Genomic DNA, 110794 nt, shown 5'->3' with positions numbered 1-110794 from the left:
AGCATTGGGATCGTCGCCCACTTGTCGGGCGATTTCGCGGGCGCGTTGCTCTGCTGCTTCCCAAGCTGCCTCGTCGTCGGATTCGGGCTCGATAAGAATGTGCGCCGCCTCGAACAGGTCCGGCGTACGAAACCTCTCATGATAGGCCTCGTAGTAGCGCCGGCACTCTTCCTCACCCGCCTGCGCAGGCGTCACCGCTTTCTCGAGCAGCGACCGGACAAGTGCGTCGTCGTCCGCCTCGCATCGCCCAGCTTCGTCGCGCTCCGGCTCCGCATGGACGCCCAGCCTGCGCGCTTCCTGCAGCAGCAACTCGCGCACCGCGAGCGCCCTGGCGGCTTCGGTCCATGCCGTTTCGGCATCCGGGGCGGGGTGATGCTGGATTTCCTGAGCGATCGCCTCGGGTGCGATCTCGACGCCATTGACCCGCACTTCGCCAAAGGTAGGTGGCGGCGGGATCATCGGCTCTGGACCGCCTCCGCAGCCGCCAGTCTCACATGAGCTCATCATCCCTGGTGCGGGCCGCTGGGCCGGATCTTCGAGGTTGATGACGTCGAGGCGACGAGTCATGTGGCGCGGCCTTCGTCCAGCGCCGTTCGCATCACCGTATCGCCCCCATAGCTTGGGGCGATACCGGCTGGGCCATGGGTCGGCGAACGCTCCCTGCCTACCCGGCGAGACCGGACAATTTGGTATCCAGGCCTAATCAGGAAGCCGATCGGCGCGCTCCAGATGTGAACCAGTCGAGTGAAGGGCGTGATCAAAAACAAGGTCAGCCCAAGGATGATATGGAGCTTATAGACCAGGGCGACCTCGGAGAGCCGCTGAGGCGCCGCCGGGTCGAGGGTGAGGATGCCGTTGGCCCAGCTCATGAACTTGACCATTTCGCTGCCATCAAGGTGCTCGATCGTCCAGAAAGTGGTGAGGATGCCGAGCGTCAGCTGAGTCCAGAGCAGGACAAGAACCAGGATATCGCCCCAGGAGGAGCTCTTGCGGATTCGGGAGTCAAACAACCGGCGGTGAAGCAACAGCGTGCAGCCAATGTAAGCTACCACTCCTGCGATGCCGCCAACCACAAGGGCAGTCGTCTGCTTGAACGAATGACTGACTCCGAGTGCGTCAAACACGTTGATCGGAGTTAACAGGCCAACGAAGTGGCCCATCAGCAGCACCAATATGCCCATGTGAAACATGTTTGAGCCGATCACCATTTGGCGCTTGCGCAGGAACTGGCTCGACTGCGACCGCCAGCCAAATTGGTTTGCGTCGAACCGGAAGATGCTTCCGACGACCAATACGGTGACCGCAAGGTAGGGGTACCAGCCAAACGCAAGCTGGTTGATAAAGTCGTTCATGCCCCAACCTCCCTGCTGATGCTGCGGTTCGATGCCCTGATCTTGGCGACGACTCCGGTCGGACCGCCCATCTCGTGCGCCCCGCTATTGTTGAAGGAAACTGGCGCCTCCTCCCATTCCTCGTCGATCTCCTTTGGGTCCTCAGCCGGCGTGTTCTGGTCGATCTCCGCCAGCGCCTCGATGTCGGGCCGGACCCCGGTCAACGCCACCAGGCAATGGAAGATCGAGGCATATAGCGACTGCCTCTTGTCGAGCCGCTCCGCCAGTGCGGCGAACACATGAGCCGGCTGCCCCAGCGTCTCACGCGCCTCGGAGGGCGGCAGGCAGGACGCAAATTCAAGAAAGACGGGTACGAAGTCCGGCAGCTCATTGGCCTCCAAGAAGAAGCCGCTCGCCAGATATTGCTGGCCGAGGTCGATCATCGCCTGGCCGCGCTCGCGATTGTCGCCGTGGACATGCTCGAACAGGTGCAGCGACAGTGACCGCGAACGGTCGAACAGCTCGCTGTAGGCAGCCTGCAAGTCGAGCAGTTCGTCCGTCTCCAGCGCGCGAAGCAACGGCTCCAGCCGATCGCGCTCTGCGCTGGACAGCAGTCTTTCGTTCTCGATCGCCATCCGCAGCTCTCCGACATGCGCCTTGAGCTCTTCCGACGGATAGCCGAGCAAGGCAGCAAGCGTTCTCAGCGTCATCTTCATGTCGACACCTTCATGTTCGGCTTGTTGGGCGAGCGCTTGGCCCCGCCGAACAAATTGACCTTGTTCGCGCCCTGGGTCGGATCTCCGAAGCCGAAGCCCGACGAGCCGCGCAGGACGTAGGCGTCCTCGTCGAACTCGCGGCGGGCGGTGGGGATGACGTAGCGGTCCTCATAGGCCGCCAGCGCCATGACCTTGTACATCTCCTCGATCCGGGCGCGGGTAAGGCCGACACGTTCGGGGATACTTTCGTCAATACGCCCTTCGACGCTCTTGGCCCGCATGTAGGAACGCATTGCCAGCATGCGTTCTAGAGCTGCTGCGATCGGCTCCTCGTCACCGGCGGTCAGCAGGTTGGCGAGATATTTGAGCGGGATGCGCAAGCTGCGGACGTCGGGCATTCCGTCCTGGGCGGAAATCTTGCCGGCCTCCGCCGCCGACTGGATCGGCGATAGCGGTGGCACATACCAAACCATCGGCAGCGTGCGATATTCCGGGTGGAGCGGAAAGGCGATCTTCCACTCCACCGCCATCTTGTAGACCGGCGAGCGGGTCGCGGCCTCAAGCCACTGGTCGGTAATGCCCTCGGCGCGCGCCGCCTCCTGCACGGCGACATCATTGGGATCTAGGAACACCCCAAGCTGGGCCGGATAGAGGTCCTTCGGATCTTCGACCGACGCCGCCGCCTCTATCTTGTCCGCGTCATACAGCACGACACCCAGGTAGCGGATGCGGCCGACGCAAGTCTCCGAACAGACCGTCGGTTGGCCCACCTCGATACGCGGGTAGCAAAAAATGCACTTCTCCGATTTGCCGGTCGACCAGTTATAATAGATTTTCTTGTACGGGCATCCGGACACGCACATCCGCCAGCCGCGGCACTTCTCCTGGTCGATCAGGACGATTCCGTCCTCGGCCCGCTTATAGATTGCGCCAGAGGGGCAGGACGCGAGACAGGTCGGGTTGAGGCAGTGCTCGCACAGCCTCGGCAGGTACATCATGAACGTCTTTTCGAACTGCCCGTAAATTTCCTTCTCGACGCCGTTGAAGTTGCTGTCATGGCTGCGCTTCTCGAACTCGCCGCCGAGCATGTCCTCCCAGTTTCCGCTCCACTCGATCTTGTTCATCGTCTCGCCGGTGACGAGTGAGCGCGGCCTGGCCGTCGGCTGCGCTTGCAGTTCCGGAGCAGCCTGCAACCACTCGTAATCAAATGTGTAAGGCTCGTAGAAGTCGTCGATCTCGGGAAGGTGCGGGTTGGCGAATATCTTCGACAGGATGCGCCACTTGGCGCCTTGCCTCGGCTGGATTTTCCCGTTTTTCTTGCGGATCCAGCCGCCCTTCCACCGCTCCTGGTTCTCCCAGTCCTTCGGGTAGCCGATGCCAGGCTTCGTCTCGACATTGTTGAACCAGGCGTATTCGACGCCTTCGCGGTTGGTCCAGACGTTCTTGCAGGTGATCGAGCAGGTGTGACAACCGATGCACTTGTCGAGGTTCAGTACCATCGCGATCTGGGCACGGACCTTCATCACGCCACCTCCTTTCCGGTGGCCTGGGCGTCTTTGACGCCGGTCCCCCAGTCGGCCGTGCCGCCCTCGACATTGGCGGCATCATCGGCCGCCTTGTCGAACCAGTTCACCTCGCTCATTTTCCGAACGATTACGAACTCATCACGGTTGGCGCCGACCGTCCCGTAATAGTTGAAACCGTAGGCAAGCTGGACATAGCCGCCGATCATATGGGTCGGCTTCATGTTGATCCGAGTGACGCTGTTGTGGATGCCGCCGCGCTGGCCGGTGATTTCCGATCCGACCGTGTTCACCAGCTTTTCCTGCGCGTGATACATGATCGCCGAGCCGGGCATGATCCGCTGCGACACGATCGCCCGCGCGGTCAGCGCGCCGTTGATGTTGAACACCTCGATCCAGTCATTGTCGACGATGCCCGCGGCGCGCGCGTCATCCTCACTGATCCAAACCGTCGGCCCGCCCCGGTTGAGGCTGAGCATGATGAGGTTCTCGGTATAGGTCGAATGGATCCCCCATTTCTGGTGGGGAGTGAGGATGTTGAGCAATATCTCATTGTTGCCATTGGGCAGCTTGCCGAGCACCTGCCGCACCGTCTTGGTGTCGATGGGTGGTCGCCAGGTAACAAAGCCCTCGCCGAACGCCCGCATCCACTGATGGTCCTGGTAGAGTTGCTGACGCCCGGTCAGCGTGCGCCACGGGATCAGCTCATGGACGTTGGTGTAGCCGGCGTTGTAGCAGACATGCTCGCTTTCCAGCCCCGACCAGGTCGGCGAGGAGATGATCTTGCGCGGCTGGGCGGCGACATCGCGAAAGCGGATCTTCTCCTCTTCCTTGCCATGGGCAAGGTGGCCATGCTCGCGGCCGGTAATCTTGCTCAAGGCGCCCCACGCCTTGACCGCGACTTCGCCGTTGGTCTCCGGCGCGAGCATCAGGATCGTCTCGCAAGCGTCGATGTCGCTTTCGACCTTGGGACGTCCGGCGGTTGGTCCGTCGAGCACCCGGCCGTTGAGATCGCCGAGCAGTTCGACTTCGTGCTTGGTATCCCAGCCGATCCCCTTGCCGCCATTTCCAAGCTTCTCGAGCAAGGGACCCAATGAAGTGAAGCGGGCGTAGGTCTCGGGATAGTTGCGCTCGACCAGCGAGATGGTCGACATGGTCTTGCCGGGGACGGGATCGCATTCGCCCTTCGTCCAATCCTTCGGCTCATAGGGCTGGGCAAGCTCGGCCGGCGTATCGTGCTGGATCGGCGTCAGGACGACGTCATGTTCTATCCCCAGTACTTCCGGTGCGACGTCCGAGAATTTCTTGGCGATCGCGCGGAAGATAATCCAGTCGCTCTTGGTCTCCCATGCCGGGTCCACCGCCGCCGACAGTGGGTGGATGAAGGGATGCATGTCCGACGTGTTGAGGTCGTGCTTTTCGTACCAGGTCGCGGTTGGCAAGACGATGTCGGAATAGATGCTGGTGGTCGACATGCGAAAGTCGATGTTGACCATCAGATCCAACTTCCCGACCGGCGCTTCGTCATGCCATACCACGTCCTTGGGCCGGTCGTGCCCGGCAGCTTCCTCGTCGGTGCCGATCACGCCGTGCATGGAGCCCACCAGGTGCTTCAGGAAATATTCGTGGCCCTTGCCGCTCGCGCCGAGCACATTGGATCGCCAGAAGAACATGTTGCGCGGCCAGTTGATCGGGTTGTCGGGGTCATGGCACGCCGGCTTCAGTTCGCCCGATTTCAGCCCTTCGACCACCGTCGCAGTCGCATCGCCGCCGGCCGCATGAATTTTCCGGCCAAGCTCGATCGGATTGGTCTGCAACTGCGGGGCCGACGGCAGCCAGCCCATCCGCTCCGCCCGGACATTATAATCTATCATGCTGCCCGACCAGTCGCCGTCGGGGGCGAGCGGCGACAGGATTTCCGACATCCGCAGGGATTCGTAACGCCACTGATCGGTATGGGCGTAGAAGAAGCTGGTACCGTTCATCTGCCTTGGCGGCCGGTTCCAATCGAGTCCGAACGCCAGCGGTAGCCAGCCGGTCTGCGGACGCAGTTTTTCCTGGCCGACATAATGCGACCAACCACCACCCGATTGGCCGACACAGCCGCACATCACGAGCAGCGAGATGATCCCGCGGTAGCTCATGTCCATGTGGTACCAGTGGTTGAGGCCGGCCCCGAGGATGACCATCGAGCGTCCCTTGGTCATCTCCGCATTGGCGGCGAACTCTCGCGCAACCTGGATGATTGCCTGGCGTGGAACGCCCGTGACCTTCTCGGCCCAGGCTGGGGAGAAGGGAGTATCGTCGTCGTAGCTTTTGGCGACATTGCTTCCGCCAAACCCGCGGTCGACGCCGTAGTTGGCGCAGAACAGGTCGAACACCGTCGCCACCGCGCAACTGCTGCCATCGGCCAGTTTGATCTGCTTCACCGGAATGTTGCGAACCAGGACCTCGCTATGGTCGGTCGCAACGAAATCGTGGGGCGCTTCCGCACCGAAATAAGGGAATGCGACGGGCTCTATCGAGTCATGATTCTCGGCAAGCGTAGTGCGCAGCCGCACGTCCTTTCCGCGACCGTCCTTCTCCTCAAGGTTCCATTTCCCGCTCTCGTCCCAGCGGAAGCCAGCCGAGCCTGCTGGCGCGACCAGCTTGCCGCTCGACTCGTCAAAGGCGACGGCTTTCCAATCTGGGTTGGACTTTTCACCAAGCGCGCCCTTGATGTCCGCTGCACGGATCAGGCGGTCGGGAACGAGCGTTCCCGCACGGTCGACCAGCTTAACCAGCAACGGAAAGTCGGAATATTTGCGCGTGTAGTCCGCAAAATATTCCGCCTGCCTATCGACGTAAAATTCCCGCAGCACGACATGACCGAGCGCAAGCGCCAGCGCCGCATCCGTACCCTGCTTGGGATGCAGCCACATGTCGGAGAATTTGGCTGCCTCATTGTAGTCGGGCGCAATCACCACGCTCTTAGCGCCGCGGTAGCGCACTTCGGAATAGAAGTGCGCGTCGGGCGCGCGGGTCATCGGGATGTTCGATCCCCACACCAGCAGGAAACCGGCATTGTACCAGTCCGCGCTCTCAGGAACGTCAGTCTGTTCGCCCCAGGTTTGCGGTGAGGATGGCGGAAGGTCGCAATACCAGTCGTAGAAGCTGAGCAGGTTGCCGCCGATCAGCGACAGGTATCGGCTGCCGGCCGCGTAGGAGATCATCGACATCGCCGGGATCGGCGAGAAACCGGCGATACGGTCCGGTCCATATTCCTTGATCGTATAGGCATTGGCGGCAGCGATGATTTCGGTCACCTCGTCCCAGCCCACGCGGACAAAGCCGCCGCGGCCGCGCTTCGCCACCCAGTCACGCCGCTTATCCGTGTCCTGCACGATCGACTTCCAGGCCGCCACCGGGCTCATCGATTTGCGCGCCTCGCGCCAATGCTTGATCAGCCGCGAGCGAACCAACGGATATTTGATGCGCGTCCCCGAATATAGATACCAGCTGTAGCTGGCCCCACGCGGACAGCCGCGCGGCTCATGGTTGGGCAGGTCGGGTCGGGTGCGGGGGTAATCGGTTTGCTGGGTTTCCCAGGTGACTATCCCGCCCTTCACGTAAATTTTCCACGAACAGGAACCGGTGCAATTCACGCCGTGTGTTGAGCGAACGATCTTATCGGCGGCCCACCGCTTCCGATAGGCGTCCTCCCAGTCGCGCGCCTCGTCGGTAGTAATGCCGTGCCCGTCCGAAAACTTTTCCCGCGTCCTGCGAAAATAGTTCAGCCGATCGAGAAAATGACTCATCCGCTCGGTCCTTCTAGGCGGGCATTGCCGCCGTCTTGGCGGGCGCCAGGCGGCGCTCGACATCGTGCAAGATTCCGCGCGGCCCACTGTAGGCAATCCATGTCAGGACAGCGCAACTCACGTAGAAAATAAGGAAGCCCCACAGCGCCGCATTGGCTGTACCGGTCAGCTCGATCGACGAGCCGTAGGCCTTGGGAATGTAGAAGGCGCCATAGGCGGCGATGGCAGAGGTAAAGCCGATAACCGCGGCCGATTCACGCTCCGCCTGCAGCCTCCTCTCGACCTCCGGCAATCCGGGTTCGGTCCGGTCGACTTCCTGGCGCAAGATGCCGGGGATCATCTGGAAGGTCGACGCATTGCCGACGCCGCTGGCAAGGAACAGCAGCAGGACCATCGAGAAGAATCCCCAGAAGCTCTGGGCATCGAGGAAGAAGATCATCCCCAGGATTGCCGCGATCTGGACCAGGAAAACGAGCAAACTGACTCGCGCGCCGCCATAGCGATCTGAGACCCAGCCCGTCCCGGCACGGGAAATCGCGCCGAGCAGAGGACCGACAAATGCATATTTGAGCGCATTGACTTCGGGGAACACCAACTTGGCGAGCAGCGGGAAGCCCGCCGACATGCCGATGAAGGTTCCGAACGTACCGGTGTAGAGCCAGCACATCAGCCAGGTGTGAAGCCGGCCAAAAATCGCAGCCTGCTCCGCGAAGGAAGCCTTGGCCGAAAGGATGTCGTTCATCCCAAACCAGGCCGCGACGCTGCCGATCATGATCAGCGGCACCCAGACAAAGCCCGCATTCTGCATCCAATATTGAGTTCCGTCGGTTGCGACCTGTGCCTGGCCGCCAAGCGCTCCGAACAAGCTCATGGTCACCACCACCGGCACCAGGAACTGCATGACGCTGACGCCGAGGTTGCCGAGGCCGGCGTTGATGGCCAGGGCATTGCCCTTCTCAGCCTTGGGGAAGAAGTAGCTGATGTTGGCCATCGACGACGCAAAGTTGCCGCCGCCGAAGCCGCACAGCAGGGCCAGCACCAGGAAAATCAGATAGGGCGTTTCCGGATTCTGCACCGCATAGCCGATGCCGAAAGCCGGGATCAGCAGCGATGCGGTCGACAAGGTGGTCCACAGGCGCCCGCCGAAAATCGGAACAAGGAAGGCGTAGAAAATGCGCAAGGTTGCACCCGACAGGCCGGGTAGAGCGGCGAGCCAGAAGAGCTGGCCAGTCGTGAATTCGAAGCCGATCGCCGGAAGCCGCGCGACCACAACCGACCACACCATCCACACAGCGAACGACAGCAGCAGGCAATAGGTCGAAACCCACAGGTTCCGGCGTGCGACCGCTCGGCCTCCGCTGCGCCAGAATTCAGGGTCTTCCGGCCGCCAGTCGGCGATCGGACCGGCGCGCGGCGGAACAACGACGCCGGGCTCGCCAAAGCCCCGCATCTCTGGGAACTCGGGCATCTTTTCGCTGACGCCTTTGCGGGCTGCCGTCGCCTCCATATGGCGGATGGCAAAGTGCATCCAGGCCAGCGCAACGGACACCAGTGCGAACAGCAGCACAAAACAGCTGGTCCACACACCGGTCAGATCGTTGAGCGCGCCGAAAGCAAGCGGCAGGACGAACCCGCCAAGACCGCCGACCATGCCGACCAGCCCGCCGACGGCGCCGACATGGTTGGGGTAATAAACCGGGATGTGCTTGAACACCGCGGCTTTCCCAAGGCTCATGAAGAAGCCGAGGATGAAGATCACTACCAGGAAGGGGATCAGACCCATTTCGGTGCGGAAGGTGATGGGTCCCGTGACCCCCTCGATGATGTAGGTGGTCGGCGGATAGGACAGCATGAAGGTGCACAACACCGACACGGCAAAGGTGACATACATCACTGATCGGGCACCGTAGCGATCCGACAGGGTGCCGCCGTAGATTCGGAACAAGCTGGCCGGCACCGAATAGAAAGCGGCGAGCATGCCCGCGGACTTCACATCAAGGTGATAGACGCCGATCAGGTAGCGCGGCAGCCATAGCGCCAGCGCTACGAACGCGCCGAACACGAAGAAATAATAGAGCGCGAAGCGCCACACCTGGATATTCTTCAGTACCGACAGCTGGCTCGCCATGGGCGCAGCCTTGCGGTTTTCGCGGGCGCGGGCCTGCTGTTCGGGGTCCTCCTTGGTAAGCACCAGGAACAGGACCGCCATGACCACGAGCCCCGCGGCCCACGCGACAGCGACAGCCTGCCATCCGGAGGCGACCATGACGAAGGGGGCAAGGAATTTGGTGACCGCCGCGCCGACGTTGCCCGCCCCGAAGATTCCGAGCGCGGTGCCCTGTTTTGCGGGCGGGAAGAATTTCGAAACATAGGTAACGCCAACGGAAAAAGAACCGCCGGCAATGCCAACGCCCAGCGCGGCGACCAGCAGTTCGCCGTAAGTATCCGCATAGGATGTCAGGTAGGTGGCGATCGCGGCCAGTATCATGACGCCGGCGAACACCCGCCGCCCGCCGATCTGGTCCGCCCAGACACCGAGGACGACCCGGATCAGCGAGCCAGTGAGGATCGGCGTGCCGATGAGGAGGCCGAACTGGGTCTCGCTAAGGCCGAGCTGATCCTTCACCCCGATGCCGATGATCGAGAATATCGTCCACACGGCGAAGCAGGTCGTGAAAGCTACGGTGCTGGTCCACAGGGCGCGATTGGCGCCGGGTGCAGGGGCTTCAGCCACGGTCGCGGTCATCGGATGGATCCTTCGAAATGCATTTCGCTGGGTCTATCTGGCCGACCTGTTCGACCAGGGCTTTGATCAAGATCATTTCCGCCCTCCCCCCTAACCGCCGGTGACACTCATGTGACGTGCGACCGCCGGCCGTGGCGCCGCAATGTGGAAGTCATGCCCTTTCGGCTTGCCGGCCAGCAGCCGGTCGAGCATGGCGTCAACCTGCCCCGCCCCACCCGAGCGCAAGGCGTCGCGAAGCTCGACCTTCTGGTCATGGCCCAGGCACCCATAAACCGTACCGGTGGCGGCGACCCGGATCCGATTGCAGCCTGCGCAGAAATTGGCGCTCAACGGCGTGATCATGCCGAGCCGCACGGACAAGCCCGATACTTCATAATAGCGCGCCGGACCGCCGGTGCGGCTTAGCGACGGAACCAAGGTGAAGCGTTGCTCGAGCTCGTGCCTGACGGTGTCGAGCGCCAAGTAGTGGCAGGTTCGGTCTTCCTCGACCTCGCCCAGCGGCATGGTTTCGATCAGCGTGAGATCGAACCCCTCGCCATTGCACCATAGCAGCATGTCCTCGAACTCATCGTCGTTGAGCCCGGCCAGCGCGACCATGTTGATCTTGACCTTAAGGCCAGCTTCCCGCGCCGCGGCGACGCCCCTCAGCACGCTGCCCAACTCCCCGCCGCGGGTGATGTGGGCAAAGCGGTCGGGGCGGCGGCTGTCGAGGCTGACGTTGACCCGGCGCACGCCGGAATCAGCCAAAAGAGGGGCGAACTGAGATAGCAGCACGCCGTTGGTAGTCAGCGTCACTTCTTCCAGGCCATGGCCGATGCGACTGCCGAGCGCTCGGAACAGCTCGCCTACACCGCGCCGGACCAGCGGCTCGCCGCCGGTCAGCCGGATCCGCCTGACGCCGCGGGCGATGAAGATGTCGCCTAGCTCGACGATCTCCTCCAATGTGAGGATGTCGCGCTTGGGCAGGAACTGCATATGCTCCGCCATGCAGTAGCGGCAGCGCAGGTTGCACCGATCGGTCACCGAAATGCGGACATAGTCGATCCTGCGGCCGAAGCTGTCGACCATTGATCCAGGCACGGTGGCCGTCACTGCATCCATCCCGCTTCGACTCCGACGTCAAACGAGGATTCGGCTAGGCCACTCTTGAAGACCTGCGCGTGATCTGAATCAAGTCAGCCGCACTTCGAATGGCCGCATTCAAGGCATTTGTCGCACCCCTCGACCCGGATCAGGGCCGCCGCACCGCAACGGGGGCAGCAAGGTTTCGCGCCAACTGCGGCGACCGGCGCGTCCGCCCTGGGACCGGTTTCCACTGCCGCTTCGCCGATATGGCGCTCGATCACCTCGCCGATGGCCGCGAGCAGCGACGGGACATATCGACCCTTCATCCATGCGCCGCCCCTTGGGTCGAACACCGCCTTTAGCTCTTCAGGCACGAACGAGACATCGCCGCCCCGTCGGAAAACCGCCGAAATCATGCGAGTCAGGCCGAGCGTCCAGGCATAGTGCTCCATGTTCTTGGAGTTCACGAAAATCTCAAACGGCCGGCTATCACCCTCGAATTCGATGTCGTTGATCGTCACGTAAACAGCATGCGCGCTTTCAGGCCACTTTAGCTTGTAGGTCGTGCCGTGCAGCGCTTCGCTTCGAGGGGCCAATTCGACTTCGGCCATATCCTCCCTGGTCGACTCGTCGGTCGCCGACAGCTTGAGCACCGATCCGGTCACCGCGTTAGGGCGATAGGTCGTCAGCCCCTTGCAGCCCAGATGATATCCTTCGACGTAAATGTCGGCGAACTCGTCGAAGGCAATGTCTTCGGGGCAGTTGACGGTCTTCGAAATCGAACTGTCGACCAAGGCCTGAGCAGCGGCCTGCATCGCCAGGTGATCGGATGGTTTCAGGGTCTGAGCGCTAACGAACAGCTCCGCCGGTGGCGGCTCATCTCCCTTAACCTGCCGCCAGACATGCATCGCATAATCCTCGACCGGCTCGAACCGAGCGCTGCCGTCCGGCTGGAGGCGACGGCGCTCATAGGAGTAAGCAAACACCGGCTCGATTCCGGACGAGACGTTCCCCGCGAGCAGCGACGTCGTGCCGGTCGGCGCAATCGAGGTCAGGCAGCCGTTGCGGAGCCCGTGCTCAGCGATCAGCGCCCGCGTTTGGTCGTCAAGGCACTGTAGGTTTGGCGTCTCCATCATGATTTCATCGTATAGCGGGAATGGCCCCTTCTCGGCCGCCAACCGGGCCGACGTCCGGTAAGCTTCGCGCTTGATGACAGCCAACCACCGCCGGGTCTGCTCGACCGCCTCGCTGCTGCCATAGATCTTGCCGCAAAATAACAACGCATCGGCCAGGCCGGTCACGCCCAGGCCAATGCGACGCTTGGCTTTCGCTTCTGCCTCCTGCTGCGGCAGGGGGTAGCGTGAGATGTCGATGACATTGTCGAGCATCCTCACAGCGGTGGCAGTGAGCTCAGCCAGTTCCTCCTCGTTGATTTCGGCCCCTTCCTCGAACGGCCGATCAACCAGTCGGGCAAGATTGATCGAACCCAAGAGGCAGGCGCCATAGGGAGGAAGCATCTGCTCCCCGCAAGGATTGCTGGCACTGATCGTCTCGCAATGCCGAAGGTTGTTCGCGGCATTGACCCGATCGATGAAGATCACGCCGGGCTCTGCACAATCATAGGTTGAGCGCATGAGCCGTTCCCAAAGATCGCGTGCTCTTACAGTTCGATAAACTTTACCCTGGAATTGGAGCGGCCAATCAGCGTCCGTGCCCAAGGCGCCCATGAATGCATCGCTGACCAGGACAGACAGGTTGAAGTTCCTGAGACGCTGCGAATCCCGCTTGGCGTCGATGAACGCCTCGATATCGGGATGATCGATCGTCAGGCATCCCATCATGGCCCCGCGCCGTTGGCCGGCGGAATGGACAGTCCGGCACATCGAATCCCAGCAATCCATGAATGACAGCGGGCCGGAGGCGTCCGCGCCTACTCCTTCGACCGGTGCGCCATTCGGTCGGATCGTTGAAAAGTCGATCCCGACGCCACCACCTTGCTGCATGGTCAGGGCGGCTTCGCGAAGGTGATCGAAGATACCGCCGAGGCTATCGGGGACGGTGCCCATCACGAAGCAATTGAACAAAGTCACCGATCGAGCAGTGCCTGCCCCCGCTATCACTCTCCCTGCAGGCAGGAACCGGAAATCAAGCATCGATTCTCGGAAGCGTTCAAACCAAGTCGAGCGAGCTTCAAGCGCCTCGGCTTCGGCGATAGCGCCGGCAACGCGAGTAACCGTCGCGGGGAAGTCTTGGTCGACCACGCCATCGGTCGGAGCAAAGCGATATTTGGCGGTCCAGATTTCCTCGGCCAGCGCGACTTCAAAGCCCATCGATCCCTCCCCCGTGAAAACGAGAGGCAAATTAGCGAGTCGGCGCCACGACGAATTGATCTAGCGCATCGCGCTACCCGGTCGGCCTATGACCTTTCGCCAAGTCTAGGCGCGAACAGGATTGGCCCATAGGTGAAAATGAATAGCAGGAAGCTGCCGAGCCAGCACAGAGCGGCGATTTCCATACCCGTCCGATAATCAACTGCACTCAGCGGGGCCGCAACGCGCAGCACCGCGCCAACCGTAACGAGCAAGTAGATAACGGAGGTGGCTGGCCCGGCTCGCAGCTCGTGCCCCGTATGGCCTAGGCTGGCCCGGGTCATCACTGCCAGAATCATCGTGCCCATGGCACCGGCCGTCAGCGCATGTACCGCCGCGGATTGAGGCAAGTGCGCTCCAAGCTGGGCTGCGGCCAACAGGGCGAGTCCAATCGGCACCCATGCGTAGCCGATGTGCAAGATCAGGACGAGCGGATTTCGAACCGTCTTCCAACCCTTCCACCTAGCTAGCCTCGTCAACTGCGCGGCTGATGCGATGGTTAGGAGCGCAGCCGGAAGCCAGCCGGACGGAGCCGCAATCCACGCGAGAAGCGCAAGCGCGGTCAGACCGATTGCCGCGAGATCTAACTTGCTCGGCTGGCCCGGCAGCCCCTGCGTGTCACCGCGTTTGGCGAGCCAGTTCCTGGTGAAGGACGGAACGATCCTTCCGCCGATCAACGAGATCAGCAGCGTGACAAGCGCCACTGCCATCTGCCAGGGAAGCGCCGGGTCGATGAGAATGCCGGCCGCCGCGAAATGATCGAGCCCGTTGGCTATCCCAAACAGCAGGACCATCCCGACGATCGGCACATTGCGGTTGTTGGCCTCGATGACTTCGCGCGCCGCCACTCCTGCCAGCACCAGATAGAAGCCAACGTCAATCAGACCGGCCACTGCTGGCCCAAGCGCGGCAGAAAATAGAACGGCCTGGCGCCCGGCAAGCCACAGGCCGAACAGGCTTGCCAAAGGAGCGCCTGCAATCGGCAGCCGCCCCGTCCAGTTGGGAATGGCTGTCAAAAGGAACCCAGCAATCACCGCACCCACGAAGCCGAACAGCATTTCATGGCGGTGCCAGGCCAAGGCATCAAAAGCAGTAGGGATCGTGATTTGCCCAGCGAGGACGCACAACCAAAGCGCCAGTGCGACGACCGCCCACACCGCACCGCCGAGAAAGAATGGCCTGAAGCCTCCCCTGAGGATGGGTGGCGCGGCGGCCATACTAGCGCGTCGCAGGGCCGCCATTTGCTCACCGCGGGTCGGTATCATGTTCTCCATGGCTCGCACCCTCACACAGTCGCGCGGCGCTGATTTTGATTCATCTCAATTCGCTGGGATTCCGCACATCGATGGACAATGCGATGTAATCGGCCGTTAGGCTAACGGCAGCTTTGGGCGCAAACCCGACAATCATCTGAGCATTGCGCCCGAAATTTCCCAATGATCCAAGTGCCGATCAATCTGATGTTGGGTGCGGCATCTCCTCGACTCTTGTCGGAAATTGGCCAAGAAGCGGCTCCTCTTGGCGAAAGGAATCGACAATGGCGAAGATCCTTTGTGTCCTTTACGACGATCCGATCGACGGCATGCCGCGATCCTATCCCCGCGACGATCTGCCCAAACTGGACCGCTACCCGGATGGTACCACCCTGCCGACCCCGAGCGCGATCGACTTCCGTCCAGGCGACCTACTTGGCTGCGTATCGGGCGAACTTGGCCTGCGCAAATATTTGGAAAGCAATGGCCATACGTTGGTCGTGACGTCAGACAAGGATGGTCCGGATAGCCAGTTCGAACGCGAGCTGGTCGATGCGGACGTGGTCATCTCACAGCCCTTCTGGCCGGCCTACCTGACCGCCGAGCGCATCGCCAAGGCGAAGAATCTGAAGCTAGCACTCACGGCCGGCATCGGCTCTGATCACGTCGACCTTCAGGCGGCAATCGACCGCGGCATAACTGTCGCCGAAGTCACCTACTGCAATTCGATCAGCGTCTCCGAGCATGTGGTGATGATGATCCTCAGTTTGGTGCGCAATTATCTTCCATCCCACGACTGGGTTCGCAAAGGCGGTTGGAACATCGCCGACTGCGCCGCACGATCATACGATGTCGAGGGGATGCATGTTGGAACCGTTGCTGCGGGACGGATCGGTAGCGCCGTGCTTCGGCGCCTCAAGCCGTTCGACATGCACCTCCATTATTTCGACCGCTATCGCCTGCCCGAAGATGTCGAGCGGGAGCTGGGCGTGACCTGGCACGACAGCGTCGAGGACATGATCGGCATGTGCGACGTGGTCACCATCAATTGCCCGCTTCACCCCGAAACCGAGAATCTGTTCGACGCGTCAATGATCGCCAGGATGAAACGCGGCGCCTATCTGGTGAATACCGCGCGCGGAAAGATCGTCGACCGCGACGCAGTCGTCGCCGCGCTCGAAAGCGGGCAGCTGGCAGGTTATGCGGGGGACGTTTGGTTCCCCCAGCCCGCTTCGCGCGACCATCCATGGCGAACCATGCCGCATGAAGGCATGACTCCCCATATCTCGGGCACCAGCCTGTCGGCACAAGCGCGCTATGCGGCGGGCACGCGCGAAATCCTCGAATGTTTCTTCGAAGGTCGGCCGATCCGCGACGAGTATCTGATTGTCCAGGGAGGCCACCTCGCCGGCACCGGCGCGCATAGCTACAGTGCGGGCGATGCTACAGGCGGATCAGAGGAAGCCGCGCTCTTCAAGACGCACTGAACCTTGGAATTACGCAAAGCGTTCATAGTCGCATGACTGTCGGCCTCATCCCCTCGGACGACATTATGCTCGCGCCCGGTATCGTCCACCTGCAAACCGGCGGCGTCGGTGCCACACCTCGCCCGGTGTTCGATGCGACAGTTGCCGCCATGGTGCAGGTGGAAGCCAATCCGGTTCGAGAGACCTATGGCGCGGGCTTAGGCGAACTCGAAAAGGTACGCGCCAAGGCGTCCGGCCTGTTGGGCTGCATTACCGATGATATCATCCTCACGACCAGCACCACTCAGGGAATGTTCCTGATTGCCCAGGGGCTCAAGCTGTCACACGGCGACCGAATCCTGACAACCGACCATGAGCATCCCGGCGGCCGGCTCTGCTGGGACTGGGTAGCGCGGCGGTTTGGGGTGCAGGTAGATGTGGTGCCAATCGCACCGGATGAAAGCGATCCGGTCGCGGTCGTCGAGCGCTTCGCCGACGCGATAGGCCCCCGCACCCGCGTCGTGTCTTTCTCACACATATTGTTCACGACCGGAGTCAGGCTTCCAGCAGCGGAACTATGCCGCCGTGCCCGCGAGCATGGCTGCTGGACGATCGTCGACGGTGCCCAGGGGCCGGGCGCGATGCCAGTCGATGTCAAGGCGATCGGCTGTCACGCCTATGCCGCAAGTGGCCATAAATGGCTCCTCGGACCCAAAGGCACGGGCCTGCTTTATCTCAGCGAAGACTTGGCCGGCGCACTCGATGCATTGCCCCTATCCGCTGGCCGCCGCCCGAACTCCGATTCGACTGGCATCGCCAACATAGCCGGGATGATAGGGCTTGGGGCGGCAATCGATTATGTCCAGGCCGTCGGATTGGAATGCATTGAAGCGCACAACCGGAAACTGCGCGCCGAACTTTACGACGCATTGTCGGGGCTCAATCAGGTAAGCATTCCATCGCCGCGCGATGGCACATTCACTTCGGCCAATCTCGCCTTCTGCTTGCCGGACTCGGTCGACGTACATGCCCTGCGCCGCAACCTGCTGATGCGGCATAAGGTCTATATTCGCGTGGTCGAGCTGTCAGGATTTCTTGGGTTGCGTGCCTCGCTCCACCTCTACAACAGCTCGAACGATGTAGAGGCACTGATGAGAGCGCTCAGCGCCGAACTGGCTGCCTGATCAAGCGGAAGGCCAGCTTTCGAGCGCTTCGACGAAGCGGGTCAGCCAGGCGTTGGTTTGATGCCCGTCGACCACGCGATGGTCGATGGTCAGCGTGACGTAGGCCATTGGTCGGATGAGGATCGCGTCCTGACCGTTCACTTCCCGCACCACGACCCGCTTCTCCAGCTTGCCGACACCGAGGATGGCTGCCTGGCCGGCGTGGAGGATAATCGGCGCGGCGAGCAAGCTGCCCGACACGCCGTGATTGGAGATTGTGAAGCTTCCGCCCGACACGTCGGCAGCAGAAAGATTTCCCGAGCGGGCGCGGCTGGTCAGGTCATCAAGTTTGCGGCCGACTTCCTCCAGGCTAAGCGACCCGGCGTCCTTGACCACCGGCACGACCAGGCCCTTTTCGCCCAACGCGGTCCCGATGCCGACGTTGATCGTCGACGAAACCGCGATCCGATCCTTTTCCCAGCGCCCGTTTATCGCTGGAGCGATAGCCATCGCCTCGGCGGCGGCCTTGACCAAGTAAGCAGTGTAGCTGAGCTTGACGCCCTTGGCCGCCATGGCCGCTTTGTGCGCCGTGATCGCCAAGAAATCGGCCTCGAACAACGCAGTGACATGTGGTGCTTCGGCGACCGCCCGAACCATATTCTCTGCGATCTTGAGCCGCATCCGGTCATGCGGGATATCGCCGCCCGCGAAGTGGCGCGGTTGCGCTGTTGTGGGCTCTCTAACGCTGATCGCGGACGATGTGGCTACCGCCCGGTCAACATCATCGCGAGTAATGCGGCCGGCGCGGCCGGTGCCCTGGATGCGCGAAGGATCGATGTTGTGCTGCGAGAGCGCGCGCTTCACCGACGGCGAAAGCCGTAATTCGCTAACCTCGTTCGTCCTGAGCGAAGTCGAAGCGCGCTCCTCTGAGGCCTGTGCCGCGCGCCCTTCGACTTCGGCCTCCGGCCTCCGCTCAGGACGAACGTGGCTGGCGTCTGACGAAATTCGCGCCAACAGCGCCCCGGGCTCGGCTTCATCGTCCGTGTCGAGCAAAATCTCCACCAACACCCCCGCCGCAGGCGAGGGCACCTCCTGCGTCACCTTGTCGGTCTCGAGCTCGACCAGCGGATCATTCTCCGCCACCGCGTCGCCGATCTGCTTGAGCCAGGCGCGGACGACCGCCTTGGTGCCCTCCTGCTCGTCGGGAACACGAACCTCGATCATCTAGAACCCCACCAGCCGGTCGATTTCAGCGCGGATCTTTTCCACGCTAGGCACCGCCCATTCGAGCAATTTCGGATGATGCGGGCTCGGCACGTCCGGCATGGTAACGCGAGCTACGGGCGCGTCGAGATCGAGGAAGGCCTCATCGGCAACCACAGCGGCGATCTCCGCGCCGAAGCCGCCAGTGCGAAGGTCCTCATGAACGATCAGGCAGCGACGAGTCCGGCGTACACTTTCGAGCACTGCTTCGCGATCCCACGGCATCAGCGTCCGCAGGTCGATGACATCGGCGCTGATGCCTTCCGCCGCCGCCTCGCAGCGCGGCACCATCGCGCCCCAGGTGACGATGGTGATCCTATCGCCTTCGCGGGTCTTCCTCGCCTCGCCGAATGGCAGCACAAACTTGTCGCCCGGCCAGGGCCGCCGCGCCCAGGCATCGTCGAGCATGGCGCGATGCTCGAAAAAGATCACCGGATCGCTGCCTCGCAAGCTGGCACGCAACAACCCAACCGCATCTTCGGCGTTTGAAGGCACTGCCACCTTCCAGCCCGGGTTGTGGACGAACTGCACCTCGTTCGTCTGGCTGTGCCAGGGATCGCCGCATTTGAAGAAGCCGCCAGGGATGCGAAGCACCATCGGTGCCGAGAAGCGATTGGCGGTGCGCCACCGCATGGTTCCGCAATCGTTGATCTGCTCAGTCGCAGGTTCGGCATATTTTCGGAACTGGATTTCCGGCACTGGCATCAGGCCCGCCAACGCCATGCCAACAGCGCGGCCGACAATGCCTTCCTCGTTGAGCGAAGTATCAAACACTCGCTCCACGCCGTATTTCTCCTGAAGGCCAAGAGTCACCGCATGGACGCCGCCCTTGGGGCCCACATCCTCGCCAAACACCAGCACCTTCGGATTAGCTTCCAACTCCTGGTCGAGCACACGGCGGATGGCAGTGACCATATTGATCCGCTGGCCCTCGGGCTGAGGCTGGTCGGTCGTGCCATCAAGACTGAGGCCGGCACCGCCACCGATCCTGCTCGCCTCACCTTCGAAGAAGATGTGCTCCGTCACTCGGTCGGGCGACGAAATGCCCCGCGCCTCGGCCTCGGCTCGCGCGGCCTCGACCTCCTGCTCAACTGAAGCTTCGATCAGCCCCCAGTCGAGCTCCGCCGCGAACGCCTTCAATTTGGGTAGGGGGTCGCGGGCCCATTCGGCCTTGACGGTCTCTTCAGACTTGTAGGTCTGGGTATCCTGGAAACTATGTCCCTCAAGCCTCGGCACGGTAAGGCGGATCAGCGCCGGACTCTTGCGTCCGCGGACATGGGCGACGGCTTCCCCGATCAGCCGCTCTGCCTCGGCCGGGTCGGTGCCATCGCCATTCCAGATGGTGAGGTTCTTGAAGCTGGCGAGGTTCGCGGCGATGTCACGGCCCGGTGTCTGGTAATCGGACGGGACCGAGATGCCGTAGCCATTGTCTTCGATGTAAAACAGCAATGGCAAAGATTGTGTAGTCGCAATTGTTAGCGCGGACCAAAATCCGCCGGTGGCGCAGCTTGCATCGCCTCCCAGCACCACAGCGAGGGCGCCATCATCCCGATCGCCCAGGACCTGCGCCTTGTAGGTGATGGCCTGAGCCCAGCCCGCAGCCGGGGCATATTGCGCACCCACGCCTCCGCACATGGGAAGCGCATGGGCGCCGCCCGGATTGGGGTAATTGAACACGACACCGATATCGCGTCCGTCCGAATAACCGCCCGCGCGACCCATTCCCGACCCCAGGGCGTCAGCCAACGGGACACCCAGTGCCAGGAGCATCGGCCGCGAACGATAATAGCCGCACGCCGCATCGCCGTCCCGCAAGTGCATGCCAAGTATGACCTGCGCCATATCGTGACCGCGCGCCGAAAACTGGTAGAGTACCTTTTTTTCGGGAACGAGCCGGGTTTCCTCCAGCTCGTCCATGGCCCGGCTGGTCGTCACCAGTCGCGCGACCTCCGCCCAATCAATTCCTGCCTTGGGCCTAAAGTCTACCTCTGCGGCAGCGTCAGCCATTCATCGCCTCGACAATGGCGGTAATGAACCGGTCGACCGCGGCATCGGCCATGCCGATTACGTTAAAACGGCCGCTGTCGGCCATGTAGATGGCGTGACGCTCGCGCAGTTCGCGTACCTGCTCGACGGTCACTGGAAGCATCGAAAACATTCCAAACTGCCCGCCGATATAGGCCAGTCGCGGGTCGGCTCCGGCGATCTGGCTGCGGATCCTGTTGATCCGGTCGCGCATCTCACCGACCTCCGCATTCCAATCAGCCCGAAGCGCCTCGTCCTCGAGAACAATTCGTACCGCTGCCGCTCCATGATCGGGCGGCATCGACCACATCTCGCGCGCGATTTGGACGACATGACCCATTGCCCGCTTGCTCTGGTCCGCGGCCGCCGTCTTGATGAACAGCGAGCCGACCCGGTCGCGATAGACGCCGAAATTCTTGTCGCAGCTTTGGGAGATGATCACTTCGTCGCACGCGTCGAGTAACAAGTGCAGCCCCGCAGCATCCTCGGCGAAACCGCGGCCCAATCCCTGATAGGCAATGTCGACGAATGGGATCAGACCGCGCCTCGAGACCGCTTCGACTACGTCGGACCAGTGGCTGTCGCTGAGGTCGGCGCCGGTTGGATTGTGGCAACATCCGTGGAGCAACACCACGTCGCCTTTGTTGGCACCATTCAACGCGGCCATCATCTCGTCGAAGCGGATTCGCCTCTCAAGCCGGTCGTAGTAGCCATATTCGGCGATATTCAGATCAGCGGCCTGAACGACCGGAATATGGTTGGGCCAGGTCGGGGTTCCGACCATGACCTTGGCGTTGGGATGCGCCGTAGCGATCAGTTTAAAGCCAAGGCTAAGTGCACCGCAGCCGCCCGGAGTATGAAGTCCGGCGATGCGGTCGTCATTCGCATGGCGGCCAAGAACGATCGGTCTCAGTAGCTCGGTGTAGCGCTTGTCGCCGAACCCGCCGATGTAGCTTTTGCTTTTCTGGGTCTCCCACAACCGTTTTTCGGCAGTTTTCACCGCTCGGAGGATCGGCGTATTGCCGACGCCATCACGATAAACACCGACACCGACGTCGATCTTGTCCGGCCGAGGATCGGCATTGGCCATGGCGATCAGCGCGAGCAGCGAGTCGCTCTGCACATCGCCAAGAGCATCGAAAAATTGGGCGCCCCCGTTTGGCCCGGTCATGGTCGGCTGGTCCAGCATGGTTTGGGAACTAGCGGATCGGGATGCGACAGTCACGCGTCATAGTCCACCGCCACCCCCTCTCCGACAGGCACCGACTGGCACGTCAGCACATATCCCGCCGCAATTTCCTCGTCGGTCAGTCCATAGCGCGCGGCCATCTCGACCTTTCCCTTGGTAACCTTGGCTCGGCAGGTCGCGCAAACTCCCGCTTTGCACGCGAACGGCGCGGGCATCCCGGCCTCTCGCGCACTATCGAGGATGTTGGCGGCTGAAAATTCGACCTTGCGCGTTCGTCCGTCGAGCGTGACGCTGAGCGTTAGCCCAGCCGCTTCCTCCTGCAACGCCGCCATTTGCGCTGCGAGCGCTGCAGAAGGCCGGCCAGCGGTGAAACGCTCGATGTGAATCCGCTCTTTCGCTACGCCCCGATCAAGCAACGCTGCCTCGGCGGCGTCCATCATCGGTCCGGGGCCGCAGATAAACCAGGCGTCCACCTCCTCGGGCTGGTCAATCAGATGCTCGATCGCCTCGTCACACGTCTCACGGTCGAGCATACCGTTGAACAGCTCGACATCACCCTCTTCATCGCTGAGGAAATGATAGAGCTCGAACCGGCCGAGATAGCTGTCCTTCAGCGCCGCCAGCGCCTCCAGGAAGATGACCGAATTGGAGTCGCGGTTACCGTAGAATAGGGTGAAGCGACTGCCCGGCTCGACGCTCAGTGCCGTTCGGACCAAGGAGATTACCGGCGTAATGCCGGAACCGCCGGCGAAGCCCACATAATGCCGCTTCGCGCTCGGATCGAATTCGGTCGTAAACGACCCGTGAGGCGTCATGACGTCCAGCGTATCGCCGGCTTTCAACTGCTCGCCGACCCAGTTCGAAAATACACCGCCCGCGATCCGCTTGACGGTAACCATTAGCTCCTCGTCGGCCGGGGCGGTGCAAAGCGAATAGTTGCGCCGCACCTCTTCGCCGCCAAGCTCCGTCCGAAGCGTCAGATGCTGCCCCGCCTTGAACTGAAAGGCGTCTTTCAGCTCTTCCGGCACTTCGAACCGGATCGAATAGGCTTCTTCGGTCTCAGGCACGATCTCCGCGACCCTGAGCGGGTAGAAATGCTCAGCCATTACCAGGTCGCGTCAGGATAGGTGCGGGGCAGGAATTGCATCACCGCCAGCAGATGGCCGAGATGCTCGCTGTGGTGGCCGCGCCGACCGCCAAGGATCGGCCGCTGCTCCGCCGGCGCATCCAGCTTTGCTTCGGTCAGTACCCGATCGATCTCGGCGCGATACTCGGCCTCAAACTCGCGCGGATCGGTGGCGATGCCGCGCTCGATGAGCCCGGCCAGCACCTCATCGACCTCGAACAACTCGGGAATGAAGCGCCAGCACCAGTCGAGGCCTTGCGCCATCCGTCGAGCGCTCTCCTCGGTACCGTCGCCCAGGCGTATTACCCAATCGGCGGCCAGTTCCCGGTGGTATGCCACTTCCTTGACGCCCTTGGCAGCGACGCCCGCGATCCGCGCATCGCTCGAATTGGCCAGTCGCTGGTACAGCATGTGCTGCCAGGTCGAGAACAGCATCTGCCGCGCGATCGTTTGCGCGAAATCGCCATTTGGCTGCTCGACCAGCAGGCAATTTTTCCAGTCGAGAACGTCGCGATGAAACGCCAGCTTGTTGGCGTCCCCGGCGAGACCGAGGAAATTCGTCCCCTGCCCGATCAGGTCGAGCGCCAGATTGGCAAGACTTAGGTCGACTTCCAGTACCGGCGCATGGCCGCACCATTCGCTAATCCGCTGGCCAAGGATCAGCGCATCGTCTCCCAGGCGCTGGCAATAATCGACAAAAGCCAGTTCGACTTTTTCCTCGACATCCACTTCACTTGCAGGAAGCGTTGGCATCAGATGTGCTTCACGACATCGGGAATGTCGTAGAAAGTCGGGTGACGGTAGATCTTATCCTCTGCCGGCTCGAACAAGGGCCCGGCGTCGGCCGGATCGGACGCGACGATCGACGATGACGGCACGACCCAAAGCGACACCCCCTCCAACCGCCGAGTGTAAGTGTCGCGGGCATGGCGAAGTGCCAGCTCGGCGTCGGGTGCATGAACGCTTCCGACATGACGGTGGTTGAGCCCGCCCTTCGCGCGCACAAACACTTCCCAGAGCGGCCAATCGTGACCGGACATTAGCGTCTCCCCTAAATGCCGTCGCCTCAGGCCGCAGCCCGCTGGCGCCGTTTGAATTCGTGCGCGGCGGCAGCATCGCGCACCCACGCGCCATCTTCCCACGCCTCGATCCGGGCCTTCATCCGCTCCCTGGCGACCGGGCCTTCACCGCGGACCACTGCGTAAAATTCTTCCCAATCGATCTCGCCGAAATCATAACCGCCCTTCGCTTCGTTCCATTGCACTTCCGGATCGGGAACGGAAAGGCCGAGGAAGTCGGCCTGCGGTACGGTGATGTCGACGAATTTCTGGCGAAGTTCGTCATTGGTCTCACGCTTGATACGCCAGCGCATCGATCGCTCGGTGTTAGGACTATTGTCGTCCGGCGGGCCAAACATCATCAGGCTCGGCCACCACCAGCGGTTCAAAGCGTCCTGCGCCATCCGCTTCTGCTCCGCCGTGCCATTGGCCAGCGCGATCATGATTTCATAGCCCTGGCGCTGGTGGAAGCTTTCCTCCTTGCATACCCGGACCATGGCACGGGCATAGGGGCCATAGCTGGTGCGTTGTAGCGGCACCTGGTTCATGATCGCCGCACCGTCGACGAGCCAGCCGATCGCACCAATGTCGGCCCAGGTCAGTGTCGGATAGTTGAAGATCGTCGAATATTTGGCCTTCCCCGAGTGGAGTGCCTCGATCATCTCCTCTCGGCTCGTCCCAAGCGTCTCGGCAGCGCAATAGAGATATAGGCCATGCCCCGCTTCGTCCTGGACCTTTGCCAGCAGGATCGCCTTTCGGCGTAGTGATGGGGCCCGCGTGATCCAATTGCCCTCAGGCAACATGCCGACGATCTCGCTATGGGCATGCTGCGAAATTTGCCGAACCAACGTCTTTCGGTAGGCATCGGGCATCCAGTCCTTGGGCTCGATGAATTCGTCCGCTGCGACCCGCGCTTCGAAGGCGGCAACCAGCTCCGGGTCCTCCGCAACCTCGATCGGCTTGACGTTCTTGTTGAGTTCGGTGGTGTACATTGTCCTCATCTAACCATTTCGCCTGTGCACTTCAAACGCGCGAGCCACGCGGCTAGACCCGTTCCCATGGATTATGAAACCATCGAAGTGGCGATCTCCGACGGCATCGCCCGCATTACGCTAAACCGCCCCGACCGTCTCAACAGCTTCACTCGTGCAATGCACGCCGAGCTGCGCGAGGCCTTGGCCAATCTCGGAGATGCCCGAGTTGTCATCCTGACCGGCGCGGGCCGCGCCTTCTGCGCCGGACAGGATCTCAACGACCGCGCGGTTGCGCCCGGGGAGGCAGTCGACCTTGGCGAGACGGTCGAGGAAAGCTGGAATCCGCTGATCCGAACCCTTGCTGCCCTGCCCCAGCCAGTGATCGCCAAGGTGAACGGCGTCGCCGCGGGCGCAGGTGCCAACATCGCTCTGGCATGCGACATCGTTGTCGCCGCCAGCACCGCCAAGTTTATCCAGAGCTTTTCCGCCCTTGGCCTGATCCCTGACAGCGGCGGCAGCTGGCACCTCCCCCGCCTCGTCGGCCAGGCGCGGGCACTTGGCCTCGCGCTCACTGGAGAACCGCTGGAGGCGCAACGGGCCGCCGATTGGGGGCTCATCTGGAAATGCGTGGGCGGCGAATGGCTCGACAGCGAAGTCGATTCACTGGCGGAGAAGCTCGCCGCGCTCCCCCCACTCGGACTTGCGGCGATCAAGCAGATCGTCCGGACCAGCTGGTCGCGTAGCCTTGACGAGGAGCTTGACCTGCAGCGCGACGAGATGCGCCGCCTGGGTTTCACTGACGATTATCGCGAGGGGGTTGCAGCATTCCTCGAGAAGCGGCCGGCGAAGTTCACCGGCCGCTGATTGCAGCTGACGGTTACGCCTTATTGTTTCGGGCGGTCATTGCTGGCCTCGAAAAACCTATAGGCGTCTTCGAGTACGTCGAACACCATATCGGATCCAATGCACTCGATGACCCCTGCCCGATCGAGCATTTCACGCGCCTCGGCATGAAGCTCTGCTAGGCCGAATTTTATCCCGCGCTCGCGAAATTCGATACACAGCTGAGTGAGCATCTCGGCCGCAGAACTATCGATCTGGGGAATGGAGCTGGCGTCCAATAATAACCACCGGGTGTCGGCGGAAAGATTGTCGGCAATCGAACGAAGGCGCGACTCGATATAGTCGGTATTGAAAAACAGCAGGGCTCCCTGGATCAGGCAAATGGCGAGGCCGGGTACCTGCCTGGCCTCGGGCGTGCGGTGCAATTTGTAAAATGCATCTCGTCCCGGAATGCGGCCCAACATGGCATCGCGGGGAAACATGGTCTTGCGAAGGATATAGACCAGCGTCGCGGCAATCGCGAGCAGGACACCGTTGAGGACGCCCAGGCTGATCGGGCCCAGCAGAGCAATGAATGCAAAGACGAATTCCATCCGGCTTATGCGCCAGATCTGCCTGAGTGCGGTGAAATCGATCAGGCCCAGGGCCGTCGCCATCAGGATCGCGCCAAGCGTGGGAATCGGGATAATCCTGAGAGCAGGCGCCAGAAAGACCAGGGCCGCGAGCAAGGTTGCGGCGGCAACAACGCTGACCATTTGCGATCGGCCGCCTACGCTCAAATTCACCGCGGTGCGCGAATCGGAGGCGCCAACCGGGATGGCGCCGATGAGACCAGCGGCAATATTGGCGGCGCCAAATCCGACCAGCTCGCGGTTCGGATCGACCTGGTAGCCACCTAATGCCCCAAAACTTCGAGCCGTAATGATTCCGGAGCCGAAGCTGACAAGGAATATCGCTGCGGAGCCGAGCGCCAATGTTTGCAGGGGCAGGCCGGCAAGCTGCGGCAAGGTCAGCGAAGGCAAATTCGTCGGAATGTCGCCGACAATAGCGATTCCTTGGCCTTCGAAATTGAAGAGCGCGGATAGCACTACCGAGAGCACCAAAACGACAACCGGCCCAGGCACAGGAAAGCGCACAATCCTAACGATTTGCAGCAAACCGAACATCCCCAAGGCCAGCACGAGTGACGGCCAATGGATCGATGAGGTCTTTTGCAACAGCTCAATTACTGGCCTGATCAAACCGTCTGATTCAATGTCGACGCCGGTGACGCGTTTGATCTGACCAACGAGGATCGAAAGCGAGATTCCGGTGAAGAACCCGATCAGGATTGGGCGGGAAAGAAAACTGGCAAGTACACCGAGCCGAAGCACCCACGCCGCAAGGTAAAATAGACCGACCCCAAGCGCCAGAATTGCAGCAACTGCGGTACGGTCAATTCCCGCTGGCGCGCTCGCCATGATCGATACAAGGGCGGCCGCTAGGATCGTCATGATGGCCGCGTCAGGCCCGACGATAAGCTTCCGAGAAGGGCCGAAGAAGGCGTAGGCGATCAGCGGCGCGATGCTGGCATAGATGCCGGTTTCAGGAGGCAGCCCGGCAATCGCGGGATAGGCGATGGCGCTCGGCAGGCCCACGGCGGCGACGGCCAATCCCGCAGCGACGTCATAGCGGACCCAGCTCGCTTGATAGCCGGACAGGCTTGCAAAAAAGGGAAGGTTCAATCCCAATCAAAGCATCCTTGCGTGTCAGCGTCTTCGAACAGCATCGCGGCGACCGGAAGCTTAGCCAATAAGGTCAAACCCCTAATCGGGGTGGAAAAGTGCGGTTGAACGACAGCTGCATGGCCGCCGCCCGCTACGTATTTAACCCGATACCAACGGCGCCGCGCGATGGCCGATAGTGACTGATGGCAATAGCTGTCTGCTTGTTGGACCGTCGACATTTCATTTCGGCTCGCGGCAGGCCGCATCAAGCCTGGAGGTAGTCATGGCAAGGGAAGATCCGGCTGAAGCTCTCGATGACGCCGACCGTGGGAAGAAATTGAAGGATAAGGTTTATCTCAAGGAGCTGGCCAAGCTTCATGTTGAACTCGTGAATCTTCAGGAATGGGCCAAGGCGACCGGAGCGAAGATATGCATTTGCTTTGAAGGACGAGACGGCGCCGGCAAGGGTGGCGTAATCAAGGCGATTACGGAGAGAGTCAGTCCGCGGGTCTTCCGTGTCATGGCTCTGACCGCTCCCACCGAGCGGGAGAAGTCCCAAATGTACGTCCAGCGCTACTTGCCGCATTTGCCGGCAGCTGGTGAAATCGTGATCTTCGATCGAAGTTGGTACAATCGCGCGGGCGTTGAACGGGTTCTGGGTTTTTGCACCAAGCGCGAGGCCAAGAAATTCTTGAGCGCTGCGCCCTTGGTCGAAAAGGCCATCGTCGATTCCGGCGTAATCTTAGTAAAATATTGGCTCGAGGTGAGTCCGAAGGAACAGCAAAAGAGGCTAAAGAGCCGTGTCAATGATGGTCGGAAGATCTGGAAGCTCTCGCCGATGGATATCAAATCATATGACCGGTGGGATGATTATACGGATGCGCGTGACGACATGTTTAAGGCGACAGACACGGAATGGGCGCCTTGGTATGTTGCAAATTCCGACGACAAGAAACGCGCCCGCTTGAATATCATCAAGCATTTCCTGAGCCTCGTACCTTATGAGGAAGTAGATCGTCCCAAGGTAAAATTTCCACGAAGGAAGATTCGTCGCGAATCAGCACCGAATTATTATCGCAAGATGGTACCTGAACTATTCTAAGATTTCCTATGCGAGGAGTGTATGATGCAAGACTTGCAAGTGCCCTCGGCAGGTGATTTCGCCAAAAAGATAGCAATTGCCGAAGCCGAAGAAGCCGCGAAGGAATCGAGGATCCAGCAACAGGCCGAAGCTGAGAAGAAGGCGTTGCTCGATCAATTGACCAAGCCGTCCGGGGTTTCCGATGAGGAAGCGATCAAGCGAGCGATTACGATGATCGAAGGCGCGGTTCGAAACCTCCGGACGGAGGTACAGGTCCACCGATTCCCGAACCAGCTCTGCACTGACGGCGGCCGCGCGATCAATCAGATGGAAGAAGGCTGGGAACAAACTCTGACGGGTGTTCCGAAGGAAATTTACCAACTCTGGGAAAAATATTTTCGCGACAAGGGCTATAAGCTGCGGGTGGAAATTGTCGATTTTCCCGGCGGCAAGCCCGGCGACGTGGCCATGACACTTGGCTGGGCGCCTAAGTGAGGCGTTTGCGACGCTGCACCTGACCCCTGCGAGCGACAGACTGCGAAATCGCGCCTTTCTCCGCGACTGTTGAAACTCTAAGGGACCTTGGCGCCACCGAGGAGACCCGAGTGAAAACCGTGCAGCTGCTCAATTACGCTCGAGACGCCTGGATTCCGGGCCATGGAGTGCTTGCCGAACTTACATCTGCAATCGATGGAAGTTTGGTCGCCACGATCGGTTCGGGTGGGCTGGATTTCGGTGACATGCTGCGTCACGCCCGAGAGGTTGGCGGACCGGCACTTCGCGCAATGACATTCCACGATCGGGCGCGGATGATCAAAGGGCTCGGCCTGGCGATTATGTCTCGCAAGGAAGAGCTGTATGAACTTAACTATCTGACAGGCGCCACCCGCAAGGATGGCTGGATCGATATTGAGGGCGGCGCCGGCACCCTCTTCAGCTTCTCGTCCAAGGCTCGCCGCGAGCTCCCAGACGCCCATGTCCTGCTTGATGGTGCGGTCGAGCCGCTTTCGAAAAGCGGCAGCTTCATCGGCCAGCATATTTACACGTCGATGCAGGGCGCGGCGGTCCACATCAACGCCTTCAACTTCCCGGTCTGGGGCATGCTCGAAAAACTCGCGCCTACCTTGCTCGCGGGCATGCCGGCGATCGTCAAACCGGCGAGTTCGACTGCTTACCTCTGCGAAGCCGCAGTCCGGGTGATGATTGACACGGGCCTGCTGCCACCGGGTGCGGTACAATTGATCGTTGGCGGGGTCGGTGATCTTTTCGATCACCTTACCGGCCAGGACGTAGTCAGCTTCACCGGCTCGGCTTCGACCGCGCTCAAGCTCCGCTCCCACCCTGTCGTCCAGCGCGAAAGCGTCAAGTTCGTTGCCGAGCAGGATAGTTTGAATGCCTCGCTTCTGGGCCCCGACGCCGCGCCGGGCACGCCTGAGTTCGACCTTTTCGTCAAGGAAGTGGTCAATGAGATGACGGTCAAGGCGGGGCAGAAGTGCACCGCCATCCGCCGCGCCATGGCCCCCGCGGAGCATCTCGATGCGGTCGAAGCCGCGATCCGCGAACGTCTTTCCGCTACGCGCGTCGGCGATCCGCGCGAAAAGGAAAGCCGCATGGGTGCGCTGGTCTCGACCGATCAACGCGACGATGTCCGCGGCCAGATCGCCAAGCTGACTGCCGCGGGCGCGCGGATCGTCGCCGGCAACCCCGACGCCAGCCCGGGTATCGCGGGAGGCGCCTTCATGGAGCCCATCCTGCTCAGGACCGACGACCCGTGGGGCACCGCTGCCGTCCATGATGTCGAGGCATTCGGGCCGGTTTCAACCGTCATGCCGTATCGAAACATCGCTGACGCCATCAGCCTCGCCAATCGGGGAATGGGCAGCCTGGCACTATCGCTGTTTACTCTTTCACCCGACGTTGCGCGCGAATTCGTCCAGGGCGCTGCGGCCTATCATGGCCGGATGCTCGTTATCGACCGCACCAACGCCGCCGAATCTACCGGTCATGGCTCTCCCCTGCCGGTGCTAGTTCATGGCGGTCCGGGCCGCGCCGGCGGCAGCGAGGAGATGGGCGGTGTACGCGGCGTCAAACATTATATGCAGCGCACCGCGATCCAGTCGTCTCCAACCATGATCGCCGCAATCAGCGAGCAGTATATCCCCGGCGGGCCGAAGCATGAGGTGAAGCTGCACCCCTTCCGTTGCCGCATGTCGGAGCTGAAGATTGGCGACACCCTCAAGACGAAGAGCCGTGCGGTCACGATCGAGGATATCGAGCATTTTGCCGAGTTCACGGGCGACAAATTCTATGCCCATATGGATGAGGAGGCGGCAAAGGCCTCCCCGATCTTCGAGGGCCGGGTTGCGCACGGCTATCTTATCCTGAGCTTTGCCGCTGGGCTATTCGTCGATCCGGACCCGGGACCCGTACTCGCCAACACCGGCCTTGAGAATTTGCGATTCCTCACGCCGCTTTATCCGGGTGATTCCATGCGGGTCGAACTCACCGTTCGGGCCAAATCGCTAAAGAGCGAAGATACGGGCGTGGTCCGCTGGGCGGTCGAAATCTTCAACCAGAAGGACGAACTGGTCGCGACCTACGACCTGCTTACGGAGAATGTCCCATAAGCTCCGGAACGAGGCCTCCCCACGGTTCGTTTTGACAGGCGAACGAAAAGGAGAGCGACGATGATGAAGATCAGTGAAGTGATGACCACCGAAGTCGAAACGGTCAGCGCCGACCAGACCGCGCGCGAAGCGGCCGCCTTCATGCTCCGTGCCGACGCCGGTTCAATCCCAGTATGCGAGGGCGACCGGGTGATCGGCATGATCACCGACCGCGACATTGCGGTACGAGGCGTCGCCGAAGGCCGCGGCCCGGACACGCCTGTTGGTGAACTGATGAGCGATGGAATCATCTGCGCGCATGAGGATGATGATGTGCAAGCGGTTGCCCGCCGGATGAGCGAAGAGCAGGTGCGACGCCTACCGGTGATCGATTCCGAGGAACGCCTCGTTGGGATCGTCAGCCTCGGCGATCTGGCCCGGGAAAGCATCACCAAGTCGGCCGAACAGGCGCTTGAAGGCGTTAGCGCGCCGGGCGGGCAGCATCAGCAGTAGCGGCCATTGCAAGTGAAATGGATCGCCGAAGCATTCCAGCCTATAACTGGATTGCTTCGGCATGCTCGCAAATGGGCTAGATTATCGTTTCGCAAGTCCGGCAATTGCCTCGTCGACCAGAGCCTGGTCGGCCTTGGCGTCGTTGCGCTCGGCAATCAGTTTGGCGGCAGCGGCTGTCGCCGACTTGGCGGCCGTAGCGCGTAGCTCGTCGATCGCGGCACGTTCCTCAGCGGCGATTTTTGCCTCCGCCATCGCCTGGCGACGGGCCACCAGCGCTTCGGCGTCAGTGGCCGCCTTTGCGACAATCGCCTCGGCCTCCCGCTGAGCACGTTCGATCATCGCCGCTGCCTCGGCATCGGCCGACTTGGCCTTGGTCAGATATTCCTGCCGAAGCTCTTCAGCTTCCTTGCGGAGCGCGCTGGCTTCCTCGAGCTGCTCGCGAATGGCTGCGATCTTGCGATCGAGTGCCTTGCCGATTGCTGCCGGGACTTTCTTCCAGATCGCGAGGGCAAACACCACCAGCATGGCCAGCGCGACAAAGAACGCCGGTCCAAAAATGCCGAAGACCGCCGCCTCGTGCTCAACGCCAGGCTGTTCGGCAACCTCAGTGTGCGCGACAATCGCGCCTTGGTGGGCTTCAGCCATTGATCAATGCCGCCTTTACCGCGTGTGCCGCATCGTCACGGCTTACCTTGAGCCCGGCAACCTTGCCGGTGATGTCCTGGACCAGCTCGGCCGCGACATTCTCGATATTGGCAAGGGCCTCATCCCTGCTGGAGCGGATCTTGGCTTCCGCCTTATCAGCCTTGGCCTGGATTGCCTTGTCCGCCTTGGCGATTTTTTGCTCGGTTGCCTTGGCCCCTTGCTCCTTAGCTGCAGCAATATGCTTCATCGCCTCAGCGCGACTTTCGTCCATGCGCAGGCGAAATGCTGCTTCGCTCTCATCGGCCTCAGCCCTGGCCTGTTCAGCCGCGGCGAGGTCGTCAGCGATGCGCTGCGCACGTGCGTCAACGGTCGACTGGATTTTCGGCAGCATGCCGCGACCGATGACGAAGTAGATGAAGCCAAGGGTAATCGCCAGCCAGAACAGCTGCGACAGGACGACATCCGAAAGCTGAGTAAATTGGGGCATCTTTGCCTCGTTTTCGGCGGGGGCGAGCCCCCGCCTCCAATTCTCTTAGCGAGCGTAAAGGATGATCATCGCCACGGCGAACGCCATCAGGCCGAGCAGTTCGGCAGCGGCGAAACCAATGAACAGGCGCCCCTGCTGACCGTCGGCTGCGGCCGGATTACGAAGTGCGCCCTGAAGGAAAGCGCCGAATACATAACCGACGCCCGCGGCAGCGGCGCCTACACCGATAGCGGCGAGACCTGCGCCGATGACCTGGGCTGAAGCGAGTTCCATATTTAAGCTCCTTGTAGAAAGACGAAATTGCCTAGTGAAGGTTGACCGAGTCGCCGATGTAGAGCGACGTCAGAAGCGCGAAGACGTAAGCCTGAATGGCGCCAATCAGCAGCTCGAGCGCATTGACGAAAATGACAAACACGAAGGCCAATACCGAGACCCCGTAGCCAGCCGCGGTCTGGCTGTTGATCCCTTGAACGACGAAATTGCCAAAGACGTCGAGCAGGATATGCCCGGCGAACATCGCGATGAAGGGTCGCAGCCCAAGGCTGAACGGCTTCACTGCAAAGCTGATAACCTCGACCGGCGTAATGAGCAGCTTGAGGACGAATGGAGTGCCTTTCGGCACGAACAACGAGAAAAAGTGCAGGCCATGCGTACCAAAGCCGACACCAAGCACGATCAAGAAGCTGATAATCGACATGACGCCGGTCACCGTAAACTGGCTGGTGACCGTGAAGGGATGCGCGCCAGGGACCAGGGCAAATGGCATGGCGCCGGCCAGATTGGCGAACAGGATGAAAATGAAGGCCGTAAACACCCACGGCAGGTAGCGCTTGCCCGAAGGGCCAATGCTCTCTTGGACCATTGAGTTGACGAAACTGATCAGGCCCTCGGCGGCGACTTGCCAGCGCCCCGGCACGAGCTCGCGCCGCATGCCCATCGCCATGAATCCGGTGATCGCAGCGAGCAGGAGCATCATCCAAAGCGCGCTGTTGGTGAAGGCGAACGGGTTGTTCGATCCCAGTTGCCCTATGATCGGGTCAATCTGGAACTGATGCATCGGGTCGATCTTGGTTCCGGCAGCCACAGTCTACTTTCCCGAGCCCCGATCAGGGCTTCCCTTTGAATATTTCATGACGTCCATGACACCACCGGCAAAGCCGATGAACATTAACGCCAGCATGATCCACGGCGCAGTATCGAACAGGCGATCGAGCACCCAACCGATTACCGCTCCGCCGAACGGCATCCCGACGAGGCTCTGCGCCGCCCGAAGGCCCGCCGAGCGAATGACAGTCCGCGAATCGATTTGCGGCCTGGTTTCGTTCTCCAACTTGTCCGCCCGCTTCAGCCGCTCTCTGAGCGAAGTCAATCGGGCATCCTCAGGAGATGTCTCCGCCTGTCCGTTCTCGTCTTCAACCATGCACCTACTACTCCTGATGTGCGCAGCGACGCTCGAAAAGCGCATGCGCGAAAGGCAAGGAACATGGCGGCCGACAAGCCCGCCAAGGCGCCGCCCCTTTATGAAGGGGTATGGCATTAGTCAACCGATAGTCGGGCCCGCTTGGCGAGCGCGCGCCCACATGTCAAAGTCAGCGCCATGAAACATGTCCTTCCCCTGTTGGTGCTGCTTTCTTCCTGCGGCCAACAACCGGCCCCTTCCCCTTCTAATCAGGCTGCCGACGCCGCACCCGCGACGAGGCCAGCCGCGCCCGCCGCCAAGGCGTTCGTCCATGACGAGAAGAACGACCTTATCGAATTTCACTATGGTTGGTCGGCTGAAGCGGCGGCGGTGCCGCAGCTTGTCGATCGCTTCAGCAGGGATATGAACAAGGTCAGGGCCGAGCTCATCGCCGGGGCAAAGGAGGATAAGGCGCTCCGTGAAAAGGAAGGCTTTGAGTTCCACGGCTATAGCTCGACCACCGACTACACGACGGCGGGCCAGTCGGCTCGGTTACTGAGCCTATCGGTCGATGCCGCGGCCTATACCGGTGGCGCGCATGGCAATTATGGCACCAATGGACTGCTTTGGGACCGCCAGGCGGTGAAGGAGATCAAGGTCGCCGACCTGTTTGCAGAACCCACCAACATGGACAGGCTCCTCACTCAACGCTGGTGCGATGCGCTCAACAAGGCGCGTGAGGAGAAGCGCGGCGAGTCAGTAGGCGGCGATGGCATGTTCGACGATTGCCCCAAGCTGGAAGATATCGCGATCGTGCCGACGGACATGGACGGAAATGGGCGGTTCGACCGTCTGACCCTGACCGCGTCGCCCTATGTCGCCGGGCCCTATGTTGAGGGCAGTTATGAGATTGAACTTGCTGCCACTCCCGACCTGATCGCCGCGCTAAAGGCGGAATATCGCGACAGTTTCGAGGCAGGTCAGCCGCAGTAGGCGGGTACCGGTGACTGGCCCGGAACGTAACGTCGCCAGCCGCCCTGTCCTGACAAATAATATTCTCCGATCCCAATCCGGCCCAGGAGGCTGCAGGCAGCGGTAATCCCTACCTCTTCGGGCGTGACGCCCTTGCGAGCGGCAAGGTCATGATAGAGCGAGCGGCGGCGGATATTGATTGAATTGACCTGCCTGTGCAGCTCTGCGGGAACGTTCGGAACGACGAAGCCCAGATAGCCATCATACCGTTCACCGATCAGCCCAGCTCGCCGTGCTTGAACGATAGGCGCCGACTCCTGCGCCGCGACTGGCACTGTCGCGAGCAGGCTTGCGAACGCGAACAAGAAGAGGAGGAATTTCCTCATTACTGCCTCGGCGGCTGCGGCTGGGGCTGCGGGAATGCCTCCGGATTTTGCTCGATCAGCTGTTCGACGTCGCGCTGCAGCCTGACCAACACTTCCTGCCGGATGGTGACGTTCAAATTGATTTCGATCGGCTTGTCAGGCGGCGAGACCGAAATGCAGCCCGTCAGTGGCAGCACCAACGCCGCCCCACCGGCTGCTAACAAGAATCTTGTTCGCGTCATGGCTTCATCCTCATGGTTGGGTCGTTGGGGTTTCGGCGGCCTTCTCGTCGACCGGCGTCTGTGACTGCTCCTTGTCTTCCTCGATCCGCCGGGTCTCGACGATGATGCCGGGCACTTTGTCGAGCGGTCGCGGTAGTGCTGGTTCGATCGTTTGCGTCGGGTCGCGGAAGCTCTTGGCCGTTGCGATCAGCGCGCGGAACGGGCCCTTGATCGTCACGTTGAAATTGAACGGAATGCGGTTGACCGACCGGATCAGCCGCTGCGTGCTGGTATTGCCCAGCCCCACCCCGACGATCGTCATTCGCGTCGCGAACTCGCCGTCCAGATAGCCATCGAGGCGAATGATCATCAATTTATACTTAAGGTCGCGCAGCGCGTCGAAGGCGAAGCCCCCCATCATCCCCAGGTTCGCCCGGTTGACGACACCGTTGTAGGCCACCGTTCCGCCGCCTTCGCGGCTATCGAGCCGGCCGCCAACGATCCGGCCGCCTTCGTCGTCGAAAATCATCGGCAATACGCCATCGAAAGTGCCGGTCGCGGAAATCTCCTTGAAGCCCATCGAACCTACGAACGTCTCTGCGTCGAGCCCGACAACCTCGAACGTCAGCCGCTTCGGGCTCGGTCGGCCGAAATTGAGGATCGTTTCCTGGAGGATCAGCCTTCCACCCATGAATGGCCATTCGCCACGCTCGACCTTGACCAGCTGGTCGGGCAGCAACTGGTAGCGGATCACCCCATTCTCGACGAGAATGCCAGGGTTGACGCTCTTCACCGTCAAGGTTTGACCGGGAGCCGTCTGCATACCGAGCAGGTCGGTGAACCGGATCGTCCCACTCATCCCATTCACAGGGCCAAAAGCCGCCGCCAGGTCCATGTCGTTGGTCGTGAACTTGCCGGTCGAATTGACTTCGCCCTTGCCGTTCCAGGCGATGCGGCCATGCCCGCTCAGACTGCCTTGAACCAGCGCGATCACTCCCTCGGTCAGCCTGGTGAGTTCCTCGGGCTGAAGACCTGGGCCAAATGTGATTCCAGGTACATCGAGCACTGCGTTGCCGTCACCAGTCGCCAAACTGTGGGCGATCGTTACATCGGTCACCTTGGTACCGCTGGCCGGATGGTGAAGCGCACCGGTCGCGTTAATCCGGCTATTGGTAAGGGTGAAGTGAACGTCATCGCCTCGCAGCGGATAGAATTTGGGCGGATCGGCCAGGTCTGAAAGCGTCAGCCCGCCATCGACCGTTACATCTCCCTGCCTGACCCGCCATTTGCCCGATGCATCGCTCAGTTTGAGCGGCACTTTGCCGATGATTGCGCCCCCATCGGCGAATGTGCCGTTGGCGCCGCCGCCGGCCAGCGTGCCGGCAACGGACTTGGCATTGATCAGGACTGGCGAATCCGGCTGCCCCATCCTGACCGCGATGGCGCTGCCGCTGAACTTCTCGCCGCCATAACGGACTCTGGCGGCGTCAAGCGCAAAGGGCGATTGACCCATACGCCCGTGCAGGCGGACGTTGCGTGTTACGAGGCCGACAGCTAGCCCGCCGCCGGGCGATTTCTGGACAATTGCGCGCCCCTCCGGACACAACGGCAGCCGGGTTGGTCCAAGCTTCAGCCCGCCGGCCGTCAGGCTCGCAAACCGCGTATCGAGGCAGCCTTCGCCGAACCTCAGCGCTCCTCCGGCGCCGAAGCGCCCAGAGATAGGGATGCGGAGCCCGATTACTCGGCCGCCGGAGAATGGCCCGTCAAGAACCGCCACGGTATTGACCTCGGTCCATCCGTCGCGTCGCGCTGCAAATCGAACCGTGCCGAGAGTCAGCTTCGCTCCCCCTGCGGACATGGGCGCGATATCGGCAAAGCCACTCATCGGCGCTCCGCTTCGCGGTTGGCTCAGCTTGATGCGCGCCGTCGGCAACCCGCCGCCCTGCAAAGCGATATTGCCGTCGATCCGAAGCCGGTTGGACGGCCAGTAATAAGTGATCCCATCGCCGCCACTGACACTGATGCGGGCACCGGTCGGGGCCATCCCAGTTGCGGTGCCAATGCGGACTGCCCCGCCACCCGGTCGATTGACGAGCCGGAGCGAGCCATCGACATCGAACTGGCCGGCGGCACGGCGGATAGCGTCGGCGATCGCTGCCCCGATCGGCCCCAGCGGCGTACCCTTGGTCGAGGCCAGCGGCCCGGTAAGCATGGAAAACAGCGATTGCTCCACGCTGACGGAGCTCGCCCCATAATCGCCAGTCACCGTCAGCGCTCCGCGGCGGGCGTCGAGCCGATATTGGCCATCGAAGCGCGTCCGCCCGGCGACGATCCGGTCAAGGCGGGCGTGCTGCGCCGCAAGCTCCATTCGACCAAGGATCTGGGTCGGCTTCCCCTTGAAACTGATGTTGCTGTTGACCCCGGCAAGGCCGTTGCCACCAGCCTTGAACGACGCAAGGGTCAGCCGTCCGCGCCCGTCAAAACTACCGAACGCTTCGGAGAAGCTTGAATCGATTTCTGCCCGTGGCTCGTCCAACCGTAGATTGCTTGCCGGGCATGCAAAAGCGACGGCGCCGATCGGCCCCTGGACCTTCGGCCGGCGTGCAACGACACCAATGTCGACAAACGCGCGAAATTGGTCGAGCGTGCAGGCGCCAGGCTTCAACCGGGGCGCTGCAGCCGCCAATTTGCCCTTGAATCCGCCTGAAAGATTGCCGCGACCCTCGACAGCGAAACCCATCGGTCCCGCAGGTGTGGCTAATGCCACCGTCGTGTCTTTCAGATCGACGGTAAGGTCGGGAAGCGTGAACGGTTTGCCGGTGGGCGGCGGAAGCAGCTTGTCGACCTCGCCCCAGCTCACCTTATTGCCGACGATACGCCCTTTGAGCCGCGCCCCGCGCGCCGCGACGCGATAGATTTTGAAACTGCCGTTCCACTGCAGTTTGAGTTGGATGACCGCCCGGCGCACGCTGAGGTCGGGATTCGATGGATCGCCAACGACAAGGTTGCTTACCTGCTGGGTCCGGAATCCGACGCGATCCAGCTGATAGGTTGCGGTGACGCCTCGCCGCTCGAGCTCGTCGCGAATATAATTGTCGGCGATCGACTTTCGCCAGATCCACACGGCCGCCGCCGCAATGACAAGGAGAAGGAGAAGGACCAGCAACCCGATCCGCGTAGCCCGCCATGCATAATGCCAGCCGCTGCGGTCGTGCACGGCGACATGCTCGACCATCCCGGCCTTTTCCAGGCCATGTTCGACCTTATCGAGCAGAGGATGGTCCTTGTCCGCAGTCATTGACGCAAAAAACCTCTCCGCGGGCCGACCGTTCCGTTACCGCACCAATGCGGCGTTGCATGGGAAACGCGCTTTGCCTAGCCTCGGCTCCGCTCGGTCGGCCCATTTGTGGGGGAATTGGTCATGGCCGATCGGCCTGAGGACGCTTCAGGGCATCGCGCCCGCCTGCGCCAACGATTGTTCGACGGTGGCGGCAAGGCGCTGCTGGACCATGAGCTGGTCGAATATCTGCTGGCGCTGGCCATTCCCCGTCGCGACACGAAGAAAGATGCGAAGGCCTTGATCGCAAAATTCGGCGGCCTTGGCCCGCTGCTATGGGCCGATGCCGAAACACTCCGCAAGGAAGGCCTGACCGAGGGGATGGTCGGAGCGCTCAAGATCGCCGAAGCGAGCGCGCTGCGCCTTCTTGAAACCCGGATGGAGGGCCGGCCGATCCTGTCGAGCTGGGACGCGCTCGGCGACTATCTCCAGGCGGCGATGGCTCATTCGCCGGTCGAGGAAGTCCGCGTCCTGTTCCTGAACGCCAAGAACATGCTTGTCGCTAATGAGGCGATGTGGAGCGGATCGGTCGACGAAGCCTCGGTCCATGTCCGGGAGGTGATCAGCCGCGCGATCGCTCTCGGTGCGACGGCGATCATCATCGTCCACAACCACCCATCAGGCGACCCGTCCCCCAGCAGCCAGGATATCCGCCTGACCCGCGAGCTGATCGAAGCCGGGCGCCACATGCGCGTCACTGTCCACGATCACGTCATTGTCGGCAGCCAGGGGCGCAGCAGCATGAAGGCGCTGGGGTTGATTTGATGCCCGCCGATTTTGGCGCAAATCTGTTTTTCACTTGAGGTCGCCTGTTCTCTCAGGGAACCAAGTCGCTCCTAAGGCTTTCCTCAAGCATGGGGGAAACGGATCAATTAATCGCAAACATGAGAGCGCGCATTGAAATGTGTCGACGCCTCGCAAAATCGATCCGCGACAGAGAGGCGATCGAGCTGCTGCGGAAGATGGCCGATGAAGGTGAGGCCGATGTGAAGCGGCTGGAGGCAGAAAGGGACGCAGCCCAGCTTTAGGCGATCCCCGGCTTTCCATGCGCTACGGCCGCGACGTCCCTTCGGGGGTCATTTTCTCCTGACAATCTTTGGGTCCTTTTTAAGGCCGCATGTGGCCTCACGTTTCGCATTCCGATCTGGATGGGCCCATGGACCTCCTCCAGCAATTCTTCGAGCGCCTCGATAGCCAGCATTTCTCCGCTACGCCGATATCGACGCGGTCCGAGAACTTCCTCGGTTCCAGAACATGATCTCCGTGGCCCGCGATCGACTGCAAGCAGTTGGAGAGGATCAACCATAAGCAGGACTGGACTGGCGACACTCAGGCGTGAAGGGCAAGATCTCCGACGGCCCGGATGCGAGGCTTTGCAGGCAAGCTCGCAATTATGATGGTTCCAGGCGAGGCCGATCGGACGACAAGCCTTCCCCCAAGCTCCGACAATCGTTCACGCATGCCTGGCAAACCGACTCCACGCCAAACATGCGCAGGCATCCCGATACCATTGTCCAATATCACTGCGTGAAACATTGTCCTTCGACCAAACAGCCCGACTGCAACCTTCGTCGCATGGGCGTGACGATGAACGTTGGAAAGCGCTTCCTGGACAATCCGGTACAATACCTCCTCGGCTCCGGGCCAGCTAAGCTGTGGTCCGTCCTCAATATGGAGGGAGGCCGACATTCCAGTACGGCGCCCGAAGCCATCGACAAGCGCCTGCAAAGCACCGTGCAATCCCATTTCCTTGAGAAGTGGCGGATGCGCCAAATATGAGATCGAGCGAATCTCTCGCTGGGTTTCGCCCAGGAGGAGTTCCATCTCCGCAACGATATCCAGCGCTTCGTTGGATTTCCGAGCGCGCTTTAACTGACCAAGTGCCAGCCCCAAGCCGGTGAGAAGCTGCAGCGTTGAATCATGTATTTCTCGAGCGATGCGCCGTCGCTCTTCCGCCTGACCTTCCATCAAAGAGTGGCCGAAGCCTTCACGCAGCCGGCGCAGCTGCACCAGTTCCGTCACATCATAGCGAGTAACGGTGGCGAAGACCCGACCTGCGATTTCCAGGCGATTGACGCAAAGCTGGAATGTATGCCCCTCCCACCGATCATTGCCGTCGTATAGATAACGAAATGAGTCGGAAACGCCGGCAGCAATCTGCTTGATGCCATCGACGGCCGGACGAGCGGCTCCATGGCCTTCCTCTGCCCTTTCCCGGCAAAACTCGAAATAATTCGTGCCAGGCTGAAGCGCTGAGTAGCCGTACAAGGCAGCAGTCTTTGTCCAGGCCTCGTTGACGGCTAGGATCACCCAATGCTCGTCGAGCAAAGCGATCTGCTCCGGTAGGCCGTTGATAAGCTGCTGAAAAACATCAACAAAATCTATCTTATGCTTGGGGAGCGCTATTTTTTCAGCGCGGGCTATTGCTGCTGTCTGCGACTTTGAGGGCCGGGGATTTGCATCGGCCGTGCCGGAGTTAGGCTCCGCGATGAGCAGCGCTGGATCCATTTTCATTGCCACGCCCCCGTGGTCGTCCACTTCGGCTGGCCGCGGCGGACTCAGTACATTTGACTAGGCAATAACATGGATTGGGCCATTAAATAAATTGTCTGAATTCAGGCCTATTCGGAACGAGCCTTCCTGCGATCTAGACAACGGGCGAAGCTTCGGCCATTCGCCTATTCAAACTGGCCATTGAGGCGCTTGGCCAACTCCTCTTGGGCCAGGAAATCTTCCATCATTTTGCCGACCTTTTTTCGCGATCCCAAACATACCGGTGGGCCTTGCCCGTACCAGTTCGCCCAAACTTGATCTTCCTCCAAGCTGAAGATGACCCCGCCCGAAGCTCCATCAGGGTGGCTGAGAATGCCCGCAATTGCGCGTCTGGTTATAATTACAATGCCTATGATCAGCGCGGATGCGGCAAGGAACATTGCTGCGGACGACATGGCGCAGGGTTGTTCGAAAAATTTGCTCGGCGGACCGACGAACAGCCCGCCGAACACCGTCGCAGATGCTAACGCAACTGCGCCAGCCGGCCATGATCCCAGAAGGATTGCGGAGAGAAGGACGAATGGAAGGTAGGGAGTGAACTCACACCCCCTCACGACGCCGCTGGTGGAAAAGCGAATGATTGTAGGAAGCGCGACTGCAACGATCCCGCAAAAAAGCGCCACCCGGCCCGTCACGAATGGTGCCTGCAGCCAATGAGTTAGGTGAATACGGCTCATCTGAGGTGCCTTCCGTGGCCCTTTGCGAGGCTCAGGGCGTCATGCCCGGCCAGCTCCACTCACGGCACAAAGAATGGGGTTCGCGAGGCAATGCAATCCGGCCAATCCCTGAGGTCCCTTGAGAGAAATCCCCTAATGCCCGCATTCTTTCAGCGACGCTGGGACTGATTCAGGGCGGCTGCCTCGCAAATGAGCGCCTTCAACGCCTCTTCATCGATCTCGTCGCCATCATGGAGATCGATGGCACGCCTGGAGTTGCCTTCCAGGCTGGAATTGAAAAGCCCTGACGGATCGGCAAGCAAAGCGCCTTTGGCGAAGGTCAGCTTCACCTTGTTCCTGTAGGTCTCGCCGGTGCAAATTATTCCGGCATGCTCCCACACCGGCACCCCGGACGGGTTGGAGGGCTTACGCCACTTGACCTCCTCGATCACTTGGGGATCGGCCTCCCGGATGAGCTTCCGCACCCGGGCGAGCATATCGCCCCGCCAGTCCCCGAGCCCCTGGATTTTATCGTCTATGAGCTGGGATGGTGACCGTTCCTGCTGTGACTCACTATTCGCCATGACGCTTCGCGCTCCCTCCGTTCCCCGTGAACGCGAGTTCCACGGCGAAAATTCTCTGTCCTGCTTGGGCCTGGCGTGAAAGGCTCGGCAATGGCCCTCACGCCCTTTTCATCCCAAGTCGCCGACCACACCTCGCGTGTGCGAGTCACTGCGGCATTTGTGACTTTGAAACGCTTCCTCGAAAACTCGACACATGGTCAAGCAAGCCAGCTTCGGCCATCCGAAGCCATGATTGCCCCCTCGCCCCACCCTTGCTACGCGCGCCTCACATCCCTCCTGCTTGAAGGCCCCGCATGGTCCCCCGCTATTCCCGTCCCGCAATGACCGCCATCTGGTCGGCGGAGAACCGCTACCGCATTTGGTGGGAAATTGAGGTGTACGCGGCCGAGGCAATGGGCCGGATCGGAATGATCCCGACGGAGGACGCGTCCACCATCCGGAAGGCCTATGACGCCAACGTACTGGGCGAAATAGACGTGCCCGCGATCGACGCGATCGAGGCAGTGACCAAGCATGACGTAATCGCCTTCCTGACCTGGGCCGGCGAAAAGTTGGGGCCGGAACGGCGCTGGCTCCACCAGGGCATGACCAGCAGCGACGTTCTCGACACCAGCCTTGCCGTGCAGCTGAAGCAGTCTGCCGACCAGTTGATCGAGGACCTCGAACGGCTTCTCGATGTTCTGAAGCGCCGAGCTTATGAGCATAAGTTGACCCCGACCATCGGCCGCAGCCACGGCATCCATGCCGAGCCGGTGACCTTCGGGCTGAAACTCGCCCAGGCATATGCCGAGTTCGACCGCAACCGCGCCCGCCTTAAAGCCGCCCGCGATGACATCGCCACCTGCGCCATTTCCGGAGCCGTCGGTACCTTCGCCAACATCGACCCTGCGATCGAAGAGCATGTCGCCAAGGAATTGGGCCTGACCCCCGAGCCGACCTCGACCCAGGTCATCCCCCGCGATCGCCACGCCATGTTCTTTGCAACTCTTGGCGTGATCGCCTCGTCGATCGAGCGCCTGGCCATCGAGATCCGCCATTTGCAGCGCACCGAAGTGCTCGAGGCAGAGGAATATTTCTCGCCCGGCCAGAAGGGCTCGTCGGCCATGCCGCACAAGCGCAACCCGGTGCTGACCGAAAACCTCACCGGCCTTGCCCGTGTCGTCCGTTCGGCTGTGGTCCCGGCGATGGAAAATGTCGCGCTATGGCACGAACGGGATATTTCGCACTCCAGCGTCGAGCGTTTCATCGGCCCCGATGCCTGCATCACGCTTGATTTCGCGCTCGCCCGCCTCACCGGCGTGATCGACAAGCTGCTGGTCTACCCGGAGCGGATGCAGAAGAACCTCGATCGAATGGGAGGCCTGGTCCACTCGCAGCGCGTCCTACTCGCTTTGACCCAGGCAGGCCTCAGTCGCGAGGACAGCTACGCGTTGGTTCAACGCAACGCGATGAGAGTGTGGGATTCTTACGGCCAGCTGTCGCTGCTCGACTTGCTTAAGGCAGACCCAGAGGTCAGCTCGAAGTTGTCCGACAGCCAACTCGAGGAATTGTTTGACCTCGGCTATCACCTGAAGCGGGTCGACACCATTTTTGACCGCGTATTCGGAGCCTGACAGGAGGCGGAGCATGACGATGCGGCTGAATTACGGGGTGGTTGGTCCTGAAGCCGTCAAGGCGATGATGGGCCTGGAACAAGCCGTAAAGGATATGGGCCTCGAGCCCGGCCTTTTTCACCTGATCAAGCTGCGGGCATCGCAAATCAATGGCTGCGCTTTTTGCATCAACATGCACAGTCGCGAGGCTCGTGCCGATGGCGAAACCCAACAGAGGCTCGACCTCCTGTCCGTTTGGCGGGAAACGAATTTTTTCAACGACCGGGAAAAAGCGGCCTTGGCCTGGACCGAGGCACTGACCCTCATCGCCGATACCAATGCACCCGATGCGGATTACGAGGCTTTGTCAGCTGTATTCGACGAGCGCGAAAGGGTGGCGATCACACTTGCCATTGCTGGGATCAACGGCTGGAATCGATTTGCCATTGGATTCCGGACTCCAGTCCCAAGGGCGAAAGCCTGATGCATTCGGGGACCGAGTGACCGCAATCCAGCCATGCGCGCTGCTGTTCCTGGTCGGCCCCGATTGGCGGGTCGAAACGATCAGCCTCAATGCCGGATTGCTGGAGCAGGGCAAGCCGGAAACCCTGCTAGGCCGCCCATTGACCCAGCTGATCGGCAGCAATGCCATCCATGCCCTGCGTAATCGCATGGCCTGGCTCAGCCGCGCAGGTAGCCAGATCCATGATTTCGGTGTTCGCTGGGGCCGTTGCGACGTTAGTTTCGATATTCACGCGCGACGCCGGGGCGATTATTTTCTGATCGAAGCCGAACCGGCAGTGGAAGGTCGTTTGGCCGATGGCATCGGCATGGTGCAGTCGTTGCTGGACCGGATCAACGCCGACGATGTGCAAGACATGGCCGGGCAGGGCTTGCGCCAATTATCTGCCCTAACCGGCTTCAATCGACTGACCCTTCAGAGTCGCGCTGGCATTGTCATTGGTCGCTGCGAACGCGGCAGCCTGCCTCCAGCAACTTCCGAGGTCTCCGGTAAACCTTGCCAAAGCGCTCGGATCGTAGCCGATTGCACTTCGGAAGCGGTGCCGCTTCTGGGTCATCTGGACGACGCCCTACTCGGCGAAACAATCTTCCCGGCGCCGAGCGAGGAAGAGCTTAGCCAACTTTCAAACCAAGGCGTCCGAGCCGCCATGACTTTGCCGCTGCGGATCGATGGCGAGTGGGTTGGGACGATCGAGGCGCACCATGGCGTCGCGCGCCGATGTGGCGCCGAGCGGCGGGCCGTGGCCGGATTGTTCGCCGACCGCCTTGCCGCACGCATGGCGCGGCAAGGCTGGACGCCCTAGCCGCCCAGCTTATCTCTTATGCGGCTGAAGAAGCCCTTACTCGCCGGACATTCGTCGCCCGTCTCGGTTTCGCGAAACTGTTCGAGGATCGCCTTCTGATCCTTGCTGAGCTTGGTCGGTGTTTCGACCAGGATACGTGTCATCAAATCGCCGCGACCCCTCCCATTGAGGACGCTCATCCCGGCACCGCGATGACGCAGCATCTCACCCGATTGAATTCCTGCGGGGATCTTGAGCTCGATTTTCTCGCCATCGATCCCGGGGATGACGATGCATCCGCCCAGCGCCGCCGTGGTAAAGCTGATCGGTGCTTCGGCAATAAGGGTCGACCCTTCGCGGCTGAATAAGGCATGCCGCTTCAAATGGACGAACAGGTAGAGATCACCCGCCGCGGCGCCGCGTACCCCCGCCTCGCCTTCGCCGGCGACGCGAATGCGGGTGCCTTCGTCGACACCCGCCGGAACGTTGACGCTGAGCTTGCGGGTCTTGTGCGCGCGGCCATCTCCGTCGCAGGCCGGGCAAGGATCGGCGACGGTCTCACCTGACCCCATGCAGCCGGGGCAGGTTCGCTCGACCACAAAAAAGCCCTGCTGTGCACGAACCTTGCCTGCGCCCCCGCAACTGGAACAAGCCCGTGCCGCAGTCTGACCTATCGAGCCAGAAGCATTGCACTGTTCGCAGCCAGCCATGGCCTGAATGGATATCGTCTTTTCTGCACCCGAAAACGCTTCTTCCAGCGTCAACTCGAGGTCGTAGCGGAGGTCCGAGCCGCGCGCAGCGCTTGCCCGCTGGGCACGAGGGTCCATGAACTCGCCAAAGATCGACGAGAAAATGTCCGAGAAGCCCTCGAACCCGCCCGCACCGGCGCCGAACGGCCCGCCCCCTCCGCCATTTTGGAATGCAGCATGTCCAAAGCGGTCATAGGCAGCGCGCTTCTGCGGATCCTTCAGGCAATCATAGGCTTCGCTGATCGCCTTGAAATGGGCTTCCTTGTCGGTGCAGCCGCCATGACGATCGGGATGGCTCTCCATCGCCAGCTTGCGATAGGCCGCTTTGATTGTCTTTTCGTCGGCGGTCCGCGGAACGCCGAGCAGCTCATAATAATCCGTGGCCATCAATCCCCACCCATGACGAGCGGCGCCGACCGCTCATGTGCCGGCGCCGCCTTTGTCATGACCTCTTAGGCCTTCTTGTCTTCGTCGACTTCCGAAAATTCGGCGTCGACCACTTCTTCTTCCGGCGCAGCCTCGGCGGTTGCCTCGGCCGACTGGGCTGCCTCCGCTCCGCCTTCGGCCTGCGTCTTTTCATAGATCGCCTGGCCAAGCTTCATCGCCGACTGGGCTAGCGCCTCGGTCTTGGTCTTCATTGCCTCGGCATCGCCGCCTTCGATAGCGGTCTTGGCTTCGGCAATCGCCGTCTCAATCTCGCCCTTCAGCGAAGCGTCTACCTTGTCGCCGTGCTCCTTGAGCTGCTGCTCGGTCGAATGGACCAGGCTTTCGGCCTGATTCTTCGCCTCGGCTGCCTCACGGCGCTGCTTGTCCTCTTCGGCGAACTTTTCGGCATCCTTGACCATCTGGTCGATGTCGGAGTCGCTGAGACCGCCAGACGCCTGGATGCGGATCTGCTGTTCCTTGCCGGTTCCCTTGTCCTTGGCCGTCACATGGACAATGCCGTTGGCGTCGATGTCGAACGTGACCTCGATCTGCGGCACGCCGCGCGGCGCGGGAGGGATCCCGACCAGGTCGAACTGGCCGAGCATCTTGTTGTCACCGGCCATCTCGCGCTCGCCCTGGAAGACGCGAATGGTCACCGCATTCTGATTGTCGTCCGCAGTAGAGAAAGTCTGGCCCTTCTTGGTTGGAATGGTCGTGTTGCGGTCGATCATCCGGGTGAACACGCCGCCCAGCGTCTCGATGCCAAGCGACAGCGGCGTGACGTCGAGCAGAAGCACGTCCTTGACGTCGCCCTGCAGCACGCCGGCCTGGATCGCGGCACCCATGGCGACGACTTCATCCGGATTGACGCCGACATGCGGTTCACGCCCGAAGAATTCCTTCACCACTTCGCGCACCCGCGGCATGCGGGTCATGCCGCCGACCAACACCACGTCGGCAATGTCCTTGGCCTCAAGGCCGGCATCCTTCAGCGCCTTGCGGCACGGCTCGAGCGTGCGGTTGATAAGGTCCGCAACCAGCTTCTCAAGATCGGCACGGCTGATTGTCTCAACCAAGTGCAGCGGGGTCGTCGTCCCGCCTTCCATGCGGGCGGTGATGAACGGCTGGTTGATCTCGGTCGTCGCGGCCGACGACAGCTCGATTTTAGCCTTTTCAGCGGCTTCCTTCAGACGCTGCAACGCAAGCCGATCGGTGCGAAGATCGATGTTCTCTTTCGCCTTGAACTTGTCGGCCAGGAACTCGACGATCTTGGCATCGAAATCTTCGCCGCCGAGGAAGGTGTCGCCGTTGGTCGACTTCACTTCAAACACACCGTCGCCGATCTCCAGGATCGAAACGTCGAAGGTGCCGCCGCCAAGGTCATAGACGGCAATGGTCTTGCCCTCTTCCTTCTCAAGGCCGTAGGCAAGCGCCGCGGCAGTCGGCTCGTTGATGATGCGCAGCACTTCAAGGCCGGCAATCTGGCCGGCGTCCTTGGTGGCCTGGCGCTGGGCGTCGTTGAAATAGGCAGGAACGGTGATCACCGCCTGGGTGACGGTTTCGCCGAGATAGGCTTCGGCGGTTTCCTTCATCTTCTGCAGGATGAAGGCGCTGATCTGCGACGGGCTATAATCCTTGCCGCCGGCATTGACCCACGCATCGCCATTCGGACCCTTGACGATCTTGTAGGGTACTAGTTCGGTGTCCTTCTTGGTGATCGGATCGTCGAAGCGACGGCCGATCAGGCGCTTCACCGCAAAGACGGTATTGTCGGGATTGGTCACCGCCTGGCGCTTGGCCGGTTGCCCCACCAGACGTTCGCCGTCCTTGGTGAATGCAACCACTGATGGAGTGGTGCGAGCGCCTTCGCTATTTTCGATAACCTTGGGCTTGCCCCCCTCCATCACCGCAACGCAGCTGTTGGTGGTGCCGAGGTCGATCCCGATCACTTTTGCCATATTTCTTACCCTCTACTTGCCCCTCGCGGACAAGCTGCCCAGCCGTCCGCGAATTGATGTTTCGCGGGCGATATAGGTGTGTGTTTTCAGGCGACAAGGGCGGCTGATCGCCCTTACGGCATCGCCATACCGCCGTTGATGTGCAGCGTTTGGCCGGTGACGTAGCCGGCTTCCTTGGAGGCAAGGTAGACTACGGCCGCCCCAATGTCCTCTCCGGTGCCCATCGCCCCCGTCGGGATTTTCGAAAGAATTCCGGCCTTTTGTTGCTCATTTAGCGCATCGGTCATGGCCGAGGTCATAAAGCCGGGCGCGACGCAATTGACGGTGATCCCGCGGCTCGCGACTTCCTGGGCAATCGCCTTGGACATGCCGATAAGACCGGCTTTGGACGCGACATAATTGGCTTGGCCCGGGTTGCCCGTAACGCCGACCACCGACGTCACCGAAATTATCCGCCCGAAGCGAGCCTTCATCATCGGCTTCATCGCAGCCCGCATCAGTCGAAAGACGGCTTCGAGATTGACCTTGAGGACCTCGGAAAATTCCTCGTCTTTCATCCGCATTGCCAGGTTATCGCGTGTGATTCCGGCGTTGTTGACGAGGATATCGAGCTTCCCCAATGCTTCGATCGCGCGCGGGATCAGCTGGTCGACCTCTTCGGGGTTCGAGAGGTTGCAAACCAAGGTCGCGTGATCGCCGCCAAGCTCCTTGGCGAATGCATCCAATTTGGCCGCGTTGGAACCCGAAAGCGCCAGCCGAGCACCCTGATCGGATAGCGCCTTGGCGATCGCGCTGCCGAGACCGCCAGATGCGCCTGTCACCAGCGCGGTCATCCCACTGAGGTCGAACATCATGCGATCTCCTTCGCAAGCACTTCGATATCTTCGATCGTCACCACGCTGGTCACCTTGGCATCGGGCGCGATGCGCTTGACCATCGGGCCGAGCACTTTGCCGCCAAGCTCGACAAATTCGCCAACCCCGGCCGCAGCCATGTTGGCAATGCTTTCGCGCCAGCGAACCATGCCGGTCACTTGGCTGACTAGCAGCCGTTCTATCTCCGAAGGGTCGGCTACCGCGGTGGCAGTGACGTTTGCAAAGAGCGGCACATGCGGCGGCTCGATCACCGTCTTGGCCAGCGCCTCGGCCATGGCATCTGCGGCCGGCTGCATCAATGGGCAGTGGAACGGCGCCGACACCGGCAGCGGTACTGCGCGCTTGGCGCCCATGTCCTTGGCCATGGCGATCGCACGGTCGATCGCACCCTTGTGGCCCGACAGCACGACCTGGCTAGGATCATTGTCATTGGCGACGGTGCAGACTTCACCTTCTGCGGCGGCCGTCGCGATGCGCTGGGCAAGCTCCAGGTCTGCCCCAAGCAAGGCCGCCATTGCGCCGAGGCCGACTGGAACCGCAGCCTGCATCGCCTGCCCGCGAAGCTTCAACAGCCTCGCCGTGGTCGGCAGATCGAACGATCCGGCCGCAGCCAGCGCCGAATATTCGCCAAGGCTGTGCCCCGCGACGAATTGCGCCGCCTTCTCCAACTCGACCCCGCCCTCGCGGCTCAGCGCGGCATAGACGGCCAGCGCATGGGCCATGATCGCTGGCTGGGCGTTAGCGGTGAGCTTCAGCTCATCCTCCGGTCCCTCTCGCATCAGCTTGAAGAGGCTCTGACCAAGTGCCTCGTCAACTTCACCAAACACGTCACGGGCAGAGGAGCTCGCCTCGGCAAGGCCCGAGCCCATGCCAACCGATTGGCTGCCCTGCCCCGGAAAAAGAAATGCGCGCATGTTACTCCCTGTTGGTCTACGCAATGTGTCGGCGCGGCCTAGGCCGACGCGCGGCGATTGCCAAGGTTGAGGGGGAACGCATGGACGACCACGCCGGCAAGCCTCAAACAATCGGCATCTGGATGACTACCGCGCTGGTTGTCGGAACGATCATCGGATCGGGAATCTTCTTGCTTCCGGTGAGCCTGGCTCCACTGGGCCGAAATGTCCTGATCGGCTGGCTGATCAGCGGTGTTGGGGTGCTGTGCGTCGTTTTCGCGATGGCCCGGCTGTCGCGCCTTGGCGGCGATGGCATTCAGGCCAATATCGAACGCGAATTCGGTCCAAAAATCGCCTTCCTCGTGGCATGGGCATTCTGGGTTTCCAACTGGGTGGCACAGGCGTCCGTTGCGGTCGGAACGGCGTCGGCCTTGTCTTTTGCCGGGTTGTATTTCGGCGCGAAGGACCAGGTTGTTCCCGTTGCCATCGGCTTTGTCGTGCTACTTACGGCCGTCAACGCCATCGGTGTGCGAGCTGCCGGCGGACTGTCGCTCCTGACGGTGGCAATCAAGCTATTGCCGCTGCTGGCGGTGATCTGGCTCTTCCTGGAACGGGGCGCGAGCGGTGGCACTTACGAACCGTTGCCAACTATGCCGATCACGGTCGCCAGTGTTGCCGCCGCCACCGCGCTGACCTTTTTCGCATTCACCGGCTTCGAGGGCGCCACTACGCCGGTTGGCAAGGTCCGCGACCCGGGCCGCACGATTCCGCGCGCGCTGATCAGTGGCACGGCCTTCGTTGTCGTTCTTTATTTAATGGCGGGAACCAGCATCCAGCTGCTTTTGCCGGCAAGTGTCGTCGCGGCTTCGCCGGCCCCGTTTGCCGATGCCCTGGTATCCCGCTGGGGGCATGGCGTCGCCACCTTCGCCGCACTGGCCATTGCGATCAGTGCGATCGGCTGCCTCAATGGGTTGATCCTCGCTACCGGCGAACTGGGCTATGCCATGGCGCTGCGCGGCGACTTGCCGGTCATCATGGCCAAAACGCGGGGCATCAACACTCCGGTAGTGGCCCAGGTCGTCGGATCGGGCCTGACTATTCTGATCCTGCTGGCAAACAGCAATCGTGCCACTGCCAATCTGTTCACGTTCATGATCCTTTTGTCGACCGCGGCGATCATTGCCCTCTATTTCGCGAGCGCGCTGGCCGCCTGGAAGCTCAGCCCCACACGGGTCGCACGAGCGGTCATTGCAACTGGCCTGCTATTCTTGGCCTTCGCGACTTACGGGATCGGCCTGGAAGCCGGGCTTTGGTGCCTGGTGCTGCTGGCGGCTGGGTTGGTCGTCCGCGCCACCATGCATCGACTCAATTCGATCGCTGGCTCCAGCCTGGTGCCGGAGGCTGCTCCAGCCGCGCCTCTGGAATGAGCCGGCGGAGCTTCTGCGCAAACGAACGAAGGCACACCTCGCTCGTCCCCAGCGGCCCGGCAACATATGTCGGACTGGCCATGCCCTGCTGGACGCGGGTGATCAGTTCGGTGTCCTCCGCATTGACCCGCCGATTGATACGCCAGTTCAAATAGCGGACCGCCTTCATTTCCCGCCGGTTGTCGGGCAGCCCGTAACTGATCTCGCGGATCACCGATTTCGTTGCCGACACCGGCAAGAACTGCATGAAATCGACCTGGTCCGGGTAAATGTCGAACGCGACGTTGGGGAATAGCTTGTAGTAGAGCCATTTCTTGCGATGCGATGGCGGCAGGTACTCGGCCTCCGGCAAATATCGTTGATAGGCCCGTTCCGATGGGTTCGATGATTCGTCCTCGCGAAGCTCACCTTCCATCCGATCGACATGCTCGCGCGCCTCGATCGCATAAGTCCGTCCAAACAGCCTAGTGAGGCCAGGGTGTCCGACCGGGATGTGCAGCCCGTCTGAATAATTATCGGCGATCGTTTTCCAGTTGAGATCGCGATCCCGGAGCGTGACGCGCCCGATCGCTCGCAAATCCTCGAACCGATAGGGCGCCACCTCATGCTCGTACGGCGCCATCATTTCGTGGACCGATGGTGCGCCCGGCTCGAGCGCCACGAACAGGAAACCCCTCCATCGTTCCAGCGCGACCGGCACCAAGCCCAGTTGCTCGGTTTGCAGACCCGGATATTCGGTCCGATGCGGAACGCCGACCAACCGACCATCGCGAGCATAGCTCCAGGCGTGATAGGGGCAGGTGAGCACCTTGGCGCAGCCTGCCTCTCCGTCTACCAGCCGCGAGCCGCGGTGCCGGCACACATTAGTGAAGGCGCGAACTTCGTCATCGTCGCCGCGAATGACGATCACGCTTTCGCCCAGATAGTCGAGCGATCGCCACTCACCCGGCTCGGCAATTTCGCTCTCATGACAGACGACTTGCGGCGTCGCGCGCAGGAAGGCTCGTTTCTCTGCCTCTAGAAATTCGGGATCGAAATAAAGCCAACCCGGCAAGCTCATGTCATCGAGCGGGTCGGGCGTGGGTTGGATGCTCTTGAGGTGCGTCGCCATGCGGCGACCTTTGCCACGAGAGGGCCGCGACGGCAATCTCGGCACCGACTCGTCCGCCCCGCGTTGCAGCGAGCAATGACCGACACATCCGCCTCTCCGCAATTCGTCCATTGGTGGGAGAGCGGCGTCATCTACCAAATCTATCCGCGCTCATTTCAGGACAGCGACGGCGATGGAATTGGCGACTTGGCGGGCATCGAACGCAGGCTCGACTATCTCGCGACGCTCGGCATCGACGCCATCTGGCTGTCCCCCATCTTCCCCTCACCGATGGCCGACTTCGGCTATGACGTGGCGGATTATTGCGGCATCGATCCGCTATTCGGAACGCTTGGCGCCTTCGATCGGCTGCTCACGTCGGCACATGAGCGGGGTCTCAAAGTGCTGCTAGATTTCGTTCCCAATCACAGCAGCGACCAGCACGCCTGGTTTCGGGACAGCCGGTCGTCTCGCGATAGCGCCAAGCGCGACTGGTATATCTGGCGCGATCCAGCTGCCGATGGCGGGCCGCCCAACAATTGGATCAGCGATTTTGGTGGCTCTGCCTGGACGTTTGACGAGGCAACTGGGCAATATTATTTGCATGCCTTCCTGAAGGAACAGCCCGACCTCAACTGGCGCAACCCTGAGATGCGGGCCGCCATGTACAACGTACTTCGCTTCTGGCTCGACCGCGGCGTCGACGGATTCCGCATCGACGTCCTGTGGCACATCGCCAAGGCTGAAGGGCTGCCGGACAATCCGGTCAATCCCGACTACCGGCCGGAAATGGGCGAGAAGCTCAAGCTGCGCCAGCTCCATTCCACAAACCAACCGGAAGTGCATGAGCTGGCCGCCGAGTTCCGATCGCTAGCAGACAGCTACGGCGACAGATTATTGGTTGGCGAGATCGTCCTGCCCGTCGCGGACATGATGGAATATTACGGTCGCGATCGACCGGGCGTGCATTTGCCGTTCAATTTCCAGCTGGTCGAAGCTCCGTGGAACGCCGGTTTTCTTCGCAACATGTTCGCCGAATATGAAGCCGCGCTCCCACCTGGAGGTTGGCCCAACTGGGTCATCGCCAGCCACGATTATCCCCGCATCGCTGCCAGGCTAGGAGAGGCGCAGGCGCGGATTGCCGCGATGCTGCTCCTTACGCTTCGCGGAACGCCGACGCTTTACCAGGGAGATGAGATCGGCATCGGCAATGTGATTATCCCACCCGACCGCGTGCACGACCCAAAGGAATTGCGTGAACCGGGGATCGGCCTCGGGCGCGACCCGTCGCGGACGCCCATCGCCTGGGACGATTCACCCCATGGCGGATTTAGCGCCGCCGAACCCTGGCTCCCGCTGCATATGGATTGGCGGACACGCAATGTTGCGGTTCAGCAAACCGACCCCAACTCAATGCTTTCACTGTACCGTGCGCTGCTGCAGCTGCGACGATCGGAGCCCGCGCTTTCCATTGGTTCAATTCTGCTGTCGGAAGGAAGCAAGCATATCCTTGCTTATCAGCGGAGCCATGGCACTTCCCGTCTGCAGATCCTACTGAACCTGTCCGGTACCGAGCGCTGCCTGCCCGACGGGTTGGGGTCTGGCGACCTGATCTTGTCGACTCTCGGAAGCCGGCCGCCCGATGGCTGGCTTCGCCCCGATGAGGGCCTGATACTTCGGTTGGGCACCTAGCATGCGCATTGCGATGCTTAGCTCGATCAGTTGGCGGACCCCGCCGCGCGCCTATGGGCCATGGGAACTGGTTACCAGCCTCCTGACCGAGGCGCTGGTCGCACGAGGAGTTGACGTCACCCTGTTCGCAACCCTCGACAGCGTCACCAGCGGAAAGCTCGATGGCGTCGCGCCACGCGGCTATTCCGAGGACACGTCGCTAAATGCCAAGGTGTGGGAGGCGCTGCACATCGCGCATCTTTTCGAGCGGGCGGGCGATTTCGACCTGATCCATAACCAGGCCGATTTCATGCCGCTGATCTTCTCGCGGATGACCGACACGCCGATCGTCACCACCATCCACGGCTTCTCTTCGCCATCCATTTTGCCGGTATTCCAGCGCTACAACGATCGATCGGCCTATGTTGCGATCAGCGGTGCCGACCGCCATCCATCCCTCACCTATGCCGCGACGATCCATCACGGAATTCCGATCGACGAATTTCCCTTCAACCCAACCGGCAGCGATGACTTGCTATTCTTTGGCCGATTCCATCCCGACAAGGGTGCTGGAGAAGCGGTGCGGGCTGCGCATAGGGTTGGTCGAAAGCTGGTCATGGCCGGCATCGTCCAGGACGCCGACTATTTCGCTGCTGAAGTGGCTCCCTTCATTGATGGCGAACATGTCGAGTATCGAGGAGTGTTGGGTGGCGCGGAGCGAACGCGCGCGCTCGGCGAGGCTCGAGCGCTACTTCATCTGATCCATTTCGAAGAACCATTCGGCCTTTCGGTGATTGAAGCGATGGCCTGCGGAACGCCGGTCATCGCCTACCGTCGCGGCTCGATGCCGGAATTGATCGAGCATGGCGTAAACGGCTTCCTGGTCGACAGCTTCGAAGAGGCAGTGGCGGCAATCGATCGGATTGGCGAACTCGATCGATCGGCATGTCGTCGCCTGGTCGCCGAACGCTTCACGGTCGATCACATGGCGGCTCGATATGAGGCTCTGTATCGAAACCTGCTCGAAAACTGACTCCAAGCCTCGATTTCATGTATGCAGTCGCTGCGCGGAGGAGGCGAGTCATGCCGCTTTACATGGACATTCACACCGTTGACGGCGCCACGGCGCAAGATATCGCCAAGGCACATCTGGCCGACATGGATGTCCAGGCCAATCACGACGTCGAGTATCTTAAGTATTGGTTCAACCAGGACTGCGGAAAGCTGTTTTGTCTGGTTGAAGCGCCGTCGGCCGAAGCCGCGCACTGCGTTCACAGGGAAGCACATGGTTTCGTCGCCGAGAAATTGATCGAGGTCGATCCCGACCTGATCGAGGGTTTCATGGGCACCGCCGAGATCAACGAAGCCGGTGCCGCCGTCGAACCGGAATCCGGCAAGCGCGATCCCGGTGTCCGGACGGTGATGTTCACTGACGTTGTGGGATCTACCGACCACGCCTCGCAGTTCGGAGACGTTGCCGCGATGGACCTACTCCACGTCCATAACCGGATAGTCCGTGAGGCCCTCAGCAGTAACCGTGGGCGAGAGGTCAAGCACACCGGCGACGGGATCATGGCGGCGTTCAATTCGGCCAGCTGCGCGGTGCGCTGCGCCTGCCAGATCCAGGCAGGATTCAAGGAGCATAACGGCGAAAACGATGGCTACGATGTCAATGTACGCATCGGCATCAGTGCGGGTGAACCTGTGGAGGACAACGACGATCTGTTTGGATCGACCGTTCAACTTGCCGCCCGCTTATGTGCCAGTGCCGAGCCGGGCCAGGTCCTCGTCTCCAGCGTCATCGCTGACCTTTGCCTGGGCAAGGGGCTCCAATTTGCCGACGCCGGCCATCGCGAGCTCAAGGGATTCCTGACGCCGGTGCATACTCACGCCGTCGAAATCACCTGCTGATCTTGCTTTTGCACACCCACTGAGCCATAGGCGCGCCAGCCGGGCGACGGGTAATCCCGCCGCCTTGCTTGTTTTGAACGACAGCCGGAGGGGCGTTTCGCACGGTGCGGACGTCAGCGATCGGCCAAACATAGGTGCATGGAACATGCCGCTTTACGAGCATGTTTTCCTCGCGCGCCAGGACCTGGCTCAAGCCCAGGTCGATGCGCTCGCGGAAAACGCCACCAAAATTATCGCCGACAACGGCGGCAAGGTGGTCAAGACTGAAACTTGGGGCCTGCGCGGCCTCGCTTACCGCATCGCCAAGAACCGCAAGGCGCACTACGTCATGCTCGACGTCGATGCCCCGGCTCCGGCAATGGCCGAGCTGGAGCGCCAGACCGGTATCAACGAAGACGTGATCCGCTTCATGACCATCCGTGTCGACGCCCATGAAAAGGGCCCGTCGGCGATGATGCGCAAGCAGGACCGTGAGCGCACCCGTGGCCCCCGCCGCGACGAGATGGAGGTCTAACCAATGGCACGCCCCTTCTTCCGCCGTCGCAAGAGCTGCCCCTTTTCGGGCAAGGATGCGCCCCGCATCGATTATAAGGACGTCCGCCTGCTCCAGGGCTTTGTCTCGGAGCGTGGCAAGATCGTCCCGAGCCGCATTACCGCGGTGTCGACCAAGAAGCAGCGCGAGCTGGCAAAGGCGATCAAGCGCGCCCGCCATATCGGCCTGCTTCCGTACGTCGTAAAGTAAGGAGAGCTAGAGATGGAAGTCATCCTGCTCGAACGCGTCGAGAAGCTCGGCCAGATCGGTGACGTGGTCACCGTCAAGAACGGCTTCGCGCGCAATTATCTTCTGCCGAACAAGAAGGCCCTTCGTGCCAATGAGGCGAACAAGAAGGTCTTCGAGTCCAACCGCGCCAAGATCGAGGCCGACAACGCCGAGAAGCGCAGCGAAGCCGAGAAGGCTTCGAAGGGCGTCGACGGCAAGACCGTCCAGCTGATCCGCCAGGCGTCGAACGTCGGCGCGCTCTATGGCTCGGTCAGTGCCCGCGACATTGTCGAGGCGCTCGAAGCCGAAGGCGCCAAGGTCACCAAGAGCCAGGTCGTGCTCGACCGCCCGATCAAGGCAATCGGCATGCACGAGGTGAAGATCGCTCTCCACCCCGAGGTGGCGGTGACGGTCAAGGTCAACGTTGCCCGCTCGCCCGAGGAAGCCGAACTGCAGGCGCAGGGCGTCGACGTGATGGCGTCGATGTTCGAACGCGAAGAGGCCGGCTTTACCGAAGCGTTCGATCCCAACGCTGAGCCAGGCACCGTTCCTGAAGAACCGGCCGCCGAGGCTCCTGCCGCGACGACCGAAGGCGAAAGCGACGAGGCCTAGTTCCTCATCCTTCGTCGAGAGAATTGGCCGCCGGGTTCGCGCCCGGCGGCTTTTTCTTGGCCGCCGCATCGGCTCGTCGCAGGATCGCATTTCCGGTTCGGGTGCGAAATGGCGGAATCGGGCCAACGCTTGTGTAGGCTTCCCGACACCCGTCTCAATTCATCGCATTGCGCTCGTAGGGCGCGGAACGCGGGCAATCCTTGCCGGTTATCCAATACGAGCGCGGGGAAGGTATTTGAGAAGGATAGCCAGTATGGAAGATCGCGAAATCCGGAAGCCGACGGATCAAGAGTCCGACATCACCAAGGCGCAGTCGCCAAAGCAACCGACCGGCCAAGACACCCAGCAGCCTGAGACCAGCGAACAGCGCGAACAGCAGGCTCAATCAGGGCAATTTGAAACCGCGCAGCAAGGGCAGCAGCCGGAATTGGGCCAGTCCCAGCAATCCGATAGCCCGGACGAGGGTTTGCAGGGCGAGACTGCGACCCAACAGCGCACCGACATCGAAGGCGCTTCGCTGCAGTCGCAGGAAGAAGGCGACGTCGAAGGCGGCTTCGTCGGATCCAAGGGCGAGCGCGACACCAGCAACGAGCTGGTCGACAAGGACGACGAGGGCACGTCCGAAGGAAAATAAACCCTACGAATCAAATATTTGGGCCGCACATCTCCGGATACGCGGCCCTATTTTTATGCGGTCTTGGCGAGGAAGGCTGCTTCTCGCTCGACATATTGGGCGAAGCTGGGGCGAGCCAGGATCGAGCGAACATAGCGCATGGTCTTCGGATAGCGCGCCTCGTCGATCGCCACGCCGCAATGGCCGAAGTTGGCGAACGGGCCGGCCACGGAAATGTCCGCGAGTGTCAGCCGGTCGCCGACCAGGAAGCCGCTGTCCGGAATGACCCCTTCAAGATAATCGAGCAGCGGCGGCAACTCGTCGCGCTCCGCCACCTCCGCCGCCCCAAGGTCGCCATCGCGGCCGAGGAAGCGCGGCGCCACTACGCGGTTGAAGAAGATCTTGGCCCCGCACGCGAACAGCAACGTGTCCGCGAACTCGTCGAACCAGATCGTCCGGCCGCGCTCACGCGGGTCGGCGGGGATCAGCTCGGGCTTCGGAAATTTGGCCTCGAGATAGTGGATGATCGCGCTGGAGTCGGCGAGGCTATAATCGCCATCGACCAGCGCCGGCATCTTCTTGAACGGGCTTGCGGCGCTGAATTCCGGAGTGTGATTTGGAAAGCCAGTTTGCTGGATGTCGAGTTCGATGCCCTTTTCCGCGGCATATGCGGCAACCTTGCGGACAAACGGCGACATGGTCGAACCATAAAGGATCATCTGGATACTCCTGCTTGGCCGCATTGCCCGGTGCTTAAGTTCACTAAGTTCACAAAAGTCTCGGGATGAGGCGCCAATTTCACGAACTTTGCGGGTCAAAGGCGGTAGTACGCAGCCACCCGGTCAAGCGCCAGCCCCAGCACGACCTTTCCGGCCCGCGCCGGCCAGGCGAGCGCCGTCTCCGCGTCGCGCATCCCCTCCCCGGCGCAAACTACCCGCCACAATATGTCGGCCAGTCCCGGCCCGGCTTCGGCCACGGCACTTTCGAACCTGCGCCGCGCGTCAAGCTGCGCGCCGCTCATATCCGGCTGCCGGACGGCCCCGCCGCGGCTTCGAGCGACCGGCGCGGCATCCCAGGCCATCGTCACCCGAGGCGCCAGTTGCGCACGTTCCCAGTCCGTCCGCAGCTGCTCACCCGCGTCAAACTGCCGCCGGCTGATATGGCCGCGCGCGAGCAGCCAGCCCAACGGGCTTTCGGTCAGATTGACGGTGACCGAGCGCGCCGGACGCTTATTTGCGGGAGCGGCCGCATCGCCCGCGACCGGCCTTTCGGCAAGCAGGCGGGAGGGGGAAGTCGACGCCTTGGTCATGGCTGCTCCTATCAATTGCGAGTCGCCGCCTCTTGGCAATTATATACTTGAGTGAGCAGCCAATGAGTCGCTATAACCAAACAGGACAGGCCGGCGCATCACTTTATGACGGCGCGGTGGTCCGCGTTAAGGGTCTTTGTGGCCTAGACGGAAGTCTGGAGATACTGCGAACGGTCCGTCTGAAACAGCCTTCGCAACCTGAACCCGCCCGCCCTCGCCATCAATAAGATTGACCATAAGGACTTGCTGCTCTTTGGGCAGCAAGATCATGTGCTCCGCGAGCAGCCCGTATAGCTGCTTCAGCCACGCGGCCACTTGATTCAGGTCGTATGTTCGCTCGCGGCCTTGCAATGTATGTTTAAGGACGCCCCGATGCAGGAGGCGTCCGCAATTTCCGTATATTTGCTTTAGATGTGCTCGGCTCAGCCTGCGTTCTTTCGCGGGCTGGAATTGATAGACCCCATCGGGTCCAACCGTGGCTCGAACGGGAACCGGAAACGAGTGCGGATTAATTCGTTCCAACTCATCGAAGATTATGTCGGCATGCCACTTCTTGAGCAGATCCTTCCTGATCCCGTAAGAGTTATGGGCGGCCAGGGATGCAAGCGCGGTCAGCTCGCAGATGAACCTAATTTGTAGGTGCGCCAACTCTACTAGATAGCTGGCCTCCTCGCCCTCAGGCCTATGCGCCACCTCTACGATGATCCGCTCTACCTTACCGATGCGCTGTTTGATCTCTTGCATAAATGCAGCGTAAAGCTCGCCTGTCGTGGAGGCTTTCATGTCAGACTCCGAAAAGAGTGAAACCTACTCCGAAGAGGAGACTAGGGCGCGCGCCGAGGCCACGCTCAAAGTGATGCTGGCGACCCCGCACAAGCCGCACAAGAAGAGCGCCGAACCTAAGCGCGGCGCTCCCAAGGCAAAGTAGCAGGGCCTATTTCCTTGCTGCGCGCTCTGCCGCGAGGCGGAGTTGATGCAGCTCCGAGGCAATCTTGCGAAGCTCGTTGACGATCATGTTTGCATAACTGTCGGTCATTTCACTCTCCCTGCTTTAAAAGTATATAATTACTGGAGGCCGTATGGGCTTTATAGAACGAGAGCTGGCGCGTCTGAATCGGGCGCTAGATTGTGGCGTCGGAAACCCGCGATATCCTGAAATCTATGCAGCCCAATCCGCGCTTGCATGGGCGCTTGATCCCACAATCTCGGCGTCGCCGATGGCATTCCTTACGGGCAAGGCGTTAGCTTCAGCAGATTGTTGGGCAGATAGCCGTCTGGCGATGTTGTCAGATACTCGCCAGTCAGAGGAGTGCCCCGACGAAACACCGGCGCAGGATTGCCATTCACATTGGTCCAAGACCCATGGCCTGCCTTAGTCCAGGCGATTGCTTTCGCAATTGGCCAGATTCCGAATTGGGGTCCGCCAACGGCATCAATCGTCCGATTGGAGTCCGGCCCGTCCAGCGTCACACACGTAATCTGATGCTTCGCCATAATGCATACTCCGCATGGCGATTCGGCAGCGCGAAGCTAACCTAAGTCAGCTTCGAGTCCAGCGCTTACGGCGTTCACCGATTTCAGGCGGTGCCTCATAATAATCAGGCGGCGAGCAAACCAATCCGCCGATAGGTCAGGCGACGGCCTTCCATGCCCTTGAGAATGTCGTTGGCGCGGTCAGTGTCTGACTTATCCTTGGTTGAATAGCGAAGGTCGAACTCGGCAAGGTAGCGGTGCGTATGGGCAGCGCTCCAGTGATGGTAGGTGCCGATAACGCCACGCTTGAGGATGCTGAAGAAGTTCTCTGCGGTATTGCTGTGGTGGCCGTCGCCACGGCTGAACTCGCGGTTGCTGTGAAGCGTGGTTCCATGAGCCGCAAACTCGCGACCGATATTGTTATAAAAGCGAGCGTCATCGGTCATCAGGACCGACGAACGGTGGCAATTGGTGACCAGCGCGGCGCGGATGGTCGTGTGGTCGATATTGGTGATGTGGAACGAACGGGCAGGACCGCCACGCTCGACCAGCGTGACGATCTTCTTCTTCGGCGCAACGTTGCCTGACAGGCGCTTCTTCTTGAAGCCGCCGACAAAGGCTTCGTCGCTCTCGATCACCTTACCGGGGCCGCCAAGCGGGCCGGTATCGTTGGCTTTGTCCATTGCCTCGCGGATACGATGGCAGAGAAACCAAGCGCTCTTGTAGGTGATGCCAAGCATACGGCTCATCTGAAGCGCGCTCATGCCCTTCTTTGAAGCGGCCATAAGGTGCGTTGCCAGTAACCACTTGTGAAGCGGGATATGGCTGCGCTCCATGACCGTTCCGGTTCGCACCGTGAACTTGTCGCGGCAATCATTGCAAAGGAACATTCCGGCTTGGGTTTTACCGCCCATTTTGGTGATGTGCGTAGAGCCACAATGCGGGCAAATCGGTTCGCCGTCCGGCCAACGCTGCGCTTCGATATGCGCTAACGCTTTCGCTTCATTGTGGAAAATGGGGTCGGTGATGTTGACGTTCACGGGACTGCTCCTTGTGAAGCAGTTTATGCCCCAAACGGACTGCTAAGTAAAGTATATAATTGCCCGCCTCTTGGCACTTATATACTTTACAAAACAAGGGCTGATTCGTTATGAAAACCGAGACAGGCCGGCGACTAACCAATGAGGCAATTACACCATCCATGCTTGAGTCAGCGGCGCGCTCATTGGCGCTGCTCGATCGCAAAAGCCCAGATTCCCTAGCTTGGAGTAGGGGCCTTTTGGAGAGGGCCTTGGCCGTTCCCAGCCGTATCGCCGAGGTTTGAGCGGAAGAGTTCCGTCATCCCTAGGAGGCGCGCGATAGTGATGCAGGATGTGGCGAATGCCATCCGCATAGGTATGCCGAGGCCGACTACGGGTTTAGGGACCAAGTGAGAGCATTCGGCGGCAATAGTCGGGTTGGTAAAGTCGAGCGGGATCATCCCGTGTGCAAATAGATTGCGGATGTTTTTGATGCGCACCAGCATCGCCTCGACGTCTGCATCAAGGATTTCCAGTGCGCGGCCCAGGCTGATCTTTGCTGAGAAGGTTCGGAAGGGCGCGTTGATGCCGCAGAACCATTTATCCTGTGTGCCATCACCGGGATCATGAAGTTTGGATCTCAGATGGTTTTCTAAGGCCCTCTCAACGAGAGCCGCGACCATCACGGCAGCGCCCCTGTCGCTTTCGTGATCGATGTGTTGGAAATATTGGTCTAGTATCTCTGCGGACGGCACCATTCTGGCGAGGTCTTCGAATGTCATTTGCTTCTTCCCCCTCGCCGCATCGTGGACGGCGCGGTCCTTCGAGGGATCTGGCTTCCCCGTCCCCTTCGGCCCACGTTTCGACTTGTGACGCTGACTCATTACAATCTCCCGGACCGGAGTTTGATGACCTAATCCGCCGCGCCTTGGCAACGCCGCCGATCAGCAATGAAGAGATAAACAGGCGGTCAAAAGAGGGCGGCCCGAAAGCCGCCCCCTCCCGCTCCTAGAAGTCGAACGAAAGCTGCGGCGGAATCCCGCCGTGGCGCTTACCGCTCATGACCTCGGAAACGCGGCCTTGATTGATGCCGAGAATGGCAGCCGCTTGATGCTGGAACAGGCCGATCACGCCGACCAGATATTTGATCTTGGCGGCCATCTCGGCGGTCACATGATTTGAGTTTTTACGCTTCATTTTACCGTATCTCCTTCAAAACAAAAGGAGAACGGCCCTTGCAAATTTGCTTGGAATGAAGCATAACCACGTTGTCACGCGGGGCTTGCTTCAAGCCTCACAAACCGATCAGCGGACCGTTCCGAAACACTGCTGATCAACACAGGGCGTCCCCGATTACGAGTCGGGAGACGCCCTATTTTTATATTACCACAAAACGGCCAAAAAGTCGAGTCTTGTTCCCTGCTCGTTCACCGTGAACAAGTTAGGAACGTGTCCAGCGCTTTCGGCGCTCGCCAATGAAGGGCGGCGCTAGGGAGTATTTAGGCTGCGAGGCTGCTAGGTTGACGATAGGTGAGGCGTTTCCCGCGCGCACCTTTCAATGCCTCTTCGGTGCGCTCCGCATCTGAAACCTTGCGGGTGTTATAGCGAAAGTCGAACTCGACCAGATAGCGGTGCAAATGGGCGGCGCTCATGTGATGGTAAGTGCCAACCAAACCGCGCTTGAAGATTGAGAAGAAGTTCTCTGCGGTGTTGCTGTGAATGCCGCCAGCTTTGGCGAACTCGCGATTGCTGTGAAGCGTCGTGTGATGCTCGGCAAACTCGCGCCCGATGTTGTTATAAAAGCGGGCGTCGTCCGTCATTAGGACAGACGAGCGGTGCGCGCTGGTCACTAGAGCGTGACGCACGTTCTTATGAGTGATGTTGGTGATGTGGAATGAGCGGGCAGAGCCGCCGCGCTCGACTAGCGTGACGATCTTCTTTTTGGGGGCAATCTTGCCGGACAGGCGCTTGCGCTTGAAGCCGCCAACAATGGCTTCATCGGACTCAACTACCTTACCGGGACCGCCAAGCGGAGAGCCGTCATCCTGCATCGCTTCACGAATGCGGTGCATCATGAACCACGCCGATTTGTAGCTGATACCGAGGTGCCGCTTAATCTCGTTGGCGCTGATGCCCTTCTTACCGCCGTTGATAAGGCGGAAGGCCAGCAGCCACTTGTTGAGCGGGATTTTGCTATCCTCAAAGATGGTCCCGACCGTGACGGTGAACTGCTTGCGGCAAGCGTTGCACATATAGAGGCCAGGGCGAGCGGTTTTGCCACCAACCTTGGTGTTGTTCATCAGATTACAGTGAGGGCAAACGGCCCCATCCGGCCAATGAAGGCTTTCGAGATATTCGCGGGCCTTTTCGGCGTCGCTGAAAACCGGATTGGTGAGATCGAATGTCATTGCCGTTCCTCTTGCTGACTTAGTGCCAGCGAGACGATGTTTTGTCAAGTATATAAATGCCCGCCTCTTGCCATAACGGCGAAATTGTAGGACAGCAGAAAAACCATTTGGGTTCATATCGTGAAGAAAGCCCGGACATGATCACACGGATCCGCGAAGTGCGCCGCGCACGCGGCATGACGCTGGATGAGGTTGCCAAGGCCTGCAAACCGCCAACCACGCCGCAGACGATCGGCCGGCTGGAGACGGGGACCCGCACCGTATCGGTCGGCTGGCTGAACCGCATCGCGACCGCGCTGGGTGTCGATGCATCCGACCTAGTCGACCATCCCGAGAGGGCCGAGCTTCCGGTCGTCGCCATCCTTGGCAGCAACGGCGCGGCCGCACCCAAGCGCCAGGCGCTGGTAGTGCCGCCCAAGGTTGGCGCCGGACAAATCGCGATGACGGTTTCGGCCAGTAGCGGAGACTATCGCGCGGGCGACGAGATCTGGCTGGAACGGATCGAGCCCGAGGATTTCGCCCATGCGCTCAACCGCGACATCCTCGTTCCGCGTCCGGCGGGCCGCTTCCTGTTCGGCCGCCTGATCGGCCGCGAGGACGGCAAGCTGCACCTCCTGCCGCCAGGCGCCGGCGGCAGACAGAGTGTCGTCGCCGACCCGGCATGGGCAGCAGTAGCAGTGCGGCTGGTGCGGGCGATATAGGCCTTAGCCTGTTTTCCGTTTTCGACCCGTTGCGGTCATTGGAGCCTGCCGGCCGACGCCCACCCCCCGGCAAATCAATCCCCAAACCTAACCGAATTTAAACCACATCCGTGCATGGCTGGACGCGGACAAGGAGTGCGTGTGGGACCGATCCGCCATTTTCTAAGGACAGGGGGCAATTCCGCCCAGGAAGAGTCGCGGCCGGAGTCTGTCCGCGCGGAAGGCCTGATCCAGGAGTTTGAGAACAGCGAAAAAGGCTGGTTCTGGGAAACCAGCCGCGATGGAGCGCTATCCTACATCAGCGATAGCGTAGCCCGCGCGCTGGGACGGGAGTCCAATGACCTGATCGGCCGTTCTTTCACGGACCTGATCCTGTCGGAGGCATCCGACGGTGGAGGAACATCGGAAAGGACCCTTGGCTTTTACCTGTCTTCGCACGTGGCGTTCCAGGACCTTATCGTCCGGGCAAAGACCAAGAGCGAGATCTGGTGGTCGATTTCGGGCCGGCCCATCCATGACGAGGTCGGCCGCTTCTTCGGGTTTCGCGGCTATGCGTCCGACCTGACCAAGATGCGGCAGTCGGAGGTCGAACTCGATCGGCTTGCACGCCAGGATTCGCTGACCGGGCTTCCCAATCGCGAAGTCCTGCGCCGCGCACTCGACGACGCCCTGGTCAGCGCCGCGCGAAGAAAGCACCGCTGCTCCGTATTCCTGCTGGATCTCGACCGCTTCAAGGCGGTGAACGACACGCTGGGCCACCCGGCGGGAGATACGCTGCTCCGGCTCGTGTCGCTGCGGCTTCGCGACGAGGTCAGCAAGCTGGGGCAAGTCGGGCGCCTCGGCGGCGACGAGTTCGAGGTCGTGCTGCCGGCTACATCCGACAAGAAGGAACTGTCGGATCTGGCGCAGGCGATCATCGACAGCCTGTCGCGGCCCTACACCATCAACGGTACCGCAGTATCTATCGGTGCGTCGGTCGGCATCGTCACTTCGGACTATGACGATCGCACGTCCGACGATTTGATGCGCGATGCCGACCTTGCCCTATATGCCGCCAAGGCCGCGGGGAAAGGCACGTTCCGCTTTTTCGAGCCGGAAATGCACGAGGCCGCGCGTGAGCGGCAGCTGATGGAATCGGACCTGCGCGTCGCGCTGGAGAAGGGCCAGTTGAGGGTCGTGTTCCAGCCCAGCGTCGACGCGTCGAGCGAGGCCGTCACCGGGTTCGAGGCATTGATCCGATGGGATCATCCCGAACACGGCCCGGTAAGCCCGGCCCTATTCATCCCTCTGGCCGAGGAAATCGGCCTTATCAACGAGATCGGCGAGTGGGTCCTTCGAACGGCCTGCGCCGAGGCCGTGAAATGGCCACAGCAGGTGTCGGTCGCGGTGAACCTGTCGCCTGTCCAGTTCAAGGCGCATGCGCTTCCGTCCACCGTCAGGTCCGTGTTGAGCGACGTCGGGCTCGCGGCCAAGCGGCTGGAGCTGGAGATTACCGAGGGCGTGCTGCTCAGCAACGACGAGCATGTTCACGACATGATCGACAGTTTGAAGAAGATTGGCGTGAAGCTTGCGCTCGACGACTTCGGGACCGGTTATTCAAGCCTCAGCTATTTGCTGCGGGTGCCGTTCGACAAGATCAAGATCGACCAGTCCTTCGTGCGCGGCGCATCCGATCCGGAGAGCCGGAACGCGGCCCTGATCCGTGCCATGGTCGGCCTGGCGTCGGATCTGCAGATGCAGACGACGGCCGAGGGTGTTGAAACCCAGGACGAGCTGTTGCTGGTCAGGAACCTCGGCTGTTCCCTGGTCCAGGGATATATCTTCGGCAAGCCGATGCCGGCCGACGAGGCGCTGGAGCTGGCGGCGAAGGCGAGCCCGGTGAAGCCGGACGGATTCACCAGGGCCCGAGAAACCCGCGTCCGGATCATCAGGGCGGCGCTTCTCCACTATGACGGCCAGGTCAAGGGCGCGCGCCTCAGGAACATCTCGAGCGGCGGCGCCCTGGTCGAATGCCGTGACGAGCTTCCGGTCGGTGCCGAAATCCGGCTCGACTTTGCCGCCGGCGGGCTCGTCGATGCGACGATCCGATGGGTCAAGGGCATGCAATTCGGGGTGCAATTCAAGGAAAAATTCAACCTCAAGCTGCTGCAGCCGGCGAAGCCAGTAGCGAAGCCGGCAACTGCCCTGGCCTCGCACTATCTAACGGCAGGCGAGGCCCCTCAGGCGGGCTGACACGGAATTGGTGGCAGCTTTCGAGCCATTCCGGTCATTCCCGACCCCGGGCACTCTCGCCCCTGATCCCTTGCATCCGACTAGGTAACTTGCCGGATTGAACTGGATCGACCGGGCGTCAAATCTAGGTCTCACAAAGGGGGAGCAATCTGATCGCGTCCCTTATTCCGATAAGGAGATTTAGGATGATCGCGATGACGATTTCAGCCCTTATACTTGCATCAGCCGTCCAAGCCTCGGCGCCATCCAGCTATCCGCTGCTCGACGCAGCAGCGGCCAGGCTTGTTCAGAAATACAATAGCGCGACATGCGCGGATTTGGCCCAGGAGCGCCTAGCCCCGCAATCAGCTCAGCAGGAAGCGATAAAGGACCAGGTAGGCGATGCGCTGCGTAACGATCCGGCGATGCGGGCGCAGTTCGTAAACAAGGTCGCCCCAACTGTCGTCAACAAAATGATCGTCTGCAGCTTCATTCCCTGACAGCCCGCTGCAATTTCCGGTTCTTGAGATAGACGCCTTCTAGGCATTGCGATTACGACCGCTTTCCCGCCATTGCGGTCGTTATCCTAAGGTGCAAGGCTGCTTCGACATGGGGGCTTTCAATGTCGATAGCTGACTTTGTGCTAGCGTTTGTCGCGATAATTATCGGTCTCGGCGTGGCGGACCTTCTTACCAGTTTCCATAGGCTGCTTCGAGGCGGAAGGCGGGTGAAGTGGCACTGGGCCACGCCTTCCCTCGCGGCTCTCATGTTGCTGGTCACCTTGGTTATCTGGTGGTGGAGTTTTAGCTGGTTTAGCAATGTTACATCGGAATCGATCGCCTCGTTCCTCCCCAGGTTTCTGATCTTGGTTCTAAGTTTCTTGATGATGGCAGCTGCCCTGCCTGATGAAATTCCAGAAGGCGGCATCGACCTGAAGCAGTTTTACCTATGGTCCCGCGTTCACCTGTGGTCGCTGATGACGGCCACCCTTGGCGGCTACATTCTCTTTTACTGGGTGGATCATTGGTCTCTGGGCATCCCTCGGCTGATGGCAGCTTCTGGGCCAGCAATGATCAACTTCGCGATGGCAGTCATCGCCACCCTCACTCCGCGGATGTGGATTCACGCGCTCGCAATCGGCTGGATTTCCGCAGTGATGCTTTACAATAACCTGTCCTGGTCCATCGGGCAGTAGAGTATCCTTTAATGTCCGCTTTTGACCCATTGCGGTCATTGGGCCCTACAGTAGCCGGCCGCCGGCGTTCGTCGTCAGTTACGTTCCAAACGGCGATCCGCAATTATGACGCACAGGCCTCTGGCAACGATGCGGGGCCCCGCAGCCGTTAGCCTCCGCTGGCTGGCAGATCGCTGTTGAAGATGTCCGCAGCGGCTTTCCACTCGCTGCCGATCTTCCGCCAAACGACCACGTACTTGCCGGTGTCGGTCTGCGCAGTGCCGTTGGGCGCAACCGCTAGCTTATACGTCCCACGATCGAGTGCCATGTCACCCGACGACGACACAATGATCTGCTCCGGAACGAAGGTCAGATCGAAGCCGGGCGTCTCCATCATCGATGCCCAGGTTTGCTGGATCGCGGTCCGTCCTTTGCCGATCGGCGCATTGGGTGGCATCACCGCGCCGTCCTCGGCGTAGAGTGCCGCAATCCCTGCAGCATCCTTGGCTTTCACGAGCTGAAGCCAACGATCGACTTGCCCGCGGATTGCCTGCTCATCCGCGCCAACGTTGACAGCGGCGGCGGCATTCCCTTCGGCGACGTTTTTTCCGGACTTCTCGCCTGCCTGGCACGCGGGCAGCAGCAGCGCTGTGACAGAAAGTAGCAATAGCGTTTTCGTCATTGGGACCTCCTCTCGCTCTTCCTCGCCATAGCACGGTTAACGCGCATCGCGTCACATCGCCACTGTCCGCTTTCCGCCACTCCGGCCATTAGCCCCCGCCCTCAATGCAGTGACATAAGGGTATCTCCTGATTGTGGACTGCCGCGACCGGGGCGCAAGGGCGCAATGAGCTTGTGTCTGGGCCGGGTCTGACGATCAGCCTTCAGTCCATCCGCACCCAGACAAGCGCAGAAAGGACGGTGCCCTGTGTCTAGCGGAATGGCCAATAAGCTGGCCTTGGTTTTGGCGGGTCTAATGATTGCGCTGCCAAACGAGGCGATTGCTCAACGCCATGGCGGCGGTGGCTATGGTGGAGGCCATCGCGGAGGAGGTCATGGCGGAGGAGATTATGGTCGAGGCGCTGGCTACCAGCGCGGCTACGGAGGGGGCTATGCGCGTGGATACGGGTATGGCGGTTATCCCGCCTACTACGGCTACCAAGGATATGGCGGTTATCGGCCCTATGGCGGGTATGTCGGTTATCCCAGCTATTATGGGTACGGTGGGTATTACCGTCACGACCACCACGACAACGACAACGGCGTATGGATTGGCCTTGGCGCGGGCATCTTAGGGTTCCTGCTCGGCTCGGTCGTTTCGCAAAGTCGTGCTTACCGGTACGGCTATCCCAACCAAGCGCCGCCTCCGCCGCCAGCGGCACCGGCACCCGTGACACCGCGATGCCAGGACGGTTCCCCGATTCCAGTGGGGGGCTACTGCCAGGGACCGCCACCCCCCGTGCAGCAACCAGGGGGCGAGCGGGGCTGACGGCCAGGCAAGAACTGCGGTCCGCGTCGGTACAGCCCTCGGTAGTTCAGGCGCGGTTCCCAATGACCGCTTTCCACCATTGCGGACATTAGCCGACGGATGTGGTAATCCGGCAATGAGACGTGTGGAGGCGCGCCATGCCTGAGTTCGTCATCGAAAAGAGCATGCCTGGCCTGGGCCGGCTAAGCCCCTTTCAGCGGGACCAGTCGGTGCGCAGGTCCTGTTCGGCGCTCCACGGCGTCGCACCCGGTGTCGAATGGATTCAAAGCTACCTGACAGAAGACAAGTGCTACTGTGTTTTTCGCGCGCCCAGCGAACAGGTGCTGTGGGACCTGATCGAGCAATGGGACCTGGCCCCACCCCTTAGCATCTGCGAAGTGAACCAGGTGGCCGGGCCTGCCACCAGGATCGAAGCGGAGACGGAGACGCCCCGCACTTAACTTCCTTTCGCGGGAATGACGTGAAGGAGGGAGTGTCCGCTTTCCACCCAGAGCGGGCATATTATCGAGCCAGGCCATTTGCCCAGTCAGCCGTGGCCTGCAACTCTTCGGGCGTCATTCCGGAACTTTCTATCGCAACCGCGACGGCTCGAAGCGCAATAAGCTCCTGTCTGCTAATCGGCTCCTCAAATTGCACCCCGCATCGTCCGGCGACGTTCCAAACCACCGTACCGAACGTATCAATCGCGCCGCACCTTAGGACGACGTCCTTTCCCGCCGCGGGCAAGGCAGCTGCTTGCAGCCGGGCCCCGGAGCGGGAAACGTCGAGAAGGCTGACGGAGTTATGGCCGTCGAGGGCTTCAACGGAAGCGGGCAATTCAAGGTGTGCGCGCGGCTCGGCTCTCCGTCCCCGAAGCTCGGGGTCGTCATTCCGGGGCGCATTGCGCCGGTCAGGGCGGGCGTCGGCCATTCGGGCAGTATAGATTGGTTTGATTAAGAACGGATTAGGATCAACAGATCGCGGCTGCCGCGACCCAGCGTCCGCTTGCCGCCCATTGCGGTCATTGGACGGCCATATATTGCATTGCGGACGCCGCCGGACTTGCCCCCGCTTTGCGACCGTGGCAGTGGCGCGGTTTCCGCGAAGAGCGGGCGCTTAGCTCAGTTGGTAGAGCATCTCGTTTACACCGAGAGGGTCGGCGGTTCGAGCCCGTCAGCGCCCACCAGCCCCACTCAGTCAGAGCATGGGGCACGCGCGCCTTCTAAATCGCCTCACCCACGACCTTGTGAACCGATGCTATTTCGGCTGATCCGACCCTGAAGCTGATGTCGGGATTGAATTGCCGAAGCTCGACATGGCCTGCCGATCGCCGCGTCAATTCCTTGATCAGCACCGGTCCTTGCCGACCCTTGCGCATGACCAGCCGCACCAGGACATCGTCACCGACTTCGACGGGGGCAGCGGGCGACACCAGCAATCGCCTGCCCGGCCGGAACCTGGGCCACATCGATTGGCCCGGTATTGGCACAGCATAAACATCGCCATCGCCGGCCAGGCCGACCGGGCGGGGCAGCCAGTCACCGATTTTTTCGCTCAACTCGGTCAGTTCGATCCCAGAGCCAGGCACTCCCCATTCCCCAGCCTTCGATGCCTCATACAGCGGAATTGGCTCCAGGGGCGCCGGCCGCCAGGCCCCGCGGCGGGCGTCGCCGACGCCGATTGCCGGAATATGCTCGGCCAGTAGCGACCCAGCACCGATGCGAAGCGCCTCGAACTCCGCCAGCGACGATCCGACGGCCGTCATCAGCTTTTCCAGGGTGCGGCGCGACGGATTTCCGTGACGCTTGATATCGGCCCAAATCGTCCGGCTGACGCCGGCCTTCACTGCCCAGCTGTTCGCCGTCATCCCGTTCGGCAGGAATCGCATGAGATCATCGATGAGCTGGGTCCCGTCGTTCGACATCAGCCTATCCAAATTTGTCCATTTTGGATCAAAGTCAGATTGTTCCGGGAACGCAATAACCCTAGTCCGATTTATCTAACAGACGATCAAGGCAAAGGCGGAATGACGGGGCATCTAAATTACCGCGACCCTGCCCACTTCGGCGAAATAGCGGCGCATCGCATCGCTGGCAGAGGGTGCCAGTTCCACGAACACCCGGCGACCGTCATGGGGATCGGCACGGCGCTTGAAGAGCCCGGCGTCAGTCATGGTCTTGATCCATCGAAGCGCTGACGTTGCCGGCACGGAAGCTGCGATGCAGAGCGACGAGACGGGTACGCGATGCTGGGCAATCTCGGCCTGCAGCAAGTCGAGCAGCAAGTCCCACGCGGGATCGGCGAGCAGTTCCTCGTCGAAGAATCGAGCGCGCAGGCGACGCGCCCGGATCACCTGCCGCACGGTGTCCAGCGAAACCGGCGCGGCTTCGCCAGCCATGGCCTGCGGCCTTTCGATCCTGGTTGCCTCCGGCCCTATCGACAGCCGTGCAAGGGTCGCCGCGATCCTGCTGACTTCGTCGGACAATTGGCGCAGGCGAACCGTGCTTGGCTCAGCAGAAATATCTTCGTTCACCGCGACATTTTCCTGGCGCGCAAGTGCGGTCACCAGCATCAGTGCCGCGCATCGATCGGTCGGCGTTGGATCGAACAGAAGCTCGATGGATGGCTCGTGAATTCGAGCAGCGATCGGATCGACCAGCGCCGCCGGTGCAGAGACGATCGCGGGAAACCGGCCAGTGCCGACTTCCGCCTAAACTCGATCAAGCAGCCGATCGAGGATATCGCCGCCATCCTCCTCAATCTCGATCCACACCGCGCTTGCGTTGCCCTGCGTGCCCAATCTGGGGATCGCATCCTCAATCGGCAGTGCAAAAACCGGGAACCCCGCCTGCTCGACAGCCTGGACCGCACGTACCGCGGCCGGCTGCGACGACGCCGCAATCAGGACAGGCGGCTTGCCATATTGGTCGAGGCCAGACGAAAGTTGATAAGCGCTCGCATTCATAATCACCACTTCCGCGACGAAATGAACCGAGCAGGAGGTTGTTAGCGCCGAAAACGTGGCAATGTCAGCCCGAAATGCCTCCGAAATGGAGCACCTTGATACCGGGCGATAATCGCCATTCCCCAATGGCGGCTGCATGATGAACCGATATCCAACCTCTCGCGCGATCGCTCGAGCTCGCTGGTCCGATGAACTGGCCACTGCCCTCGGCGACGCCGAGCGTGTTGTGACGCAGCTCATTGCCGACGGTGTCAGCAATATCGATACCGCTCGACTGCGCCCGCGACTGGTTGAGCTCCGGGCGGAGCTTCAGCAGCTCAAGCGTGCCGACCTGGCCGACGACAGGTTGGTAGGATCGACATGGCCGGTCCGCGCTGGCGCTTCCTGGCCTTCCGATCAGACCCCTTGGGGAAGCTCGCCGCCCCCGGAAAATTCATCCATGAACGGTCCGATCGGAGGCGCCGGCCAGCCCGCCGTCGCGCAAAAGCCCCGGTTGAGGAAGGCGGGCTTGCCATAGGCGAGCGGCAGTCCATCCAGCCCATCGACCCGTCCGCCCGCAGCCAGCAGCACGGCATGGCCAGCGGCGGTGTCCCATTCGCTGGTCGGGCTGAGGCGCGGGTAGATGTCGGCCTTGCCTTCCGCGACGACACAGAATTTGAGACTCGAACCGACCGAAACATGGTCGCAGACGCCAATCGCCTCGGCGAGATAATCGTCGGTCGCCTGGTTGTAATGCGACTTGGAGGCAATCGCCGCACGCTCGACGCCCAGCGGCCGGCAATGGATCGGCCGGCGGCTTCCCCCGACCTCGACGAACGCTCCGTCGCCGACCAGCCCGGCCCACAATTTGTCGATCGCCGGCTGGTAGACCACCCCGAGCTTTGGCTGACCCCCTGCGATCAGTCCGATGTTGACGGTGTAGTCGTCGCCGCCTCGAACGAACTCCTTGGTCCCGTCGAGCGGGTCGACGAGGAAATAGGTATCGTCATGCGCCGGGATCCGGCCGGCAGAGACTTCTTCCTCGGCGATGACCGGCACATCCGGCGCGGCCGCCGCCAGCGCGCGGAGGATGACCTGCTCCGCCGCCCAGTCGCAGACGGTGACCGGCGATTGATCGCCCTTGGTTTCGATCTCGAAGCCAGCCTGGACCAGCCGCAATATCTCCGCCCCCGCCGCCCGGGCGGTGACAACCAGGACCTCGACCAGCTGCTTTTCGTCGGAGATCAACGCGGGGCCATCCGGATGCCGCCGTCGAGGCGGATGCTCTCGGCATTCAAATAAGTATTTTCGACGATGAACACGGCCAGCCGGCCATATTCCTCGGCCTGGCCGAGGCGCTTCGGGAAGGGAACCTGCGCCGCCAGCGCGTCCTGCACATTGGGCGGCATCATCGCCACCATCGGAGTCTTGAACACGCCCGGGAGGATGGTGTTCACACGGACCCCGTCGTTCATCAGGTCGCGCGCGATCGGCAGCGCCATTGCCAGCACGCCGCCCTTCGACGCCGAATAGGCCGCCTGCCCGATCTGTCCGTCCTCGGCGGCGACCGAAGCGGTGTTGATGATCACTCCACGCTCGCCGTCCTCCAGAGGATCGGCCGAGACCATTCCGTAGGCCGAGTAAGCGATGCAGCGGAAGGTGCCGATCAAATTGATGCCGATTGCCAGCTCAAACTGGTTCATCGGGTAGCGCTTTAGCTCCCCGGTGGCTTTGTCCTTGCCGACGGTCTTCGCCGCATTGGCGACGCCCGCGCAATTAACCAGGATCCGTTCCTGCCCATGGGCCGTGCGGGCCTTTTCAAAGGCGGCCGCGACCTTCTCGTCGCTGGTTACGTCGACCTCGCAGAATATGCCGCCGATCTCGGCCGCGACCTTCTCGCCCTTGTCGGCGTCGCGGTCGAAGATGGCGACCTTGGCGCCCTTGGCGGCCAGCGCCCTCGCCGTCGCCTCGCCCAGTCCCGAAGCGCCGCCGGTGACGACTGCTGCTGTTCCGTCGATCTTCATTCTACCTCCTTGTTCCCCGGCGAAGGCCGGGGCCCAGACGCCCGAAGGGCCAAAAAAACAAATCGCTGCGCCTTGCTTGCGATGACTGGGCCCCGGCCTACGCCGGGGAACCGGCAGGTTCAATCACCGCCAACACAGCATCGACCTGCACCTGCGCGCCAGCCTTGACGTTCAACTCCGCGACCACACCGTCGAAGGGTGCGACCAGCCCATGTTCCATTTTCATGGCTTCCAGGGTCAGCAAGCGTTGTCCCTTGGCAACCTTTCCACTTTTCGAAACCTCGACGCTGGTCACCTTGCCCGGCATCGGCGCAAGGATTGCGCCGTCCCCCGCCGCCGCGCCTACGCTGCCGCGCGAAGAGCGGTCGAATTCATAGGACTGGCCCTCATAGAAAACGACCACGCGTTCCTCGTCGCGAAAGCCGGAAACGGCGGCCATCGGCTCCCCATCCTCAAGCTCAATCCGCTGGAATTTGCCGCCACGCCCAAGCGCAACACCGAGATTGGGGCTGGCGTTGAGCCTGAAGCCGGACAGTTCGCCAATTGCCTCTTCCTCATCCTCGGCAGTCGCTACTGCCGCGGCACCGCGCCAGATTGCCTCATCCGGCTCCGGATCGGGCACAAGCTCATCGAGCTTGCGCTCGATGAAGCCAGTGTCGATCCGAGTGCCACCAAAATCCTCGTCAAGCAGCGCATTGAACAGGAAACCGGCATTGGTCCGCACCGGCCAAACCTCAACCTCGTCGAGGACGCTCGCCAATTCGCCAATAGCCTCAGCGCGATCTTCGCCCCAAGCGACCAGCTTGGCGATCATCGGGTCGTAAAAAGGCGAGATGGCATCCCCCTCCTCTACCCCGGTTTCGATCCGGCCCTCGTCACCCAGATCGAAATGCTCGAGCCGCCCAACGCTCGGCAAAAATCCCTTGGCCGGGTCCTCGGCGTAGAGCCGCGCTTCAATTGCGTGGCCGTTGATCGACAGCTCGTCCTGTTTCTTCGGCAGCTTCTCGCCGCTTGCCACGCGCAGCTGCCATTCGACCAGGTCCTGCCCGGTGATTTCCTCCGTCACAGGATGTTCGACCTGTAGCCGCGTGTTCATTTCCATGAACCAGATGCGGTCGGCCTTCAGGCCCTTCGAGGCGTCGGCGATGAACTCGATCGTTCCAGCGCCCTCGTAATTGACCGCCTTGGCCGCGCGCACGGCCGCGCCGCACACCGCCTCGCGCGTTGCCTCGTCCATCCCGGGAGCCGGGGCTTCTTCGATCACCTTCTGGTGACGCCGCTGCAGCGAGCAGTCGCGTTCGAACAAATGGACGACATTGCCATGGCTGTCGCCGAACACCTGCACTTCGATATGCCGGGGCGAGAGAATGTACTTTTCGATCAGCACCCGGTCGTCGCCAAAGCTGCTCGCCGCCTCGCGCTTGCAGCTGTCGAGTGCCTCCTGGAAGTCCTCTGCGGCATCGACCCGCCGCATGCCCTTGCCGCCGCCGCCGGCGACCGCCTTGATCAGCACCGGATAGCCGATCGCGTCGGCTTCGAACTTCAAGAGCGCCGGGTCCTGATCTTCGCCATGGTAGCCAGGCGTCACCGGTACGCCGGCGTCAGCCATCAGTTTCTTGGCCGCGTCCTTCAGGCCCATGGCGCGGATGCTGTCCGGCTTGGGCCCGACCCAGATAAGCCCGGCATCGATGACGGCCTGAGCGAAGTCGGCATTTTCCGACAGGAACCCATATCCCGGATGGACCGCCTGCGCCTTGGTCGCCTTCGCCGCCGCGATGATCTTCTCACCGCGCAAATAGCTCTCGATCGCAGGACTGGGGCCGATGTGCACTGCCTCGTCGGCCATGCGGACGTGGAGCGCCTTGGCGTCGGCATCCGAATAGACCGCAACTGTATGCACGCCGAGCTTCCGAGCGGTGCGGATAATCCGGCAAGCGATCTCGCCCCGGTTGGCGATGAGCAGAGACTTGATCATTGCTTCGGACAACCATCCGGTTCGACCGTCCACATCGAATTGGCAAGCTTCCACTGACCGTCGATCTTGACGAAGTCGAACTGGTCGATGCCGCAATGCGATCGCTTGCCGTCGATGTCGAAGGAATAGGGCGCCCAAAACATGGCAACACCATTGTGGATCAATAGCGTCGGGTCCCAATATTTCTCGGTAAAGCGGCGCTTCTCGGTCGCTGCCTCGGCGATTTCCTGGAGGTTGGTTTTGACGCGGAGCGTCGCGCTTCCGTCAGGCTGGTAGCGTACCGATACGTTCGTGCCTTCCGGCACCATCATCTCCTTGAAGGCGGCCGCATCATTGCTGTTGATGGCCGCAAACACCCGGTCGACTGCCGCCATGACCGCGGCTCGCTCGTCAGAAACGGCAGGGGGATTCGGCTTTGCGGCCTGCGCTGCCAAAAAGGATGCAAGGACAATCAAGCTCATGACTTTGTTTTCCCGTTCAATCGGCAAGGCATCGGCCGCTCGCTTCCTGTTCTTCCGGGGTCGCGCCGACCACCTCGCAATAAATCGCCTCTTCAAGTTCGTCGGCCGACGGCACCTGGGTCCGTCCATCGCCGGTAAGGAACGGATATTCCAGCACCATCCGGTTGGCATCGATCTTACTGAGGTAGATGGAGGCGATGTTCGCCTCCGGTGCGTTGACCAGGAATAGCTGCTTCTGGTCTGCCGCCTTGGGGTCGATCAGCGGCTTTTCCTTGAACAGGCCCTTTGCACAGGAGCGTTCAAATGCGGCGGCAAAGTTGGCCTTGAACTCGCCCAGCAATGCCGAACCCTGGCCAAACGGCTGAGCGCCATTTTCCATCGCGAGTGTTGGTGGCATGCATTGGTTGGCCGGTTGTTCGACCGCCGCCGCATTGGTAACCGGGTCCGAATTTGTTTCGGGCTGCGCATCATGCCCGCACGAAGCAAGCAGCAGACTGGCAAGCAAAGGCAGGCCCCTGGTCATGCCGCCTTTACCCGCATCGGCTCCTCGGCCTCCATCGCCTTAAGGCCCAGCTTGGCGAACAGCGCAGCATCCGCATTGTCGCCGGCGTTGGCGGCCGTCAGCAGCTTATCGCCGGTGAAAATGCTGTTGGCGCCCGCCAGGAAGCAAAGTGCCTGCGTCGATTCACTCATGCTCTCGCGGCCGGCCGACAGGCGGACCATCGATCGCGGCATGGTGATCCGCGCCACCGCGACCGTGCGAACGAACTCGATGTCGTCGATCATCCGCTCGCCCGCGAACATGTCGCCAAGCACCGTGCCCTTGACCGGGACCAGCGCGTTGATCGGCACGCTTTCCGGGTGGAGCGGCAGCGTCGCCAGCGCGTGGATGAAGCCGACGCGGTCTTCGCGGCTTTCGCCCATGCCGACGATCCCGCCGCAGCAGACGCTGATCCCGACGCTGCGCACTTCCTCAAGCGTGTCGAGCCGGTCCTGGAAGGTCCGGGTCGAGATGATCTCGCCATAATGTTCGGGCGAGGTGTCGATGTTGTGGTTGTAATAGTCGAGGCCGGCATCCTTAAGTGCGCGCGCCTGGCTGCCGGTCAGCATGCCGAGCGTCATGCAGGTTTCCAGCCCCATCGCCTTCACGCCGGCGACCATCTGGCACACCTTGTCCATGTCGCGGTTCTTGGGCTCCCGCCACGCGGCGCCCATGCAGAAGCGCTGCGAGCCTTGGCGCTTGGCCTCGGCCGCCGCGGCCAGCACCGCGTCGACGTCCATCAATTTCTCGGCCTTGAGACCACTCTTGGCGTGGGCGGATTGCGAGCAATAGCCGCAGTCCTCGGGGCAGCCGCCCGTCTTGATCGACAGCAGGGTGCACAGCTGCACCTCGCCCGCCGCGTGGTTGACGCGATGTATCTCGGCCGCGCGGAACACGAGCTCGGTGAACGGTAGGTCGAACAGGTCGGTGATTTCGGCGCGGGTCCAGTTGGTAGGCATCGTCATCACTCTCATCACATCCTGAACACGCCGAACTGCGGCTTGTCGGGGATTGGCGCGTTGAGGCAGGCCGCGAAGGCCAGGCCCAGCACGTCCCGCGTCTGCACCGGGTCGATGATCCCGTCGTCCCACAGCCGTGCGGTGGCGTGCCACGGGTTACCCTGCGCCTCATAATCATCGCGGATCGGCCGCTTGAACGCCTCTGCTTCCTCCGCCGTCCATTTGGCCGCATCGGCGTGGACCGTTGCGAGCACGCTCGCCGCCTGCTCACCGCCCATCACGCTAATCCGGCTGTTGGGCCAGGTGAACAGGAAGCGGGGCGAATAGGCGCGGCCACACATGCCGTAGTTGCCGGCGCCGAAGCTGCCGCCGATCAGCACGGTGACCTTGGGAACGGTGGCGGTGGCGACGGCGGTGACCAACTTGGCGCCATGCTTGGCGATTCCCTCCGCCTCATATTTGCCGCCGACCATGAAGCCGGAGATATTCTGCAGGAACAGCAAGGGAATGCGGCGCTGGCAGGCGAGCTCGATGAAGTGGGCGCCCTTAACCGCGCTCTCGCTGAACAGCACGCCGTTGTTGGCGAGGATCGCGACCGGCATTCCCCAGATATGGGCAAAGCCGCATACCAGGGATGAGCCGAACAAAGGCTTGAACTCGTGAAACTCGGAGCCATCGACGATGCGGGCGATCACCTCATGCACGTCATAGGGCGCGCGGACATCCTCGGGGATGATCGAGTAAAGTTCTTCGGCGTCGTAGTGTGGAGGGCGCGGCTCGCGCAGTTCGAGCCCCGCCCCCACTTCGCTTCCCAAGTGCGAAACGATATCGCGGACGATGGTCAGTGCATGTTCGTCATTCTCGGCGAGATGATCGACCACGCCCGACTTGCGCGCATGAAGGTCGCCGCCGCCCAAGTCCTCCGCGCTGATCTCCTCGCCCGTTGCTGCCTTAACCAGCGGCGGACCGGCGAGGAAGATGGTGCCCTGGTTACGGACGATGATGCTCTCGTCGCTCATGGCCGGGACATAGGCGCCGCCCGCGGTGCAGCTGCCCATCACGCAGGCGATCTGGGCGATGCCCTTCGAGCTCATATTGGCCTGGTTGAAGAAGATGCGGCCGAAATGATCGCGGTCGGGGAATACCTCCGCCTGGTGGGGCAGGTTGGCGCCCCCGCTGTCGACCAGGTAGATGCATGGCAGCCGGTTGGCCTCGGCAATTTCCTGCGCGCGGAGATGCTTCTTGACCGTGAGCGGATAATAGGTGCCGCCCTTCACCGTTGCATCATTGGCGACGATCATCACCTGCCGCCCCGACACGCGGCCGACGCCGGCGATCATGCCTGCACCGGGCACCTCGCGATGATAAAGGTCGCAAGCCGCGAGCTGGCCGATTTCCAGGAACGGCGATCCGGGGTCGAGCAGCCGCTCGACCCGGTCGCGGGGAAGCAGCTTGCCACGCGAGATATGGCGCTCCCGCGACTTCTCGTTGCCGCCCTTGGCTGCCTTGGCGACATCCTTGCGCAGCTTTTCAGCCAGTGCGCGATTGTGCGCGGCACGAGCACGCGATTCCTCGCTGGACAGGTCGATCTTCGTATCGAGCCGCGGTGCGCTCATTGGAACCTCCCGGCAATGCCGGCGCGAAGTGAATTCGCGCCGTCGGTCCTGTCCGCAGAGCGGCAGGCCGTCCGGAGCTCGCGAACTCTTCGCGCTGTTTCGTGATTGCTGCGCAATCCCTCTCCTGCGCTCGGCTGCTCGCTCATCTGACCCAAATCCCCGTTTGTCGAAACCTTCTAGTGCCCTGCGCGTAGCGTCCCCAATGCGACTTGCAAAGCGGCGGAGTCAGACCGGCCGCGCCAAGGGAGAAAGAAATGCGCCACAAGACACTTGTCCTGCTGCTCGGCAGCGCCGGCCTTGCGCTCGGAGCGGCGGCCTGCCGGAGCGGCACGACCGACAATCAGGTCGAAGCAACTGCGGCCAGCAAGTCGGGCATCGAACTTGCCTCGATGGACAAGAGCGTGAAGCCCGGCGACGACTTTTTCAATTACGCCAACGGCAGCTGGTTCAAGAACACCGAAATCCCGGCCGACCGCAGCTCTATCGGCGCCTTCTACATCACCCAGCAGGAGCTGGAGAAGCGGATGGATTCGCTGATGGCGGACGTCGCCAAGTCGGACGCCGCAGCGGGCTCAAACGAACGCAAGGTCGCCGATTATCGCGGCGCCTTCATGGACCAGGCGGGGATCGATGCGCGGACCCTGCCCGCGCTCAAGGCCGACATCGACCGGTTCGAAGCGATCGCCGACAAGCGCGCGCTGGCATCGGCGATCGGATCGACCATTCGCGCCGACGTCGACCCATTGAATGCGACCGACCTTCAAACCGAGAATTTGTTCGGAATCTTCGTCACCCAGTCGATGTCCGACCCGTCGAAGAACGTCCCCTATCTGCTGCAGGGCGGCATCGGCCTGCCCGACCGCGACTATTACATTTCGTCCGACCCGGAGATGGCGAAGATCCGCAACGCCTATAAGCCCTTCATCACGAAGTCGCTGGCCGCAGCCGGCCTCGACAATGCCGAAGCGCGGGCCAAGCGAGTCTATGACCTGGAAGCCAAGATTGCTGCTGCGCACGCGACGATCGTCGAGACCGAAGACAGCTTCAAGGCCAATAATCCGTGGAGCCAGGCCGACTTCGCCAAGAAGGCGCCGGGCCTGGACTGGAACGCCTTTTTCCAGGGTGCGCAGCTGGCGACCGTCCCGACCATCGTCGTCTGGCATCCGGAGCCGACCCGCAAACTCGCCGCGCTGGTCGCGTCGGAGCCGCTGGAGGCGTGGAAGGATTGGCTAGCGTTCCACCAGATCATCCAGTCGGGCCCGGTGCTTCCGACCCAAATGCATAAGGATGATTTCGCCTTCTTCGGCACGACCCTGACCGGTGCGCCGGAGGAGCGGCCGCGCGACAAGCAGTTGCAGCAAAGTTTGAACGGGCTGCTCGGCGACGCCGTCGGCCAGCTCTACGTCGCCAAATATTTCCCGGCGTCGGAGAAGACCGAGATCGACAAGATGGTCGGCGGCATAAAGTCAGCCTTCGACAAGCGGATCGCCGCGCTTGAATGGATGGCCCCGGAGACCAAGAAGGAAGCCCGCGCCAAGGTGACGACGATGCATGTCGGCGTCGGTTATCCCGACAAGTGGCGCGACTATTCCACGCTCGAAATCAAGCCTGACGATGCCTATGGAAATTACCAGCGGGCATTGCAGTTCGAATACCGCCACCAACTGTCAAAGCTGGGCCAGGCGCCCGACAAGAACGAGTGGTGGATGGTCCCGCAAATCGTCAATGCGATCAACATCCCGCTTCAGAACGCATTGAACTTCCCCGCCGGAATCCTCGAAGTCCCCTTTTACCATCGCGGCGCGGACGCGGCCGCCAACTATGGCGCGATCGGTGCAGTGATCGGGCATGAGATCAGCCATAGCTTCGACAATCTCGGTTCTACCTTCGACAGCCAGGGGCGCCTCAGGAACTGGTGGACGCCAGCGGATCTCGCCAAGTTCAACCAGGCCGGCCAGGCACTCGTCGCTCAATATGACGGCTATGAGGCGCTACCCGGCCTGCACCTGAAGGGACGCCAGACGCTGGCCGAAAATATCGCCGACGTGGCAGGCCTGTCCGCGGCCTACGACGCCTACAAGGCATCGCTGGGCGGCAAGGAGGCGCCGGTGATCGACGGCTTTACGGGCGACCAGCGCTTCTTCATTGCCTATGCCCAGACCTGGGCGACCAAGATGCGCGACGCCGCTCTCCGCGCTCGCATCGCAACGGATGGCCATGCACCAGGCCAATATCGCGCGCTCACAGTGCGCAACCTCGATCCGTGGTACTCGGCGTTCAATGTGAAGCCGGGCGACAAGCTTTACCTTGCGCCCGAGAAGCGCGTGAAAGTCTGGTGACTTACTGAGCCTGCGCCGGCTGCGGACGGCCGGCGCGGGCCAGGACGTAATCGACGATGGCGTCGCGCTCGCGCGAAGTCAGTTGCGAGAAATGGTTGCGCGCCATGTCGGACATCATTCCGAGTTCCTTCTTCACCTTGCCCTCGCCGGTGGTAAGCAGGCGGGTCAGTTCTGCTTCGCTGTAAGCTCCTGCAACGTCGAGATTGGGCGTAAAGCCCTCATATCCCTGAAGTTGGCTGTTGTGGCATGCCGTGCAGGTCGTCTCGACCAGATAACGGCCCCATTCATGCTCCTTCCCCATGTCGGAGGGCAGGTTGGCGCGATATCGCGCTATTTGTTGCTGGGCATCGCCGAAGCCCCGCTCGACATCCTCGTAAAAACCCTTGCCCTTCTTGATCGGCGGCAACTGCGTCCCTGCCGGCTTGAAGCTACGGATGTAGGCCTTGAGCGCCTCGTAATCGTCGTCGCTCAGGAACTGGAATGACTCCACCGGCATGAACCAGAATTCGCGGCCATCCTTGGGCACGCCGTGGCGGAACAGCTTGTCGAGGTCGGCATCGCTATACTTTTCGAGCAGGAGCGTGACATTTGGGGCGTTCATGTCCCCATAGTTGGGGTCGTCTGCGGTGACGTTCTTGCCCTGAAGATTCTCGCCGTGGCAGCCGGTGCAGTCGAGGATCGTTGCGAGGCGTTTGCCGTGCGCGATCTTGGCGGCGTCGTCCTTGTAGTCGGCGCCTTCAAAGCTCAAAGCGGCAGGCGTCGCCGACACTGGTGCCTTGCCGTCCTCGGAACCGTTGCGATTGCATGCGGCCAGGCCTGCAAACGCCAGCAGAATCACGAAATTCTTCATCACGCCCCTCCCCTGCTAGGAGCGGCATTAACGCAAAAGCGCGCTCGCCGCGATCAGGCCCCGATCAGCTCACGGCCGATCAGCATGCGGCGGATTTCGTTGGTGCCGGCGCCGATATCGAGCAGCTTGGCGTCACGCATGTAGCGTTCGACTGGCCAGTCTTTGGTGTAACCAGCGCCGCCCAATGCCTGAACGGCTTCCCCGGCGACCTTGAATGCGCTTTCGCTGGCCAACAGGATAGCGCCCGCCGCGTCGAAACGGGTTGTCCGGCCTGCGTCGCAATTCTTGGCGACCTGATAGACATAGGCACGCGCGCTATTGAGCGCTACATACATGTCGGCGACCTTCGCCTGCATCAGCTGGAAGGCGCCGATCGGCTTACCGAACTGCTTTCGCTCACGGACGTAGGGGATGACCACGTCGAGGCAGGCCTGCATGATGCCAAGCTGGATCCCGGCGAGCACGGTCCGCTCATAATCCAGGCCGCTCATCAGCACGCCGACCCCGCCGTTTTCCGGGCCCATGATATTTTCGGCCGGGACAAAGCAATCGTTGAACACCAGTTCCGCGGTCGGACTTCCGCGCATGCCCATCTTGTCGACCTTCTGGCCGATCGAGAAGCCTTCCATGCTCTTTTCGATGATGAAGGTCGTGATGCCGCGGCTGCCGTCTTCGGGCGACGTCTTGGCGTAGACGACCAGCGTGTCGGCGTGGGAGCCATTGGTGATCCAGAATTTGGTGCCATTGAGGCGATAGCCGTTGCCCGACTTGTCGGCACGGAGCTTCATTCCGACGACATCGCTTCCGGCGCCCGCCTCGCTCATCGCCAGCGCACCGACATGTTCGCCGCTGATCAGCTTGGGCAGATATTTCTTCTTCTGGTCCTCGTTCGCCCAGCGGCGGATCTGGTTGACGCACAGATTGCTGTGCGCGCCGTAGCTGAGCCCGACCGAGGCCGAGGCGCGGGCGACTTCTTCCTGGGCGATGACATGCTCAAGGTAGCCGAGCCCAAGCCCGCCCCATTCTTCCTCGACCGTGATGCCATGCAGGCCGAGTTCGCCCATCTGCGGCCATAGCTCGACCGGAAAGCGGTCCTTTTCGTCGATCTCGGCGGCGATCGGCGCGATCTTGTCGGCAGCGAAACGCTGCGTCGTATCGCGGATCGTCTCCGCCATCTCGCCCAGGTCGAAGTCCAGGCCGGCCATCTCGCTCATCACATTCTCCCTTGCCGCGCGCCTAGCATCGCGTTCGGCATTTGAACAAGGCGCTCCCGGCGCTTATGTGCACCTGCAACATAATCGAAATCCTCCGGAGTCGAATTGCCATGGCCACCGATCCAATCGTCATCCTGTCTACCGCACGCACCCCAATGGGCTCGATGCAAGGCACTCTTGCCGATGTTTCCGCCACCGACCTCGGGGCGACCGTGGTCAAGGCAGCGGTGGAGCGGGCCGGGATCAAAGGCGATGAGATTGATCGGATTTACATGGGCTGCGTGCTTCCCGCCGGCCTCGGCCAGGCCCCGGCGCGCCAGGCAGCGATCAAGGCTGGCCTGCCCAAGTCGGTACAGGCGACCACTGTCAACAAGGTCTGCGGTTCCGGAATGCAGACGGTCATCATGGCCGAGGAAGCGCTGAAGGCCGGCAATGCCGACTTGATCGTCGCCGGCGGCATGGAGTCGATGACCAATGCGCCCTACCTGCTCAAGAAGCATCGCTCGGGCGCACGCATCGGCCATGACACCGCCTATGACCATATGTTCCTCGATGGCCTCGAGGACGCTTATGAGCCGGGCCGGGCAATGGGCACCTTCGCCCAGGAAACCGCCAACCAGTATCAGCTGACCCGCGAAGAGCAGGACAATTATTCGATCGAGAGCCTTTCGCGCGCCAAGGCGGCGATCGACAGTGGCGCCTTCAAGGAGGAGATCGTTCCGGTCGTCATCCAGGGCCGTGGCGGCGAAACGGTGGTCGACACCGACGAGGCCCCGGGCCGCGGCCGCCCGGACAAGATTCCGACACTGAAGCCAGCCTTCGCCAAGGACGGCACCATCACTGCCGCGACCAGCTCTTCGATTTCGGACGGCGCCGCCGCGCTGGTGCTGACCCGCCAGTCGGATGCCGACGCCAAGGGCCTGAAACCGGTCGCCCGGATCGTCGCATCCGCCGCCCACGCCCGCGAGCCGAGCGAGTTCACCATCGCCCCTGCCGGCGCGATCGAAAAGGTGCTGAAGAAGGCCGGCTGGAGCGTCGACGACGTCGACCTGTTCGAGGTCAACGAGGCCTTCGCCTGCGTTGCGATGTTCGCGATGCGCGACCTTGGCATTCCGCACGACAAGATCAACGTCCATGGCGGCGCCACCGCGCTCGGCCACCCGATCGGTGCCAGCGGCGCTCGCCTGATCGTCACGCTGATCGGTGCGCTCAAGGCCAAGGGCAAGAAGCGTGGCGTTGCCTCCCTTTGCATCGGCGGCGGCGAAGCGACGGCCGTGGCGGTCGAACTGGCCTGACCACATCAGGTGCGCTGAGCCGGCAAAGCTGCTAACGCGACTCCCCTCGTCAAACAGGGAGAGAGATATGCGGATCGTGATGACTTCACTGGCCGTGCTGGCGCTCGTTGCTTGCAACAAGCCGGCAGAAACGACCACCGACGCGAACGCCGTCGACACAAACATGGCCATGGACGAAAATGCGGCGATGGATGCCAATTTGGCGACGCCTGCCGGCTTCCAGATCAACGAAACGACCTGGGAGTTCACGCGCGAAGGCAAGGCTACGACCGAGTCGATCGACGCCAGCGGCAATTATGTCGCCTGGTCTGGCGACAAGCATATCGACCATGGAACGGCGGTGATGAAGGACGACAAGGCCTGCTTCACCAGCGCGATGGATAAGGAAGGCGAGGTCTGCTGGACCACGTCGCCGGTCGAGATCGGCGCGTCGATGGATACGACCAGCGACAAGGGCGAGAAGCTGACCGTCAAGCGCGTCGCCTTCATGGCGGTTCCTGACGCGGTTAAGCCCTAACCTATCCTTGTGAGGGCGGCGCGACGGGGGTGCGCCGCCCCAACATAAGCTGACAGCGCGATATTCGGTCGAGTCCCTCCTCTCGCCACGTTGGCGAACGCGAAGAGCAGGCCATCCAATCGTCAACTTGCCATACTTGACTCCGTACCATGGTACGGAAGCTAAGGATCGTCCGACTCGTTAAACGGGCAAGGACGAACAATGACCAAAGTTGAATTCGTAAGCGCCGCGGCGGCTAAGCGCGCGGCTATCCATCGCATGGTGATGCCCGGGCACGTCTGCCCCTGGGGCCTGAAGGCCAAGCATCTGCTGGAAAGCAATGGCTATCAGGTTGAAGATCGTCATCTCACGAGCCGTGATGAAATCGACGCCTTCAAGGCGAAGCACAAAGTCGCGACGACTCCGCAGATCTTTATCAATGGCGTGCGGGTTGGCGGCTACGACGATTTAAAGCGCTTCCTCGGCAAGGCCGTGCGCGACCCGAACGGCACGACCTATGTTCCGGTCATCGCCCTGTTCGCGATTTCGGCGCTCGGCGCGCTTGCGCTCAGTACATCGGTTTTCGGTACGCCATTCACCATCCGGGCTGGCGAGTGGTTCATCGGATTATCGATGATCGTCCTGGCGCTCCTGAAGCTGCAGGATGTCGAGAAATTCTCGGCAATGTTTCTCAACTACGACCTGCTGTCGCAACGCTGGGTGCCCTATGCCAGCCTATACCCGCTGCTTGAGGGCGTAACCGGCATTTTGATGCTGTCTGATCGCCTGATCTGGCTTGCCGCGCCAGTCACGCTGTTCATCGGACTTGAAGGAGCGATCTCGGTATTCAAGGCGGTCTACGTCGACCGGCGAGAGCTAAAATGTGCATGCGTCGGCGGATCGTCGAACGTGCCGTTGGGATTCATCTCATTGACCGAAAACCTGATGATGATCGTGATGGCGGTCTGGATGGGCCGGATGCTGGTTGGCTAGCGCTTTCCCGCATAGGCCATGCATTCGACCTCAAGCAACGCGCCCAGCGCCAGGCCGTCCGCGCCGAAGGCACTGCGCGCGGGCTTGGGGGCGTCGCCGAAATAGCCGACATAGATTTTGTTGAATGCGGGCCAGTCGGCCATGTTGTCGAGCATCACCGTGCATTTGACGACGTCGCCCCAGCCAAGCCCGGCGCCTTTCAGAACGGCGGCGATATTGTCCATCGCCTGCCGGGACTGCGCCTCGATCCCTTCCGGCAACTTGTTGTCGGCGCCGATACCGATCTGTCCCGACAAATAAAGCATGTCGCCTACCCGTACCGCCTGGGAGAAGGGCAGTGGCTGGCCATTCAGCGTCGGCTTGCCGATATGCTCGATGACCGGGCGCTGCGCAGCGGACGACTGGGTACTGGAACTAAAGGCAAAAATGATCGAGGCAGTCGCAAGCCAAACGCTTTTCATCTCATGTCTCCCCATGTTCCCAGGTCAGTCGTCCACAACCTCATTTTCGTCGGTGCCCCAGACGTCGCCTTGCGCGATCCAGCCCTTGCGCTTGCCGATCTGGATTTGGCACCATGTCCCGTCACATTTTTCAATGCGGCCGACGACGCCTGCCTCCGCGCGATATCGCACCGGCGCATTGGCCTCCGGCTTTACGCGGATGTTGCGGGGTTCGCCCGGCTTTACGATCCCGGTTCGCCTGTCACTGAGCAACGTCACCAGCATCCAGCCCTGCTGGCCGTCCGGATCCTCGATCTTCCGCCAGTTGGGATAGGTCTGAACGACGCGGATGGGCAGATCCCGGCGCTTGTAAAGCCAGATGCCGGGATAGTTGCGCCCGGGCCCGCTGCGCATCATCGCTTCGCCACTGGCGATCGAGGCCCAGTAAGGCGGCTTCTTGTCCTGCGCGCTCGCAGTCGTCGCGACCGCAAGCAACAACGCAACGCACAGCCCCCGCTTCAGCATCAAGCCCCCGTCAGGATACGGTCGACAAGTTGCTTTACGGTCGGCACGAAGCCGTTCGAATAAAATGGGTCGCTCTTGAACCGGAATGCCGCATGTCCGGCGAACATCAGGTTCTGCTCGACCGGCCCGCCGTGGGCGATATCCTGAAGCGTCTTCTGGATGCAGAAGCTCCTCGGATCGGCTAGCCTTCCGGTCGAATTCTTCTCATTGTCCGCCCAGGACGAGAAAGCGCATTGCGACAGGCAGCCCATGCAATCGGCCTGGTCCTTGCGGATGATCTTTTCATCCTCGGGCGTCACGAACACCAGCGTATCGTCGGGCGTCTTCATGGCATTGGTGAAGCCCGCGCCAAACCATTCGCGGGCGTGCTGCAGGTCGCCCTTGGTCACCCAGTAATTCTTCTTGGTCCCGATCCCCACGTCGAGTTCGAACGCATGGTCGCCGATCGGTTCCTTGGTGAATGCGATTTGCCGTTCGCTGCGAGATTCGAGACAGCGCAGGAAAGGATTGCGGACCGCCGAGGAATAGAAGCCGGTCGGCGAGAAGCGGTGGAGCAGCACATCGCCCTCCTCCAGCGTCATCAACCGCGCCTTCCATTCGGGTGGAATCGGGCTTTCCTGGGTCAGCAGCGGACGGGTGCCGAACTGGAACATGATCTGCCCCAGTTCCGGATTGTCGATCCAGTCGTTCCACTCGTCGAGGCGCCAGACGCCGCCGGCCATGACGATCGGCACGCTGTCGGCAATGCCGCCTTCCCGCATTGTCTCTCGCAATGCCTTGACGCGCGGATAGGGATCCTGCGGTTTGCGCGGATCCTCGGCATTGGAGAGGCCGTTGTGGCCGCCCGCCAGCCAGGGGTCTTCATAGACGACCGCGGCAAGCCATTCCGCGGCCTTGGAATAAGCCCGCTTCCAGAGCGCGCTGAAGGCGCGGCCGGAGGAGATGATCGGCAGGTAATGAACGCCATAGGAAGCGGCGATCTCGGAAAGCTTGTAGGGCATGCCCGCGCCGCAGGTGACGCCGGTGACCATGCCCTTGGTGCGCTCCAGCACGCCGTGGAGCACGCGCTGCGCGCCGCCCATTTCCCAAAGGACGTTGATGTTGATCGCGCCCTTGCCGCCCGCCATCTCATAGGCGCGCTTGACCTGCGCCACGGCACCTTCGATCGCGTAGTGAATCAGCTCTTCGTGCCGCTCGCGCCGGGTGAGTGCCTTGTAGACCTGCGGGATGATGCGGCCTTCGGGATCGTAGCTGTCGGCATTCACTGCCGACACTGTGCCAATGCCGCCAGCCGCCGCCCAAGCGCCCGAACTGGCATGGTTGGTCGCGGAGACACCTTTACCCCCCTCGACCAGCGGCCAGACTTCCTGGCCGCCGTACAGGATGGGCTTCAAACCTTTGAACAAGTGCGTCTCCAATGGTCGTTTGCGGTCCTATAAGCCGCAAGCGGCCTCTTGGCGCGGAAAAAATGCGTTAGGCATCCAGCACATAATCCAGCCCGATGTCGACTGCAGGCGCCGACTGTGTGATGCGACCGACGGAAATATAGTCGACCCCGGTTTCTGCAATGGCGCGGATGCTGTCCAAATTCACCCCGCCAGACGCCTCCAACGGAACGCGTCCGGCTACCAGTTTGACAGCTTCGCAGAGCAAATCTGGCTTCATATTGTCGAGCAGAAGGCGATCGGCGCCAGCCACCAGCGCCGGTTCAATCTGCTCAATCCGGTCGACTTCGACCTGGATCGGCAATCCGCTGCCATATTCCTTGGCCGCGCGAACAGCTTCGGCCACTCCACCGGCTACGCCGACGTGATTGTCCTTGATCAGCAATCCGTCATCCAATCGCATGCGATGATTTTCGGCTCCGCCCATGCGCGCCGCATATTTTTCGAGCAGCCGCAGGCCCGGAATTGTCTTGCGAGTATCGAGCAGGATGGCGCCCGTGCCCTCAATCGCGTCGACATAGCGACGAGTCATGGTGGCGATTCCAGACAGATGCTGGAGCGTGTTGAGCGCCGACCGCTCGGCCGCAAGCATGGCTCGCGCGTTGCCATTCAACCGAAGCAACACCGCACCGACCGGAACTGCCTCGCCGTCACGCACCAGTCGCTCGATCTGCACTTCTCTATCGAGCGCGCGGAAAAACGCGGCGGCGATTTCCAGTCCCGCGACGACGATAGGCTCTCGGCAGTTCATCTCCGCGGTAAAGCGGGCGTGAGGGTCGATCGTCGCCTTGGAGGTGACATCGCCGCCAGAGCCCAAATCTTCGGCAAGCACCCGGCGAACGAATTCGCTCACGTCGAATTGCGGCAGATCCGTCGTTTCGAAAGCCGCGGCGTCCATCAATCCTCCCCGAATGCGCCAGTCCTTTGGCGCGACGAGCCATTTGACTCAAGTGCCCGGCGCTTCGGCCAGCTGGTCGCCCGACACGCTTTGCCAGTGTGCGCCATGGCGAATATAGCTTTCGGCGTTGCGCGACCGATAGTTATCGCCGTTCCAAGCCTGCACCGACACCTTCGCTTCCCCCTTGACGATTTCCAGCAGGTTGAAGCTCTGCTCCTCTTCGCGCAATCGGGTCGATGTCGCGGTCCCCGCCTGAATCACCAGTGCGGGCCCCGCGTCAGTCACCAGGTCCCTCGCCTGGTGTGTCGACGCCCGATGGTTATGCCCGGCAAGAAGCAAATCGACCCCAGCCTCGGCGATAGCCCGCAACGCCAATTCCTGGCGGCCGACTGCTTCTCCAAGTTCCGGTCCCTCGCCAACCGGTAGAGCGAACATCGGATGATGGGTGACGAGGATCCGCACGGTTTCCCGGCCGGTTCGAGCGAACGATTCCCGGATGAAGGCCACTTGCTCGTCGTTGATTCGCCCGTCCTTGAAGGTCAGCGATCGCGCCGTGTTGATACCCAGCACCGCAGCACCGGGAAGTTCGTGATAAGGGCAGAGCGTATCGTCGATGTAACGCCGATATCGGCTCAGCGGCGACATGAAGCGACGCAAGACATCGTAGAGTGGCACATCGTGATTGCCGGGAACGCCGAGCACCTCATGGCCCGCATCATTCAACCGCTCCAGGAAACGGCAGGCTTCCTTGAACTGCTCGGTTCGGGCGCGCTGGGTAAAATCGCCGGATATTACCACAAGGTCAGGCTTGGCTTCTTCGAGCCGCTCTTCGACCGCCGCCACAAGGCGGTCGTCATGGGCGCCGAAGTGCAGGTCCGAAAGGTGCGCGATGCGAGCCATGGCCAATAAACGCGGGGCAATTGCAATCGCTCCGCTTGCCTCGCATGGTCGCGTCGATGGACCGCACCGAAGCGAACACGGGCACCCGCGATGTCAGCGAAAGGCTTCGCTTCGATGTCGCGGCTCTTGAGCGCTGGATGGATGAACATGTCGACGGCTTCGCCGGTCCCCTGACAGTCAGCCAGTTCCGGGGCGGCCAATCCAACCCGACCTACCGCCTGGACACGCCGGCAGGTCGCGCCTTCGTGCTTCGCCGCAAACCGCCGGGTAAGCTCCTTCCCGGAGCCCATGCTGTCGAGCGTGAGGCGCGAGTGATGAGCGCGCTGGGTGCGCATGGCTTTCCAGTGCCCCATGTCCACGGCCTCTGCGAAGACGAAAGCATTATCGGCACGCCCTTTTTCGTCATGGACCTGGTGGAAGGGCGCATCGTCTGGGAGGCGTCATTCCCCGGCCTGTCGCCCATCGAGCGCGCGGCCCATTTCGATGCGATGAACGCAACGATTGCGCAGCTGCACAGCTATGACCCAGTCGCGATCGGGCTGGCCGACTATGGCCGGGCCTCGGGCTTCGTCGAACGGCAGGTCGCCCGATGGTCGAAGCAATATGCATCCGATGTCGAGGCCGGCCGACTTGCGCAGATGGATGCCGTGGTCGATTGGCTGGAGAAACACCTGCCGCCCGACAGCGGTGACGCACGCGTGGTCCATGGCGATTTTCGCTGCGACAATATGATCTTTGCGCCCACCGAGCCGCGGGTCGCCGCAGTGTTGGACTGGGAACTGTCGACCGTTGGCGATCCGGCTGCCGATTTCGTATACAACCTGCTGATGTATCGCATGCCGGCCGGTATCTTTACCGGCCTTGCAGGGCTCGATCTTGCCGCGCTCGGCATTCCCTCGGAGCAGGAATATATCGAGGCATATTGCCGCCGCACCGGTCGCGGCAATCTTCCCAACGTCGACTATCTGATGGTGTTTGTGATGTTCCGCCTTGCTGCCATCCTTCATGGCATCAAGGGGCGGCTTGCGCGCGGCAACGCGTCATCGGCCCATGCGGCACAAATGGTAGGCCAACTCGAGCCGCTAGCCGATCTTGCACTCGCGCAGGCACGCGAAGCGCGTCTCTGACTGGCCGCGGCGGTAAAAAAAATTTATCGCAAGTTAATCGCTTCGGGCTGCATGATTCGCTGCCCCAGCCGACGGGGGTCAAGGCTATGCGCGATTTTGAGGGTGAGAGCCGCTGAGCGTGGACGAGCCGCGTCGCAGATGGGGCACCAGTCCCGACCCGCTTGAGGGCGACGAACGGCCGACGGTCGAAGGAGTCGTGCGGGAGCTTCGGCGCGTTCCCCTTACCCGCTTGCTGGGCACCGCGCTAATCATTCTCTGGGCCATCCTTTTCGCCCGCTACAGTTGGGAATTGCCAGTCAGCGTCGGCAGCGATGCAAAGCTGCACTTCCCGGCTCGATCAGGCGAACCGCTTCAAACCGTGCCGATCGCTACCGATGCGGAACGCGCCCTGTTCGATTTCCGCCAGGCGACATCGGAGCGGAGGAACAAGATCGGCCAAGACAGCCGCATCATTCTGATCCCCTATACGCAAGATACTGTGCAGGCGACTGAGAAGCGCTCACCGCTAGACCGGGCGATCCTGGCGCGAGCGCTCGCCAACATCGACAAGATGGGCGCAAAATCGATCGGAATCGACATTTTGATCGACCAGCCGCAACGGGAAGATCCCCAGCTGCTTGCCGTGATGAAGGAGATGAAGACCCCAGTCTGGCTGGCCTATGCCACGCGCCAGTCGGCTGGCTCAGAAGAAATCCTGCAATGGCAGCAGCAATTCATGAACCGGTGGTTCGCCACGCTTGCCGGCAGCAAGGTTCGGCCGGCGTCGGTCCGGCTCCAGCCGGATAGCGACAATGTCCTCCGGCGCTGGCCGTCGCCGCCGCCAGGCCTGCCGCCACTTTTGCCAATTGCGGTGACCGGTGCCCCGCCTGACTTTTCCTACACGGGCAGCATCGATTTTCGCACATCGAACGGCACCGACCTTTTCAACAAGATACCAATCGACATGTACGCCCTGCCTGAAGTGCCGGCGCTAGTCGCCGACCAGGTCAAGGGCCGGATCGTTTTGATCGGTGGCGATTTTCCAAACCTCGACCAATTTGAAAGCCCTGCCAGCCGACTAGACAAGCCAACTGTCAGTGGCCTGGAAGCGCATGCGACCATGGCTGCACAATTGCTGGACCGGCGACTCCCGCGGCCGGCGGGGCCAGTTTCGCTATGGGCGCTCGCAATCATTGTCGTCCTATGCGGCGCTTTCACCGCAATGCTGGACATCCGACCGTGGGTGGGGGCCCTGTTGGTGCTCGGGCAGCTAATATTATTCGGCTTTGCACCCTTCTATTTCGAATGGAGCGGTATCGACACCTATGGACTGCCAGCGTTTGGCTGGCTGGGTGGCTGGGCGCTGGCCTATGCCGCGACCGGCGCGGCGGTGCGCGCATTGGGTTCGGAGCAGCGCCGCTACGCCCAATCGGCTCTCGGCAAATATTTGCCGCGCGATATCGCCGCGCAGATCCTGCGGGATCCGAAGAAGCTGTCGCTGACCGGTGAAAAACGCGCGCTCTATACTTTGTTCACGGACATTGAGGGCTTCACCGAACTGAGCCACCGACTTCCGCCGGAACGGGTCGCGACCCTGCTCAATGCCTATCTCGACGGGATGAGTGACATTGTCCTCGAACATGGCGGCACAATCGACAAATTTGTCGGCGACGCCGTGGTGGCCTTTTGGGGTGCTCCAATCGCCCGGGACGACGACGCCGATCGAGCAACCGCGGCACTGCTGGCGATGAACCGGTTCACCCGCGAATTCTCGGCAACGCACAATGAACCCGGCGCTGAGTTCGGCCGCACCCGCGCCGGACTACATTATGGCTTCGCCGTCGTCGGCAATTTCGGCGGAGAAGGCCGTCTTAGTTACACCGCACTTGGCGACGCGATGAACTGCGCGGCGCGGCTTGAAGGCGCCAACAAATATCTGAAATCCGTCGCCCTGGTCAGCGACGAGGCGCGCAGTCAAACGAGCTTCGATGTCTTCCGCCCGATGGGACGGATCATCCTTTCAGGCCGCGCCACGCCCGTTGTCGTGTGGGAGCCGGTGCCCGATTTCGATCCGGCGGTTCGAGTAAAGCTTGTCCGATTATGGGAGGCATTTGACCAGGGCGACTCCTCCGCCCTCGACGCAATCGAACAAATTTGCTTAACCCATGATAAGGATGCCGCTCTTTCGGCCTTTGCTTGCCGCCTTCGGGAAGCAGGGCCGGGGGGCGCTGTCCGGCTCAAGGAGAAATGACATGGCTCGCGTGTTGCTCGCCATCGCCAGTGCCGCGCTCATCGTCTCCACCTCTGCCGCCGCCGCGGTGCTAGTCGTGCGCTCGTCGGGGCCATCCGCGACCGCCTACCCGCCTGGGAAGGCGCTGCCCGATACGCATATGCTCAAGCTCAAGGCGAGCGACACGGTCGTCCTGCTTGACTCCCGCGGCACACGCACACTGCATGGACCTGGCAGCTTCAGCGTGCTGGCTAGCGCAACCCCGGCCGCTGGAGCGGCAAATACTGCTGGCACCAGCGCGCGCCGGATTCGCCTTGGGGCAGTCCGCGGCATCGGAACACGCAGTGTCTGGCAAGCCGATCTTGGCCGCTCGGGCAACGTCTGCGTCGCCAACGCCAGCGAGCTGACCCTGTATCGCGCCGATGCCAGCAATGCGGCCGATGTGACGCTGGTCGATTCGACCGGAAAGAAGGCGGATGTCTACTTCGAAGCAGGCCAATCCGATGCCGCTTGGCCAACCGCCCTTCCGGTGACCTCCGGCGCAAGAATCAACGTGACGGGCCTCGCCGAGCCGGCCACGCTCACTTTGCGCATCCTGTCGCCTGCGCCCTCGGGGCTGGAGGGAATGGCTCAAAGCCTCATCCGGGCCGACTGCCAGGCGCAGTTGGATGTATTGATCAACACATTCAGCGCGAGATCGGAAGGTTAGTGCCGCTATGACCATGGCGCTCGGTCTTTACCTGGGTATATTTGCCGCGGCACTCGGGGCGCTGCTGTCGCGCTCGCGCCTGATCAGTCATTTGCTGCTGGGGCTGACGGGCCTGTTCGGCCTGCTTTATGGCCTGGTCTCGTACGGGCTGATGGCAATGGTGTTGCCTTTCCTGATGCTCATCGTGGCAGGCGTCCAGGCGGCCAGCGTGATAGGTGCCGACCGCGCGGCCAAATTCGACGATGACGAAAAGACCATGTTCTCCGGCCCGCTTGCGGGGCTGGGTCGAGCGCAGGCGCGCCGATTGATCGATCAGGGCATGTGGATCGAGGGCCGCCCGGGCGACGTGCTGGTCCGCGAAGGCGAGCCAGCGGCGCAGCTTTATTTCCTGGCCACGGGCGCCGGCGACGTTCACTCCCGCGGCAATCTGGTCGGCCGGGTCGTTCCCGGTCAGTTGATCGGTGAGGCGACAGTGCTTGGCGAGTCAGCCGCGATCGCGACCGTCACGCTCACCCAGCCCTCACGCTTCTGGTGCGCGCAGGGCCGGGCGCTCAACGCCTTTTTGGCCGCCAATCCGGACGCGCGTCATGCGCTTGAGCACAGCTTCACGATCAGCCTGCGTGAAAAGCTGGATGCGATGAACCGCGCAGCTGCCCCAACCGCCTAGTCGGTTGGGCTCGATAAAAGCGTCAGCCAAGCAAGCCGTCGGCCAACAGCAACAGCATCTTCACGTCAATTGCGCAGCCTTCGGCGCGCTTCCGCGACACAAAGTCAGCAATTTCCGATCGCGGCACGAAATGGACCACGATGTCCTCATGCTCGTTGCCGCCGCCGTCGCCGATGCGCGTCAATTCATGTGCCCGGACCAGGGTGAAGCCCTCGCCGACCATTCCCGGTGAACTGAAGAATTCGCCCAGCACTTCGATCCGCTCCGCGGTAAAGCCTGTCTCTTCCTCCAGCTCCTTGATGGCCGTGTCTTCGACCCCTGCGTCGGGATCTTCGTCGCCGACCAGGCCGGCAGGAAGCTCGATGCATTGGCGGCCAAGCGGAACGCGATACTGTTCGACTAGCACGACCTTTCCGTCATGCTTGGCCAGGATCACAACCGCGTGGACCCCGCCGCAACGCTCGACATATTCCCACGTCCCTTCACGGACGACGCGGATATATTTGCCTTCCCATTCGACCTTACGCTCGCCCATCACAACTCAATCAGCTTGTCTGGGATTTCATTGGTATCGGTGGAGCTCTTGGGAAAATGTTCGGCCAGCACGCCGCCTATGAGTTCCACTGCGGCCACGATGCCGTCGCCCGGCCGACCGGCCTTCACATGGGTTACGAGCGCGGCCATCGCCTCTCCCCAGGTTTCGGGCGTCGTCACCGCGGTAATCGCCTCGTCGCCGATGATCTCGGCACGATGTTCGCCCATCGACAGGTAAATGAGGATGCCCGTACGCCCGATCGTCCGTCGCTCGCCGCCGGTTTTGAACAGCATCACGGCCCGCCGCCGGACCCGCCGGGTCTTGGTCGATCCAGGGGTCAGCGCCAGCCGAAGCGGCATCCATTTGAGGATGAACAGCACGACCAGGAATTTGGCCAGCGCGAAGCCGAGCAACAGCGTCAGCAGCTCGCGCAGGGTCGGTTCCGCCGACCAGCCCATCAGCCGCGTCCACCAAAACTCAAGCTGGTGCGGCAAGGCAGCAAAGTAGGCGAGCACCAGGAACAGCACCAGCACCGCATAGTGCAGGCCGACGTCGTGATAGGCGTCCGACCGATCGGCGGCGATGGCGATGATTTCGCCATCGCTCTTCGCCTCGGCAGCGGCCACCGCAGCGCTCACCTTGGCGTGGTCATCGTCACTCAGTTTCAACATCACCAGCCCCCCGAAGCGCCGCCACCGCCGAACGATCCCCCACCGCCGGAGAAGCCGCCACCGCCGCCGCCCCAGCCGCCGCCACGGCCGCCTCGACTGATTGCATCCAGGCCCCACAGAATGACCCATGGGCTGATGCCGCCGCGGCCCCGATAGCGCCGACCGCCGGCTCGCCGCGCAATCGAGCCGATGATGACGAAGAAAATGATAACGATGAAAAGCACCGGGAATGGATTGACGCTCGGCTCGCGCCGCTGGCTTTCCTGCGCGCCAATCTCCTGCGCGCGCTTGGCTGCCTCTGCCGGTGACAATGCCATCATCTGGATGATCTGATCCGCACCGGCGGATATCCCTCCGCCAAAGTCGCCGGCCTTGAACCGCGGCACGATGCTCTCGCGGATGATTACGCTCGACACGGCGTCGGTCAGGAAGACACGCGCCCCATAACCGGTTTCGATCCGGACCTTTCGCTCGTTGGGCGCAACAAGAAGGATGACCCCATCGTCCTTCTGCTCATTGCCGATCCCCCAGCTGCGCCCCAACCGATAGCCATAATCCTCGATCGTCCGCCCCTCGAGGCTGTTGACGGTGGCGATTACGAACTGCCGGCCGGTCCGCGCCTCCAGCGCCTCTGACTTGGAGCTGAGATCTACGACCTGCGCTGGCGTCAGCAGTCCCGCCTGGTCAACGATGCGACCGGTCAGCTTGGGAAAGGTCTGGGCATGGGCTGGCGTTGCGGCAAGCAGCACCGCCAGCCACAGGCCGACGAAATAGCGAATCACCTCAGCCCGCGGTGTTGAAGTCGACTTTTGGCGCTTCCTGCGCGCCCGCGGCCGCTTCGAACGGGACCTTGGGCTTGGCGCCGTAGAAGATTTTGGCGCCAATCGCGTCCGGGAAGGTGCGGATGCGGGTGTTATAGGCCTGAACCGCTTCGTTATAGTCGCGGCGAGAAACCAGGATCGAATTCTCGGTGCCTTCGATCTGGCTCTGCAGCGTCAGGAAATTCTGGTTGGATTTGAGTTCCGGATAAGCCTCTTGCAGCCGCTGCAGCGGAATTATCGCTTGGGTCAGCCGGTTCTGGGCATCGTTGAATGCTCGCACCTTGGCCGGGTCGTCGAGGTCGGCGGCGCTGAGTTGGACCCGGCCGGCGTCCGCCCGAGCCTCGGTGACAGCGATCAGGACGCCGCTTTCCTGCTTGGCATAGCCCTTCACCGTCTCGACCAGATTGGGAATGAGGTCGCTTCGGCGTTGATATTCGCTTTGAACATTGGCCCATTTGGCGTTCACATTCTCCTCGGCCGTCGGGACCGAATTGATGCCGCATCCGGCCAGCGACAGGGCGGCAAGCGGTGCGAGAATGCCGAAACGACGAAGTGCAGTCATGTCCATGTCCCCCATGTGGGTCAAAGTGGCTTATATAGGTAGGACAGTCCCAAGCCCCTTTCAATCGCGTCGGAAACAAGACAGGTTGTCAGGCGTCCACGGCACTTCGGGGGAAATCGTCATGCTTTCCGAATTCAAGGCCTTCATCGCCCGCGGCAACGTCCTCGATCTGGCTGTAGCCGTGATCATCGGCGCCGCGTTCGCCACCATCACCAAGAGCCTGACCGACGACATCATCATGCCCGTCGTCGGGGCAATCTTCGGCGGGCTGGATTTCGCCAGCTATTTCACCGTGCTGGGCCCAATCCCGGAGGGATTTGCCGGCAATCCGGCCAGCTACGCGGACCTGAAGGCCGCCGGAATTCCTGTGCTTGGCTGGGGCCAGTTCATCACCGTGCTGATCAATTTCGCGATTCTGGCCTTCGTCATCTTCCTCATTATTCGCAGCGCCACCAAGATGATGAAGCGCGGCGATGAAGCCGCGGGACCGACCGAAGTCGATTTGCTGACGGAAATCCGCGACGAGCTGAAGCGGCGCTAAAGCCGGACAAGCATCTCCGGGATCTTGTCCGATCCCGGGCCGACGTCCCAATGGACCTGACGCCCAGTGGGATGGGTGACTGGCCCGTCCTCGCTATTGTTGGTCAGGATCTCGCCGTCGGTGACGATCGTGAAGCGGCCTTCGGCACGCGATACCGGACCATCGCTGCCTTTGTCGGGCAGGCCCATCATCTTGGCGCGGGCGCTGAATGGGCCCGATCCGCCAGTCAGGGCCGGCGCCGTGACCATGACCGATCCATCGTTGCGCTGCCTTATGGTGATGAATGGGATGATGAGGTCGCTGCTGGGCATCACCGGAAAGACATAGTCCTGCCCGATCCTGCCTTCGACATGATAGTCGACCTCGAATACGCCCTTGCCCTTGTAGGTGACCGACCGCCAGCCTTTGTATTTCACCAGATTCTCGGCAAAGCGTCGGTTTGAAGCATCGTCAGCGCCCGGCAGGCCGAGCATCTGGGCCATGTTATCGGATTCCTTCATGCGCTCGGCGTTCCTCTCCGCAGCCTTCTTTTCATATTCGGACTTGAGCTTGGCTGACTCAGCCGCCGTGCAGGCGCGCACCTCATCAGATTCTTCGCTTTCGGTCCCGTCGTCGGGCTCCAGGGTGATTGGAACAATGTCCGACACGACCTGGCGCCGCCCGTCGGCGTAGCATCGCGCCATGCCGCTTTCCCACGGCCCTGCAGGCGGTCCCTTGTCGTCGGGCATTTGCAGGACGACCTCCCCACGATAATCGAGGACGAAGCTTCCGTTCTTGCGGAGGGCAAGCTCGGAATTGAATTTCCCCGGTCCCCACAGGCAACCGCTCAGCATCAGCGGCGCCACCGCGACCGCAAGCATTTTTCCCCAGTTGCGCATCCCACGCCCCCTTTGGTCGAACCTATTTCGGCTTTCCGCTGAATCCGGCTTCCTTACGCAGGGCGTCGCCATCCATCGCCGCCCCATCCAGCACGACCAGGTCGACATGACGAAGGTCGCCAATGTTCTTTTCCGGATCGCCGCTGACAAGCAACAAATCCGCTTCCTTGCCTACCGCAATCGATCCTGTGCGCTTGTCGGCCTTGACGTTGCGCGCGGCGTCGATGGTTGCGGTTGCAAGCGCCTCGGCCGGGGTCATGCCGCCTTCGACGTACAGCTCCAACTCACGAACCAGTTCGAGCCCGCTGCCGTCGGTGCCCGCAACGATGGGCACTCCAGCCTTGCGCATCACCGCCACATATTCGACCATGTGCTTGACGCTGGCGGCCGCGTCATCGCGCGTCATTCCTTCCAGCAACGGCAGCGGTCCCGACTTGAAACCCCGCTCGGTCGCCGGTGGAAGCGTGCCGACATAGGCGGTGTAGGCCGGCGAAACCTTGCCTGCCTCAGAAAGAAGTGTTCCTTCAACAACGACCAAAGTCGGATCGACGGCAATATGCTTATCGGCCAGGGTCTTGATCACCGTCCTGGTCGGCTCCGCGTTGAAGTCGACGCCCTTGAAATATTTGCCGGGGCCCAGCAGCCGCATCGTCGTGTTCGACTTCGCGACTACCTCTTCGGGCATCGCTTGCATGGTCGCGAAATAAATGTGCGTGATCTCGTCATAACCGGCGTTCACCGCATCCAGGGTGCGCATGCCCGCCGGGATATGGCCGTGGACGTGGAGCCCGAGCTTATGCGCCTCGGCCGCGGCTGGCGGAATCCATTCGGGCTTCATCGACGTATAGAATTTGACTGCAGTCAGCCCCGCGTCCTTGACCTTATGGACGGCGGCGATCGTCTCCTCGAGGCTCGACACCGTCAGGCTGCCCTGCGCGGCGAGCGGGCCTTTCTGGTCGATGATCACCGACGAGAATGTCTCAGGCGCGACTAGCGCCCCCTCGGCGCGGCGCTTGCGCTGCGACACGGCGAGCTCGATGCTCCCGCCTGGATTACGGATCGAAGTCACGCCCAGCGCGACCTCGCTGAGCACATTGAAATCGTCGGAAACATGCATGTGGCTGTCCCAAAGCCCGGGAACCAGCGTCTTTCCGGTACCGTCAATGACCTTGGCACCGGCAGGGAGCTTCGGCAGCGCCGTTCCGACGAGGCTTATCTTGCCGTCACTGACGACGACATTCTGGCCTTCGACAAAGCGCTCCTTGTCGGCGTCGTAAATCTTGACGTTGCGAAACAGGATCGGCTGCCGCGCCTCGGCGGTGAGCAGCCGCTTGGCGATGGCCGGTGTCAGCTCGGCAATCGCCGCCTCCTGGGCTGCGATAATGGGCTTAAGGTTCCCCTCATAGCCGGCCGGAAGCAAGCCAAGCCCGCCGAAGAAACCGAACAGCTTGCCTTGCTCGTCGAGCCAGACCGGCTGCGGCGATTGGTTCACGCCTTTCAGGAAATAGAGACGGATCGACTTGGGCCCAGCCGGACCGGTTACGGTCATCGTCCGCGACGGCTCGAGCGTGCCGCGCCCGGACGGCAGGAGCGATAATCCGCCCGCTCCCGCGCGGAGGAAAGTGGAAATCCCCGCATCATTGGCAAGGAATGCGCCGCCGTATGGGAAGTACATTGCCTGCCCTGCCGGTGCTTCGCCCTCATCGACCGGCGACTTCCAGTGCGCCATCGCCTGGTCGATCGCGAATGTCTCGGCGGAGTCGCCCGACGGCGTCACGCCGCGAATGACGAAGCTGACCGGCTTTCCGTCCTTGTCGAAGCGGATGACTTCGTCCTGTTCGAACACCAGGCCGCGCAGCAGGATCGATTCGCGATAGGCTACGCTGCCGTCAGGAAGCGTCCATCGCCATTCGTCGCCGTGCTTGCCGGCCTCCGACACGACCACGAAATGGTCGGCGTTGGCCGGTGGCTGCAGCAGTTGGTCCTTGGGAACCGGCGCGGCGGCAAGAGCCACAGGCGAAGCTGCAAGGCAAAGCGCGAACAGGGCACGGCGTAAATACATCAGGCGACTCCCCCGGTTGGACGGCGCAACCTGCGCGGAGTGCTGCCGAACGGCAAGCCGTGCTTCGACCAATGGACGAATTGAGGGGAAGGTGGGGAGCTTCTGTTGCCCGGTGCTCCCCGAACCGCTGGAATCCCCTTCTGTTGCCCGGTGGGGTCCAACCGCGCTTTTGTCCTTGTAACTTCAGACCGTTAGGCCCTTAGTTACGCGGCAATTGCGAGCGCCTCGTTATCGTTGGCACTTGTGTGAATGAGCCTTTAGCGGTCTGCTCATACCGATCGGCAACCAGGCCTTTACTGCACTCGTCGATCCTATTTCGCCCCCATCAGCAGCGGCGGACCCTTCAAGGTAACCGCTTCGCCGCTGGTGGTGGAGGCGCCGGGGTACTGCCCCCCGGGTCCGAAATGCCTATTCCACCAGATACTCTACCGACATAGCCGGTTTCCCGGCCCGCATAAGATAGGTGACGGCCGCCTACCAAGCAAGTGATTGACAAAATGCGTCCCGCTACGGAACCGTGGCATAGTGGTTGCGTTGGAACCGTCCATGTGAGGGCGGCGATAGCGCCTCCGCACTGCAACAAAGGGGATTTTTGATGAAGAAGCTTTCGTTCGCCATCGTTGGAGCCGCCGCGCTCGCTCTCGCCGCTTGCGGCGGCAAGGGTGACGACGCACTCGGCGACAACATTGCCGACAATTATGACGCTGCTGCCGACAACCTTGAAGCGGTTGCCGACAATACCGCCAATGCGGCCGAGTCCGACGCCCTGGAAAACCAGGCCGACGCACTTCGCGAAGAAGGCGAGAACAAGGAAGAGGCAGTCGACAAGGCCGACGTGAACGCGGCCGCCGTCAACGCAATGTAAGCATTCCATCCCAATCGGATGGAATGAAAGGGTCGGCGCCGTGGGGCGCCGGCCCTTTTTTGCAGGGCCAATCCTGCTAGGGCGGTAAAGATGACCGATGAAGCCATTCCCGCCGCGACGTTGGTCGTTTGGCGCGACCCCGGATCCGGCGACGCAGATCAATCCCAGATCCTGGTCGTGGAACGGTCCGCGACAATGGCATTTGCCGCGGGTGCGATCGTATTTCCTGGTGGACGGGTAGATGCAGCCGATCAGGCCTTGGCGGAGGCCCTGGGCCGTCCCAGCGACGCCGCAAAGATTACCGCCATCCGCGAGACGATCGAAGAAACGGCGGTGATTCCAGCCCTACGCGGTGCTGGAGATCCCGCCTTGGGTGGTGAATTGCAACGAGCCCTTCTCGAGGGATCCGATTTTGCGGCACTGCTGACGCAATTTCGCCTGGAGCCGGACCTCGACGCGCTGACCCCGTTCGCGCGCTGGATGCCGGCATTCAAGCAGCCGCGGAAATTCGATACGATGTTTTTCCTGGCTCCGGCGCCCGCCGGTGATTGGCAACCCAGTCCGCAACCCGGCGAATGCGTCGCTGCCGAGTGGGCCGCTCCATCCGAGCTACTCGAGCGAATTGACCGGGGTGATGCGAGCGCGATCTTTCCGACCAAGCGCAATCTGGAACGGCTCGCCATGCACGCCGCCCTCAGCTCCGCACTATCCGACGCGCAAGCTCATTCGCTCGAGACGATCATCCCTTGGGTCGAAGAAATCGACGGCGTCCGACACGTCCGCATCCCCGAAGGGCGCGGCTACCCGGTCATTTCCGAGCCGCTTGCCACTGCCTTTCGCGCCTGATGCGACTCGCAGGCAAAGGAAAGGGGCCCGCGGCAATGCCGTGGGCCCCTCCTCATTCGCTTGCCGCGGCTAGAGGCGGCGAGCGAACTAGCTCAGATGCTTCGACAGATGCTTGTTCATTTCGAACATAGTGCACTTGTCGACGCCAAAGACCTTCTTAAGCTTATCGTCGGCAAGGATTTCCCGCTTGTTATTCGGGTTTTGCAGGTTGTTCTTGCGAATATGATCCCACACCTTCGATACGACTTGGCTGCGCGGCAGCGGGTCTGACCCGACGATCGCGGCCAGCTCTGCCGACGGCTTTACCGGACGGGCAAGTCCGCCCCCAGCTTTACGACCAGTCCCGCTCGATGCTTTTGCCATTTGGCCCTCCTGTTGTTCTGAGAGAAGATAGAGCGCGATTCCCCTCTGTGCGCAAGAGGGAGACGGGCATCAAAGTGGTTAATTTCAGCGCTATTTGAACGGAACGACCTTATTAGCGGCATCATGGCCGATATCGGCACGCCCTCTAAAGGCGATTCCGGCCCGTTTGCACCAGTCGCGGACGATAGACTCGGCATCGCTTCCGAACTCCGGATCATTGTCCGGAATCTCGCTCATCCTGCCCATCCGGATCGCCGACGCACGCCGCAATGCCGGGCTTCCTGTTACATGAAACATCGCCCGGTCGATCCGATACTCATGCTCGGCGACATCTTCGATCAATAGCTGCACGCCAGCGAAGTCGGGTTCGATGGCAGTTCCAAGCAATGTCGATAAGACGGTCAGGTTGAAGGCCATCGCTGGCGTTCCCGGTTCCAACCCCGGTTCGAGAGCCGCGGCATCGCGCCTCACCAGCCAGTCGAGGGCCCGGTGGATCGCGGCATCTCCGCCACTGCGCGCAACATCCTGCACCATTGGTCCGTGCGCAACGGTTAGCCCGGCTTTATGGAATGCGGCCAATAGGAAGCCGGCGTCGGAGTAGCCGAGGTACTGCTTTTTCCTCGCAGGCGCGGGCAGATCCTTCACTGCATCCTCGGCGATGCGGTTCGAGCCATAGCCGCCCCGGGCGAACCAGATGGCATCGACGCTATCGTCCGCCATGACTTCGCGCAGTGCAGCCAGCCGGGCGGCATCGGGCCCGGCGAAATGTCCGTCCGACAGGAAACTCTGGGGATGAATGAGGAGTTCGACATCGCCGCGGGCCGCCGCGATAGCAGTGACGGCCTCGGCAACTTCGGGCTTCAGCGTGCAACTTGGCGCGACGACCGCAATCTTCATCCGCCTATCATTTGCACAAGCCTGCCCGCCCGCATAGGGCATGCCGCAATATGACCGATCATTACTTTTTCTGCGGAATTGGCGGTAGCGGAATGCTTCCCCTCGCCGCCATTCTTCGCGCTGGCGGCGCCCGCGTCGCTGGGTCCGACCGATCGCTCGACGCTGGGAGGCTTGCCCCCAAGTTCGATTATTTGAAATCGCTGGGCATTGCCCTTGCGCCTCAGGACGGCTCGGGTCTCGCGGAGGGGATGACCCTGGTGACTTCTGCGGCGGTAGAGCCGACGATCCCGGATGTGGTTCGCGCCCGCGAACTCGCACTTCCACATCTGACCAGGCCGGAGCTGCTGGCCCAACTGCTCAATGCCGCGCAGAAAAGCATCGCCGTCGGCGGGACCAGCGGCAAGTCAACGGTTACCGGCATGATTGGATGGATTCTTCACGCCCTTCACCGGCAACCGACCGTGATGAATGGCGCCGTGATGAAGAATTTCGTTTCACCCAGCGCACCATTTGCTTCGGCGCTGGTCGGCGATCCTGAGCTGTTCGTCAGCGAAGTCGACGAGAGCGACGGCTCAATCGCGCTCTATCGACCCACGGTGGCGGTGCTCGGCAATATCAGCCTCGACCATAAGGAAATGGACGAACTGAGGTCGCTGTTCAGTAGCTTCCTCGCTGCGTCCAGCAAAGCGGTAGTCAACCTGGACGATCCCGAAACGCGCATCCTTGCCGACGGCCTGCAAGCGGAGAGACGCGTTGGCTTCGGCTTCGATAGCCCGGGCGCGGAGCTAATCGGCCGGAACCTCGAACTGCTTCCTGACGGCGTCCGCTTTACCGCCGAGATCGATGGTCAAAAGCATAAGGTCGAGCTTGCGGTCCCCGGTCGTCACAATGCGATGAATGCAATGGCCGCGCTCGGCGCAGTCCATGCGCTGGGCATTTCGTTGGGTGACGCATCTGCTGCCTTGTCTCGCTTCGCGGGGTTGAAGCGCAGGCTGGAAACCGTTGGCACTGCGGGCGGAGTCACCATCATCGACGATTTCGCGCACAACCCCGACAAGATCGCAGCCACGCTGGCAACGCTGACCGCCCAGCCTGGCCGGCTGCTGATCATGTTCCAGCCCCACGGCTACGGTCCGCTTGCAAAGATGGGCGAAGAACTCGCAGCAACATTTGCTGGCGGCATGCGCGAAGGAGATCGCCTCTACCTTCCCGACCCCGTTTACCAGGGCGGGACGGTCGACCGTTCGCGCGGATCCGACTGGCTGGCAGAGGCGATCCTCTCGGCCGGCGGGCATGCCGAGCATATCCCCGAGCGAGCTGCGGTCGCCGAGCGATTGCTGGCGAATGCCCTGCCCGGCGATCGCATCGCCATCCTCGGCGCACGCGACGACAGCTTGAGCGAATTCGCGATCGAGTTGGTTGAGCGGCTCGGCTAGGAACACATGCCAACCTCGGTAATTGTTGGCTCATGACTGCCGCGCCCCAGCTTTTTCTCGACTGCGACGGCGTACTTGCCGATTTCGACACTGGCGCGATCGAAATTCTTGGCATGTCTCCGCGCGATTTCGAGGAGCGGCATGGAAAACGCGAGTTTTGGCGGCGGATTGCCAGAGCAAAGGATTTCTACGCGCGGCTGCCGTTGATGTCCGACGCACGCATTCTTTTCGATGCCGTCGAGCATCTCGACCCGATCATCCTGACCGGTTTGCCGTTAGGCAATTGGGCCGCCCCGCAAAAGGTTCGCTGGGCTGACGAACATTTCCCCGGCACCCACATCATTACCTGCATGGCCCGGGACAAGTATCGTCATATTAAAGGCGCCGACGTGCTGGTCGACGACAGGGAAAATCATCGTGACAGATGGGAAGCGGCAGGGGGCAAGTTCATCCACCACAAGAATGCGCGCGAAACCATTGAACAGCTCGCCGAGATCTACCCGTCTGTCAAAGTGCTGATTTAAGCGGCGGCCGCCTGATCGACCTTCTCGACCCACTCCGGCCAGAACACCGGCTCCCGCGTTGACCAGCCCGGCGCGGTCGCCGCACTTTCGCTGATCGACTGCAGCAGCACCCGCCGGCGCTCCGGATGAAGGTGAGGCAGAGCTGCGGCCGCACAGAATGCCGCCGGCAGCCACGGGCGCACACTGGCGCCAAGCAACCGCTCGTAAAGAAAGCGGAAGGCAGCGAAATTCTGCAGCCGATCCTGGCCAAGGTCGAACGCGGCCAACGTCACCAGCATTCCGAGGAACGGTTCGATCATGTCGAGGCCGCTGTCGTCCGGGATCTGCACCCTAAGATGATCGATTTGCTTGTAGAAGCGGGCCTGTGCGCCAATCGCCGCGGCTTCGATTTCGTCGCGCGCCCAGGTTTCCATCGGGTCGGACCGACCATATGCGACATCCAGCGAACGGCGGATGTAACGCTGCGTCGCTTTCGGGAAGGAAGCGAATTCCTTCATCTCCGAAATGAGCAGCGCGCCACCGGCGGGCTGGCTCGTCCTGGTCGCCATGATCCCCGACTCCTCTAACTCTAAGGCAGGATCATGCGGCCGATTGGGTTGCCAATCTCTTAACCAAAATCCCACCCCCCATTCACATTGAATCAAAGGGGAGTCCGCGGGGCAACATGAATTTCTCACCGCGCTGACTAATATTGCCGGCTGTGTTTTTCAGGGCACGATGAAATCGGGGATTTCCGGCAGTCTCCCATTTAATCCACAAATATGACTATTCGGGGAATCCGGACGAGGGAGCCGGTTTGGACGATCCTGGCTGGGTGGTCGAGATGGGGTCCGACGCATCCATTGATTCGTCACTGCCGAGATCGACCTTGGCATCGTCGTCTTCCGGGTGCTTCTTCACCTTGAGTTCGAGCTCCCGGTCCGGCTCGCCTGAAAGTGTCGGCGGCGGGGGATTTTCTTCTTTCGCCCGATCCATTTTCGTCTCGGTCATGGTGAAGTCCTTCCAATTTCAAATTCACATGCAGAACGAGCACAGCTGTGCCGCGTTCCGCACAGCCGGCCCAAATGTTCGACCGATAGGCGGTGCAGGTCTGCCAACGGACAAGCGTGCGATTGTGGATTTGGGTGAAGTGCACGTAATGAGTTCATCACATGAACGGATATTCAGCTTTCTCGCCGCAAGGCCGCTTTGCCGACTGGCGACTCGCTACCCAGTCGATCATCGGCTTTTGGGCATTCTACCTGGTCACCGTGTTGCTCCGCGGCCTGTTCGGGCCGGAGGCGGCATCGGCCATCGGCTATCGCGCGATCAACGCTGCCCTTGGCCTTGTGCTTACATTCCTGATTTACGTGGCCATCCGTTTGCTCGCTCGGGAAGGCAGCATAAGGCGGATGGCGATTGTCGCCGCGGTCGCGTCGCTTCCAGCCGCGGTAATAATGTCGGCCGCAAGCCTGAAAATGGCGATGTGGTCCGACCAGATGGGCGAGCAGTCGAAAATCACGACGCAGGAAGGCATCGCGATCGTTCAGCGCGGGCAAAACGTCCGTATCATCAAGCAGGGCGGAGACGAGCTTGAGGTCAACCTTCCGCCGGTCGAGGAAATTATCGCTTCCAAGTTGCCGCGACTGATCGCGGACGGCACCGTTACATGGTATTTCCTGCTTGCCGCCTGGTGCGCCTTTTTCATCGCCATGACGCAGCAGCATCGCACGCGGATCACCGAGCTCCGGCTTGCGGAAGCCGAAACCGCGGCCCATGCCGCCCAGGTCCGCGCGCTGCGCTACCAGGTCAATCCTCACTTCCTGTTCAATACGCTGAATAGCCTGTCGTCGCTGGTCATGTCGGGTCGATCCGACCGGGCCGAGGACATGCTGATGGCGCTGTCCACTTTCTTTCGCACGAGCCTGTCGATGGACCCGTCGGCCGACGTAAGCCTTGCGGAGGAGATCGGGCTGCAGCGGCTTTACCTGGAAATTGAAAAGGTCCGCTTCCCCGACAGGCTGGAGGTCAACATCGACATACCTGACGACTTGGCGGAAGCACGTGTTCCGGCCCTAATTCTTCAGCCTCTGGTCGAGAATGCAATTAAATATGGGGTATCGGCGACTACCGCCCGGGTTGAGCTGTCGATCCACGCTATCCGTCTTGACGGCGGCCGCATGCAACTCGATGTGACCAATCGATCGATCGGTGCGCGCTCGAAAAAAGCTGCCGCACCGACGCATGTTGGTACCGGACTAGGCCTTTCAAATGTTTCCGAGCGGTTGCATGCTCATTTTGGCAGCCGTGCCGATGTTCGCTTCGGTCCGATCCCGGGCGGCTACCAGGTTTCAATCGCCATGCCAGTGGATGACGATGACTGACAGCAACGGGTTGAAGATCCTCATTGCCGATGATGAGCCGCTCGCCGCCGAGCGGTTGCAAATGCTCCTCGCCAGGATCGATGACGTCCTCCTGGTGGGAACCGCGCATGACGGCGAGAGCGCCGTG

General features: G+C 61.5%; 113 protein-coding genes, 1 tRNA gene and 1 other RNA gene (2 of these 115 only partly in view). 44 read left to right on the top strand and 71 right to left on the bottom strand.

Going from position 1 to position 110794, the window contains the following annotated elements; genetic code table 11:
- The 9 genes from LVY65_RS01390 to LVY65_RS01350 form a co-directional block, all read right to left on the bottom strand.
- Positions 1–567, bottom strand: the 5' portion of a protein-coding gene (locus LVY65_RS01390) for a peptidylprolyl isomerase (protein ID WP_235066222.1). Its footprint begins 345 nt before the window's first position; 567 of the gene's 912 nt are visible here — the first part of the coding sequence; the start codon lies at positions 565–567; its stop codon lies beyond the left edge, outside the window.
- On the bottom strand, positions 564–1352 hold the full coding sequence (gene narI / locus LVY65_RS01385; RefSeq protein ID WP_235066221.1) for a respiratory nitrate reductase subunit gamma: 789 nt from the start codon (positions 1350–1352) through the stop codon (positions 564–566). Before narI ends, LVY65_RS01390 begins: the two co-directional genes overlap by 4 nt.
- Positions 1349–2047, bottom strand: coding sequence for a nitrate reductase molybdenum cofactor assembly chaperone (gene narJ / locus LVY65_RS01380; RefSeq protein WP_235066220.1), 699 nt, complete (start codon positions 2045–2047; stop codon positions 1349–1351). Before narJ ends, narI begins: the two co-directional genes overlap by 4 nt.
- Positions 2044–3570 carry a nitrate reductase subunit beta gene (gene narH, locus LVY65_RS01375; protein WP_235066219.1) on the bottom strand — a complete coding sequence of 509 codons (1527 nt, stop codon included), beginning with the start codon at positions 3568–3570 and terminating at the stop codon, positions 2044–2046. The genes narJ and narH overlap by 4 nt, the downstream gene beginning before the upstream one ends.
- A complete protein-coding gene (locus LVY65_RS01370) occupies positions 3570–7367 on the bottom strand; it encodes a nitrate reductase subunit alpha (protein WP_328282464.1) in 3798 nt (1265 codons plus the stop codon). The genes narH and LVY65_RS01370 overlap by 1 nt, the downstream gene beginning before the upstream one ends.
- A 13-nt stretch (positions 7368–7380) precedes the next feature.
- Positions 7381–10113, bottom strand: a complete 2733-nt coding sequence (locus tag LVY65_RS01365) for a nitrate/nitrite transporter (RefSeq protein ID WP_235066218.1) — start codon at positions 10111–10113, stop codon at positions 7381–7383.
- Positions 10114–10203: 90 nt separating this feature from the next.
- Positions 10204–11214 carry a GTP 3',8-cyclase MoaA gene (gene moaA / locus LVY65_RS01360; RefSeq protein ID WP_235066217.1) on the bottom strand — a complete coding sequence of 337 codons (1011 nt, stop codon included), beginning with the start codon at positions 11212–11214 and terminating at the stop codon, positions 10204–10206.
- A gap of 74 nt (positions 11215–11288) precedes the next feature.
- A complete protein-coding gene (locus LVY65_RS01355; RefSeq protein ID WP_235066216.1) occupies positions 11289–13508 on the bottom strand; it encodes an adenosylcobalamin-dependent ribonucleoside-diphosphate reductase in 2220 nt (739 codons plus the stop codon).
- Positions 13509–13594: 86 nt separating this feature from the next.
- Positions 13595–14821: an NnrS family protein gene (locus tag LVY65_RS01350; RefSeq protein WP_235066215.1), complete on the bottom strand. Its 1227-nt coding sequence runs from the start codon at positions 14819–14821 to the stop codon at positions 13595–13597.
- Positions 14822–15084: 263 nt separating this feature from the next.
- Between LVY65_RS01350 and LVY65_RS01345 the strand changes: the two genes are divergently transcribed.
- Together LVY65_RS01345 and LVY65_RS01340 are read left to right on the top strand one after the other, a co-directional pair.
- Complete coding sequence (locus LVY65_RS01345; RefSeq protein ID WP_235066214.1) at positions 15085–16287, top strand: NAD-dependent formate dehydrogenase; 1203 nt, start codon at positions 15085–15087, stop codon at positions 16285–16287.
- A 32-nt stretch (positions 16288–16319) separates the two neighbouring features.
- A complete protein-coding gene (locus LVY65_RS01340) occupies positions 16320–17450 on the top strand; it encodes an aminotransferase class V-fold PLP-dependent enzyme (RefSeq protein ID WP_235066213.1) in 1131 nt (376 codons plus the stop codon).
- Here the strand turns inward: LVY65_RS01340 and LVY65_RS01335 are convergent, their stop codons facing one another.
- Genes LVY65_RS01335 through paaA form a run of 7 tightly spaced genes read right to left on the bottom strand, consistent with a single transcriptional unit; the run spans position 17451 to position 25082 of the window.
- Positions 17451–18653, bottom strand: a complete 1203-nt coding sequence (locus tag LVY65_RS01335; RefSeq protein ID WP_235066212.1) for a dihydrolipoamide acetyltransferase family protein — start codon at positions 18651–18653, stop codon at positions 17451–17453.
- Positions 18654–20699, bottom strand: coding sequence for an alpha-ketoacid dehydrogenase subunit alpha/beta (locus tag LVY65_RS01330; protein ID WP_235066211.1), 2046 nt, complete (start codon positions 20697–20699; stop codon positions 18654–18656). It lies immediately after the preceding gene.
- Positions 20692–21906, bottom strand: a complete 1215-nt coding sequence (locus LVY65_RS01325) for an amino acid aminotransferase (RefSeq protein WP_235066210.1) — start codon at positions 21904–21906, stop codon at positions 20692–20694. The genes LVY65_RS01330 and LVY65_RS01325 overlap by 8 nt, the downstream gene beginning before the upstream one ends.
- Positions 21907–21938: 32 nt before the next feature.
- Complete coding sequence (gene paaE / locus LVY65_RS01320; protein ID WP_235066209.1) at positions 21939–23012, bottom strand: 1,2-phenylacetyl-CoA epoxidase subunit PaaE; 1074 nt, start codon at positions 23010–23012, stop codon at positions 21939–21941.
- Positions 23012–23785, bottom strand: coding sequence for a 1,2-phenylacetyl-CoA epoxidase subunit PaaC (paaC, locus tag LVY65_RS01315; RefSeq protein ID WP_235066208.1), 774 nt, complete (start codon positions 23783–23785; stop codon positions 23012–23014). Before paaC ends, paaE begins: the two co-directional genes overlap by 1 nt.
- Positions 23785–24072, bottom strand: a complete 288-nt coding sequence (gene paaB, locus LVY65_RS01310; RefSeq protein ID WP_235066207.1) for a 1,2-phenylacetyl-CoA epoxidase subunit PaaB — start codon at positions 24070–24072, stop codon at positions 23785–23787. Before paaB ends, paaC begins: the two co-directional genes overlap by 1 nt.
- Positions 24073–24098: 26 nt before the next feature.
- Positions 24099–25082 carry a 1,2-phenylacetyl-CoA epoxidase subunit PaaA gene (gene paaA / locus LVY65_RS01305; RefSeq protein WP_235066206.1) on the bottom strand — a complete coding sequence of 328 codons (984 nt, stop codon included), beginning with the start codon at positions 25080–25082 and terminating at the stop codon, positions 24099–24101.
- Positions 25083–25148: 66 nt separating this feature from the next.
- On the opposite strand from paaA, the gene paaG reads away from it, so the two are divergent.
- Positions 25149–25928: a 2-(1,2-epoxy-1,2-dihydrophenyl)acetyl-CoA isomerase PaaG gene (paaG, locus tag LVY65_RS01300; RefSeq protein WP_235066205.1), complete on the top strand. Its 780-nt coding sequence runs from the start codon at positions 25149–25151 to the stop codon at positions 25926–25928.
- Positions 25929–25948: 20 nt separating this feature from the next.
- Here paaG and LVY65_RS01295 read toward each other — a convergent pair whose 3' ends face one another.
- The gene (locus LVY65_RS01295; protein WP_235066204.1) at positions 25949–27637 is read right to left on the bottom strand and encodes a SulP family inorganic anion transporter; all 1689 of its coding nucleotides are present in this window, start codon (positions 27635–27637) and stop codon (positions 25949–25951) included.
- Positions 27638–27896: 259 nt separating this feature from the next.
- Between LVY65_RS01295 and ppk2 the strand changes: the two genes are divergently transcribed.
- From ppk2 to LVY65_RS01275, 4 genes are all read left to right on the top strand, one after another.
- Positions 27897–28715 (top strand): polyphosphate kinase 2, encoded by an 819-nt coding sequence (gene ppk2 / locus LVY65_RS01290; RefSeq protein ID WP_235066203.1) that lies wholly within the window; start codon positions 27897–27899, stop codon positions 28713–28715.
- Positions 28716–28739: 24 nt separating this feature from the next.
- A complete protein-coding gene (locus LVY65_RS01285) occupies positions 28740–29189 on the top strand; it encodes a hypothetical protein (RefSeq protein ID WP_235066202.1) in 450 nt (149 codons plus the stop codon).
- A gap of 110 nt (positions 29190–29299) precedes the next feature.
- The gene (paaZ, locus tag LVY65_RS01280; RefSeq protein WP_235066201.1) at positions 29300–31321 is read left to right on the top strand and encodes a phenylacetic acid degradation bifunctional protein PaaZ; all 2022 of its coding nucleotides are present in this window, start codon (positions 29300–29302) and stop codon (positions 31319–31321) included.
- 60 nt (positions 31322–31381) lie between these two features.
- Positions 31382–31813 carry a CBS domain-containing protein gene (locus tag LVY65_RS01275; RefSeq protein ID WP_235066200.1) on the top strand — a complete coding sequence of 144 codons (432 nt, stop codon included), beginning with the start codon at positions 31382–31384 and terminating at the stop codon, positions 31811–31813.
- Positions 31814–31894: 81 nt separating this feature from the next.
- Here LVY65_RS01275 and LVY65_RS01270 read toward each other — a convergent pair whose 3' ends face one another.
- The 5 genes from LVY65_RS01270 to LVY65_RS01250 are packed head-to-tail and all read right to left on the bottom strand — an operon-like array spanning position 31895 to position 34365.
- Complete coding sequence (locus tag LVY65_RS01270) at positions 31895–32458, bottom strand: F0F1 ATP synthase subunit B family protein (protein WP_235066199.1); 564 nt, start codon at positions 32456–32458, stop codon at positions 31895–31897.
- Positions 32451–32945: a F0F1 ATP synthase subunit B family protein gene (locus LVY65_RS01265; RefSeq protein WP_235066198.1), complete on the bottom strand. Its 495-nt coding sequence runs from the start codon at positions 32943–32945 to the stop codon at positions 32451–32453. Before LVY65_RS01265 ends, LVY65_RS01270 begins: the two co-directional genes overlap by 8 nt.
- Before the next feature lie 45 nt (positions 32946–32990).
- On the bottom strand, positions 32991–33218 hold the full coding sequence (locus tag LVY65_RS01260) for a F0F1 ATP synthase subunit C (RefSeq protein ID WP_235066197.1): 228 nt from the start codon (positions 33216–33218) through the stop codon (positions 32991–32993).
- A gap of 31 nt (positions 33219–33249) precedes the next feature.
- On the bottom strand, positions 33250–34029 hold the full coding sequence (locus LVY65_RS01255) for a F0F1 ATP synthase subunit A (RefSeq protein ID WP_328282463.1): 780 nt from the start codon (positions 34027–34029) through the stop codon (positions 33250–33252).
- Between the two features lie 3 nt (positions 34030–34032).
- Positions 34033–34365, bottom strand: coding sequence for an AtpZ/AtpI family protein (locus tag LVY65_RS01250; protein ID WP_235066196.1), 333 nt, complete (start codon positions 34363–34365; stop codon positions 34033–34035).
- 177 nt (positions 34366–34542) lie between these two features.
- Between LVY65_RS01250 and LVY65_RS01245 the strand changes: the two genes are divergently transcribed.
- Positions 34543–35337 carry a DUF4163 domain-containing protein gene (locus LVY65_RS01245; RefSeq protein ID WP_235066195.1) on the top strand — a complete coding sequence of 265 codons (795 nt, stop codon included), beginning with the start codon at positions 34543–34545 and terminating at the stop codon, positions 35335–35337.
- On the opposite strand, the gene LVY65_RS01240 is transcribed toward LVY65_RS01245, so the two are convergent.
- Genes LVY65_RS01240 through LVY65_RS01230 form a run of 3 tightly spaced genes read right to left on the bottom strand, consistent with a single transcriptional unit; the run spans position 35325 to position 39200 of the window.
- Positions 35325–35702, bottom strand: a complete 378-nt coding sequence (locus LVY65_RS01240) for a YdbL family protein (RefSeq protein ID WP_235066194.1) — start codon at positions 35700–35702, stop codon at positions 35325–35327. The genes LVY65_RS01245 and LVY65_RS01240 overlap by 13 nt on opposite strands.
- Positions 35702–35923, bottom strand: coding sequence for a YnbE family lipoprotein (locus LVY65_RS01235; RefSeq protein WP_235066193.1), 222 nt, complete (start codon positions 35921–35923; stop codon positions 35702–35704). The genes LVY65_RS01240 and LVY65_RS01235 overlap by 1 nt, the downstream gene beginning before the upstream one ends.
- 10 nt (positions 35924–35933) lie before the next feature.
- The gene (locus LVY65_RS01230) at positions 35934–39200 is read right to left on the bottom strand and encodes an intermembrane phospholipid transport protein YdbH family protein (RefSeq protein ID WP_235066192.1); all 3267 of its coding nucleotides are present in this window, start codon (positions 39198–39200) and stop codon (positions 35934–35936) included.
- Positions 39201–39323: 123 nt separating this feature from the next.
- Between LVY65_RS01230 and radC the strand changes: the two genes are divergently transcribed.
- Complete coding sequence (radC, locus tag LVY65_RS01225; RefSeq protein ID WP_235066191.1) at positions 39324–40004, top strand: RadC family protein; 681 nt, start codon at positions 39324–39326, stop codon at positions 40002–40004.
- A gap of 137 nt (positions 40005–40141) precedes the next feature.
- Complete coding sequence (locus LVY65_RS13175) at positions 40142–40267, top strand: hypothetical protein (RefSeq protein WP_268828555.1); 126 nt, start codon at positions 40142–40144, stop codon at positions 40265–40267.
- Positions 40268–40568: 301 nt separating this feature from the next.
- Here the strand turns inward: LVY65_RS13175 and LVY65_RS01220 are convergent, their stop codons facing one another.
- From LVY65_RS01220 to LVY65_RS01210, 3 genes are all read right to left on the bottom strand, one after another.
- Positions 40569–41753 (bottom strand): sensor histidine kinase, encoded by a 1185-nt coding sequence (locus LVY65_RS01220; protein ID WP_235066190.1) that lies wholly within the window; start codon positions 41751–41753, stop codon positions 40569–40571.
- Positions 41754–41917: 164 nt separating this feature from the next.
- Complete coding sequence (locus LVY65_RS01215) at positions 41918–42244, bottom strand: hypothetical protein (protein WP_235066189.1); 327 nt, start codon at positions 42242–42244, stop codon at positions 41918–41920.
- Positions 42245–42618: 374 nt separating this feature from the next.
- Entirely contained in the window at positions 42619–43032 is a 414-nt protein-coding gene (locus tag LVY65_RS01210; RefSeq protein WP_235066188.1) for a DUF1801 domain-containing protein, read from the bottom strand.
- A 293-nt stretch (positions 43033–43325) separates the two neighbouring features.
- Here LVY65_RS01210 and purB point away from each other — a divergent pair, with 293 nt between their 5' ends.
- From purB to LVY65_RS01195, 3 genes are read left to right on the top strand one after another with little or no spacing between them, the layout of a single operon-like run.
- Positions 43326–44645, top strand: coding sequence for an adenylosuccinate lyase (purB, locus tag LVY65_RS01205; protein WP_235066187.1), 1320 nt, complete (start codon positions 43326–43328; stop codon positions 44643–44645).
- Positions 44646–44658: 13 nt separating this feature from the next.
- Entirely contained in the window at positions 44659–45108 is a 450-nt protein-coding gene (locus tag LVY65_RS01200) for a carboxymuconolactone decarboxylase family protein (RefSeq protein ID WP_235066186.1), read from the top strand.
- Positions 45109–45124: 16 nt separating this feature from the next.
- Positions 45125–45949 (top strand): GAF domain-containing protein, encoded by an 825-nt coding sequence (locus tag LVY65_RS01195; protein ID WP_235066185.1) that lies wholly within the window; start codon positions 45125–45127, stop codon positions 45947–45949.
- Here LVY65_RS01195 and dnaJ read toward each other — a convergent pair.
- The 4 genes from dnaJ to fabD form a co-directional block, all read right to left on the bottom strand.
- A complete protein-coding gene (dnaJ, locus tag LVY65_RS01190) occupies positions 45946–47064 on the bottom strand; it encodes a molecular chaperone DnaJ (protein WP_235066184.1) in 1119 nt (372 codons plus the stop codon). The genes LVY65_RS01195 and dnaJ overlap by 4 nt on opposite strands.
- A 65-nt stretch (positions 47065–47129) precedes the next feature.
- A complete protein-coding gene (gene dnaK / locus LVY65_RS01185; protein ID WP_235066183.1) occupies positions 47130–49061 on the bottom strand; it encodes a molecular chaperone DnaK in 1932 nt (643 codons plus the stop codon).
- Between the two features lie 113 nt (positions 49062–49174).
- Complete coding sequence (fabG, locus tag LVY65_RS01180; RefSeq protein WP_235067141.1) at positions 49175–49912, bottom strand: 3-oxoacyl-[acyl-carrier-protein] reductase; 738 nt, start codon at positions 49910–49912, stop codon at positions 49175–49177.
- Positions 49912–50850 carry an ACP S-malonyltransferase gene (gene fabD, locus LVY65_RS01175; RefSeq protein ID WP_235066182.1) on the bottom strand — a complete coding sequence of 313 codons (939 nt, stop codon included), beginning with the start codon at positions 50848–50850 and terminating at the stop codon, positions 49912–49914. The genes fabG and fabD overlap by 1 nt, the downstream gene beginning before the upstream one ends.
- A gap of 80 nt (positions 50851–50930) precedes the next feature.
- Between fabD and LVY65_RS01170 the strand changes: the two genes are divergently transcribed.
- Positions 50931–52256, top strand: coding sequence for an APC family permease (locus LVY65_RS01170; RefSeq protein WP_235066181.1), 1326 nt, complete (start codon positions 50931–50933; stop codon positions 52254–52256).
- Here the strand turns inward: LVY65_RS01170 and LVY65_RS01165 are convergent.
- Positions 52195–53367, bottom strand: coding sequence for an aromatic ring-hydroxylating oxygenase subunit alpha (locus tag LVY65_RS01165; RefSeq protein WP_235066180.1), 1173 nt, complete (start codon positions 53365–53367; stop codon positions 52195–52197). The genes LVY65_RS01170 and LVY65_RS01165 overlap by 62 nt on opposite strands.
- A 75-nt stretch (positions 53368–53442) precedes the next feature.
- On the opposite strand from LVY65_RS01165, the gene LVY65_RS01160 reads away from it, so the two are divergent.
- The 7 genes from LVY65_RS01160 (at position 53443) to LVY65_RS01130 (ending at position 58934) form a co-directional block, all read left to right on the top strand.
- Entirely contained in the window at positions 53443–55038 is a 1596-nt protein-coding gene (locus tag LVY65_RS01160) for an alpha-amylase family glycosyl hydrolase (protein WP_235066179.1), read from the top strand.
- A gap of 1 nt (position 55039) precedes the next feature.
- Complete coding sequence (locus LVY65_RS01155; protein WP_235066178.1) at positions 55040–56050, top strand: glycosyltransferase family 4 protein; 1011 nt, start codon at positions 55040–55042, stop codon at positions 56048–56050.
- Between the two features lie 50 nt (positions 56051–56100).
- Positions 56101–56928 (top strand): nickel-binding protein, encoded by an 828-nt coding sequence (locus LVY65_RS01150; RefSeq protein WP_235066177.1) that lies wholly within the window; start codon positions 56101–56103, stop codon positions 56926–56928.
- Between the two features lie 145 nt (positions 56929–57073).
- On the top strand, positions 57074–57442 hold the full coding sequence (rpsF, locus tag LVY65_RS01145) for a 30S ribosomal protein S6 (RefSeq protein ID WP_235066176.1): 369 nt from the start codon (positions 57074–57076) through the stop codon (positions 57440–57442).
- 3 nt (positions 57443–57445) lie between these two features.
- Positions 57446–57670 (top strand): 30S ribosomal protein S18, encoded by a 225-nt coding sequence (gene rpsR / locus LVY65_RS01140; protein WP_119533295.1) that lies wholly within the window; start codon positions 57446–57448, stop codon positions 57668–57670.
- Positions 57671–57682: 12 nt separating this feature from the next.
- Positions 57683–58300, top strand: a complete 618-nt coding sequence (rplI, locus tag LVY65_RS01135) for a 50S ribosomal protein L9 (protein WP_235066175.1) — start codon at positions 57683–57685, stop codon at positions 58298–58300.
- Positions 58301–58553: 253 nt separating this feature from the next.
- Positions 58554–58934, top strand: a complete 381-nt coding sequence (locus tag LVY65_RS01130; RefSeq protein WP_235066174.1) for a hypothetical protein — start codon at positions 58554–58556, stop codon at positions 58932–58934.
- Between the two features lie 53 nt (positions 58935–58987).
- On the opposite strand, the gene LVY65_RS01125 is transcribed toward LVY65_RS01130, so the two are convergent.
- From LVY65_RS01125 to LVY65_RS01115, 3 genes are all read right to left on the bottom strand, one after another.
- Entirely contained in the window at positions 58988–59632 is a 645-nt protein-coding gene (locus LVY65_RS01125; RefSeq protein WP_235066173.1) for a glutathione S-transferase family protein, read from the bottom strand.
- Between the two features lie 95 nt (positions 59633–59727).
- Entirely contained in the window at positions 59728–60222 is a 495-nt protein-coding gene (locus tag LVY65_RS01120; protein ID WP_235066172.1) for a DUF6456 domain-containing protein, read from the bottom strand.
- Positions 60223–60348: 126 nt separating this feature from the next.
- Positions 60349–61005: a hypothetical protein gene (locus LVY65_RS01115; RefSeq protein WP_235066171.1), complete on the bottom strand. Its 657-nt coding sequence runs from the start codon at positions 61003–61005 to the stop codon at positions 60349–60351.
- On the opposite strand from LVY65_RS01115, the gene LVY65_RS01110 reads away from it, so the two are divergent.
- Entirely contained in the window at positions 61004–61150 is a 147-nt protein-coding gene (locus LVY65_RS01110) for a hypothetical protein (protein WP_235066170.1), read from the top strand. The two genes, LVY65_RS01115 and LVY65_RS01110, sit on opposite strands and share 2 nt — an antisense overlap.
- A 299-nt stretch (positions 61151–61449) precedes the next feature.
- On the opposite strand, the gene LVY65_RS13420 is transcribed toward LVY65_RS01110, so the two are convergent.
- The 5 genes from LVY65_RS13420 to LVY65_RS01090 form a co-directional block, all read right to left on the bottom strand.
- Positions 61450–61716 carry a DUF3892 domain-containing protein gene (locus LVY65_RS13420; protein WP_408021955.1) on the bottom strand — a complete coding sequence of 89 codons (267 nt, stop codon included), beginning with the start codon at positions 61714–61716 and terminating at the stop codon, positions 61450–61452.
- A 104-nt stretch (positions 61717–61820) separates the two neighbouring features.
- A complete protein-coding gene (locus LVY65_RS01105; protein ID WP_408021954.1) occupies positions 61821–62735 on the bottom strand; it encodes an IS1595 family transposase in 915 nt (304 codons plus the stop codon).
- A gap of 218 nt (positions 62736–62953) precedes the next feature.
- The gene (locus tag LVY65_RS01100; RefSeq protein ID WP_235066169.1) at positions 62954–63496 is read right to left on the bottom strand and encodes a hypothetical protein; all 543 of its coding nucleotides are present in this window, start codon (positions 63494–63496) and stop codon (positions 62954–62956) included.
- A 226-nt stretch (positions 63497–63722) separates the two neighbouring features.
- Entirely contained in the window at positions 63723–63911 is a 189-nt protein-coding gene (locus LVY65_RS01095; RefSeq protein WP_235066168.1) for a helix-turn-helix domain-containing protein, read from the bottom strand.
- A 302-nt stretch (positions 63912–64213) separates the two neighbouring features.
- Positions 64214–65122 (bottom strand): IS1595 family transposase, encoded by a 909-nt coding sequence (locus tag LVY65_RS01090; protein WP_235066167.1) that lies wholly within the window; start codon positions 65120–65122, stop codon positions 64214–64216.
- 137 nt (positions 65123–65259) lie between these two features.
- Here LVY65_RS01090 and LVY65_RS01085 point away from each other — a divergent pair, with 137 nt between their 5' ends.
- From LVY65_RS01085 to LVY65_RS01070, 4 genes are all read left to right on the top strand, one after another.
- Positions 65260–65823, top strand: coding sequence for a helix-turn-helix domain-containing protein (locus LVY65_RS01085; RefSeq protein WP_235066166.1), 564 nt, complete (start codon positions 65260–65262; stop codon positions 65821–65823).
- 141 nt (positions 65824–65964) lie between these two features.
- The gene (locus LVY65_RS01080) at positions 65965–68055 is read left to right on the top strand and encodes an EAL domain-containing protein (RefSeq protein WP_235066165.1); all 2091 of its coding nucleotides are present in this window, start codon (positions 65965–65967) and stop codon (positions 68053–68055) included.
- A 185-nt stretch (positions 68056–68240) separates the two neighbouring features.
- A complete protein-coding gene (locus tag LVY65_RS01075) occupies positions 68241–68534 on the top strand; it encodes a hypothetical protein (RefSeq protein WP_235066164.1) in 294 nt (97 codons plus the stop codon).
- Between the two features lie 266 nt (positions 68535–68800).
- Entirely contained in the window at positions 68801–69229 is a 429-nt protein-coding gene (locus tag LVY65_RS01070) for a hypothetical protein (RefSeq protein WP_235066163.1), read from the top strand.
- 148 nt (positions 69230–69377) lie between these two features.
- Here the strand turns inward: LVY65_RS01070 and LVY65_RS01065 are convergent, their stop codons facing one another.
- Positions 69378–69890 carry a YybH family protein gene (locus LVY65_RS01065; protein ID WP_235066162.1) on the bottom strand — a complete coding sequence of 171 codons (513 nt, stop codon included), beginning with the start codon at positions 69888–69890 and terminating at the stop codon, positions 69378–69380.
- A 294-nt stretch (positions 69891–70184) separates the two neighbouring features.
- Between LVY65_RS01065 and LVY65_RS01060 the strand changes: the two genes are divergently transcribed.
- Together LVY65_RS01060 and LVY65_RS01055 are read left to right on the top strand one after the other, a co-directional pair.
- Positions 70185–70697 carry a hypothetical protein gene (locus LVY65_RS01060; protein ID WP_235066161.1) on the top strand — a complete coding sequence of 171 codons (513 nt, stop codon included), beginning with the start codon at positions 70185–70187 and terminating at the stop codon, positions 70695–70697.
- Positions 70698–70834: 137 nt separating this feature from the next.
- Entirely contained in the window at positions 70835–71137 is a 303-nt protein-coding gene (locus tag LVY65_RS01055; RefSeq protein ID WP_235066160.1) for a nickel-binding protein, read from the top strand.
- Positions 71138–71198: 61 nt separating this feature from the next.
- Here the strand turns inward: LVY65_RS01055 and LVY65_RS13415 are convergent, their stop codons facing one another.
- Entirely contained in the window at positions 71199–71606 is a 408-nt protein-coding gene (locus LVY65_RS13415; protein ID WP_408021953.1) for a PilZ domain-containing protein, read from the bottom strand.
- 180 nt (positions 71607–71786) lie between these two features.
- Between LVY65_RS13415 and LVY65_RS01050 the strand changes: the two genes are divergently transcribed.
- Positions 71787–71862 (top strand) — tRNA-Val (locus tag LVY65_RS01050).
- A gap of 36 nt (positions 71863–71898) precedes the next feature.
- On the opposite strand, the gene LVY65_RS01045 is transcribed toward LVY65_RS01050, so the two are convergent.
- The 10 genes from LVY65_RS01045 to LVY65_RS01000 form a co-directional block, all read right to left on the bottom strand.
- Positions 71899–72600 carry a S24 family peptidase gene (locus tag LVY65_RS01045; RefSeq protein WP_235066159.1) on the bottom strand — a complete coding sequence of 234 codons (702 nt, stop codon included), beginning with the start codon at positions 72598–72600 and terminating at the stop codon, positions 71899–71901.
- Positions 72601–72714: 114 nt separating this feature from the next.
- Positions 72715–73248, bottom strand: a complete 534-nt coding sequence (locus LVY65_RS01040) for a winged helix DNA-binding protein (RefSeq protein ID WP_235066158.1) — start codon at positions 73246–73248, stop codon at positions 72715–72717.
- A 138-nt stretch (positions 73249–73386) separates the two neighbouring features.
- The gene (locus LVY65_RS01035) at positions 73387–73641 is read right to left on the bottom strand and encodes a hypothetical protein (protein WP_235066157.1); all 255 of its coding nucleotides are present in this window, start codon (positions 73639–73641) and stop codon (positions 73387–73389) included.
- A 396-nt stretch (positions 73642–74037) separates the two neighbouring features.
- Positions 74038–74868, bottom strand: coding sequence for a 3'(2'),5'-bisphosphate nucleotidase CysQ (gene cysQ, locus LVY65_RS01030; RefSeq protein ID WP_235066156.1), 831 nt, complete (start codon positions 74866–74868; stop codon positions 74038–74040).
- Positions 74865–75644, bottom strand: coding sequence for an SDR family NAD(P)-dependent oxidoreductase (locus tag LVY65_RS01025; RefSeq protein WP_235066155.1), 780 nt, complete (start codon positions 75642–75644; stop codon positions 74865–74867). The genes cysQ and LVY65_RS01025 overlap by 4 nt, the downstream gene beginning before the upstream one ends.
- A gap of 97 nt (positions 75645–75741) precedes the next feature.
- Complete coding sequence (locus LVY65_RS01020; protein ID WP_235066154.1) at positions 75742–77619, bottom strand: acetyl/propionyl/methylcrotonyl-CoA carboxylase subunit alpha; 1878 nt, start codon at positions 77617–77619, stop codon at positions 75742–75744.
- The gene (locus LVY65_RS01015) at positions 77616–78080 is read right to left on the bottom strand and encodes a nuclear transport factor 2 family protein (protein ID WP_235066153.1); all 465 of its coding nucleotides are present in this window, start codon (positions 78078–78080) and stop codon (positions 77616–77618) included. The genes LVY65_RS01020 and LVY65_RS01015 overlap by 4 nt, the downstream gene beginning before the upstream one ends.
- A 16-nt stretch (positions 78081–78096) precedes the next feature.
- On the bottom strand, positions 78097–78603 hold the full coding sequence (locus LVY65_RS01010; RefSeq protein ID WP_235066152.1) for a hypothetical protein: 507 nt from the start codon (positions 78601–78603) through the stop codon (positions 78097–78099).
- Positions 78600–79595 carry a biotin synthase BioB gene (gene bioB, locus LVY65_RS01005; RefSeq protein WP_408021952.1) on the bottom strand — a complete coding sequence of 332 codons (996 nt, stop codon included), beginning with the start codon at positions 79593–79595 and terminating at the stop codon, positions 78600–78602. Before bioB ends, LVY65_RS01010 begins: the two co-directional genes overlap by 4 nt.
- Positions 79595–81196, bottom strand: a complete 1602-nt coding sequence (locus tag LVY65_RS01000) for a carboxyl transferase domain-containing protein (RefSeq protein WP_235066151.1) — start codon at positions 81194–81196, stop codon at positions 79595–79597. The genes bioB and LVY65_RS01000 overlap by 1 nt, the downstream gene beginning before the upstream one ends.
- 254 nt (positions 81197–81450) lie before the next feature.
- On the opposite strand from LVY65_RS01000, the gene LVY65_RS00995 reads away from it, so the two are divergent.
- The gene (locus LVY65_RS00995) at positions 81451–83535 is read left to right on the top strand and encodes a M13 family metallopeptidase (RefSeq protein ID WP_235066150.1); all 2085 of its coding nucleotides are present in this window, start codon (positions 81451–81453) and stop codon (positions 83533–83535) included.
- Position 83536: 1 nt separating this feature from the next.
- Here LVY65_RS00995 and LVY65_RS00990 read toward each other — a convergent pair whose 3' ends face one another.
- Positions 83537–84385 (bottom strand): c-type cytochrome, encoded by an 849-nt coding sequence (locus LVY65_RS00990; protein ID WP_235066149.1) that lies wholly within the window; start codon positions 84383–84385, stop codon positions 83537–83539.
- Between the two features lie 53 nt (positions 84386–84438).
- Positions 84439–85590 carry an isovaleryl-CoA dehydrogenase gene (locus tag LVY65_RS00985; protein WP_235067138.1) on the bottom strand — a complete coding sequence of 384 codons (1152 nt, stop codon included), beginning with the start codon at positions 85588–85590 and terminating at the stop codon, positions 84439–84441.
- A 119-nt stretch (positions 85591–85709) separates the two neighbouring features.
- Here LVY65_RS00985 and LVY65_RS00980 point away from each other — a divergent pair, with 119 nt between their 5' ends.
- The 3 genes from LVY65_RS00980 to LVY65_RS00970 all read left to right on the top strand — a co-directional run bounded on the left by LVY65_RS00980 (position 85710) and on the right by LVY65_RS00970 (position 88383).
- Complete coding sequence (locus LVY65_RS00980) at positions 85710–86894, top strand: acetyl-CoA C-acyltransferase (RefSeq protein ID WP_235066148.1); 1185 nt, start codon at positions 85710–85712, stop codon at positions 86892–86894.
- Positions 86895–86961: 67 nt separating this feature from the next.
- Entirely contained in the window at positions 86962–87411 is a 450-nt protein-coding gene (locus tag LVY65_RS00975; protein ID WP_235066147.1) for a hypothetical protein, read from the top strand.
- A 201-nt stretch (positions 87412–87612) separates the two neighbouring features.
- Positions 87613–88383 (top strand): glutaredoxin family protein, encoded by a 771-nt coding sequence (locus tag LVY65_RS00970; protein ID WP_235066146.1) that lies wholly within the window; start codon positions 87613–87615, stop codon positions 88381–88383.
- On the opposite strand, the gene LVY65_RS00965 is transcribed toward LVY65_RS00970, so the two are convergent.
- From LVY65_RS00965 to LVY65_RS00945, 5 genes are all read right to left on the bottom strand, one after another.
- Positions 88380–88844 (bottom strand): RidA family protein, encoded by a 465-nt coding sequence (locus tag LVY65_RS00965; protein WP_235066145.1) that lies wholly within the window; start codon positions 88842–88844, stop codon positions 88380–88382. The genes LVY65_RS00970 and LVY65_RS00965 overlap by 4 nt on opposite strands.
- A 24-nt stretch (positions 88845–88868) precedes the next feature.
- The gene (locus tag LVY65_RS00960) at positions 88869–89348 is read right to left on the bottom strand and encodes an SH3 domain-containing protein (protein WP_235066144.1); all 480 of its coding nucleotides are present in this window, start codon (positions 89346–89348) and stop codon (positions 88869–88871) included.
- Complete coding sequence (locus tag LVY65_RS00955; protein WP_235066143.1) at positions 89348–90754, bottom strand: NAD(P)H-dependent flavin oxidoreductase; 1407 nt, start codon at positions 90752–90754, stop codon at positions 89348–89350. Before LVY65_RS00955 ends, LVY65_RS00960 begins: the two co-directional genes overlap by 1 nt.
- Positions 90755–90821: 67 nt before the next feature.
- Positions 90822–91691 (bottom strand): carboxylating nicotinate-nucleotide diphosphorylase, encoded by an 870-nt coding sequence (gene nadC, locus LVY65_RS00950; RefSeq protein WP_235066142.1) that lies wholly within the window; start codon positions 91689–91691, stop codon positions 90822–90824.
- 48 nt (positions 91692–91739) lie between these two features.
- Positions 91740–92591: a metallophosphoesterase family protein gene (locus LVY65_RS00945; protein WP_235066141.1), complete on the bottom strand. Its 852-nt coding sequence runs from the start codon at positions 92589–92591 to the stop codon at positions 91740–91742.
- Between the two features lie 56 nt (positions 92592–92647).
- Between LVY65_RS00945 and LVY65_RS00940 the strand changes: the two genes are divergently transcribed.
- The 4 genes from LVY65_RS00940 (at position 92648) to LVY65_RS00925 (ending at position 97303) form a co-directional block, all read left to right on the top strand.
- Entirely contained in the window at positions 92648–93718 is a 1071-nt protein-coding gene (locus tag LVY65_RS00940; protein ID WP_235066140.1) for a phosphotransferase family protein, read from the top strand.
- 118 nt (positions 93719–93836) lie between these two features.
- Positions 93837–95948, top strand: a complete 2112-nt coding sequence (locus LVY65_RS00935; RefSeq protein WP_235066139.1) for a CHASE2 domain-containing protein — start codon at positions 93837–93839, stop codon at positions 95946–95948.
- Between the two features lies 1 nt (position 95949).
- Positions 95950–96636: a hypothetical protein gene (locus tag LVY65_RS00930; RefSeq protein ID WP_235066138.1), complete on the top strand. Its 687-nt coding sequence runs from the start codon at positions 95950–95952 to the stop codon at positions 96634–96636.
- Between the two features lie 7 nt (positions 96637–96643).
- Positions 96644–97303, top strand: coding sequence for a cyclic nucleotide-binding domain-containing protein (locus tag LVY65_RS00925; protein ID WP_235066137.1), 660 nt, complete (start codon positions 96644–96646; stop codon positions 97301–97303).
- Positions 97304–97325: 22 nt separating this feature from the next.
- On the opposite strand, the gene LVY65_RS00920 is transcribed toward LVY65_RS00925, so the two are convergent.
- The 4 genes from LVY65_RS00920 to LVY65_RS00905 are packed head-to-tail and all read right to left on the bottom strand — an operon-like array spanning position 97326 to position 99892.
- Positions 97326–97838 carry an NUDIX hydrolase gene (locus LVY65_RS00920; RefSeq protein ID WP_235066136.1) on the bottom strand — a complete coding sequence of 171 codons (513 nt, stop codon included), beginning with the start codon at positions 97836–97838 and terminating at the stop codon, positions 97326–97328.
- Entirely contained in the window at positions 97838–98512 is a 675-nt protein-coding gene (locus LVY65_RS00915; RefSeq protein ID WP_235066135.1) for a TPM domain-containing protein, read from the bottom strand. The genes LVY65_RS00920 and LVY65_RS00915 overlap by 1 nt, the downstream gene beginning before the upstream one ends.
- Positions 98509–99291 carry a TPM domain-containing protein gene (locus LVY65_RS00910; RefSeq protein ID WP_235066134.1) on the bottom strand — a complete coding sequence of 261 codons (783 nt, stop codon included), beginning with the start codon at positions 99289–99291 and terminating at the stop codon, positions 98509–98511. Before LVY65_RS00910 ends, LVY65_RS00915 begins: the two co-directional genes overlap by 4 nt.
- A gap of 1 nt (position 99292) precedes the next feature.
- Positions 99293–99892 (bottom strand): LemA family protein, encoded by a 600-nt coding sequence (locus LVY65_RS00905; RefSeq protein WP_235066133.1) that lies wholly within the window; start codon positions 99890–99892, stop codon positions 99293–99295.
- Positions 99893–100013: 121 nt separating this feature from the next.
- Between LVY65_RS00905 and mscL the strand changes: the two genes are divergently transcribed.
- On the top strand, positions 100014–100433 hold the full coding sequence (gene mscL / locus LVY65_RS00900) for a large conductance mechanosensitive channel protein MscL (RefSeq protein ID WP_268828551.1): 420 nt from the start codon (positions 100014–100016) through the stop codon (positions 100431–100433).
- Here mscL and LVY65_RS00895 read toward each other — a convergent pair.
- The 3 genes from LVY65_RS00895 to ssrA form a co-directional block, all read right to left on the bottom strand.
- A complete protein-coding gene (locus LVY65_RS00895) occupies positions 100430–101311 on the bottom strand; it encodes a hypothetical protein (RefSeq protein ID WP_235066132.1) in 882 nt (293 codons plus the stop codon). The genes mscL and LVY65_RS00895 overlap by 4 nt on opposite strands.
- 22 nt (positions 101312–101333) lie before the next feature.
- The gene (locus tag LVY65_RS00890) at positions 101334–103373 is read right to left on the bottom strand and encodes an amidohydrolase family protein (RefSeq protein ID WP_235066131.1); all 2040 of its coding nucleotides are present in this window, start codon (positions 103371–103373) and stop codon (positions 101334–101336) included.
- A gap of 129 nt (positions 103374–103502) precedes the next feature.
- Positions 103503–103862, bottom strand: a transfer-messenger RNA (tmRNA) gene (gene ssrA, locus LVY65_RS00885).
- A 106-nt stretch (positions 103863–103968) separates the two neighbouring features.
- On the opposite strand from ssrA, the gene LVY65_RS00880 reads away from it, so the two are divergent.
- Positions 103969–104238 (top strand): hypothetical protein, encoded by a 270-nt coding sequence (locus tag LVY65_RS00880; protein ID WP_235066130.1) that lies wholly within the window; start codon positions 103969–103971, stop codon positions 104236–104238.
- A gap of 90 nt (positions 104239–104328) precedes the next feature.
- Positions 104329–105084: an NUDIX hydrolase gene (locus tag LVY65_RS00875; RefSeq protein WP_235066129.1), complete on the top strand. Its 756-nt coding sequence runs from the start codon at positions 104329–104331 to the stop codon at positions 105082–105084.
- Between the two features lie 87 nt (positions 105085–105171).
- On the opposite strand, the gene LVY65_RS00870 is transcribed toward LVY65_RS00875, so the two are convergent.
- Positions 105172–105447, bottom strand: coding sequence for an SWIB/MDM2 domain-containing protein (locus tag LVY65_RS00870; protein WP_235066128.1), 276 nt, complete (start codon positions 105445–105447; stop codon positions 105172–105174).
- 90 nt (positions 105448–105537) lie between these two features.
- The gene (locus LVY65_RS00865; RefSeq protein ID WP_235066127.1) at positions 105538–106344 is read right to left on the bottom strand and encodes an LD-carboxypeptidase; all 807 of its coding nucleotides are present in this window, start codon (positions 106342–106344) and stop codon (positions 105538–105540) included.
- Positions 106345–106394: 50 nt separating this feature from the next.
- On the opposite strand from LVY65_RS00865, the gene LVY65_RS00860 reads away from it, so the two are divergent.
- Both LVY65_RS00860 and LVY65_RS00855 read left to right on the top strand, forming a co-directional pair.
- On the top strand, positions 106395–107780 hold the full coding sequence (locus LVY65_RS00860) for a UDP-N-acetylmuramate--L-alanine ligase (protein ID WP_235066126.1): 1386 nt from the start codon (positions 106395–106397) through the stop codon (positions 107778–107780).
- Positions 107781–107812: 32 nt separating this feature from the next.
- Positions 107813–108304 carry a 5' nucleotidase, NT5C type gene (locus LVY65_RS00855; protein WP_235066125.1) on the top strand — a complete coding sequence of 164 codons (492 nt, stop codon included), beginning with the start codon at positions 107813–107815 and terminating at the stop codon, positions 108302–108304.
- Here the strand turns inward: LVY65_RS00855 and LVY65_RS00850 are convergent.
- Positions 108301–108852: a hypothetical protein gene (locus LVY65_RS00850; protein ID WP_235066124.1), complete on the bottom strand. Its 552-nt coding sequence runs from the start codon at positions 108850–108852 to the stop codon at positions 108301–108303. The genes LVY65_RS00855 and LVY65_RS00850 overlap by 4 nt on opposite strands.
- A gap of 217 nt (positions 108853–109069) precedes the next feature.
- Complete coding sequence (locus LVY65_RS00845; RefSeq protein ID WP_235066123.1) at positions 109070–109294, bottom strand: hypothetical protein; 225 nt, start codon at positions 109292–109294, stop codon at positions 109070–109072.
- Between the two features lie 161 nt (positions 109295–109455).
- Here LVY65_RS00845 and LVY65_RS00840 point away from each other — a divergent pair, with 161 nt between their 5' ends.
- Both LVY65_RS00840 and LVY65_RS00835 read left to right on the top strand, forming a co-directional pair.
- Positions 109456–110667: a sensor histidine kinase gene (locus LVY65_RS00840; RefSeq protein ID WP_235066122.1), complete on the top strand. Its 1212-nt coding sequence runs from the start codon at positions 109456–109458 to the stop codon at positions 110665–110667.
- Positions 110660–110794, top strand: partial view of a LytR/AlgR family response regulator transcription factor gene (locus LVY65_RS00835; RefSeq protein WP_235066121.1) — the 5' portion only. The gene runs 624 nt beyond the window's last position; the window shows 135 of its 759 coding nt (coding positions 1–135); its start codon is at positions 110660–110662; its stop codon lies off the right edge, out of view. Before LVY65_RS00840 ends, LVY65_RS00835 begins: the two co-directional genes overlap by 8 nt.

The sequence above is a fragment of the Sphingomonas cremea genome (genome assembly GCF_021502585.1).
Classification (GTDB): domain Bacteria; phylum Pseudomonadota; class Alphaproteobacteria; order Sphingomonadales; family Sphingomonadaceae; genus Sphingomicrobium; species Sphingomicrobium cremea.
This window is presented reverse-complemented; position numbering and strand designations above follow the sequence as displayed.

Excerpts from the sequence above, each read along its gene's own strand:
- LVY65_RS01100 (WP_235066169.1), bottom strand. The coding sequence starts at position 63,496 with ATGACATTCGAAGACCTCGCCAGAATGGTGCCGTCCGCAGAGATACTA.
- rplI (WP_235066175.1), top strand. The coding sequence starts at position 57,683 with ATGGAAGTCATCCTGCTCGAACGCGTCGAGAAGCTCGGCCAGATCGGT.
- LVY65_RS00880 (WP_235066130.1), top strand. The coding sequence starts at position 103,969 with ATGAAGAAGCTTTCGTTCGCCATCGTTGGAGCCGCCGCGCTCGCTCTC.
- paaG (WP_235066205.1), top strand. The coding sequence starts at position 25,149 with ATGGATTATGAAACCATCGAAGTGGCGATCTCCGACGGCATCGCCCGC.
- LVY65_RS01090 (WP_235066167.1), bottom strand. The coding sequence starts at position 65,122 with ATGACATTCGATCTCACCAATCCGGTTTTCAGCGACGCCGAAAAGGCC.
- nadC (WP_235066142.1), bottom strand. The coding sequence starts at position 91,691 with ATGGACGCCGCGGCTTTCGAAACGACGGATCTGCCGCAATTCGACGTG.
- LVY65_RS01165 (WP_235066180.1), bottom strand. The coding sequence starts at position 53,367 with ATGGCGACGCACCTCAAGAGCATCCAACCCACGCCCGACCCGCTCGAT.
- LVY65_RS00840 (WP_235066122.1), top strand. The coding sequence starts at position 109,456 with ATGAACGGATATTCAGCTTTCTCGCCGCAAGGCCGCTTTGCCGACTGG.
- LVY65_RS00855 (WP_235066125.1), top strand. The coding sequence starts at position 107,813 with ATGACTGCCGCGCCCCAGCTTTTTCTCGACTGCGACGGCGTACTTGCC.
- LVY65_RS00895 (WP_235066132.1), bottom strand. The coding sequence starts at position 101,311 with ATGCGCAACTGGGGAAAAATGCTTGCGGTCGCGGTGGCGCCGCTGATG.
- LVY65_RS01155 (WP_235066178.1), top strand. The coding sequence starts at position 55,040 with ATGCGCATTGCGATGCTTAGCTCGATCAGTTGGCGGACCCCGCCGCGC.
- LVY65_RS01095 (WP_235066168.1), bottom strand. The coding sequence starts at position 63,911 with ATGAAGCGTAAAAACTCAAATCATGTGACCGCCGAGATGGCCGCCAAG.
- LVY65_RS01170 (WP_235066181.1), top strand. The coding sequence starts at position 50,931 with ATGGACGACCACGCCGGCAAGCCTCAAACAATCGGCATCTGGATGACT.
- LVY65_RS01055 (WP_235066160.1), top strand. The coding sequence starts at position 70,835 with ATGCCTGAGTTCGTCATCGAAAAGAGCATGCCTGGCCTGGGCCGGCTA.
- LVY65_RS01120 (WP_235066172.1), bottom strand. The coding sequence starts at position 60,222 with ATGACCAAGGCGTCGACTTCCCCCTCCCGCCTGCTTGCCGAAAGGCCG.
- paaA (WP_235066206.1), bottom strand. The coding sequence starts at position 25,082 with ATGTACACCACCGAACTCAACAAGAACGTCAAGCCGATCGAGGTTGCG.
- fabG (WP_235067141.1), bottom strand. The coding sequence starts at position 49,912 with ATGTTCGACCTCAGTGGGATGACCGCGCTGGTGACAGGCGCATCTGGC.
- LVY65_RS01115 (WP_235066171.1), bottom strand. The coding sequence starts at position 61,005 with ATGAAAGCCTCCACGACAGGCGAGCTTTACGCTGCATTTATGCAAGAG.
- LVY65_RS01350 (WP_235066215.1), bottom strand. The coding sequence starts at position 14,821 with ATGGAGAACATGATACCGACCCGCGGTGAGCAAATGGCGGCCCTGCGA.
- LVY65_RS01260 (WP_235066197.1), bottom strand. The coding sequence starts at position 33,218 with ATGGAACTCGCTTCAGCCCAGGTCATCGGCGCAGGTCTCGCCGCTATC.
- LVY65_RS01130 (WP_235066174.1), top strand. The coding sequence starts at position 58,554 with ATGGAAGATCGCGAAATCCGGAAGCCGACGGATCAAGAGTCCGACATC.
- ppk2 (WP_235066203.1), top strand. The coding sequence starts at position 27,897 with ATGGCAAGGGAAGATCCGGCTGAAGCTCTCGATGACGCCGACCGTGGG.
- purB (WP_235066187.1), top strand. The coding sequence starts at position 43,326 with ATGGTCCCCCGCTATTCCCGTCCCGCAATGACCGCCATCTGGTCGGCG.
- LVY65_RS01015 (WP_235066153.1), bottom strand. The coding sequence starts at position 78,080 with ATGAGCTTGATTGTCCTTGCATCCTTTTTGGCAGCGCAGGCCGCAAAG.
- LVY65_RS01125 (WP_235066173.1), bottom strand. The coding sequence starts at position 59,632 with ATGATCCTTTATGGTTCGACCATGTCGCCGTTTGTCCGCAAGGTTGCC.
- LVY65_RS00860 (WP_235066126.1), top strand. The coding sequence starts at position 106,395 with ATGACCGATCATTACTTTTTCTGCGGAATTGGCGGTAGCGGAATGCTT.
- LVY65_RS01345 (WP_235066214.1), top strand. The coding sequence starts at position 15,085 with ATGGCGAAGATCCTTTGTGTCCTTTACGACGATCCGATCGACGGCATG.
- moaA (WP_235066217.1), bottom strand. The coding sequence starts at position 11,214 with ATGGATGCAGTGACGGCCACCGTGCCTGGATCAATGGTCGACAGCTTC.
- LVY65_RS00975 (WP_235066147.1), top strand. The coding sequence starts at position 86,962 with ATGCGGATCGTGATGACTTCACTGGCCGTGCTGGCGCTCGTTGCTTGC.
- LVY65_RS00960 (WP_235066144.1), bottom strand. The coding sequence starts at position 89,348 with ATGCTGAAGCGGGGGCTGTGCGTTGCGTTGTTGCTTGCGGTCGCGACG.
- LVY65_RS01210 (WP_235066188.1), bottom strand. The coding sequence starts at position 43,032 with ATGGCGAATAGTGAGTCACAGCAGGAACGGTCACCATCCCAGCTCATA.
- LVY65_RS01000 (WP_235066151.1), bottom strand. The coding sequence starts at position 81,196 with ATGAGCGCACCGCGGCTCGATACGAAGATCGACCTGTCCAGCGAGGAA.
- LVY65_RS01075 (WP_235066164.1), top strand. The coding sequence starts at position 68,241 with ATGATCGCGATGACGATTTCAGCCCTTATACTTGCATCAGCCGTCCAA.
- LVY65_RS01010 (WP_235066152.1), bottom strand. The coding sequence starts at position 78,603 with ATGACCAGGGGCCTGCCTTTGCTTGCCAGTCTGCTGCTTGCTTCGTGC.
- paaE (WP_235066209.1), bottom strand. The coding sequence starts at position 23,012 with ATGGCTGAGCATTTCTACCCGCTCAGGGTCGCGGAGATCGTGCCTGAG.
- LVY65_RS01285 (WP_235066202.1), top strand. The coding sequence starts at position 28,740 with ATGCAAGACTTGCAAGTGCCCTCGGCAGGTGATTTCGCCAAAAAGATA.
- paaC (WP_235066208.1), bottom strand. The coding sequence starts at position 23,785 with ATGCCAACGCTTCCTGCAAGTGAAGTGGATGTCGAGGAAAAAGTCGAA.
- dnaK (WP_235066183.1), bottom strand. The coding sequence starts at position 49,061 with ATGGCAAAAGTGATCGGGATCGACCTCGGCACCACCAACAGCTGCGTT.
- LVY65_RS00985 (WP_235067138.1), bottom strand. The coding sequence starts at position 85,590 with ATGGCCGGCCTGGACTTCGACCTGGGCGAGATGGCGGAGACGATCCGC.
- rpsR (WP_119533295.1), top strand. The coding sequence starts at position 57,446 with ATGGCACGCCCCTTCTTCCGCCGTCGCAAGAGCTGCCCCTTTTCGGGC.
- LVY65_RS01085 (WP_235066166.1), top strand. The coding sequence starts at position 65,260 with ATGATCACACGGATCCGCGAAGTGCGCCGCGCACGCGGCATGACGCTG.
- LVY65_RS01060 (WP_235066161.1), top strand. The coding sequence starts at position 70,185 with ATGATTGCGCTGCCAAACGAGGCGATTGCTCAACGCCATGGCGGCGGT.
- LVY65_RS13420 (WP_408021955.1), bottom strand. The coding sequence starts at position 61,716 with ATGGCGAAGCATCAGATTACGTGTGTGACGCTGGACGGGCCGGACTCC.
- LVY65_RS00870 (WP_235066128.1), bottom strand. The coding sequence starts at position 105,447 with ATGGCAAAAGCATCGAGCGGGACTGGTCGTAAAGCTGGGGGCGGACTT.
- LVY65_RS01330 (WP_235066211.1), bottom strand. The coding sequence starts at position 20,699 with ATGGCTGACGCTGCCGCAGAGGTAGACTTTAGGCCCAAGGCAGGAATT.
- narJ (WP_235066220.1), bottom strand. The coding sequence starts at position 2,047 with ATGAAGATGACGCTGAGAACGCTTGCTGCCTTGCTCGGCTATCCGTCG.
- LVY65_RS00925 (WP_235066137.1), top strand. The coding sequence starts at position 96,644 with ATGACCATGGCGCTCGGTCTTTACCTGGGTATATTTGCCGCGGCACTC.
- LVY65_RS01250 (WP_235066196.1), bottom strand. The coding sequence starts at position 34,365 with ATGGTTGAAGACGAGAACGGACAGGCGGAGACATCTCCTGAGGATGCC.
- LVY65_RS01065 (WP_235066162.1), bottom strand. The coding sequence starts at position 69,890 with ATGACGAAAACGCTATTGCTACTTTCTGTCACAGCGCTGCTGCTGCCC.
- fabD (WP_235066182.1), bottom strand. The coding sequence starts at position 50,850 with ATGCGCGCATTTCTTTTTCCGGGGCAGGGCAGCCAATCGGTTGGCATG.
- LVY65_RS00995 (WP_235066150.1), top strand. The coding sequence starts at position 81,451 with ATGCGCCACAAGACACTTGTCCTGCTGCTCGGCAGCGCCGGCCTTGCG.
- LVY65_RS00890 (WP_235066131.1), bottom strand. The coding sequence starts at position 103,373 with ATGTATTTACGCCGTGCCCTGTTCGCGCTTTGCCTTGCAGCTTCGCCT.
- LVY65_RS13175 (WP_268828555.1), top strand. The coding sequence starts at position 40,142 with ATGTGTCGACGCCTCGCAAAATCGATCCGCGACAGAGAGGCGATCGAG.
- LVY65_RS01220 (WP_235066190.1), bottom strand. The coding sequence starts at position 41,753 with ATGAAAATGGATCCAGCGCTGCTCATCGCGGAGCCTAACTCCGGCACG.
- bioB (WP_408021952.1), bottom strand. The coding sequence starts at position 79,595 with ATGAGAGTGATGACGATGCCTACCAACTGGACCCGCGCCGAAATCACC.
- dnaJ (WP_235066184.1), bottom strand. The coding sequence starts at position 47,064 with ATGGCCACGGATTATTATGAGCTGCTCGGCGTTCCGCGGACCGCCGAC.
- LVY65_RS01370 (WP_328282464.1), bottom strand. The coding sequence starts at position 7,367 with ATGAGTCATTTTCTCGATCGGCTGAACTATTTTCGCAGGACGCGGGAA.
- LVY65_RS01035 (WP_235066157.1), bottom strand. The coding sequence starts at position 73,641 with ATGAATGCGAGCGCTTATCAACTTTCGTCTGGCCTCGACCAATATGGC.
- LVY65_RS01020 (WP_235066154.1), bottom strand. The coding sequence starts at position 77,619 with ATGATCAAGTCTCTGCTCATCGCCAACCGGGGCGAGATCGCTTGCCGG.
- LVY65_RS00875 (WP_235066129.1), top strand. The coding sequence starts at position 104,329 with ATGACCGATGAAGCCATTCCCGCCGCGACGTTGGTCGTTTGGCGCGAC.
- LVY65_RS01365 (WP_235066218.1), bottom strand. The coding sequence starts at position 10,113 with ATGACCGCGACCGTGGCTGAAGCCCCTGCACCCGGCGCCAATCGCGCC.
- LVY65_RS01150 (WP_235066177.1), top strand. The coding sequence starts at position 56,101 with ATGCCGCTTTACATGGACATTCACACCGTTGACGGCGCCACGGCGCAA.
- LVY65_RS00930 (WP_235066138.1), top strand. The coding sequence starts at position 95,950 with ATGGCTCGCGTGTTGCTCGCCATCGCCAGTGCCGCGCTCATCGTCTCC.
- LVY65_RS01045 (WP_235066159.1), bottom strand. The coding sequence starts at position 72,600 with ATGTCGAACGACGGGACCCAGCTCATCGATGATCTCATGCGATTCCTG.
- LVY65_RS01275 (WP_235066200.1), top strand. The coding sequence starts at position 31,382 with ATGATGAAGATCAGTGAAGTGATGACCACCGAAGTCGAAACGGTCAGC.
- LVY65_RS01265 (WP_235066198.1), bottom strand. The coding sequence starts at position 32,945 with ATGCCCCAATTTACTCAGCTTTCGGATGTCGTCCTGTCGCAGCTGTTC.
- mscL (WP_268828551.1), top strand. The coding sequence starts at position 100,014 with ATGCTTTCCGAATTCAAGGCCTTCATCGCCCGCGGCAACGTCCTCGAT.
- LVY65_RS13415 (WP_408021953.1), bottom strand. The coding sequence starts at position 71,606 with ATGGCCGACGCCCGCCCTGACCGGCGCAATGCGCCCCGGAATGACGAC.
- LVY65_RS00945 (WP_235066141.1), bottom strand. The coding sequence starts at position 92,591 with ATGGCTCGCATCGCGCACCTTTCGGACCTGCACTTCGGCGCCCATGAC.
- LVY65_RS00965 (WP_235066145.1), bottom strand. The coding sequence starts at position 88,844 with ATGAAAAGCGTTTGGCTTGCGACTGCCTCGATCATTTTTGCCTTTAGT.
- LVY65_RS00905 (WP_235066133.1), bottom strand. The coding sequence starts at position 99,892 with ATGACTGCACTTCGTCGTTTCGGCATTCTCGCACCGCTTGCCGCCCTG.
- LVY65_RS01200 (WP_235066186.1), top strand. The coding sequence starts at position 44,659 with ATGACGATGCGGCTGAATTACGGGGTGGTTGGTCCTGAAGCCGTCAAG.
- LVY65_RS01340 (WP_235066213.1), top strand. The coding sequence starts at position 16,320 with ATGACTGTCGGCCTCATCCCCTCGGACGACATTATGCTCGCGCCCGGT.
- LVY65_RS01235 (WP_235066193.1), bottom strand. The coding sequence starts at position 35,923 with ATGACGCGAACAAGATTCTTGTTAGCAGCCGGTGGGGCGGCGTTGGTG.
- radC (WP_235066191.1), top strand. The coding sequence starts at position 39,324 with ATGGCCGATCGGCCTGAGGACGCTTCAGGGCATCGCGCCCGCCTGCGC.
- LVY65_RS01335 (WP_235066212.1), bottom strand. The coding sequence starts at position 18,653 with ATGATCGAGGTTCGTGTTCCCGACGAGCAGGAGGGCACCAAGGCGGTC.
- LVY65_RS00845 (WP_235066123.1), bottom strand. The coding sequence starts at position 109,294 with ATGACCGAGACGAAAATGGATCGGGCGAAAGAAGAAAATCCCCCGCCG.
- narI (WP_235066221.1), bottom strand. The coding sequence starts at position 1,352 with ATGAACGACTTTATCAACCAGCTTGCGTTTGGCTGGTACCCCTACCTT.
- LVY65_RS01230 (WP_235066192.1), bottom strand. The coding sequence starts at position 39,200 with ATGACTGCGGACAAGGACCATCCTCTGCTCGATAAGGTCGAACATGGC.
- narH (WP_235066219.1), bottom strand. The coding sequence starts at position 3,570 with ATGAAGGTCCGTGCCCAGATCGCGATGGTACTGAACCTCGACAAGTGC.
- paaB (WP_235066207.1), bottom strand. The coding sequence starts at position 24,072 with ATGTCCGGTCACGATTGGCCGCTCTGGGAAGTGTTTGTGCGCGCGAAG.
- LVY65_RS01110 (WP_235066170.1), top strand. The coding sequence starts at position 61,004 with ATGTCAGACTCCGAAAAGAGTGAAACCTACTCCGAAGAGGAGACTAGG.
- LVY65_RS01040 (WP_235066158.1), bottom strand. The coding sequence starts at position 73,248 with ATGCTGGTGACCGCACTTGCGCGCCAGGAAAATGTCGCGGTGAACGAA.
- LVY65_RS01325 (WP_235066210.1), bottom strand. The coding sequence starts at position 21,906 with ATGCTGGACCAGCCGACCATGACCGGGCCAAACGGGGGCGCCCAATTT.
- LVY65_RS01070 (WP_235066163.1), top strand. The coding sequence starts at position 68,801 with ATGTTGCTGGTCACCTTGGTTATCTGGTGGTGGAGTTTTAGCTGGTTT.
- LVY65_RS01270 (WP_235066199.1), bottom strand. The coding sequence starts at position 32,458 with ATGGCTGAAGCCCACCAAGGCGCGATTGTCGCGCACACTGAGGTTGCC.
- LVY65_RS00920 (WP_235066136.1), bottom strand. The coding sequence starts at position 97,838 with ATGGGCGAGCGTAAGGTCGAATGGGAAGGCAAATATATCCGCGTCGTC.
- LVY65_RS01355 (WP_235066216.1), bottom strand. The coding sequence starts at position 13,508 with ATGGGCTTTGAAGTCGCGCTGGCCGAGGAAATCTGGACCGCCAAATAT.
- LVY65_RS01025 (WP_235066155.1), bottom strand. The coding sequence starts at position 75,644 with ATGAAGATCGACGGAACAGCAGCAGTCGTCACCGGCGGCGCTTCGGGA.
- LVY65_RS00850 (WP_235066124.1), bottom strand. The coding sequence starts at position 108,852 with ATGGCGACCAGGACGAGCCAGCCCGCCGGTGGCGCGCTGCTCATTTCG.
- LVY65_RS00940 (WP_235066140.1), top strand. The coding sequence starts at position 92,648 with ATGGACCGCACCGAAGCGAACACGGGCACCCGCGATGTCAGCGAAAGG.
- rpsF (WP_235066176.1), top strand. The coding sequence starts at position 57,074 with ATGCCGCTTTACGAGCATGTTTTCCTCGCGCGCCAGGACCTGGCTCAA.
- LVY65_RS00990 (WP_235066149.1), bottom strand. The coding sequence starts at position 84,385 with ATGAAGAATTTCGTGATTCTGCTGGCGTTTGCAGGCCTGGCCGCATGC.
- LVY65_RS00865 (WP_235066127.1), bottom strand. The coding sequence starts at position 106,344 with ATGAAGATTGCGGTCGTCGCGCCAAGTTGCACGCTGAAGCCCGAAGTT.
- LVY65_RS00970 (WP_235066146.1), top strand. The coding sequence starts at position 87,613 with ATGACCAAAGTTGAATTCGTAAGCGCCGCGGCGGCTAAGCGCGCGGCT.
- LVY65_RS01245 (WP_235066195.1), top strand. The coding sequence starts at position 34,543 with ATGAAACATGTCCTTCCCCTGTTGGTGCTGCTTTCTTCCTGCGGCCAA.
- LVY65_RS00980 (WP_235066148.1), top strand. The coding sequence starts at position 85,710 with ATGGCCACCGATCCAATCGTCATCCTGTCTACCGCACGCACCCCAATG.
- LVY65_RS01160 (WP_235066179.1), top strand. The coding sequence starts at position 53,443 with ATGACCGACACATCCGCCTCTCCGCAATTCGTCCATTGGTGGGAGAGC.
- LVY65_RS01240 (WP_235066194.1), bottom strand. The coding sequence starts at position 35,702 with ATGAGGAAATTCCTCCTCTTCTTGTTCGCGTTCGCAAGCCTGCTCGCG.